Origin of the sequence: Ectothiorhodospira variabilis (assembly GCF_022227625.1) — a bacterium.
Taxonomy (GTDB): Bacteria; Pseudomonadota; Gammaproteobacteria; order Ectothiorhodospirales; family Ectothiorhodospiraceae; genus Ectothiorhodospira; species Ectothiorhodospira haloalkaliphila.
The window spans coordinates 1-115343 of record NZ_JAJNAO010000008.1 but is presented as its reverse complement, the minus strand read 5'-3'; the positions used below and the strand labels follow the sequence as shown (position 1 = coordinate 115343).

93 protein-coding genes and 1 tRNA gene (1 of these 94 running past the window's edge) are annotated in these 115343 nt (G+C 63.6%); 37 read left to right on the top strand and 57 right to left on the bottom strand.

Translation table 11 applies throughout. The features are described 5' to 3' along the window. The 4 genes from LPW30_RS09970 to LPW30_RS09955 all read left to right on the top strand — a co-directional run. On the top strand, nucleotides 1-513 hold the final stretch of the coding sequence (locus LPW30_RS09970; RefSeq protein WP_239680779.1) for a penicillin-binding protein activator. 1101 nt of this gene lie to the left of the window's left edge; only the last 513 of its 1614 coding nucleotides appear in the window; the start codon falls outside the window, past its left edge; its stop codon occupies nucleotides 511-513. A 209-nt stretch (nucleotides 514-722) separates the two neighbouring features. Beyond that, a complete protein-coding gene (gene putP / locus LPW30_RS09965) occupies nucleotides 723-2207 on the top strand; it encodes a sodium/proline symporter PutP (protein WP_084306957.1) in 1485 nt (494 codons plus the stop codon). 4 nt (nucleotides 2208-2211) lie between these two features. Further along, nucleotides 2212-3786 carry an alpha/beta hydrolase gene (locus tag LPW30_RS09960; protein ID WP_239680761.1) on the top strand — a complete coding sequence of 525 codons (1575 nt, stop codon included), beginning with the start codon at nucleotides 2212-2214 and terminating at the stop codon, nucleotides 3784-3786. A 60-nt stretch (nucleotides 3787-3846) separates the two neighbouring features. After that, nucleotides 3847-4794, top strand: a complete 948-nt coding sequence (locus tag LPW30_RS09955) for a 1-phosphofructokinase family hexose kinase (protein WP_025281258.1) — start codon at nucleotides 3847-3849, stop codon at nucleotides 4792-4794. A gap of 12 nt (nucleotides 4795-4806) precedes the next feature. On the opposite strand, the gene LPW30_RS09950 is transcribed toward LPW30_RS09955, so the two are convergent. Continuing rightward, the gene (locus LPW30_RS09950; protein ID WP_025281257.1) at nucleotides 4807-5643 is read right to left on the bottom strand and encodes an HDOD domain-containing protein; all 837 of its coding nucleotides are present in this window, start codon (nucleotides 5641-5643) and stop codon (nucleotides 4807-4809) included. A gap of 209 nt (nucleotides 5644-5852) precedes the next feature. Here LPW30_RS09950 and LPW30_RS09945 point away from each other — a divergent pair, with 209 nt between their 5' ends. The 3 genes from LPW30_RS09945 (at nucleotide 5853) to nspC (ending at nucleotide 9006) form a co-directional block, all read left to right on the top strand. Further along, the gene (locus LPW30_RS09945; protein ID WP_025281256.1) at nucleotides 5853-6548 is read left to right on the top strand and encodes a hypothetical protein; all 696 of its coding nucleotides are present in this window, start codon (nucleotides 5853-5855) and stop codon (nucleotides 6546-6548) included. A gap of 93 nt (nucleotides 6549-6641) precedes the next feature. After that, nucleotides 6642-7841: a saccharopine dehydrogenase family protein gene (locus LPW30_RS09940; RefSeq protein ID WP_238624972.1), complete on the top strand. Its 1200-nt coding sequence runs from the start codon at nucleotides 6642-6644 to the stop codon at nucleotides 7839-7841. Between the two features lie 16 nt (nucleotides 7842-7857). Next, nucleotides 7858-9006: a carboxynorspermidine decarboxylase gene (gene nspC / locus LPW30_RS09935; protein ID WP_025281254.1), complete on the top strand. Its 1149-nt coding sequence runs from the start codon at nucleotides 7858-7860 to the stop codon at nucleotides 9004-9006. On the opposite strand, the gene ftsH is transcribed toward nspC, so the two are convergent. Then, nucleotides 9003-10967 carry an ATP-dependent zinc metalloprotease FtsH gene (gene ftsH, locus LPW30_RS09930; RefSeq protein ID WP_420796953.1) on the bottom strand — a complete coding sequence of 655 codons (1965 nt, stop codon included), beginning with the start codon at nucleotides 10965-10967 and terminating at the stop codon, nucleotides 9003-9005. The genes nspC and ftsH overlap by 4 nt on opposite strands. 21 nt (nucleotides 10968-10988) lie before the next feature. Beyond that, a complete protein-coding gene (locus tag LPW30_RS09925; RefSeq protein WP_025281252.1) occupies nucleotides 10989-14774 on the bottom strand; it encodes a magnesium chelatase subunit H in 3786 nt (1261 codons plus the stop codon). A gap of 217 nt (nucleotides 14775-14991) precedes the next feature. Between LPW30_RS09925 and LPW30_RS09920 the strand changes: the two genes are divergently transcribed. Continuing rightward, nucleotides 14992-15585 carry a DUF502 domain-containing protein gene (locus tag LPW30_RS09920; RefSeq protein ID WP_025281251.1) on the top strand — a complete coding sequence of 198 codons (594 nt, stop codon included), beginning with the start codon at nucleotides 14992-14994 and terminating at the stop codon, nucleotides 15583-15585. 72 nt (nucleotides 15586-15657) lie between these two features. Here the strand turns inward: LPW30_RS09920 and LPW30_RS09915 are convergent, their stop codons facing one another. The 3 genes from LPW30_RS09915 to LPW30_RS09905 are packed head-to-tail and all read right to left on the bottom strand — an operon-like array spanning nucleotide 15658 to nucleotide 18317. Beyond that, complete coding sequence (locus tag LPW30_RS09915; RefSeq protein ID WP_025281250.1) at nucleotides 15658-16632, bottom strand: S49 family peptidase; 975 nt, start codon at nucleotides 16630-16632, stop codon at nucleotides 15658-15660. After that, nucleotides 16629-17321 (bottom strand): HAD-IA family hydrolase, encoded by a 693-nt coding sequence (locus tag LPW30_RS09910; RefSeq protein ID WP_239680759.1) that lies wholly within the window; start codon nucleotides 17319-17321, stop codon nucleotides 16629-16631. The genes LPW30_RS09915 and LPW30_RS09910 overlap by 4 nt, the downstream gene beginning before the upstream one ends. A 33-nt stretch (nucleotides 17322-17354) precedes the next feature. Beyond that, nucleotides 17355-18317: an RluA family pseudouridine synthase gene (locus tag LPW30_RS09905; RefSeq protein WP_026623763.1), complete on the bottom strand. Its 963-nt coding sequence runs from the start codon at nucleotides 18315-18317 to the stop codon at nucleotides 17355-17357. A gap of 419 nt (nucleotides 18318-18736) precedes the next feature. Between LPW30_RS09905 and LPW30_RS09900 the strand changes: the two genes are divergently transcribed. Further along, nucleotides 18737-21733: an Rne/Rng family ribonuclease gene (locus tag LPW30_RS09900; protein WP_239680758.1), complete on the top strand. Its 2997-nt coding sequence runs from the start codon at nucleotides 18737-18739 to the stop codon at nucleotides 21731-21733. A gap of 58 nt (nucleotides 21734-21791) precedes the next feature. Here the strand turns inward: LPW30_RS09900 and LPW30_RS09895 are convergent, their stop codons facing one another. Further along, nucleotides 21792-22325 (bottom strand): low molecular weight protein-tyrosine-phosphatase, encoded by a 534-nt coding sequence (locus LPW30_RS09895; RefSeq protein WP_051582645.1) that lies wholly within the window; start codon nucleotides 22323-22325, stop codon nucleotides 21792-21794. A 201-nt stretch (nucleotides 22326-22526) separates the two neighbouring features. Here LPW30_RS09895 and fliK point away from each other — a divergent pair, with 201 nt between their 5' ends. Both fliK and LPW30_RS09885 read left to right on the top strand, forming a co-directional pair. Next, nucleotides 22527-23747 carry a flagellar hook-length control protein FliK gene (fliK, locus tag LPW30_RS09890; RefSeq protein WP_239680757.1) on the top strand — a complete coding sequence of 407 codons (1221 nt, stop codon included), beginning with the start codon at nucleotides 22527-22529 and terminating at the stop codon, nucleotides 23745-23747. Beyond that, nucleotides 23744-24109, top strand: a complete 366-nt coding sequence (locus LPW30_RS09885) for an EscU/YscU/HrcU family type III secretion system export apparatus switch protein (RefSeq protein ID WP_238624964.1) — start codon at nucleotides 23744-23746, stop codon at nucleotides 24107-24109. The genes fliK and LPW30_RS09885 overlap by 4 nt, the downstream gene beginning before the upstream one ends. Here LPW30_RS09885 and LPW30_RS09880 read toward each other — a convergent pair. From LPW30_RS09880 to LPW30_RS09705, 36 genes are all read right to left on the bottom strand, one after another. Next, entirely contained in the window at nucleotides 24094-24504 is a 411-nt protein-coding gene (locus LPW30_RS09880; RefSeq protein ID WP_025281244.1) for a DUF2802 domain-containing protein, read from the bottom strand. The two genes, LPW30_RS09885 and LPW30_RS09880, sit on opposite strands and share 16 nt — an antisense overlap. After that, nucleotides 24501-24749, bottom strand: a complete 249-nt coding sequence (locus LPW30_RS09875; protein WP_239680756.1) for a hypothetical protein — start codon at nucleotides 24747-24749, stop codon at nucleotides 24501-24503. The genes LPW30_RS09880 and LPW30_RS09875 overlap by 4 nt, the downstream gene beginning before the upstream one ends. A gap of 76 nt (nucleotides 24750-24825) precedes the next feature. Next, nucleotides 24826-25305, bottom strand: coding sequence for a chemotaxis protein CheW (locus LPW30_RS09870; RefSeq protein ID WP_025281242.1), 480 nt, complete (start codon nucleotides 25303-25305; stop codon nucleotides 24826-24828). Nucleotides 25306-25412: 107 nt separating this feature from the next. Further along, nucleotides 25413-26084 carry a chemotaxis protein CheW gene (locus tag LPW30_RS09865; RefSeq protein WP_239680755.1) on the bottom strand — a complete coding sequence of 224 codons (672 nt, stop codon included), beginning with the start codon at nucleotides 26082-26084 and terminating at the stop codon, nucleotides 25413-25415. Then, nucleotides 26081-26884: a ParA family protein gene (locus LPW30_RS09860; protein ID WP_035369593.1), complete on the bottom strand. Its 804-nt coding sequence runs from the start codon at nucleotides 26882-26884 to the stop codon at nucleotides 26081-26083. The genes LPW30_RS09865 and LPW30_RS09860 overlap by 4 nt, the downstream gene beginning before the upstream one ends. Further along, nucleotides 26884-27771, bottom strand: coding sequence for a flagellar motor protein MotD (gene motD, locus LPW30_RS09855; RefSeq protein WP_026623760.1), 888 nt, complete (start codon nucleotides 27769-27771; stop codon nucleotides 26884-26886). The genes LPW30_RS09860 and motD overlap by 1 nt, the downstream gene beginning before the upstream one ends. Before the next feature lie 38 nt (nucleotides 27772-27809). Continuing rightward, a complete protein-coding gene (locus LPW30_RS09850) occupies nucleotides 27810-28553 on the bottom strand; it encodes a flagellar motor protein (RefSeq protein WP_025281240.1) in 744 nt (247 codons plus the stop codon). Between the two features lie 4 nt (nucleotides 28554-28557). Next, nucleotides 28558-29679 (bottom strand): protein-glutamate methylesterase/protein-glutamine glutaminase, encoded by a 1122-nt coding sequence (locus LPW30_RS09845; RefSeq protein WP_026623759.1) that lies wholly within the window; start codon nucleotides 29677-29679, stop codon nucleotides 28558-28560. Nucleotides 29680-29742: 63 nt separating this feature from the next. Then, on the bottom strand, nucleotides 29743-31851 hold the full coding sequence (locus LPW30_RS09840) for a chemotaxis protein CheA (protein ID WP_239680754.1): 2109 nt from the start codon (nucleotides 31849-31851) through the stop codon (nucleotides 29743-29745). A 107-nt stretch (nucleotides 31852-31958) separates the two neighbouring features. Continuing rightward, the gene (locus LPW30_RS09835; RefSeq protein WP_239680753.1) at nucleotides 31959-32744 is read right to left on the bottom strand and encodes a protein phosphatase CheZ; all 786 of its coding nucleotides are present in this window, start codon (nucleotides 32742-32744) and stop codon (nucleotides 31959-31961) included. Between the two features lie 9 nt (nucleotides 32745-32753). Continuing rightward, nucleotides 32754-33134 (bottom strand): chemotaxis response regulator CheY, encoded by a 381-nt coding sequence (locus tag LPW30_RS09830; RefSeq protein WP_025281237.1) that lies wholly within the window; start codon nucleotides 33132-33134, stop codon nucleotides 32754-32756. Nucleotides 33135-33237: 103 nt separating this feature from the next. Continuing rightward, a complete protein-coding gene (locus LPW30_RS09825) occupies nucleotides 33238-33960 on the bottom strand; it encodes an RNA polymerase sigma factor FliA (RefSeq protein ID WP_026623758.1) in 723 nt (240 codons plus the stop codon). Between the two features lie 11 nt (nucleotides 33961-33971). Continuing rightward, nucleotides 33972-34862 carry a MinD/ParA family protein gene (locus tag LPW30_RS09820; RefSeq protein WP_239680752.1) on the bottom strand — a complete coding sequence of 297 codons (891 nt, stop codon included), beginning with the start codon at nucleotides 34860-34862 and terminating at the stop codon, nucleotides 33972-33974. Beyond that, nucleotides 34846-36384 carry a flagellar biosynthesis GTPase FlhF gene (gene flhF / locus LPW30_RS09815; protein WP_025281234.1) on the bottom strand — a complete coding sequence of 513 codons (1539 nt, stop codon included), beginning with the start codon at nucleotides 36382-36384 and terminating at the stop codon, nucleotides 34846-34848. Before flhF ends, LPW30_RS09820 begins: the two co-directional genes overlap by 17 nt. 67 nt (nucleotides 36385-36451) lie before the next feature. Next, nucleotides 36452-38542, bottom strand: a complete 2091-nt coding sequence (gene flhA, locus LPW30_RS09810; protein ID WP_025281233.1) for a flagellar biosynthesis protein FlhA — start codon at nucleotides 38540-38542, stop codon at nucleotides 36452-36454. Continuing rightward, on the bottom strand, nucleotides 38543-39700 hold the full coding sequence (gene flhB, locus LPW30_RS09805) for a flagellar biosynthesis protein FlhB (protein ID WP_025281232.1): 1158 nt from the start codon (nucleotides 39698-39700) through the stop codon (nucleotides 38543-38545). Nucleotides 39701-39703: 3 nt separating this feature from the next. Further along, nucleotides 39704-40480 (bottom strand): flagellar biosynthetic protein FliR, encoded by a 777-nt coding sequence (gene fliR, locus LPW30_RS09800; protein ID WP_025281231.1) that lies wholly within the window; start codon nucleotides 40478-40480, stop codon nucleotides 39704-39706. A 15-nt stretch (nucleotides 40481-40495) separates the two neighbouring features. Beyond that, nucleotides 40496-40765: a flagellar biosynthesis protein FliQ gene (gene fliQ, locus LPW30_RS09795; RefSeq protein WP_025281230.1), complete on the bottom strand. Its 270-nt coding sequence runs from the start codon at nucleotides 40763-40765 to the stop codon at nucleotides 40496-40498. A gap of 10 nt (nucleotides 40766-40775) precedes the next feature. After that, a complete protein-coding gene (gene fliP / locus LPW30_RS09790) occupies nucleotides 40776-41528 on the bottom strand; it encodes a flagellar type III secretion system pore protein FliP (RefSeq protein WP_420796545.1) in 753 nt (250 codons plus the stop codon). Beyond that, complete coding sequence (gene fliO, locus LPW30_RS09785; RefSeq protein ID WP_029762339.1) at nucleotides 41525-41974, bottom strand: flagellar biosynthetic protein FliO; 450 nt, start codon at nucleotides 41972-41974, stop codon at nucleotides 41525-41527. The genes fliP and fliO overlap by 4 nt, the downstream gene beginning before the upstream one ends. Nucleotides 41975-41982: 8 nt before the next feature. After that, entirely contained in the window at nucleotides 41983-42627 is a 645-nt protein-coding gene (gene fliN / locus LPW30_RS09780; RefSeq protein WP_025281227.1) for a flagellar motor switch protein FliN, read from the bottom strand. A gap of 16 nt (nucleotides 42628-42643) precedes the next feature. Beyond that, entirely contained in the window at nucleotides 42644-43624 is a 981-nt protein-coding gene (fliM, locus tag LPW30_RS09775; RefSeq protein WP_239680751.1) for a flagellar motor switch protein FliM, read from the bottom strand. Between the two features lie 9 nt (nucleotides 43625-43633). After that, nucleotides 43634-44149 carry a flagellar basal body-associated FliL family protein gene (locus LPW30_RS09770; RefSeq protein ID WP_025281869.1) on the bottom strand — a complete coding sequence of 172 codons (516 nt, stop codon included), beginning with the start codon at nucleotides 44147-44149 and terminating at the stop codon, nucleotides 43634-43636. Nucleotides 44150-44415: 266 nt separating this feature from the next. Then, on the bottom strand, nucleotides 44416-46326 hold the full coding sequence (locus tag LPW30_RS09765) for a methyl-accepting chemotaxis protein (protein ID WP_239680750.1): 1911 nt from the start codon (nucleotides 46324-46326) through the stop codon (nucleotides 44416-44418). A 99-nt stretch (nucleotides 46327-46425) separates the two neighbouring features. Next, complete coding sequence (locus LPW30_RS09760; RefSeq protein WP_239680749.1) at nucleotides 46426-47445, bottom strand: flagellar hook-length control protein FliK; 1020 nt, start codon at nucleotides 47443-47445, stop codon at nucleotides 46426-46428. Between the two features lie 74 nt (nucleotides 47446-47519). Continuing rightward, nucleotides 47520-47957: a flagellar export protein FliJ gene (fliJ, locus tag LPW30_RS09755; protein WP_025281872.1), complete on the bottom strand. Its 438-nt coding sequence runs from the start codon at nucleotides 47955-47957 to the stop codon at nucleotides 47520-47522. Between the two features lie 11 nt (nucleotides 47958-47968). Beyond that, nucleotides 47969-49408 carry a flagellar protein export ATPase FliI gene (gene fliI, locus LPW30_RS09750; RefSeq protein ID WP_051582644.1) on the bottom strand — a complete coding sequence of 480 codons (1440 nt, stop codon included), beginning with the start codon at nucleotides 49406-49408 and terminating at the stop codon, nucleotides 47969-47971. Then, nucleotides 49401-50213: a flagellar assembly protein FliH gene (locus LPW30_RS09745; RefSeq protein ID WP_025281874.1), complete on the bottom strand. Its 813-nt coding sequence runs from the start codon at nucleotides 50211-50213 to the stop codon at nucleotides 49401-49403. The genes fliI and LPW30_RS09745 overlap by 8 nt, the downstream gene beginning before the upstream one ends. Before the next feature lie 12 nt (nucleotides 50214-50225). Next, on the bottom strand, nucleotides 50226-51233 hold the full coding sequence (fliG, locus tag LPW30_RS09740) for a flagellar motor switch protein FliG (protein WP_025281875.1): 1008 nt from the start codon (nucleotides 51231-51233) through the stop codon (nucleotides 50226-50228). Then, nucleotides 51223-52884 carry a flagellar basal-body MS-ring/collar protein FliF gene (gene fliF / locus LPW30_RS09735; RefSeq protein WP_239680748.1) on the bottom strand — a complete coding sequence of 554 codons (1662 nt, stop codon included), beginning with the start codon at nucleotides 52882-52884 and terminating at the stop codon, nucleotides 51223-51225. Before fliF ends, fliG begins: the two co-directional genes overlap by 11 nt. A gap of 19 nt (nucleotides 52885-52903) precedes the next feature. After that, complete coding sequence (gene fliE, locus LPW30_RS09730) at nucleotides 52904-53233, bottom strand: flagellar hook-basal body complex protein FliE (RefSeq protein ID WP_025281877.1); 330 nt, start codon at nucleotides 53231-53233, stop codon at nucleotides 52904-52906. Nucleotides 53234-53305: 72 nt separating this feature from the next. Then, nucleotides 53306-54346 (bottom strand): sigma-54 interaction domain-containing protein, encoded by a 1041-nt coding sequence (locus LPW30_RS09725; protein ID WP_274521671.1) that lies wholly within the window; start codon nucleotides 54344-54346, stop codon nucleotides 53306-53308. A gap of 142 nt (nucleotides 54347-54488) precedes the next feature. Further along, nucleotides 54489-55940, bottom strand: coding sequence for a sigma-54 dependent transcriptional regulator (locus LPW30_RS09720; RefSeq protein WP_239680747.1), 1452 nt, complete (start codon nucleotides 55938-55940; stop codon nucleotides 54489-54491). A gap of 168 nt (nucleotides 55941-56108) precedes the next feature. Next, a complete protein-coding gene (locus LPW30_RS09715; RefSeq protein ID WP_239680746.1) occupies nucleotides 56109-56666 on the bottom strand; it encodes a PilZ domain-containing protein in 558 nt (185 codons plus the stop codon). 78 nt (nucleotides 56667-56744) lie between these two features. Beyond that, complete coding sequence (locus tag LPW30_RS09710) at nucleotides 56745-58010, bottom strand: alginate export family protein (protein ID WP_239680745.1); 1266 nt, start codon at nucleotides 58008-58010, stop codon at nucleotides 56745-56747. A 166-nt stretch (nucleotides 58011-58176) separates the two neighbouring features. Further along, the gene (locus LPW30_RS09705; RefSeq protein WP_239680744.1) at nucleotides 58177-60924 is read right to left on the bottom strand and encodes a hypothetical protein; all 2748 of its coding nucleotides are present in this window, start codon (nucleotides 60922-60924) and stop codon (nucleotides 58177-58179) included. A 233-nt stretch (nucleotides 60925-61157) separates the two neighbouring features. On the opposite strand from LPW30_RS09705, the gene LPW30_RS09700 reads away from it, so the two are divergent. The 4 genes from LPW30_RS09700 to recD are packed head-to-tail and all read left to right on the top strand — an operon-like array spanning nucleotide 61158 to nucleotide 72125. Continuing rightward, a complete protein-coding gene (locus LPW30_RS09700) occupies nucleotides 61158-62543 on the top strand; it encodes a pyridoxal phosphate-dependent decarboxylase family protein (RefSeq protein ID WP_239680743.1) in 1386 nt (461 codons plus the stop codon). A 2-nt stretch (nucleotides 62544-62545) separates the two neighbouring features. Then, nucleotides 62546-66091 carry an exodeoxyribonuclease V subunit gamma gene (recC, locus tag LPW30_RS09695; RefSeq protein WP_239680742.1) on the top strand — a complete coding sequence of 1182 codons (3546 nt, stop codon included), beginning with the start codon at nucleotides 62546-62548 and terminating at the stop codon, nucleotides 66089-66091. Then, a complete protein-coding gene (gene recB, locus LPW30_RS09690; RefSeq protein ID WP_239680741.1) occupies nucleotides 66088-69984 on the top strand; it encodes an exodeoxyribonuclease V subunit beta in 3897 nt (1298 codons plus the stop codon). Before recC ends, recB begins: the two co-directional genes overlap by 4 nt. Continuing rightward, nucleotides 69981-72125 (top strand): exodeoxyribonuclease V subunit alpha, encoded by a 2145-nt coding sequence (gene recD, locus LPW30_RS09685; RefSeq protein ID WP_239680740.1) that lies wholly within the window; start codon nucleotides 69981-69983, stop codon nucleotides 72123-72125. The genes recB and recD overlap by 4 nt, the downstream gene beginning before the upstream one ends. On the opposite strand, the gene prpF is transcribed toward recD, so the two are convergent. From prpF to LPW30_RS09670, 3 genes are all read right to left on the bottom strand, one after another. After that, on the bottom strand, nucleotides 72085-73266 hold the full coding sequence (prpF, locus tag LPW30_RS09680) for a 2-methylaconitate cis-trans isomerase PrpF (protein ID WP_239680739.1): 1182 nt from the start codon (nucleotides 73264-73266) through the stop codon (nucleotides 72085-72087). The two genes, recD and prpF, sit on opposite strands and share 41 nt — an antisense overlap. Then, nucleotides 73266-75857 (bottom strand): Fe/S-dependent 2-methylisocitrate dehydratase AcnD, encoded by a 2592-nt coding sequence (gene acnD / locus LPW30_RS09675; RefSeq protein WP_239680778.1) that lies wholly within the window; start codon nucleotides 75855-75857, stop codon nucleotides 73266-73268. Before acnD ends, prpF begins: the two co-directional genes overlap by 1 nt. A gap of 280 nt (nucleotides 75858-76137) precedes the next feature. Next, on the bottom strand, nucleotides 76138-77550 hold the full coding sequence (locus LPW30_RS09670) for an aminotransferase-like domain-containing protein (protein WP_338018731.1): 1413 nt from the start codon (nucleotides 77548-77550) through the stop codon (nucleotides 76138-76140). Nucleotides 77551-77669: 119 nt separating this feature from the next. On the opposite strand from LPW30_RS09670, the gene LPW30_RS09665 reads away from it, so the two are divergent. Beyond that, nucleotides 77670-78437, top strand: a complete 768-nt coding sequence (locus LPW30_RS09665; protein WP_239680738.1) for a class I SAM-dependent methyltransferase — start codon at nucleotides 77670-77672, stop codon at nucleotides 78435-78437. A gap of 20 nt (nucleotides 78438-78457) precedes the next feature. On the opposite strand, the gene draG is transcribed toward LPW30_RS09665, so the two are convergent. The 4 genes from draG to nifL all read right to left on the bottom strand — a co-directional run bounded on the left by draG (nucleotide 78458) and on the right by nifL (nucleotide 84280). Further along, entirely contained in the window at nucleotides 78458-79357 is a 900-nt protein-coding gene (gene draG / locus LPW30_RS09660; RefSeq protein WP_239680737.1) for an ADP-ribosyl-[dinitrogen reductase] hydrolase, read from the bottom strand. A gap of 56 nt (nucleotides 79358-79413) precedes the next feature. Next, nucleotides 79414-80940, bottom strand: a complete 1527-nt coding sequence (gene nifB / locus LPW30_RS09655; RefSeq protein WP_239680736.1) for a nitrogenase cofactor biosynthesis protein NifB — start codon at nucleotides 80938-80940, stop codon at nucleotides 79414-79416. Nucleotides 80941-81123: 183 nt separating this feature from the next. Continuing rightward, the gene (nifA, locus tag LPW30_RS09650; protein ID WP_239680735.1) at nucleotides 81124-82692 is read right to left on the bottom strand and encodes a nif-specific transcriptional activator NifA; all 1569 of its coding nucleotides are present in this window, start codon (nucleotides 82690-82692) and stop codon (nucleotides 81124-81126) included. Between the two features lie 19 nt (nucleotides 82693-82711). Next, nucleotides 82712-84280: a nitrogen fixation negative regulator NifL gene (gene nifL, locus LPW30_RS09645; RefSeq protein ID WP_239680734.1), complete on the bottom strand. Its 1569-nt coding sequence runs from the start codon at nucleotides 84278-84280 to the stop codon at nucleotides 82712-82714. Between the two features lie 319 nt (nucleotides 84281-84599). Between nifL and rsxA the strand changes: the two genes are divergently transcribed. The 8 genes from rsxA to LPW30_RS09605 all read left to right on the top strand — a co-directional run bounded on the left by rsxA (nucleotide 84600) and on the right by LPW30_RS09605 (nucleotide 93697). Then, nucleotides 84600-85169 carry an electron transport complex subunit RsxA gene (gene rsxA / locus LPW30_RS09640; RefSeq protein ID WP_274520677.1) on the top strand — a complete coding sequence of 190 codons (570 nt, stop codon included), beginning with the start codon at nucleotides 84600-84602 and terminating at the stop codon, nucleotides 85167-85169. Between the two features lie 25 nt (nucleotides 85170-85194). After that, on the top strand, nucleotides 85195-85722 hold the full coding sequence (locus LPW30_RS09635) for an RnfABCDGE type electron transport complex subunit B (RefSeq protein ID WP_239680733.1): 528 nt from the start codon (nucleotides 85195-85197) through the stop codon (nucleotides 85720-85722). Nucleotides 85723-85732: 10 nt separating this feature from the next. Further along, nucleotides 85733-87268 (top strand): electron transport complex subunit RsxC, encoded by a 1536-nt coding sequence (gene rsxC / locus LPW30_RS09630; RefSeq protein WP_239680732.1) that lies wholly within the window; start codon nucleotides 85733-85735, stop codon nucleotides 87266-87268. Nucleotides 87269-87271: 3 nt separating this feature from the next. Beyond that, nucleotides 87272-88378: an RnfABCDGE type electron transport complex subunit D gene (locus LPW30_RS09625; RefSeq protein WP_239680731.1), complete on the top strand. Its 1107-nt coding sequence runs from the start codon at nucleotides 87272-87274 to the stop codon at nucleotides 88376-88378. Continuing rightward, entirely contained in the window at nucleotides 88375-89064 is a 690-nt protein-coding gene (gene rsxG / locus LPW30_RS09620) for an electron transport complex subunit RsxG (RefSeq protein ID WP_239680730.1), read from the top strand. The genes LPW30_RS09625 and rsxG overlap by 4 nt, the downstream gene beginning before the upstream one ends. Continuing rightward, the gene (locus LPW30_RS09615) at nucleotides 89061-89753 is read left to right on the top strand and encodes an electron transport complex subunit E (RefSeq protein ID WP_239680729.1); all 693 of its coding nucleotides are present in this window, start codon (nucleotides 89061-89063) and stop codon (nucleotides 89751-89753) included. The genes rsxG and LPW30_RS09615 overlap by 4 nt, the downstream gene beginning before the upstream one ends. 155 nt (nucleotides 89754-89908) lie before the next feature. After that, a complete protein-coding gene (locus LPW30_RS09610) occupies nucleotides 89909-90175 on the top strand; it encodes an RnfH family protein (RefSeq protein WP_239680728.1) in 267 nt (88 codons plus the stop codon). Nucleotides 90176-90451: 276 nt separating this feature from the next. Next, nucleotides 90452-93697, top strand: coding sequence for a DEAD/DEAH box helicase (locus tag LPW30_RS09605; protein ID WP_239680727.1), 3246 nt, complete (start codon nucleotides 90452-90454; stop codon nucleotides 93695-93697). A gap of 4 nt (nucleotides 93698-93701) precedes the next feature. Here the strand turns inward: LPW30_RS09605 and LPW30_RS09600 are convergent, their stop codons facing one another. Continuing rightward, on the bottom strand, nucleotides 93702-94247 hold the full coding sequence (locus LPW30_RS09600; RefSeq protein WP_239680726.1) for a hypothetical protein: 546 nt from the start codon (nucleotides 94245-94247) through the stop codon (nucleotides 93702-93704). Between the two features lie 157 nt (nucleotides 94248-94404). Between LPW30_RS09600 and LPW30_RS09595 the strand changes: the two genes are divergently transcribed. The 6 genes from LPW30_RS09595 (at nucleotide 94405) to LPW30_RS09570 (ending at nucleotide 99530) form a co-directional block, all read left to right on the top strand. After that, nucleotides 94405-94481 (top strand) — tRNA-Arg (locus LPW30_RS09595). A gap of 336 nt (nucleotides 94482-94817) precedes the next feature. After that, nucleotides 94818-95432, top strand: a complete 615-nt coding sequence (locus LPW30_RS09590; protein WP_025282281.1) for an NAD(P)-dependent oxidoreductase — start codon at nucleotides 94818-94820, stop codon at nucleotides 95430-95432. 53 nt (nucleotides 95433-95485) lie between these two features. Next, on the top strand, nucleotides 95486-95848 hold the full coding sequence (locus tag LPW30_RS09585; RefSeq protein WP_239680725.1) for a hypothetical protein: 363 nt from the start codon (nucleotides 95486-95488) through the stop codon (nucleotides 95846-95848). Nucleotides 95849-95911: 63 nt separating this feature from the next. After that, nucleotides 95912-97003 carry a patatin-like phospholipase family protein gene (locus tag LPW30_RS09580; protein ID WP_025282283.1) on the top strand — a complete coding sequence of 364 codons (1092 nt, stop codon included), beginning with the start codon at nucleotides 95912-95914 and terminating at the stop codon, nucleotides 97001-97003. Next, nucleotides 97000-98445, top strand: coding sequence for a GntP family permease (locus tag LPW30_RS09575; RefSeq protein WP_025282284.1), 1446 nt, complete (start codon nucleotides 97000-97002; stop codon nucleotides 98443-98445). The genes LPW30_RS09580 and LPW30_RS09575 overlap by 4 nt, the downstream gene beginning before the upstream one ends. 95 nt (nucleotides 98446-98540) lie before the next feature. Further along, the gene (locus tag LPW30_RS09570; protein ID WP_025282285.1) at nucleotides 98541-99530 is read left to right on the top strand and encodes an SLAC1 anion channel family protein; all 990 of its coding nucleotides are present in this window, start codon (nucleotides 98541-98543) and stop codon (nucleotides 99528-99530) included. A gap of 87 nt (nucleotides 99531-99617) precedes the next feature. Here LPW30_RS09570 and ahpF read toward each other — a convergent pair whose 3' ends face one another. From ahpF to LPW30_RS09555, 3 genes are all read right to left on the bottom strand, one after another. Next, the gene (ahpF, locus tag LPW30_RS09565; RefSeq protein ID WP_239680724.1) at nucleotides 99618-101174 is read right to left on the bottom strand and encodes an alkyl hydroperoxide reductase subunit F; all 1557 of its coding nucleotides are present in this window, start codon (nucleotides 101172-101174) and stop codon (nucleotides 99618-99620) included. A gap of 94 nt (nucleotides 101175-101268) precedes the next feature. Next, a complete protein-coding gene (gene ahpC / locus LPW30_RS09560) occupies nucleotides 101269-101832 on the bottom strand; it encodes an alkyl hydroperoxide reductase subunit C (RefSeq protein ID WP_025282287.1) in 564 nt (187 codons plus the stop codon). A 118-nt stretch (nucleotides 101833-101950) separates the two neighbouring features. Then, the gene (locus tag LPW30_RS09555; RefSeq protein ID WP_239680723.1) at nucleotides 101951-103537 is read right to left on the bottom strand and encodes a nuclease-related domain-containing protein; all 1587 of its coding nucleotides are present in this window, start codon (nucleotides 103535-103537) and stop codon (nucleotides 101951-101953) included. Nucleotides 103538-103716: 179 nt separating this feature from the next. On the opposite strand from LPW30_RS09555, the gene LPW30_RS09550 reads away from it, so the two are divergent. From LPW30_RS09550 to LPW30_RS09525, 6 genes are all read left to right on the top strand, one after another. Then, a complete protein-coding gene (locus LPW30_RS09550; RefSeq protein WP_025282289.1) occupies nucleotides 103717-104001 on the top strand; it encodes a 2Fe-2S iron-sulfur cluster-binding protein in 285 nt (94 codons plus the stop codon). Between the two features lie 27 nt (nucleotides 104002-104028). Beyond that, nucleotides 104029-104385, top strand: a complete 357-nt coding sequence (locus tag LPW30_RS09545; RefSeq protein ID WP_025282290.1) for a 2Fe-2S iron-sulfur cluster-binding protein — start codon at nucleotides 104029-104031, stop codon at nucleotides 104383-104385. Nucleotides 104386-104631: 246 nt separating this feature from the next. After that, nucleotides 104632-106053, top strand: a complete 1422-nt coding sequence (locus LPW30_RS09540) for a form I ribulose bisphosphate carboxylase large subunit (RefSeq protein WP_025282291.1) — start codon at nucleotides 104632-104634, stop codon at nucleotides 106051-106053. 74 nt (nucleotides 106054-106127) lie between these two features. Then, nucleotides 106128-106457: a ribulose bisphosphate carboxylase small subunit gene (locus LPW30_RS09535; protein ID WP_239680722.1), complete on the top strand. Its 330-nt coding sequence runs from the start codon at nucleotides 106128-106130 to the stop codon at nucleotides 106455-106457. Between the two features lie 74 nt (nucleotides 106458-106531). After that, on the top strand, nucleotides 106532-107335 hold the full coding sequence (locus tag LPW30_RS09530) for a CbbQ/NirQ/NorQ/GpvN family protein (protein ID WP_239680721.1): 804 nt from the start codon (nucleotides 106532-106534) through the stop codon (nucleotides 107333-107335). 50 nt (nucleotides 107336-107385) lie between these two features. Further along, entirely contained in the window at nucleotides 107386-109704 is a 2319-nt protein-coding gene (locus LPW30_RS09525) for a nitric oxide reductase activation protein NorD (RefSeq protein WP_239680720.1), read from the top strand. A gap of 14 nt (nucleotides 109705-109718) precedes the next feature. On the opposite strand, the gene LPW30_RS09520 is transcribed toward LPW30_RS09525, so the two are convergent. From LPW30_RS09520 to LPW30_RS09510, 3 genes are read right to left on the bottom strand one after another with little or no spacing between them, the layout of a single operon-like run. Beyond that, complete coding sequence (locus LPW30_RS09520; RefSeq protein WP_239680719.1) at nucleotides 109719-111041, bottom strand: replication-associated recombination protein A; 1323 nt, start codon at nucleotides 111039-111041, stop codon at nucleotides 109719-109721. A 34-nt stretch (nucleotides 111042-111075) separates the two neighbouring features. Further along, nucleotides 111076-111693, bottom strand: coding sequence for an outer membrane lipoprotein periplasmic chaperone LolA (gene lolA / locus LPW30_RS09515; protein WP_025282296.1), 618 nt, complete (start codon nucleotides 111691-111693; stop codon nucleotides 111076-111078). 6 nt (nucleotides 111694-111699) lie between these two features. After that, nucleotides 111700-114201 (bottom strand): DNA translocase FtsK, encoded by a 2502-nt coding sequence (locus LPW30_RS09510; RefSeq protein ID WP_420796949.1) that lies wholly within the window; start codon nucleotides 114199-114201, stop codon nucleotides 111700-111702. A gap of 70 nt (nucleotides 114202-114271) precedes the next feature. Here LPW30_RS09510 and trxB point away from each other — a divergent pair, with 70 nt between their 5' ends. Continuing rightward, the gene (trxB, locus tag LPW30_RS09505) at nucleotides 114272-115222 is read left to right on the top strand and encodes a thioredoxin-disulfide reductase (protein ID WP_238624280.1); all 951 of its coding nucleotides are present in this window, start codon (nucleotides 114272-114274) and stop codon (nucleotides 115220-115222) included. Nucleotides 115223-115343 lie beyond the last annotated feature (121 nt).

Here is a 115343-nt window from a genome sequence, read left to right as displayed (position 1 = left end):
GGGCGTGTGGCTTCGGTCCAGCACTATGCACCCCAGGCCACGGATTTTCAGGCCGTGCTCGGTAGGATCCTGGCTCAGAACGTGGACATGCTGTTCCTGGTGGCCAGTCCAGAGCAGGCACGGATGATCCAGCCCCAGTTGCGTTACCTGAGCACCCGACACCCGCCTGTGTATGCCACATCCCACGTTTTCGACCTTGAGGGACGAGCCAGCCAGGACGCGGATCTGGACGGCATCACCTTCCCGGACATGCCCGCCATGCTCGGTCGGTCAGGTGTCCAGGGTCATGCCCGCCTGCTACAACAGGGCAATCCCCTTTGGCCACGGCTGGTGGCCATGGGATTTGATGCCTTTGCCATGATCCCTGAACTCGCCAAGCTGCAGCAGGATCCGCAGGCGAGCCACACCGGTCTGACCGGCCAGCTGCGACTGGATTCGCAGGGGCGCGTGGTGCGCGAACCCCACTGGGCCCATTTTCGCAATGGGCGCCCCATACCCGTCCATGGGCACTGAAACCAACGGCCGTCCTTGGTGAGTGGGCACTCATGTGTCTTATACTCATCCGCAACCCCGCTTGAGTACGCACAAGAAAAACCACAAGGAGCCCCCATGGATCATTCTCTCACGACCGCCACCTGGTTCTGGCTGCTGGTACCCATGTTGCTGCTGGTGCTGTTTTCGCTGGTGAGCCTGATTCTGCACAGTCTGCGAGGGGGCAAGTGATGAATACGGAAGTGGACGTGAATTTCGCCCTGCTGGCGACGCTGGTTGCCTATCTCATCCTGATGGTGCTGGTGGGGATGCTGGCCTACCGGGTCACCACCAACCTCTCCGACTACATCCTGGGTGGACGGCGTCTGGGGGCTGGCACGGCGGCACTGTCTGCCGGGGCCTCGGACATGAGCGGCTGGCTGCTCCTGGGCCTGCCCGGAGCGGTGTATGCGGCAGGCATGAACCAGATCTGGATCGCCGTGGGCCTGACCATCGGCGCCTACCTCAACTGGCAATTCGTGGCCGACCGATTGCGGCGGCTCACCTCCGTGGCGCGGGACTCCATCACCATACCGGCCTATTTCGAGAATCGCTTCCGTGACGACACCTCGGCCCTGCGGGTGGTCTCGGCACTGGTGATCCTGGTGTTCTTCACCTTTTACACCTCGGCGGGCCTGGTGGCAGCGGGCACCCTTTTCGAGGGCACCTTCGACATGGATTACCGGCTGGCGCTGGCGGTGGGCGCGGCCGTGATCCTGGTGTACACCCTGCTGGGAGGATTTCTGGCGGTCAGCTGGACCGACTTCATCCAGGGCATCCTGATGTTCGTGGCCCTGATCCTGGTACCGGTGATCACCGTCATGAACCTGGGTGGCTGGACCGAAACCACCCAGATGGTGGGCGAACTGGAGCCCGGTGCCCTGGATGCCTTCCACAACATCACCCTGTTCGGGATCATCTCCCTGATGGCCTGGGGTCTGGGCTACTTCGGCCAGCCCCATGTACTCACCCGCTTCATGGCCATTCGCAACCCCAAGGACATCCCCCTGGCCCGATTCATCGGCGTGACCTGGATGGTGGTGGCCCTGTTCGGTGCCATCTTCACCGGCTTTGCCGGTCTGGCCTACTTCGGTGAGACAGGTCTGGATAATCCCGAGACCGTCTTCATCCTGCTCATCCAGACCCTGTTCAACCCCTGGGTGGCGGGCTGTCTGATCGCGGCCGTCCTGGCGGCCATCATGAGCACCATCGACTCCCAGTTGCTGGTTTCCTCCTCGGCCCTGTCGGAAGACTTCTACAAGCGCTTTTTCCGCCCCCAGGCCAGCGACAGCGAACTGGTGTGGATCGGCCGCGGCACGGTGCTGGGCATCGGCGTGCTGGCCACCCTGCTGGCGCTGAACCCGGAGGCAGCGGTGCTCGATCTGGTGGCCTATGCCTGGGCCGGCTTCGGTGCCGCCTTTGGCCCGGTGATCATTCTCTCCGTGTTCTGGCGCGGCATGAACCGTAACGGCGCCCTGGCGGGAATCGTTACCGGCGCGCTCACGGTACTGATCTGGGATCGCTTCGAAGGCGGCCTCTTCGACATGTACGAAATCCTGCCAGGCTTCATCCTGGCCACCCTGGCCATCATCCTGTTCAGCCGTGTGGGCAAGGGGCCCACGGAGGACATGCTCAGGGAGTTCGATCAGGTGCGGGACGAGATGCGGCGGCGCTGATCCAATGGCCGAAGCGAACAGTGCGAGAGCCCGGTTCTCCGGAATGGCCCGGGGGTTGACCGCCCTGGTGGCAGCCATGGGCATCCTGGTGGCCCTGTGGCAGTTGATGTCGGGGCCCGAGGGCCTGCAGATCACCCATGATCGGGTGGACGGCGTGCCCATCACCGTGGTCAGTCCCGCCGCCACCGAGCCCGGTCCGGTAGCGGTCATTGCCCATGGTTTTGCCGGCTCCCGGCAGATGATGCAGCCCTTGGCCATCACCCTTGCTCGCCAGGGTTATCTGGCCATCACACTGGATTTCCCTGGCCACGGGGCCAATGCCGAACCCTTCGTGCCGGACCTGATGGCTATGGAACGGCGCCGCCACTTGCTGGGCGGTGCGCTGGAGCGCGTGGTGGACCACGCCCGCAGCCATCCAGCCGGCGATGGCAGCGTCACCCTGATGGGACATTCCATGGCTGGCGACATCATGCTCCAGCATGGCCAGCAGCACCCAGGGCAAGTGCGCTCCATGGTGCTGATATCCCCCTTCATTGCCGAAGACACCTCCATGGAGGGGCTGGATAACCTGCTGTTCATCTTCGGGGAACTGGAGCCCGAACCCCTGCGGAACACGGCAATGCCGGCTTTCGAGCTTCACGACCCCGCCCGGGTGCAACCCGGCATGACCTATGGTGACTTTGCCAAGGGCGATGCCCGCCGACTGGCCGTGATCGAAGGGGCCGAGCACATGGGCATCATCCAGGCCCGGCAGGCGCTGCTGGAGGCACTGGCCTGGATGGAGGGGGTCACGCCGGCCGATCTGGACGCGCCCTTTGTGGATGCCAGAGGTCCCTGGCTGGGCCTGCTGTTCATGAGCATCATCGCCCTGGCCTGGCCCCTGATGCGCACCCTGCCCCGGGTGGCCCACCCCGCCCGGGGCTCGGATATGCCATGGCGGCGACTCTGGCCAGTGGCGGTGATTCCAGCCGTTCTGACGCCGTTGCTGCTCTGGCAGGTACCGCTGGGCCTGCTGCCACTGCTGCTGTCCGACTATCTGACCATGCATTTTGCGGTCTATGGGCTGCTGACCTGGGCGGGGCTCTGGCTGATGCAGCGCCACCACGGCAATGTCTTCGGGCCCTTCCCGGGCCGCACGGCATGGGGCGCGCTGATCGCGGCGACGGTGCTGGCCACGACCTATGGCACCCTGGCCGTGGGGCTGCCCATCCATGCCTTTGTCACGGGCTATCTGCCCATCCCGGAACGCCTGGTGTGGCTGCCGGTGATCTTCCTGGGCACACTGCTGTTCTTCAGTGCCGACGAATGGCTCACCCGGGGAGAGACCGGTACCACCGGCTCCCATATCTTCACCAAACTGCTATTCCTGCTGTCGCTGGTGGGTGCAGTGGCCCTGCGTCTGGATGAACTGTTCTTCCTGATCATCATCTTCCCGGCCATCGCCGCATTCCTGTTGGTTTACGGCCTGCTTGCCCGCTGGATCTTCACGGGAACCGGGCATCCCCTGGTGGGGGCGATCGCCGTGGCCTTCTCCCTGGCCTGGGGCATGAGCGTCACCTTTCCGCTGGTGGGGGACTGACCCTGACGGCCCGTCCCCTGTACCATCACATTCAATGCCAGCCACACAGGGAGTTCCTCGATGCATAAGCGAATCGTCACACTGACCCTGAACCCGGCCGTGGATTCCTCTTGTTCGGCCAACAGGGTGAAGGCCATCCACAAGGTGCGCACCACGAACGAGCGCTATGATCCGGGCGGCGGTGGCATCAACGTGGCGCGGGTGCTCAACGAGCTGGAGGCCGGCAGTTTTGCCGTTTATCTGGCGGGTGGCCGCCCGGGGGACGTTCTGGATGAACTCATCACCCAGGCAGGGGTGATGTCCCATCGGGTACATATCATGGAATCCACACGGATGAGTCATGTGGTGTTCGAGGAAAGCTCGGGGCAGGAATTCCGCTTCACGCCCGAGGGCCCGCAGATCCGGCGCAATGAGTGGCAGGGTGCGCTGGACTTTATCGAAATGCTGGATTTTGACTATGTCGTGGCCAGTGGCAGTCTGCCCCGGGGCGTACCTGAGGATGTCTACGCCCGACTTGCAGCCTCGGTCAAACGGCGCGGTGGCAGACTGGTGCTGGACACCTCGGGGCCGGCTCTGGCAGCGGCCCTGGAGGAAGGTGTGTACATGGCCAAACCCAGCCGGGGCGAATTTGCAGGCCTGATGGGCAAAGACCTGGAAGACCCCAAAGACCTGGAGGAAGCCGCTCGGGAATGTGTGGCTGCCGGGGGCGTGGAACTGCTGGCCATCACCCTCGGGCATGACGGAGCCGTGCTCGCCACCCGTGATGGCATCCACCGCCTCGCCACCCCGGAAGTGACCGCGCGCTCTGCCGTGGGCGCCGGTGATAGCTTCGTGGCAGGCATGACCTTTGGCCTCTCCCGGGGGGAGGATGTCCAGCGTGCCTTCGCTCTGGGTGTGGCCGCAGGCACCGCGACCGTGCTGACATCCGGCACGGAGTTGTGCCACAAATCCGATATCGAACACTTCTGGAGGTTATTGCTCAGCGGCCAGGCATCCACAGCCACCTGAACGACCCGGGCCCTAGGTCAGTTCGTCCACCAGGGCATCCAATGACTGGACATCCAGGGCCAGATAGTCAGCCAGGAAGTCCTGTGTGGCCTCCCAGTCCGCATAGGTCATGCGTGCCGGGTCAACAGCGGTGGTGGCCCGAAGCGCCAGCTTGAGCATGACCAGCAGATCCCGGGCGTCCGGGTGCAGCGTCACCAGCATGTCCAGACGCTGCACCTGATACTGGTGGGCCGTTGCCTGGATGACGCTCGTCGGCGCGCGCCAGCGCTGAGTGATCAGCGCCCCCAGGCGGTCATGACTGACACCATAGCGTCGCTGTTCCTCGTGGATGGCGGAGGGCCACCCCTTCAAATCCGCCTGACGCTCAACGGTTTCGTAGGCCTCACCAAACACACTGCGCAGTGCGGGCACGCCCACCAGATGGAACAGCCCCACAAGATAGGCATCGTCCAACAGATCCGGACGCTTCACCCGACGTGCCGCCGCACCACAGGCTTCGGCCAGGGTGACGCTGGACTTCCAGAATTCGTGCATGCGCGGCAGGTGAGACAGGGCATTGCGCAGGGCCACGGTACGTGCCACCGAATACACCCGCTGAAGCCCCAACAACATGACCGCCTCACGAATGGAACTGATCTCGCGGCGACGGCGAAACAATGGGGAGTTCACCACCAGCAGGATACCGCCGGAGACACTGACATCCTCCGACACAAGCCTGGCCACCTGTGCCAGATCGCCCTCCTCCTTTTCCACCTCGGCTGCAATGGCGCGCAGCACGGTGGGCTGGGACGGAATCATGAGTTGCCCCATAATCCGCTCTTCCTCTTGGGACATGACCAGGTCAGCCATTAATCGTGCATCCTTTGGCTCGGCAAGCGTTAACGAAGCCTAAGCTTAACGCGCTTCAAAAGACGACCATTGTCGGCGCCGGGCCCTTGCAGCGCAACAAGGATAGCGGTTTGTCTGCCTCAGCACTCGCTCGTCCGTCAAAAAAATGACGAAACCTTACGGAATACGGCCCCCAGCAACGCGGCATGAAAAGTGCATTGTCATAAGTCATGAACACATCTCATGAACAATCCCGACGGGAGCGAGGCCAAGAGCACTCCCAGGGCCGCCTGGTTCGTGAGCAGGGCCTGATCACTTCCTGTGCCCTGGACGTGATCCAGACCGTCGCCCAGCAACGGGGAAGGCCCTTGCAGCCCCGGGACCGCATGGCCCTGAAACTGCTCACTCCCCGCAACGCAGCCCTGATGGTCAAGGGAGATAAGCGACACCTGGGATGCAGGCAGGTGAGCTTCGAGATCCTGACCGATGACCCGGGCCTGGGGTCTTACCGGCTGGTCCCGGTCGGCGTGCATGTACTCAACCCGGAGACCCAATGGTGGAGTGACGAGTACGGCATCGGCCGTTTCCTGTGGAACCTCTATCTGGGCGAGGAACCGGTGGACGGCATGCATCGCATCCTGGAACGTCTCTTCAAGCTGCCTGGCCAGGACCTGGGGCCCGCACAGACCCACATGGAAGTGCTGGGTCAGGAGCACGACATCCAGGCCAGCGTGCGCCCGGATCTGGATCTTTACATCCGCCGTCACAAGGGCAGCATCGAGACCTCCCTGCGCCGCCTGCATCGATCCGGCGGCCTTTGCCGGGCATCGGAACTGGGCCTGGACACCCAAGGACAGGGCCGACTGGCGCTGGTATTTGGCAAAAGCCGGCGCTACGCGGTCAGTTTCGCCGTCGAGAGGGCTTGAACCCGGCGGTCACAAGGGGGCATCATCGCACGCGTCCCCAAGCGCCCTGTCCGCTTCCTTCTTTCACCCATCCAGATTCCTGAATCGAGACCTATGAGCAAAGTCCTGATCATCGGCGCCGGCGGCGTCGGCAGTGTCGTCACCCACAAGTGCGCCCAGCATCCCGAAGTCTTCTCGGAGATCTGCCTGGCCAGCCGCAATGAAGCCAAGTGCCGGGATATCGCCGCCAAACTGGAACGCCCCATCCAGACCGCACAGGTGGACGCGGACGATGTGGATGCCCTGGTGCGCCTGATCGAATCCTTCAAGCCGGATCTGCTGATCCACGTGGCCCTGCCCTATCAGGACCTCACCATCATGGAGGCCTGCCTGAAGACCGGCGTGCCCTACCTGGATACGGCCAATTACGAGCATCCGGACGAGGCCAGGTTCGAATACAAGGAACAGTGGGCCTTCCAGGACCGCTATGAAAAGGCCGGCCTCATGGCCACCCTGGGCTGCGGTTTCGATCCGGGCATGACCAACATCTACTGCGCCTGGGGGCAGAAGAATCTCTTCGACGAGATCCACCAGATCGACATCCTGGACGCCAACGGCGGCGACCATGGTTACCCCTTTGCCACCAACTTCAACCCGGAAATCAACATCCGGGAGGTCACCGCCAACGGACGTTACTGGGAGAACGGTGAGTGGAAGGAAACCCCGCCCCTGTCGGAAAAGCGGGAGTTTGATTTTGATGAGATCGGTCCCAAGGACATCTATCTGCTGTACCACGAGGAACTGGAATCCCTGGTGCAAAACATTCGCGGCCTCAAACGCATCCGCTTCTGGATGACCTTCTCCCAGCAGTATCTCACTCACCTGAAGGTGCTGGAGAACGTGGGCATGACGGGCATCGAGCCGGTGATGTACGAGGGCAAGGAAGTGATCCCGCTGCAGTTCCTCAAGTCCGTGCTGCCCGATCCGGCCTCCCTGGGGCCACGCACCAAGGGCAAGACCAACATCGGCGTCATCCTGGACGGCATCAAGGATGGCAAGCGCCGCAAGGTGCACATCTACAACATCTGTGATCACGAGGCCTGTTATCGGGAGGTCCAGTCCCAGGCGGTGTCCTACACCACGGGCGTGCCCGCCGTCACCGGGGCCATGCTCATGCTGCAGGGGATCTGGAAAGGTGCCGGGGTGTTCAACGTGGAGCAGATGGATCCCGATCCCTTCATGGAGCGCATCGGCGACATGGGCCTGCCCTGGCAGATGAAGGAACTGGACCCCGACACGGACCCCCTGGGTTGAGCCACACGGTCCGGCCATGAACAACCCATTCGATATCCAGGCCTGCCCCTCACCGGCCTTCGTGGTGGACGACGCCCTGCTGACCCGCAACCTGGAGCTGCTGCGTCAGGTCCAGCAGGACAGCGGGGCCCGCATTCTGCTGGCCCTCAAGGGCTTTGCCATGTGGGATACCTTCCCGCTGGTCAGCCAGTACCTGGTGGGCACCACCGCCAGCGGTCAGGACGAGGCAAGGCTGGGTGCGGAAACCTTTGGCGGTGAGGTGCACTGCTTCTCGCCGGCCTTCTCCGATGCGGAAATGGAGGTGGTGCTGCAGTACGCCGACCACATCAGCTTCAACTCCCCCGGGCAATGGCTGCACCACCGCGAGCGTGTTGCGGCCCACCCCCGTGCCATCTCCTGCGGTCTACGGGTCAATCCCGAGCATTCCGAAGGTACGGTGGCGTTGTATGATCCATGCACACCGGGATCACGCCTGGGTACCCGAGTCCGGGATCTGGAAGGGGTGGATCTCACCGGCCTGGATGGGCTTCATTTTCACACCCTGTGCGAACAGAACAGCGATGCGCTGGAGCGCACCCTGGGGGCCTTCGAGGCCCGCTTCGGGCAATATCTGCCCGGTCTCAAGTGGGTGAACTTCGGCGGGGGACACCATATCACCCGGCCCGATTACGATATCGAGCGCCTGATCAAACTGGTACGCGGTTTTCGGGAGCGTCACAACCGCATTCCTGTGTACCTGGAGCCTGGCGAGGCCATTGCCCTGAACACAGGCTACCTGGTCAGCACCGTACTGGACATCATCGACAATGAAGGCCCCATCGCCATTCTGGACACCTCGGCCACGGCCCACATGCCGGACGTACTGGAAATGCCCTACCGACCCGAGATCATCGGCGCCGGCATGCCCGAGGAAAAGGCCCACACCTACCGCCTGGGAGGCCTCACCTGCCTGGCGGGGGACATGATCGGGGCGTATTCGTTTGATCAGCCCTTGAACATTGGCGATCGCCTGGTCTTCACCGACATGGCTCACTACTCCATGGTGAAGACGAACACCTTCAACGGCATGCGTTTGCCGGCCATCTGCCGGGTGGACGCCGAGACCCGGGAAGTCCGGGTGGTCAGGACCTTTGGATACGAGGCCTACAAGGAGCGCCTGAGTTAGGCGCTGCTGCCCTGGCCGGCCTCACCCAGCACCTCCCTGATCTCGTTCACTTCCAGGGTTTCCCGGTCCAGTAGCGCCTGCGCCAGATGCTCCAGCATCTGGCGATTTTCTTCCAGAATGCGGCGCGCGCGGGACTCCACCTCGCGAACCAGCTTCTGGACTTCCTCGTCGATCAGGGCCGCCGTGGCCTCGCTGTGCTCCCGTCCCTGGCCCAGTTCCTTGCCCAGGAAGACATGTTCCTGACCCTGGGGGAACGCAGCCGGCCCAATGCGCTCATTCATGCCCCAATGCGCCACCATGCGCCGCGCCAGTTGGGTGGCCTGCCTCAGGTCATTCTCCGCGCCACTGCTCACCTGTTCGAAGACGATGGATTCGGCCAGGCGACCACCGAACATGACGGCCATGCGGTCGCGCAGATAACCCTCGTTGAAGTTGTAGCGCTCCTCATCCGGGACCTGCGCCGTCACCCCCAGGGCCTGCCCCCGGGGAATCACGGTCACCTTCTCCAGGGAATCGGCTTCGGGCAACAGCCACGCCAGCAGCGCATGACCGGATTCATGGTAAGCCACCACCTTGCGCTCCCGGTCCGACAACAGGCTTTCCCGGGCCTCGCCCAGCAGGATGCGATCACGGGCGTCGGAAAAACAGCCCCAGTCCACCCGATCCAGTTCCCGCCGGCCCCCCAGCAGGGCCGCCTCGTTCACCAGATTGGAAAGATCGGCCCCGGAAAACCCGGTGGTACCCGCCGCCAGGCGATCCAGGTCCACATCGTCCGCCAAGGGCACCTTGCGCACATGCACGTCCAGAATCTCCCGCCGCGCCTGCTTGTGCGGACGTTCCAGCGTGATCTTGCGATCGAAGCGCCCCGGTCTCATCAACGCCGCGTCCAGCACATCGGGCCGGTTGGTGGCCGCCAGCACCACCACTGATTCATGCCCCTCGAATCCGTCCATTTCCGAGAGAATCTGGTTCAGGGTCTGCTCGCGCTCGTCGTGGCCGCCCCCCATGCCCGCCCCACGGGAGCGCCCGATGGAATCCAGTTCATCGATGAAGATGACGGCAGGGGCCTGTTCCTTGGCCTGCTTGAACAGATCCCGCACCCGGGAGGCACCCACGCCCACGAACATCTCGATGAATTCGGAACCGCTCAGGGTGAAGAAGGGCACACCGGCCTCGCCCGCCACGGCCTTGGCCATGAGGGTCTTGCCGGTGCCAGGCGGCCCCATCATGAGGATGCCCCGGGGCATGGTGGCCCCCAGTTTGCGAAAACGCGCGGGATCCTTGAGAAAGTCCACCACTTCCATGATGTCCTTCTTGGCATTGTCCGATCCGGCCACATCATCCAGGCGGACATCACTTTCCTCGCTGTGAATCCTGCGTGCCGCGGACTTCCCGATCCCCATGGGTCCCCCAGCGCCACCGCCAGCCATCATGCGCTGCTGGAACCGCTGCGAGGCCCAGAACAACAGGCCCAGCAACAGGATCCACGGGAGGGCGCCCAGCAGCACACGTTGCCACCAGGCAGGCTCGACCGGTTGAGCCGTGATATCGACATCGTGATCGTCCAGAAGACCCAGCAGCCGCTGGTCTTCCAGTTCGGGGCGAAGGGTCTCGAAGGTGGCCGGGTCGGACAACTCCCGGTACTGGCGACCGGCCTCACTGAAGTGACCCTGTATGTTCTGGCCGCGCAGGATCACCTCGCTCACGTGCCCGTCGCGAACCGCCTCACGGAACTCGGTATAGGACAGTTCCTTATGATCCAATTCCCGAAGCCCATCGGTGAAATGGAAAAACAGCACGATGGCCAGCGACAGGGCGACAAAGCCCTGCCACTGTCCCCATCCGGAGCCGTTGGATGGCGCCCCCCCGCCCCACAAGGGGGAACGGGGAACTGGCGGGTCACCGGATTCCGATTGCGATGGCGTTCCGGGTTTTCGATCCTTGCGATCTGATCTTGCGATAAACCTACCCTCCGGTCACTTTCAGGCGGCGGGGGACTCCTGCTCGATCCCCTCGAGGCGATCTTCCAACTCCTCGCCGGCGCGGCGCAGGGCCTCCAGGGTCTCGTCATCCGGCTGCCAGTAGTTGCGGTCCGAGGCCTCCAGGAGACGGTTGGCCATCTTCGCGGAGGCCGTGGGGTTGAGCTGGGCCAGTCGTTCGCGCATTTCCGGATCCAGCACAAAGGTCTCGGACAGCTTCTGGTACACCCAGGGCTGCACCTGACCGGTGGTGGCTGACCAGCCCATGGTGTTGGTGATATGCACCTCGATCTGGCGCACTCCCTCGTACCCGTGCTTGAGGGCCCCCTCGTACCACTTGGGATTGAGCATCCGGGTGCGGGTCTCCAGGGAGACCTGCTCGGACAGGGTGCGCACCGTGCCCTCGCCCTTGGTCTGATCGCCGATATACACAGGGGCATCCTGGCCACCGCGAGCCTGGCGCACGGCACGGCTGATGCCACCCAGGGTGTCGAAGTAGTTGTCGATGGTGGTCACGCCCAGTTCCACCGAGTCCAGGTTCTGGTAGGTGAGCTGTACATCCTTGAGCATGCTCTTGAGCAGGGTGTCCTGCTTCATGGGCCGACCACTGCGACCATAGGCGAAGCCCTTGCGCTGGGTATAGGTGTTGGCCAGTTCGTCCTCGTCGTCCCAGCGGCCATTTTCCACCAGATTGTTGACGTTGGAGCCGTAGGCCCCATCGGCGTTGCCATACACGCGCAGGGCGGCCGTCTCCAGATCGCAGCCGTGCTCCTTCATGTATTCCAGGGTGTGGGCACGCACGAAGTTCTGTTCCGGCGGCTCCTCCGCCGACGCGGCCAGGAAGGTGGCCTCGGCCAGCAGTTTGATCTGCAGGGGAAGCAGGTCACGGAAGATGCCGGACAACGTGATCAGCACATCCACCCGGGGCCGACCCAGTTCCTCCAGCGGGATCAGGGTGGCGCCGGCCAGACGACCGTAGTTATCGAAGCGGGGTTTGGCGCCCAGCAGACCCAGGACCTGGCCGATCTGGCTGCCCTCGGTCTTGAGGTTGTCACTGCCCCACAGCACCATGGCCACGGATTCGGGCAGGCCGTTGCCTTCCTCCACATGGCGGGCCAGCAAGCGTTCGGCCTGCATGGCCCCATCCTTCAGCGCAAAGGCACTGGGGATGCGGAAGGGATCGAAGCCGTGGAGGTTACGACCGGTGGGCAGCACGTCGGGCTGACGCATCACGTCCCCCCCAGGGGCAGGCTTGATGAAGCGACCGTCCAGTGCCTTTAGGATACCCTCCAGCTCCGTATCCCGGGACATGAGCTCATTGGAACGGGCCAACTGCTCGAACTGCTCCCGGCGCTCGTTGTCATTCTGGAATCCGGCCTCCTGGAGGGCATCATCCACCGAGCCGGTCTTGACCAGGGTCTCCACCACGGAGCGCTCCAGGCGGGTATCCTGGGAGGCTTCGGCCATGGCCATGAGCATGTCGATACGCTCGTCCTCGCCCAGGGGGGTGCCCACCACGTGCAGCCCGTAGGGGATCAGGGTGTATTCCAGTTCCAGGATCTCCTCGCCCAGCTTGCGCACCCGTTCCTCGGCCTCCCCGCCGGGCACATCCCAGAGGGGCTCGGGTTTGGCCAGTTCCAGCTCGGCGGCCTGGGACTGGATCAGTTCGGCCAGTTCTCCACGCTCATGCTCCTGAGAAGGCTCGAGACCGCGCCAGCGATCAATGGAACTCTTCAGGTCCAGCAATCCACGATACAGGCCCGCATGGGACACGGGCGGCGTCAGGTAGCTGATCAGGGTGGCGCCGGAGCGACGCTTGGCGATGGCACCCTCCGAGGGGTTGTTGGAGGCATACAGGTACATGTTCGGGATATCGCCAATGAGGCGATCAGGCCAGCAGGCCCCGGACATGCCCACCTGCTTGCCGGGCATGAACTCCAGGGCCCCGTGGGTGCCGAAATGCAGCACGGCATGGGCCTTGAAGTCCTCGCGCAGGTAACGGTAGAAGGCCGAGAAGGCATGAGTGGGCGCAAAACCGCGCTCAAACAGCAGGCGCATGGGATCACCTTCGTAGCCAAAGGAGGGCTGCACCATCACCAGCACATTGCCGAACTGTTTGCCCAACACGAAGATCGAGCTGCCATTGGTCAGCACCTTGCCCGGTGCCGGCCCCCACTGCCCCTCGATCTGCTTGAGCCAGCGCTCGCGGCGCACGTGATCCTCGGCGGGGATCATGGTGTGCACGTTGGCATCGGCACCATACTGATCCTTGTTGCCATGGATGATGCTGTCGCGCAGTTCATCCACGCTGTCGGGCACCTCCACCTGATACCCCTCTTCCTTCATCTTCTTCAGGGTATTGAGCAGGGACTCGAACACGCCCAGGTAGGCGGCGGTGCCGGTATTACCGGCGTTGGGCGGATAGTTGAACAGGACAATGGCCACCTTGCGCTCGGCCCGCTCGGCGCGCCGCAGTTCCACCAGGCGCCGCACGCGGGAGACCAGCATGCCGGTGCGCTCCGGACAGGTGAACATGTCCTGGGTATTCTCGGAATCGGTGAACTTGCAATGGCGTTCGCAACCGGCGCAGATGGCACCTTCCGGGCCTGGGCGTCCGCCGTACACCATGGGGGCGATGCAGCCGTCCAGCTCCGGAATGGCCACCATGATGGTGCTCTCCACGGGCAGCAGGCCACGTTCGGAGTTGCCCCATTGATCCAGGGTCTGGAATTCCACCGGATGGGCGGCGATATAGGGCACATCCAGCTTGGAGAGGATTTCCTGCGCGGCATTGGCATCGTTGTAGGCCGGGCCACCCACCAGCGAGAATCCGGTCAGGGAGACCACGGCATCCACCGTGGGTCGACCGTCTTCCATGAAGAACTGCTCGATGGCAGGGCGCGAATCCAGGCCCGAGGCGAACGCCGGCACCACCTGCAAGCCAGCCTCTTCCAACCCACGGATCACCGGGTCGTAATGCCCGGAGTTGCCGGCCAGTACGTAGGAACGCAGCAGCAGCACGCCCACACGCCCCTTGGGGCCGCGCTCGGACAACCGGCCCGGCAAATCCTGGAGGCGATCCGAGAGGCGCTTTTTCATGTCCGGGTGGTATACACCCACCTCGGGGTATTCCGCCGGGGACGCGATGGTGAGCTTGCCCCGCAGGCTGCGACGCGGCCCATCGGCATAGCGATCCACGAGGAAGCGGATCATGTTGGCCATGTTCTCTTCCGAGCCACCCAGCCAGTACTGCAGGGTGATGAAGTAAGCGCGCACGTCCTGGGCCGTGCCCGGGATGAACCGTAGCAGCTGAGGAATACGGCGCAGCATCTTCATCTGCTGGGCGCCAGCGCTGGCCTTGGAATCCCCTTCCTTCTTGCCCCGCAGTCGCTTGAGCAAGGACATGGGGCCACTGCTGGGCTTGGACATGTCGAAGCTGCCCATGCGGGTCAGCTTGGTCACATCGCCGGCAGACATGGCACACACCATGGCATCGCAGTCGTCACGACGCGCCTGCAGGTCCGGCAGGATCTGCTGAAACTGGTCCTCCAGGAACAGCATGGTGGTGATGATGATGTCGGCCTTGGCCACATCGGCCTTGCACTGCTCCAGGGCCTCTTCATCCGCGGCCCACTCGGAGGCAGCATGAAGCGAGAACTTCAACCCTGGCAACTCGTGCCTGAGCTCGGCGCGAGCACGGTCGGCGGCGCTGGCCAGATGGGTGTCCATGGTCACGATCACTACCCGTACAGGGGTTTGATCGGCTGCTGACGAGGGCTTGGATGCCATAGATTCAGGTGCCTGTCGACTTGAGTTTTTTCGGGCGCGGATCTGGATTCACCCTTGGGATGCGTGTCAAATTAGATCGACCCGCTGCGGGTGTCAACCAAGGTGGACATTCAGCACGCACATCCGGGCACTGATCGTGCTTGATACCCGGACACTCCCCAAAAATCCCAACCGCCGTAGCCGCACATTATAGTGTGTCGCGGCCTGGAGGTAAGTCTTGAAAGGATTGACCCGTACATTTCTCGCCGGCCTCGCCGCCATCCTGCCCATCGTCGTCACCCTCGCCCTGGTGCTCTGGCTGAGCAACACCCTGGAGCAGGGGCTCGGCACCCTACTCAAGGCCATTTTGCCGGATGTGCTCTACTTCCCCGGCATGGGCCTGCTCACGGGCATCGCCCTGATCTTCGCCCTGGGCGTGCTGCTCCGGGTGTACCTGGTTCAGGGGATCTTTCGCTGGGTGGAGGGGTGGATGGAGCGCATCCCCGTGGTGAAGACCATCCACGGCGTGGTGCGCGACGTCACCCGGCTCTTTTCCGGTGACATTCACGAACGCTTCGGTGAAGCCGTGATGGTCACCCTGCCCGGCATGGACGCCCGTCTGGTGGGGTTCGTCACCCGCAGTGACTTCGAGGGCCTGCCGGACACCCTGGGCAAGCAGGGCACCATCGCGGTGTATCTGCCCATGAGCTATCAGATTGGCGGCTACACGCTGATGCTGCCCCGCGATCGGGTGGAGCCGCTGGATCTGTCCCTGGAGGACGCCATGCGTTACACCCTGACGGCGGGCGTGTCGGCGCGGCGCGACGAGTGACCGGCAGCCCGGCCGTCTGCAAGGCCATGCGGGCGGACCCTCGGTCCGCCCGCGAGCATCGCGACCACCAGGCTATCGCAGGTTGCCCTGCCCCCATTGTTCCATCACGCGCAGCAGGGATACCCCGAACCCTTCAGCCAGGCGCGAGAACAGATCCTGCTTACGGGTGAAATCGACGATATTGGGCTCGCCAATCACCTCGCGGGCCACGTAGCCGGCACTGCCCAGGCCATCCACCAGACCCATTTCCAGGCTCTGTTCCCCGGTCCAGACCAGACCGGTGAAGAGATCGGGATCATTGCCCAGGCGATCCCCACGGCCGGCCTTGACCGTTTCCACGAACTGGGCATGAATGCCGTCCAGCATGGCCTGCAGGTGAGCCTTCTCCTCCTCGTTCACCGGCAGGAAGGGATCCATCAGGCCCTTGTTGCCACCAGCGGTGAGCAGACGTCGCTCGATGCCCAGACGTTCGATGGCCTCATCAAAGCCGAAACTGTCCAGGCGAACACCGATGGAACCCACGATACTGGCCTTGTCGGCATAGATGTAATCAGCGGCGGCGGCAATGTAGTAGCCACCCGAGGCTCCCACGTCGGCAATGACGGCATAGACAGGGATGTCCGGGTGTTCCTCCCGAAGATGACCGATGGCGTCATTGATGTAGCCAGCCTGCACCGGACTGCCCCCGGGGCTGTTGATGCGGATGATCACCGCCTGGGTACGACTGTTCTCGAAGGCCGCCTTGAGGGAACTCACCACCAGGTCGGCACTGGCGGCGCTGCCCTCGCTGATGATCCCCTGCACGTCCACCAGGGCCGTGTGACTGGCCTTGCGCTCGGCATCCCGCGCGGACATGCCGTCCATGAACATGAACAGCAGAAAGAAAAGGTAGAGAAAGCCCAGGGTCTTGAAAAAGATGCCCCAGCGCCGGGTGGCACGTCGCTCCTTGATGCCTGCCAGGGCAATCTCCCGCAGGGCCTCCCGCTCCCAGTTTTCGGGAGCCGGATCCGTTTTGCGCTGGCTGGCGGTTTCGTTTTCTTCACTCATATGGGTTCCTTGCTCAGTGGTTGATCTAGCGCCCGGCCCTCCCGCAACCACGCCGGCAACTGGCCCACCCCGTTCAGCACGGCCCTGGGCTGATGCAGCCACAGTTCCCGGGCATCATGCACGCCCGAGGTCACCCCCAGTCCGTGCGTGCGTGCATTGACCGCCATGAGCAGATCCAGATTGCTGTCGCCGATCATCAAGGCATCGGAGGGCGCCACGCCCAGTTCATCCATGAGGGATTCCAGCATCTGGGGATGGGGTTTGGAGAAGCTCTCGTCGGCGCAGCGGGTGGCCAGAAACCGTTTTTCCAGACGGGTATCCTTCAACACCCGGTCAAGCCCCACCCGGGACTTGCCGGTCGCGATGGCCAGCCAGTAACCCTGCTCCGCCAGGTCGTCCAGCAGGTCGGTCACGCCAGGGAAGAGTGGCGCGGGAGTATTGTCCGTGTGGAGAAAGCGCTCCCGATAAGCGGCCGTGAAGTCCCGGATCAGCGCATCATCCGCCTGTGGGTACAGGTCGACGATGGCCTCGCGCATGCCCAGGCCAATGACATGACGCAATTCATCCGGTGGCCGCGTCTCCAGTTTCAGGGCAGAGATGGAACCTTGAAGGCAGGCGATGATGCGCCCGATGGAATCCATGAGGGTTCCATCCCAGTCGAAGATGAGCAATTGATAGGGATTGGCCATGATGATGTCGGTTTGTCGTCGATAAAGCCAAAATCAGCGGGGTTCCAGCCTCTCCAGAACCCTCTCCAGGGCGGGATCCAGCGGCGCCAACACGTTGTATGCACGACCCTGGGTAGGCAGCATGAACTGCAAGGAGGCGGCATGAAGAAACTGTCTCTTGAGGCCCAGACGCTTCATCCGCCGATTGAATTCGAAATCACCGTAATGCCGATCACCCGCCACGGGATGCCCTTCGTGAGCAGCATGGACCCGGATCTGGTGGGTGCGGCCCGTGCCGATCTGCACATCCATGAGCGTGGCCTCGGCAAACACCTGACGCGGCGTGAAGAAGCTATCCGCATCCTGCCCCTCCTCATCCACCTGCACCAGGCGCACCTCGCCACGACGATCCGTGCGCGACAGGCTCTGGGCAACGCGGCGGGGTCCGCCCTGCCAGCGACCCGCCACCAGGGCGCAGTAGACCTTATCGACCCTGCCATCGCGCAACAGTTCATGAAAGGCCAGCAGGGCTGGACGATTGCGTGCCAGCACCAGGCAACCGCTGGTCTCCCGATCCAGGCGATGGGCCAGTTCCAGGAAACCCGATTCGGGCCTGAGCCGCCGCAAGCCCTCGATGACGCCCACCGGCACGCCACTGCCTCCATGCACCGGCAGGCCCGCTGGCTTGTTCAGAATGAGCAGGTCATCGTCTTCCAGCAACACGGCGTCGGCGAGGGTTCGCGCCAGGCCTTCGGGCAGTGGCAGTTCCTCCAGTTTTTTCTCACCGCGAGTCACCGGCGGGATGCGCACCACATCGCCCACACAGAGGCGTTGATCCGGTTTGCAGCGACCCTTGTTGACCCGCACCTCCCCCTTGCGCAGCAAACGATAGATGCGGCTGCGGGGCACGCCCTTCAATCGACGCATGAGAAAGTTGTCCACGCGCTGGCCGTCCTCGTCCCGGGTAACCTGGACATGGGCAACCCGCGAGGCGGGGCTTTGAGGTGTTTCTGGCATGCGCGGATAATAACAGGTCATTCAAAGGTTTGATGCTCTTTTGCAACATTGGTACTATACCGTGTCGCGCTGGGTTGACTCGGCATGATACGGGATCGGCCCGGCAGTGCCTGCTGCCCACCCGAATCGCCCCACCCCGCGACTCAACAGAACACCACCGGGAGACGCCTGCCAACGGCAAGTCACGTTTCCCCTCAACGGACAATCGCTCACGAAACGCCAACTCAATTTGATGATTCTGAGCGGATTTTTGGACAACTTTGCCCCCACGCCCCGGCGCGATTCCCGCGCGGGCGTTGTGTTCCCATGGTTGTGCGCGTGGGCGCTGCTGTTCAGCGCCGTGCGACCACCCCATGCGGCACCGCCGACGCCGGGTCACCGCCCGGGCGTAGCTGGGCCACGCACTCGAGACACACTTCATGAAACGAATTCTTGTCAATGCCACGCAGCCCGAAGAGCTGCGTGTGGCCATGGTGGACGGCCAGAAACTCTTCGATCTGGACATCGAACTCCCTTCCCGGGAACAGAAAAAGGCCAACGTCTACAAGGGGGTCATCACCCGGGTTGAACCCAGTCTTGAGGCCGCCTTCATCAATTACGGCGCCGATCGCCATGGGTTCCTGCCCTTCAAGGAGATTGCCCGCAGCTACCTCCCTCAAGGTGAAGATGGCGATGCCTCGCCCAAGACCGGCCTCAAGGAGGGCATGGAGCTCATCGTTCAGGTGGAGAAGGAGGAGCGCGGCACCAAGGGTGCGGCCCTGACCACCTTCGTCAGTCTGGCCGGACGCTACCTGGTCCTGATGCCCAACAACCCCCGCGCCGGGGGCGTCTCCCGCCGAATTGAAGGCGAGGAGCGCAGCGAGATCCGAGAATCCCTGGCGCAACTGGAGGTCCCCCAGGGCATGGGCCTCATTGCCCGCACGGCCGGGGTGGGTCGCAGCGTCGAGGAACTCCAGTGGGACCTGGAATACCTCAAGACCCTCTGGACCTCCATCGATGAGGCCGCCCAGAGCAACAAGGGCCCCTTCCTGATCTACCAGGAGAGCAATGTCATCATCCGCACCCTGCGGGATCACATGCGCAACGACATCGCCGAGATCGTCATCGACGATCCCAAGGTGTACACCCAGGCCCAGGACTTCATGCAGCAGGTGATGCCCAATAACCTGCGCAAGCTCAAGCTCTACGAGGACCATGTCCCGCTGTTCAACCGCTATCAGATCGAGAGCCAGATCGAAGCGGCCTTCCAGCGCGATGTCACCCTGCCCTCCGGCGGTGCAATCGTCATCGATCACACGGAAGCATTGATCTCCATCGACGTGAACTCCGCCCGGGCCACCAAGGGTAGCGACATCGAAGAAACCGCCCTGAACACCAACCTGGAGGCCGCCGAGGAGATCGCTCGGCAACTGCGCCTGCGGGATCTGGGCGGCCTGATCGTCATCGACTTCATCGACATGGCCCCCAACAAGAACCAGCGGGAAGTGGAAAACCGGCTGCGTTCAGCCCTGGAAATGGATCGCGCTCGTGTGCAGGTGGGGCGGATTTCCCGCTTCGGCCTGCTGGAGATGTCCCGCCAGCGCCTGCGCCCCTCCCTGGGCGAGTCCAGTCAGAACGTCTGCCCCCGCTGCAACGGCCACGGCCATATCCGCAGCGTGGAATCCCTCTCCCTCTCGGTGCTGCGACTGGTGGAGGAAGAGGCCATGAAGGAAAAGACCAGCCGGGTACTTGCGCACCTGCCCGTGGATGTAGCCACGTTCCTGCTCAATGAAAAGCGCCAGGTGATCTCCACCATCGAATCCCGCTATCACGTGGACATCACCCTCGTTCCCAGCCCCAACCTCCTTACGCCCCATTTCACCGTACGCCGCATGCGTGACGACGAATCCGCCGACGAGATCGGCGACAAGAGCAGTTATCAACTTCTCACGGAGGAGGAGCCGGAACTGGTCAACCAGCCACGGGCGGCGCGTCTGGAAAAGGCCCTGGTACAGACGATCTCGCCCTCCACACCAGCTCCGACCGCAGCGCCGGCACAGGCCGAGGCGGCACCCGAGCAGAAAAAACCCGTCTCTCCCGTGTCCCTCCCTGGCCTTTTCAACCGCATCTGGACCAGCCTCTTCTCCAATGGCGGGCAAAGACCCGAGTCCCGCAGCGTCGATGGCGACAGCGGCACCTCCCGCCCTTCCCAGCGTACTGCGTCATCCGGGCAAGGTACCCGCAGTGGGGGCGCTCAGCGGCCCGCGCGCACCCGCAACGTGGCCCCCGGCGGCCCACAGCGCCGCGAGCGTTCGCAAGCGGATAAGGACAAGGAAGGCGGCAACGGTAACCGCGGTAATCGCACACGCCGCGGCGGTGGTCGCACGCGCCGAGGTGGACGCGACGGCAACGAGAACCCGAGCGAGGACAAGAACCAGAGCCGCAACACTCAGCCCAATGTTGCAGAGGAAACAACTCAGCCCAAGCCCGCGGAAACCGGCAAGAGCTCTCAGGCGAGCGCCACCAAGGGCGGTCAGGAAGGCCAGAAGGAAGACACCCGGAGTCGCGATAAAGAAGCCGACACCCCCAAGGTGCAACCCGAGACTCGCAGCAACGAGGTGGACGAGGCACAGGCTGAGGCATCAACAGGCGAGGCCACTCAGCCGCAAGGCAACGATCAGCCGCAGGAGCAGGAAGGGTCCAGCGGGGGCGGCCGCAGTGGTAGTGGTCGTAGCCGGGGTCGTCGCGGAGGGCGTCGCCGTCGTCGGAGCAGCGCCGGTAACACCGAGGGCCGTCAGGACGATAACGATCGCAACTCGCAAGCTGAAGGCGAATCCGACGAAGCGTCATCCGGCGTGGAACGGCCCCCCAGGAAAAGGGGCTCCGACAAGCGCGAGCGCACCGAAGAGCCACAGGACAAGCCAGCTGCAAACAAGGCCCAGGCAAAGACGCCAGACGAGGCCCCAGTGAATGACCAGGCTCAACAGGCCCCTGCCCCTGCCAAGGCCAAAACGGGCGCCGAGGATACACAGGAGGTGGCGAAGCTGACCCATGAGGAGTCCGTACCCCACTCCCGCTCATTGCAAAAGCGGGATGAAGACACGAGCTCCAGGCGCAAGGCCGATACCGCCGACACCTCCCCCTCGACGTCCAGCGGGGGTGACTCTGAAGAAAAGCCGGAAACCGCCAGCCCTGAGGGGCAGGAAAAGAGCGGGCCGTCCAGGCGTACCCGCGGTGGCCGGAAAAGTTCGGGACGCAGCGACCGCAATGAGGAAAGCCAGGGTTCTGGCGGCGGTGAGCGCCGGGTGTCGCGGGAGGAGATGGAAAAGCTCCAGGCCGTGGCCAAGCAGGCCACCTCCAGCCCGGATGAATCACGGGAACAGTCCGATCAGCCCTCCACCGAGGGCGCGCCGGACTCACAGAAGTCAGGTCAGTAAGACCGTGCGGGGATGGGTCTTGACGGCCCATCCCACCTGCACCGACAGATCCCCGACCTCAGAAACCATGCTCGCGGCGTATCTGTTCAAGCAGACCCCGCGACGCATCCTCCACCATATCCAGCACGCGTTCAAAGCCGTTGGTGCCCCCATAGTAGGGATCGGGCACCTCCTTCTCCGACCAGGCCCGCGCGTGTTCCATCATCAGTCCCAATTGGCCCATCGGGGTCGATTTCATCAGGGCACGAATGTTGGCGAGATTCTCACGGTCCATGGCCAGCACGTAGTGAAAACGCTGCAGATCTCCCGGTTCCAACCGTCGGGCCCGTTGTCCACTCAGATCAATCCCACGGTTCATGGCCGCCTTGCGCGCCCGATCATCCGGTGGTTTCCCCACGTGATAGGCATGGGTGCCGGCCGAGTCCACGTGAATCCGATCCGTCAATCCCTGTTCTGCCAACAGATGCTCGAACACCCCCTGAGCCGTCGGTGAGCGGCAGATATTGCCCAGGCACACGAACAGCACACCCACCCTGGAGCTGCTGCCACCCTGTTCGGATTCTGACTGCAATACGCGTTGAAACCATCTCATAGGTCGATCTTCTTTGCCGATTAATCTTCAGTGAATGCCGGGATGAAACCATCCTGTGTCAAGCCATCTCCGGCCACGGGGTGTTGACTTCATCGCCCCGGACATGAGACCAAGTCCCCACCACCGGGGACATATCACCTGCCTTTCATTGACCACGTTCCCATCCCGGGATTCTATACCAGACCAGATCCATCCGATTCAATGATCGATATCCCCACCAACCTGACAAGAGTGCAGCTTGCCGACTCCGGCGCCGTGAGCCAGCGCCCCCTACAGGCAGGACAGGTGCTTCAGGCCCGTGTGATAGGGCAGGCCGCCACGGCGGGTCAACCGGTGCAACTGAGGCTGGGCGGGCAGACGGTTGAGGCGCGCCTGCCCGTCCATGTGCAGACCGGCGATAGCCTGCGTCTGCAGGTGGCCAGCGTCAAGCCCCGGCTGGAGCTCACCCTGATGCGTGAAGCCCCCCGGGGGGCGAACCCGGGCATGAACAGCACGCTTCCTCCCCTGCTCCGCCAGTGGGCCCCCCAACAGGGCAGCCAGGCCCCGCTCATGGCCTCGCTGCAACAACTCAACCAGACAGGCAGCCCAGCCGCCCAACAGCTCCCAGCGGCGGTAAGACAGGCGCTGGAGGCCCTTTGGCAGGCCATCCCCAACCGGGAAAGCGCCATGACCGGCGAAGGCCTCAGGCAGGTCATGCGTGACTCGGGCCTGTTCCTCGAGGCACGCCTGGCCGGTGCTGCCGCCACGCGCGCGGACCCCCGGGGCATCATCCATCAGGATCTCAAGGCCCGCTTGCTATCCCTTGCAGAGCAAATACGTTCCACTCCTGCGCCGCGCTCGGAAGGACGAACCGCCTTGGGAAGCACGCCTCCCCCACTGAGGGACAGCGCCCCCGTGGCCCAGGCTCGCGCCGCGCCGGCACAACTGGCCAACCTGACGCGTGAACCACTGCTGGATACGCTGCGCCAGCAGGTGGAGCGCTCGCTGGCCCGCATGGTCATGCATCAGTTATCCAGTGCCGACAGCCCGGACGAGGCCACTCCCCGATGGCTGATGGAACTGGCCTTGCGCAATGGTCAGAACACGGATCTGGTACACCTGCGGCTGGATCGTGACGCTCGGCAGAACCACAAGGACAACGAGCGTTCCTGGCGTGCCGACCTGGCCCTGCATCTCCCTGAACTCGGCCCGCTCACCATCCGCGTCGTGGTGCGCGGGAACCACGTCAGCACCCAGTTCTGGACGGATTCCGACACATCCCGGGCGACCATCCAGGAGGCCCTGCCCCAACTGCGTGTAAACCTGGAGTCACGGGATCTGCAGGTCCTGAACATCACTTGCCGTGAAGGAGAACCTCCCGAGAACCCACCCTCGCCTGCGGCCTCTTCGGCGCGTGGCCCCATCGTGGACGGCCACGCATGAGCGGCAAGCATTCCAGGCCCGACTCACGCCAGGCCATTGCCCTGAAATACACCGGCAAGGGAGCACCGCGGCTGACCGCCAAGGGGGGCGGGGATATTGCCCGGCAGATCCTGGAACTGGCCGGGGAACATGGGGTACCCGTCCATGAAGACGCTGCCCTGACTTCGGCACTGGCCCAGATCCCTTTGGGGGATGAGATCCCGGAAAACCTTTACGTGGCGGTGGCGGAGGTGCTGGCCTTCGTCTACATGCTCAGCGGCCGCCGTCCCGGCGACGCTCGGCCCGGGCAGGCGTCGGACAAGGAGGAGGGTGTTGTGGACGTCACGCCGATACGGGACCGACAATCTCAGGAAGGCGACTGATCCCGGTGCATGGCCAGCAAGAGTTCAGCCTCGCCCAACGACAGACCACACTGATCCACCAGCGCTTCGCGCCCGGCCCCCTGTCGCACCAGCCTCAGGGCATGCTGATAGGCACCCTCATCCGGCACCCTCAGCAACAGCTCTTCCTGCTGTTCAGCCAGCCGCGCGATCTGACGCTCGATCCGCGTACGATATTCCTCGGCATGCTGATCCTCCACATGCAGTGCGCTCAGGGCACCGCGCAGGGCACCCAAAGCGCGTTCCTGGCTCTGCAGCCGGAATTCCATTTCCTTCATGCTACGGGACTGTCGGGCGCACACCCACATGCTGGCCGCAGAGAGGGCCAGGGCGAATAACAGTAATAGCGCGCCGCCAATGGCAATTGTCAGGGTCATGCGTACTCGTCGATGTGATCGGGATCCTGATCCTTGGGCGGTCGGGGCGTGCCCCGAGCCTTGTCCTTGTCCTTGATGCCCTTATCCTTGTCGTGGTGCTTCTCCTTGGCATCATCCGCGTCGTTTCCAGGCTCCTTCCTCTCGGGCCGGCGTCTGGGGTTACGCCGGTAGTCATCGCCCTCCTCCGGGACGGGGCGACCCGGAATGGTGGGGTGGATCGGGGAAATCGGAGTTTCAGCCGCCATGATGACCTTCCCCTTTGAAGAAACGGCCCAACAGGGCCATTGTGACCTTCAGATTCACATGCTGGCAGGTACCCGGTTAAAGACTGGCCACCTCTGCCCACTCGTCGTCGGTGAGCAGTTTGTTCAGATCCACCACAATAGTCAATTCACCCTCGCGGCTTGCCACACCCTGGATGTATTTTGAACTCTCATCGTTGCCCACGTTGGGGGCCGGGTCCACATCCTTTTCAGCCAACTCAATCACCTCCGCCACACTGTCCACCAGGATGCCGATCACTTGCCCGGTCACCTCGATGATCACCACCCTGGAAGAATCATCCGATTCCTTGTCCATCAACCCCATGCGCCGCCGGGCATCGATCACTGTGACCACATTGCCGCGCAGATTGATGATTCCCAGCACATAGTGCGGTGCCCCAGGCACCGGGGCAATCTCGGCAACCCGCAGCACCTCCTGCACCTGCATGACGTTGATGGCATAGGTTTCCTCCGCCAGCCGGAACGTGACGTACTGAGTGGCATGGGTCGCGGAGGCAGATTGGGATTCTTTGGCCATGAGAGAGTGGAACCTCGGTCGGTTTTTACGTTACCTGCAGCCACCGACTCCGGGTTGGAGCCCATCAAAGCGGCAGCCTGTCAGATCATTTTGAATGCGTTGAGTGCTCAACCCCAGTTGCCGTCTTCCAGGGAAGACGCCAGATAGTCCACATCCAGGATGGCACACAGATGCTGGATCATCGTGCCAGCCAACCAGGGCCTCTTGCCCTGGGACGAGCGCCATCGTACCTGCTCCGCGGTGACGGTCAGGGTTTCTTCAACCCTGTCGCAGGCCAGCCCCCAGCGGGCGTCATCGATGAGGATGAGATTGCGTGGCGGCGAACGCTCAGGTATCCGGTCCCGGGGCATCACCAACTGGGTGATATCCACCACCTTCACCTTGCGTCCATGGCGATTCACCAGCCCCATGAACAATGGGCTGTGGCCCGGCATGGGCGTGATCTTCTCGGGCATCTCCATGATGCCGTTGAGTTTGATCAGAGGAACCGAAAGCGGCAGTCCAGCCAGCCGGAACAGCAGACACTGAAAGGCACCCTGGGCCCAGTCGGGCGGCATCGCTTGCCGCGGTGCCAGCGTGGCAGCGGGAACCGGTGGCGCCACCTGAGGCACCGACACCAGTTTCGGCTGAGTCACCAACCGCGGACCTGGCGCCACCTTCGCGGCGATGGGCTCGGGCTCTGCCTCGTCAAGGGCGACCTCCTGAAGCAGACCATCCAGGTAGGCGGTCAGGGCCTGTTGTTCTTCAACGATCAGGGTTTTCTGTGGACGATCCTTCATGACACCGCCTTCTGCTGGCAATGGCTGGCTGAATTGAGCAACCAGTCCAGCAGGCGTGCGTAGGCCTGACTACCCCGTGCCTCGGGCATCATCACGGGCAGGGGTTCGCCGGCCACGCTGGCTTCACGAAACTTGGTGTCCACGGTGATCACGCCCGGCCACAGGCAGTCGCGATATTGATCACGCAATTCCCAGAGGGCCTGAGTGGAGGCCCGCGTGCGACGATCGAACAAGGTGGGCACCACCAGGTACTCCAGTGGTTGCTTGCGGGATTTCTGTACCATCTTCAGCGTATGCAGCATGCGGTCGAGACCGCGGATGGCAAGAAATTCCGTCTGCACCGGAATCAGCAACCGATCACAGGCCGCCAGGGCATTCACCATCAACACACCCAGCATCGGCGGGCAATCCAGCAACACGAAATCGAAGCGGTCCTGCATGCTGGCAATGGCGCGCTTGATGACCAGCCCCATGCCCTCGCGGGTGCCCAGTTGCCGGTCCAGGGTGGCCTGGGCGGTGGATGCCGGCATCACATACAGGTGTTCATAGCGGGTCTGGCGTACCGCAGCGAAGGCATCCAGGGGCTTGCGCTCGGCGGATCGCTGGTAAAGGCTGTAGACGCCCCCGGTGGCGCCCTCGGGATCGTAGCCAAAATAGGCCGTGAGGGAGCCATGGGGATCCAGATCCACCAGCAGTGTATCGTGGCCCCGCAGTGCCAGCAGCCCACCCAGGGTGACAGTGGTGGTGGTCTTGCCCACCCCACCCTTTTGATTGGCCACAGCCCAGGTCACGGTGCTCATCACAATCCCCCCGGGCCAACGCGTTGGCGATCCAGCAGCATCTCCATATCCTCCCGAAGCATCTCGGGGGGATCCCCATCCTCGGCGCGGGGGCGCTTCCCGGCCAGGATGACGATATTCACCCGCCGATTATCCCGCCGCCCTTCCGGCGTGTCGTTGCTGGCGATGGGCCGGTACTCACCAAAACCGATGGCGGCCATCTGATCCGGATCCAGGCCATTGCGGGCGAGCAGATTCACCACCGTGGCCGCCCGCCCTGAGGAGAGCTCCCAGTTGGAGGGGTATACGGGACTGCTGATGGGGATGTTATCGGTATGCCCTTCCACATGAACACGCACCGGGAAACGGCTGAGGATCTCCGCCAGAGTCTCCAGCACCGGCACGGCCTCGGTCGCCAGATTGGCACTCCCACTGGCAAACAGGATGCTGGTGTTGATCTGAACCTCGATCCAGAGGCGATCCCGCCCCACATCGATCATTCCGGCTTCGATCAAGGGGCGCATGGCCTCACTGATCTCGTCTGCCATGAAATTGATCCCGGCCACGGCCTCGGCAAGGCCCTCCACATCCACATCCGCCAGCATGGATTCCAGGCTGCGGGTCATTTCCGGCATTTCGATGGGCGCAGTCAGCGGCGGCGTTTCGAGGATGGCGGGGCGCGGGGCGCGGGTGGGCTCCCCCACCTGAATCGGGTCCACAGCCCGCGGGGGGGTGCCAAAGGCGTTCACCAGAGATTCCGATAACACCCGATATTTACCCTCGTTCACCGAGGAAATGGCATACATCACCACAAAAAACGCCAGCAACAGCACGAGCAGGTCCGCATAGGGAATCGCCCATGCCTCGTGATTTACGTGATCCTCATGTTTTTTGCGGCGTTTGGCCATAGTGTCAATATCGGCATAAAGGCAATTTTTTCAAGGCCCTATCGCTGCAAATAACCTTGCAGTTTGGTCTCGATGTTACGGGGATTCTCTCCCTCGGCGATGGAGATGATGCCCTCCACGATCATTTCCCGATGGGCACTCTGATTCTGAATCGTGGTCTTGAGCTTGTTGCTCATGGGAAGAAAGAAAAGATTGGCCGAGGCAATACCATAGATTGTAGCAACGAAGGCCGCGGCGATACCGGCACCGAGCCGGCTTGGGTCCGCCAGGTTCTGCATCACCGCCATCAGACCCATCACCGCACCCACAATTCCCATGGTGGGCGCATAGATCCCCATGCTCTCGAACACCTTGGCGGCCTGAGTGTCGAAGTCCTCCTTGGTGCCCATCTCCACTTCGAGAATGGTGCGGATATTGTCGGGCTCGGTACCATCCACCAGCAGTTGCAGCCCCTTTTTCGAAAATACATCCGTCTCTTCCTCAGCCAGGGATTCCAGCCCCAGAAGCCCTTCCTTGCGCGCCACCTGGCTCCAGCTGACGATCTTCTCGATGGTGGCCTCCGGCTCGAGTCGCGGCTGAACAAATACCCAGGGCAGGATACGGAAGGCACGCATGAATACTGCGGGACGGGTTTGCACCAGGGCCGCCGCAATCGTGCCCAGGATCACGATGACGAATGCCGCGCCGTTCCACAGCGCCGCAAGACCACTGCCCTTGGCAATGGTGCCGCCGAACACCGCCACCAACGCCAGCATCACACCAATGAGACTGAGGATATCCATGATATCAGCAGGCCTCCGCCAACAACTTGCCGATCTGGGGCAAGGGCAATATCCGATCCGCCAACCCGGCCTCGGCAATGGCTGCGGGCATGCCGTAGACCACACAGGTGGCCTCGTCCTGTGCCCAGACCGTGGAACCACATCGCTTGAGCAACCGGGCACCCTCACGACCATCCGCCCCCATACCGGTCATCACGATGACCAGGGCATCACCACGGAAGCAGGCGGCGGCGGAGTTGAAAGTGACATCCACGCAAGGTCGATAATGCTGATCAACAGCGCTCTCGGTGATACGCACCCGCGACTGCCCGCCGCGACACTCCACCTGCATCTGTCGTCCCCCGGGAGCCAGCAGGGCAAGGCCAGGCTGCAACGCGTCACCGTCCTCGGCCTCCTTGACGCGGATACTGCACAGCTGATCCAGGCGCTGTGCAAAGGCCGGCGTGAAACTGGCGGGCATGTGCTGAACCAGCAACAAGGGGAGTGGGAAATGGGCCGGCAGGGCGGCAAGAACCTTCTGCAAGGCCAGGGGCCCGCCCGTTGATGTACCAATCAACACCACCTTGAAATCCCGCAGAACCGGGGGCGCCCGGTCGCCGCTTCCCCGAGACGCACGAGGCGCGGTTGCCACGGAGGGCTGAGCGATCGATCGTCCTGTGGCCGGAGGGGCTGACTTGGGGGCGGGCGCCGTGGCGCGTGAGCCGTTGTCGCGTCCTGACCTGACGGCTGCGCGGCGACCGATGGTGCGCACCCGGCGACACAGCACATCACGGGCTTCCTGCTGATCCCGGGCGATATCCTCGAAACGCTTGGGCAGAAAATCGACGGCACCCGCTTCCAGTGCATCCAGGGTGGCCTTGGCCCCCTCGAAGGTGAGTGATGAGAACATGAGAATGGCCGTGGGCTGACGCGCCATGATGCGGCGCACCGCCGTGATCCCGTCCATCACGGGCATCTCGATGTCCATGGTCACCACATCGGGCTTGAGCGCAATGACCTGATCAATGGCTTCCTGGCCATTGCTGGCCGTACCCACCACCTCAAGGGAGGGGTCCGCATTCAGGATATCCACGATGCGACGCCGGAAGAACCCGGAATCATCCACCACCAGAACGCGAACCGCCATTCACCGCCTCCGTTATCCATGAGCCCATCCAACGGGCCACGATGTTACAGAAGAACCCGACGTTCACAGGCGCCGGGCATAACTTTTCAACAAGCCGGGCACATCCAGGATCAGGGCAATGCCCCCATCACCGGTAATGGTGGCACCGGCCAGCCCGGGTACCCCATGCAGGACATTGCCCAAAGGCTTGATCACCACCTCTTCCTGACCAATGAGGCTGTCCACCACGAACCCCACCCGCTGGTTGCCGGCAAACACCACCACCACATGCCCCACGCCTTCCCCGGCGGGTGCGTCGCCGGACACCAGCCAGCGCCGCAGGTAGTAAAGCGGCAAGGAACGGTTACGGACCATGATGACCTCCTGGTCATCCACCCGGTTGGTACGCGACAGATCCAGATCAAAGATCTCGCTGACATTGGCCAGCGGCAATGCGAAACGCTGTTTGCCCAGCACCACCATCAGGGTGGGCAGAATGGCCAGGGTCAGAGGAAGACGAATACTGAGCGTGCTGCCCTGCCCAGGCGCCGAGGTGATTTCCACGCGACCGTTGAGCTGGGCAATGCGCGTCTTGACCACATCCATGCCCACGCCGCGGCCCGAGACGTCGGATATCTCCGTCTTGGTGGAAAAACCGGCCCGGAAGATCAGGTTGAAGGCATCATGATCCGTCAGTCGCGCGGCCGCGTCCTCGTCCATCATACCCTTCTCGACGGCCTTGCCCCGCAACACATCGGGATCCATCCCCTTGCCGTCATCGGAGATGGTGAGCAGGATGTGGTCGCCTTCCTGATTGGCGGAGAGCACCACTCGGCCCGCACGTGCCTTGCCCGCTGCCTGGCGCTCCTCGGGAGATTCAATACCATGGTCAACCGCATTGCGCACCAGGTGCACCAGCGGGTCGGCCAGGGCCTCCACCAGATTCTTGTCCAGGTCGGTATCCTCTCCCTCCAGCTCCAAGTTGATCTCTTTCTTGAGGGTGCGCGCCAGATCACGGACCACCCTGGGAAAACGACCAAAGACCTTCTTGATGGGCTGCATCCGGGTCTTCATGACTGCGGCCTGCAGATCCGCAGTGACCACATCCAGATTGGTGACGGCCTTGGAGACCTGCTCATCCTTCATGCGTGAGCGCAGCGTGGCCAGTCGGTTACGCACCAGAACCAGTTCACCCACCAGGTTCATGATGTCATCCAGGCGCTTGGTATCCACCCGAACCGAGGTCTCTGCCGGCGCTGCCTTGGCCTGCGTGGGCGCGGGTGCCTCCGGGGGGGCGGCCTCCCCGGTGGAGGTCGGCTTGGAAGCCGGCGGCGAGGCTGCCCGGGACTCTTCCTTGACGGTCTCACCACCGGTCGGCTTCTGAGGCTGGGGGGCCTGACCCTTGCCATGCAACTGATCCAGCAGATTCTCGAATTCGTCCTCGGAGATCAGTTCATCCTGGCCGCTGCCGGCCGCTGGCGCAGCGGACTGCCCACCTGCCGAGGCCCCCTTGCCTTGAAGCTCGTCCAGCAATTGCTCGAATTCTGCATCCGTGATCTCATCACCGCCCTGCTGGGTCGCCTCTGCGGGTGACGCCACCGGTGAAGTGCCGGCGCCATTTCCGGGCTGTTTGTTGTCCTTGCCCTCCTGCATGGCATCCAGGAGCGCCTCGAACTCTTCGTCAGTGATATCCCCGTCAGCCGTTTCCACCGGTGGCATGGGGGTGGAAGGTGCCGGGGTTGGTTCGGCAGGCTCGGCAGGCGCCGCTGCGGGAGGGGGGGACAGGTGTGCGGGTTCTTCCCCCTCGGGGTAAGTGAGCGGCTCCAGGGCCGCCAGCAGATGGTCAGGGGCGGGCTCAGGCTCCTGGCCAGAACGCAATTCATCGAACATCCGGTTAAGCACATCCAGCACCTGAAGGATGATGTCCATCAGGTTGCTATCGGCACGACGCTGCCCCTGGCGCAGCAGGTTGAAGACGTCCTCGGCGCGGTGACAAATCTTCACCAGGTTTTCCAGATTGAGGAACCCGGCGCCTCCCTTGATGGTGTGGAAACTGCGGAAGACGGAGTTCAGCAGGTCCTTGTCGTCGGGGGTTCGCTCCAACTGCACCAACTGCTCACCGAGGGCATCCAGGATCTCACTGGCCTCTATGAGGAAGTCGTTCAGGATTTCGTCGTCGGTGTCCAGAGTCATGCCTTGTTCTCGCGCGTCGTGCGGATGCCCTTCTCACTCCCAGGTTGGCGGCCAACTCGGGGAAATCTGAAATGGGCATACACCCGGAGGTGGGCCCTTGGACTCGATCAGAAACCCAGGCTGGAGAGCAGATCGTCCACATCGTCCTGCCCGCTGACCACTTCCCCCTTGTCGGAGGTCCCGGAGACTGCAGGGCCTGTGCCGGCGCTGGCAGGGCCGGCATCCTTGCGGGGATCAGCCGGACGATGGTCGGTTTCGGGTTTGGTCAGTCGTTGTCCCGATACCCTCACCAAACCCACCAGGTTGTCTTCCAGATCCTGAACCAGGGTCATGACCCGGCGAATCACCTGACCGGTCAGATCCTGAAAGTCCTGTGCCATCAACACTTCGGACAGACCCTTGCGCAGCTTGTCTGCATCCCGCTCCGTGTCCGCGAGAAAATCGCTCAATTTCTGGCTCACCTGTCTGAACTCCTCGAGAGACATCTCGCGTTGGCGAAAGCGTGTCCACTCCGCACCCAGTTCCCCGGCGCGAGTGGCCAGCGACTCCGCCACGGGCAGATTGTCCTCCACCGCGTTGAGCGTGCGGTGAGCAGCCTGTTCCGTCATGGCCACCACGTAATTGAGGCGCTCCTTGGCATCAGGAATATCCTGATGAGTGAGTTCCGACAGACGAGTATCCAGGCGGAAGCTGTTGAGCGCCTCGTGCAGGTCGCGGGTCAGTTTGCCCAGTTCCTGGAACAGCATGCTCTCGTGCATGCGGCCCAGCTCCTCGATCAGGTGGCCCGCCTTGTCTTCCTGGCCGGCCTCCATCATCTGAACCAGTTCCCGGGCTCGCTCCAGTTGCTCCTTCTTGAAAAGGGCCTCTTTGTCGCTGTCTTGGCTCTTATCCATGGGCAATGATCAACCGTTTTGCTCGAGGCGTTCGAAGATCCTGTCGATCTTTTCCCGCAGGGTTTCTGCCGTGAACGGCTTGACGATGTAGCCGTTCACGCCCGCCTGAGCCGCCTCAACGATCTGCTCGCGCTTGGCTTCTGCGGTCACCATGAGCACTGGCAGATCCTTGATGCGGGGGTCTGCCCTCACTGCCCGAAGCAGGTCGATGCCCGGCATGATGGGCATGTTCCAGTCGGTGACCAGAAAATCGTAGTTACCATTTTGCAGCATGGGTAACGCCGTGTGTCCATCATCCGCCTCGGAGGTGTTGTTGTACCCAAGATCCCGCAGCAAGTTCTTGATGATGCGACGCATTGTGGAAAAGTCATCCACAATGAGGATCTTCATATTCTTGTTCACAAAAAACCTCCAGTGATGCGCAAATCGTGAACCGCACGCTCGTCGCGCGGAATTGATACGTGTCCCAGAATCCAGTGACCTCGGGGATATTTCAGACCCGAACGCCATCCCCCACCCAGTCGCCCATGCGCGCCTTGAGCCGCATCAGCGCCTGACCATGGAGTTGACAGACTCGGGATTCACTCACCCCCAGCACCTGACCAATCTCCCGCAGGTTCAATTCCTCGTCATAATACAGGGACAGCACGAGTCTTTCCCGTTCCGGCAATTCGCCGATGTTTTCCACCAGCGCCTTCTTGAAATCGGTTCGTGTCAGATCCATCAGCGGATCCGGCCCATCAGAGGTCAGCAGATTCTCTGCCGAGGCATCATCATCCCCCAGGTCATCGAAACCCAGCACCCGGCTAGAGACCGCATCACGGAGCATGTCCTGATAGGTCGTCATATCCACGCCGAGCGCCTCGGCGATCTCGGCCGCGGAGGCCTCCCGCCCTTCCCGGTTTTCGATCTGGCGGATCACCTCACTGATCTGCCGTGAGTGACGATGCACGGAACGGGGCGTCCAGTCACTGCGACGCACCTCATCCAGCATGGCGCCACGGATACGGATACCCGCGTAGGTTTCGAAACTGGCACCCTGGGACGCGTCGTAATGACGGGCAGCCTCCAGCAGGCCGATGATGCCCGACTGAATCAGATCATCGACCTGCACATTGGCCGGCAGGCGCGCCAGCAGGTGGTAAGCAATACGCTTGACGAGGGCGACATGCTCATCCACCAGGCTATTGGAATCCAACTGTTGGCTGGCATACATGGCGAGACCGCTTATGGTGCTGGCTCCAGATCACTCTGATCGCTATTGATCAGACGTTCCACAAAAAATTCGATGCCGCCCCGGGCCCCTCGGGGCATGGGCCATTGTTCGATGCGCGAGGGCAAGGCCGCGAATGACCGGGCCGCCGGAGAAGAGGGGTAGGCCTCCACCACGGACTGACGACGTTGCACGGCCTTGCGAAGATAATCGTCGTAGGGAATCGAACCCACGTAGTCGAGCGTGACATCGTCGAGAAAACGGTCACACACGGCGACCAGCTTGCGGAACAGACTCCGACCCTCGTCTTCCTGCTCGTTGCGCACCATGTTGGCCAGGATGCGGAACCGCATGACGCCGTGATCCCGACACAGGACCTTGATCAGCGCATAGGCATCCGTGATGGAGGCGGGTTCGTCACAGACCACCACCAACACCTCATGGGCTGCTCGGCAGAAACTGGTCACGCTGTCATGCAGACCTGCCGCGGTGTCCACCACCAACACGTCCAGGGGGTGAGTGAGTTCGCTGAAGGCATGAATGATGCCCACATGCTGGGCGCGCCCCAAGTCCGCCATATCGGCGATACCGGACGCCGCCGGGACAATCAGCATCCCGTTGGGACCCTCCACCACCACCTCATCCAGGCTGCACTGCCCTTCCAGTACATGGGACAGATTCCTCTTGGGTTGCAGCCCCAGAAGCAGATCCACATTCGCCAGACCCAGGTCGGCGTCCATGAGCATGACATGCTTGCCTGCCCGCGCCATCGCGGCACACAGGTTGACTGACACGTTGGTCTTGCCCACCCCCCCCTTGCCGCTGGAAACGGCAATCACCCGAACCGGCCGGGGCTTGTCCCGGCGCCCCGATGCGCTGCTTTGATTCTCACTGGGTGAAGGCATGGGTAAACCTGGTGCTGAGATCGTTGACACTGTCAGGACGCGAGGTCACGGGTGCTGTCTGCGCCCGGAACCTGGAACGAGACCGTTGCTCGGAAAACCTCCCCGGGGCTTCAAGCGCCGCTGCCGCCATCTGAACCAACCGCGGGGCACTGGCGGCCAGCAGGTCCTCGGGGATCCTCTGGCCCGCGCTGAAGAAACTGAGCGGCAGCCTGGACGAGATCAGAGCGGATAGCACCTCACCCAGGCTGGCAGCTTCATCCACCTTGGTCAGGATGCAGCCCTGAGGTTGCAAATGACTGAATCCACTCAGGGTCTCATCCACGACGGCCTTTTGCACATTGGCGGCCATCACCAGCATGACGCGGGCGGCCGACGCCGAGGTGACCTGAGCCAGCTCATCGAGCATGCCCTTGTCACGCTGATTGGTTCCGGTCGTATCGATCAGCACAAGCCTTTTGGACTTCACCCGCCTAAGCATATCCTTGAGTTGCTGCTCTGTCTGCGCCAGATGAACGGTGACCCCAAGTAACTGACCGATGGTCTGCAACTGACGATGAGCGCCCAGGCGATAGACATCGGTGGTGATGATGGCGATGGATTCCTGCCCGTGCCGCAGGCTGGCCAGCGCCGCCAGTTTGGCCAGCGTTGTGGTTTTACCCACGCCACTGGGGCCTACAAAGGCAATGATACCATTGTGATCCAGGAGGTCATCGTCGGCGATGGGCAGCAGGCCCGCCAGCTGGCGCAGGGCCTCGGACCACCCTTCCACCGGCTCGAACCGGCCAGCGACCGGGGAGTTGTCCAACTCCACCGCACTGGCCACCGTGCGGGCCACTTCGTGATCCACCCCCATGGACGCCAGGCGCTGGACGATGGCCGCACGCCAGGGTTCAGAACGGGCAAACTCCTGGTCCATCAATACCGAGAGTTGTTCCTGCAGCAATCCACGCAATCCCTGAATTTCCTTGCGCATGGCCTTGAAGGCGGCATCCTCAGGGTCACTCTGCGTGGCTGCCCTGGCCCTGGCCTGCCCTGACTCAGGCTTTTTGCGTGAGGGGGTTTGTTTCTGCCTGTCCGGGGGCTCAACCAGGGGTGTCATCATCGCGCTCAGGGGGTCGTCTTCCGACGATGCACTCGCATTCCCGGACGACTCCCTTTTGTTCACCCTGGATGGGGTGGCGTCTTGAGGCAGGCGCGCCCAGGAATCCCCTGCCCCACGACGTGATGGCATCTGCCCCTGGCCCTTTGACTTCGCATCCACACCCAGCGAGAGCAGATCATCCTCCAGCCCGTCGTCCTGCGACGGGGAGTCGGATGCGCGGGCGGCACGCGGCGCATCTCCATGTTCCTCCTGATCCGCCATTTCCGTTACCAGGTCCTCGTCGTAATCGATGGCGGCGATCAGCTCGATCCCTCCGTCCACGCTGCGACTTGAGAGGATCACCGCATCCGGACCCTGGCTGTCACGCACCTGACGAATCGCCTGGCGCATGTCGGGTGCAAAATAGCGTTTAATCTTCATGTCGATACCCGTTATCCGTTTCGCTCCGACCCCGGCACATTGCCCGGGCCGGCCTGTATTTCACCTGTCAGGTCTCTTCCCGTCCCACAGTGGCCACCACCCGGATCTGCTTGTTATCCGGTATTTCGGTGTAGGCCAGCACGTTCAGCCCCCGTACAGCACTGCGTAACCAGCGGGCCATCCAGGGCCGGATATCGGGCGAGACCACCAGGACGGAGGGTTCTCCGGACATTTCCTGGCGTTGGGAGGCCTCGGCGATGGAGCGTTGCAGGCGTTCGGCCAGCCCCGGCTCGATGCCCAACCCCGCTCCCGAGGCCCCTTGTGAAGACTTCTGCAAAATCTGTTCCAGGGAGGGATCAATGGCCAGCAAAGGCAGCTCCGATGCCGTTCCAATGATGTTCTGCACGATGGAACGGGACAGGGACACCCGCACTGCCGCGGTGAGAACGTCGGGATCCTGACTGCGCGGACCATGCTCCGCCAAGGTTTCGGCGATGGTGCGCATATCCCGAATGGGGATCTGTTCCGCCAGCAGGTTCTGCATCACCTTGAGCACCACGCCCAGGCTCAGGGTCTTGGGCACCAGGTTCTCCACCAGCTTGGGCGAATGCTTGCCCAGGGTATCCAGCAGGTGCTGCACCTCTTCATGACCCAGCAACTCATGGGCATGATCCCGGAGGATCTGCGACAGATGGGTAGCCACCACCGTGCCGGCGTCCACCACGGTGTAACCCAGGCCCTGGGCCTCCTCCCGCTGCGCCGGATCGATCCACAGGGCGTCCAGCCCGAAGGTGGGGTCCTTGGTGGGCGTGCCCTTCACCTCGCCGAACACCTGCCCGGGATTGATGGCCATCTCCCGATCGGTGAAGACCTCGCCCTCCCCCACCGTCACCCCCATGAGGGTGATGCGATAGTGATTCGGGCCCAGGTCCAGGTTGTCACGGATGTGCACCGGCTGGATCAGGAACCCCAGCTCCTGGGACAGCTTGCGGCGCACGCCCTTGATGCGTCCCATGAGCTGCCCCCCCTGGGAGCGGTCCACCAAGGGGATCAGGCGATAGCCCACCTCCAGGCCCACCAGATCCACGGGCGGCACATCGTCCCAGGTAAGCTCCTTCATCTCCGGGCTCGGCGGCGGCGCCTCGGCCTCCATCTCCTGCGCCTCGGCCGCCTCCAGCGCCTTGCTCCGCTGCATCATCAGATAACCGCTGGTCGCCATGAGGGTCGCCAGGCTCAGGAAGACCATGTTGGGCATGCCCGGCACCATCCCCAGCGCACCCACGATACCCGCCGCGACGAACAGGGCCCGGGGAGCGCCGAACAACTGGCTGAGCACCTGCTGACCCATATCCTGGGAGGTGGAGACGCGAGTGACGATGATGGCCGTGGCAGAGGACAGCAGCAGGGAGGGAATCTGCGCCACCAGACCATCACCGATGGTGAGCAGGATGTAGTTGGTGGCGGCATCGCCCACGCTCATGGCGTGCTGCAAGGTGCCGATGATGAGCCCGCCAATGATGTTGATGAACAGGATCAGGATGCCGGCAATGGCATCACCACGGACGAACTTGCTGGCGCCGTCCATGGATCCATAGAAATCCGCCTCCTGAGCCACTTCGTCACGGCGCCGGCGGGCTTCATCCTGGGAGATAAGGCCGGAGTTGAGGTCGGCATCAATGGCCATCTGCTTGCCGGGCATGGCGTCCAGGGTGAAGCGGGCACTCACCTCCGAGACACGCCCCGCGCCTTTGGTCACCACCACGAAGTTGATGATCACCAGGATCGCGAACACCACCAGGCCCACGGCGTAGTTACCGCCCACCACGAAGTCGCCGAAGGCGCCGATCACGTTGCCGGCGGCATCGGTACCGGTATGCCCTTCCAGGAGGATCACCCGGGTGGAAGCCACGTTCAGGGCCAGACGCAACAGGGTGGCCACCAGCAGCACCGTAGGAAACACCGCGAATTCCAGTGGCCGGGGCGTGTAGACAGCCACCAGGATCACCACCAGTGACAGGGCGATGTTGAAGGTGAACAGCAGATCCAGCGCCAGGGGCGGCAGCGGGATCACCATCATGGTGAGCAGCGCCATGAGCAGCAAGGGCGCGCCCAGGCCCGACCGCTGGATACTGCGCAGGGATTCCATCAGGGCATTCATCTAGGGTTCCTCCCCACGGGTGGGGTCGCGCTTGAGAAATTCACTGGGCACGGGCAGGTCATCGGGCGGTGGTGGCTCGTCAGTGCCCTGACGATGGGCATGGCGCAACTGATAGACATAGGCCAGCACCTGCGCCACGGCCACATACAGGCCGGCCGGGATCTCCTGATCCAGGCGGGTGCTGAAGAACAGGGCGCGCGCCAGGGGCGGCGCCGAGAACAGCGGCACCTGATGCACACGAGCCACCTGGCGGATCTCCGCCGCCACTTCATCCGCCCCCTTGGCCACCACCCGGGGAGCCCCCATCTTTGACTGGTCATACTTCAGTGCCACCGCAAAGTGCGTGGGGTTGGTCACCACCACGTCCGCCTTGGGCACCTCGCTCATCATGCGGCGCTGGGAGATCTCCTGCTGGGTCTGGCGGATCTTGCTCTTCACCTCCGGCTTGCCTTCCGTCTCCTTGAACTCGTCCTTGACCTCCTGCTTGGTCATGCGCAACTGGCGCTGGTGGTTCCAGATCTGGAATGGCACGTCGATCATGGCCACCAGGATCAGCGAGACGCTCAAGGCCACGAAGGTCCAGGCAATCAGGTAACCGGCATGCACGACCCCGGGCACCATGTCCTGGGCGCCCAGACCAACGATACGTCCGGAGAGGTTCCACAACAGGAATGAGGCCACCGTGGTGATCAGCGAAAACTTGGCCAGGGTCTTGCCCAGTTCCATGGCACCCTGGGGGCCGAAGATCCGTTTGATGCCCTTGATGGGGCTGAGCTTGTCCGGCTTGGGGGCCATGCCCTGGGGCCGAAAACGCCCACCCCCCATCACCACCGGGCCCGTGATCGCGGCCACCACGAGGATGAGCATCATCGGCGCCAGTACCAGCAGGGCCTCGGCGATGCGGTGCTCAAGGGCGGTGAGCATGAAAGCAGGATCGAAGATGCGCTCCCGATCCACCATGAAGCTACGCCGGATCAGCTCCTGAATCCGGTTGAGCATGTCGCCGCCGAGCGCGAGCAGGGTACCGGAACCCGCCAGCAGCACCAGCGTGGTGTTCAGCTCCTTGGAACTGGCCACCTGTCCCTTGTCCTGCGCGTCGCGCAGGCGTTTGGGGGTGGGTTGTTCGGTTTTTTCCTGTGAGGTTTCGTTTTCGGCCATGACCTAGCCCCCCAGCATCCTTGAGATGACGCTGAATCCGGCCATGGCCAGATCCTCGACCCGTAGCGAGAGGGCGGGCAGCGTGAACATGATGAGAATGAACCCCAACAGGATCATCATGGGGAAACCCACGGCGAAGATGTTCAACTGCGGTGAGGCGCGAGTGATCACCCCCATGGACAGATTGACCATGAGCATGGCGGACACAATAGGCAGCCCCACCAGCAGTGCCCCCACATACATGGTGGAACCGAACTGCACCACCGCCCACATATCCACCTGGCTGAGCCCGTCCACCGCCACAGGCATCATTTCAAAACTGCGCAGCAGCATCTCCAGCATCACCAGGTGGCCATTCATGGCCAGAAAGATCAACGTCCCCATGATCATGAAGAACTGGGAGACCACCGGCACCTGAACCCCCATGGCCGGATCCACCATGGAGGCATAGCCCAGCCCCATGGACAGGGCGATGGATTCACCCGCCATGGTCAGGGCACTCAATACCATTTGCAGGATGAAGCCCATGGTGAGCCCGATCAGCACCTGCTGAGCCGTGACCAGAAGCCCTTCCAGGCTGAACGGCGACACCGGCGGTGGCTCGGGCAACAGCGGCGCCACCATGAGTGCCAGCACCAGGGCCAGCACAATGCGAACCCGGACCGGCACCGTACCCGCGCCAAAGATGGGCGCCGCCAGCAACATCGCACTGATGCGCACGAAAGGCCACACGAAAGCGGCGACCAGGGCAAGGAGTTCGGCTTCGGTGAAACTGAACATGAGATGCCTCCCCACCTACCCGATCAGTCCGGGAATGGCGTCGTAGAGACGGGTCACGTAATTGACCAGAAGATCCAGCATCCAGCCACCAAAGACGATCAGGGCGGCGAACATCCCCAGCAGCTTGGGAATGAACGACAGGGTCATTTCCTGAATGGATGTGGCGGCCTGAATCATGCCAATGAACAGTCCGATGCTCAGCCCGGTGATGAGCACCGGCGCAGCCAGCATGATGATGGTCATCAATGCCTCCTGGCCCACTTCCACGACGGTCTCGGGGGTCATCTCGGCCTCCTCAGGCGAAAAAGCTGGTGGCCAGGGTGCCCATGATCAGGGCCCAGCCATCCACCAGCACGAACAGCATGATCTTGAAGGGCAGCGAGATGATCAGCGGGGAGAGCATCATCATCCCCATGGACATCAGCACGCTGGCCACCACCAGATCCACGATCAGGAACGGAATCAGGATCAGAAACCCGATCTGGAAGGCGGTCTTGAGCTCACTGGTGATGAACGAGGGCACCAGGACCGAAAAAGGCACCTCCTCGGGGGACTCGAAGCTCTCGTAGCCCGCAATGCGCGCAAACATGGCGATGTCCGTTTCGCGGGTCTGCTCCAGCATGAAGTCCCGCATGGGCTCCCAGGCCCGCTGCACCATCTCTTCCTGAGAGATTTCCTCTGCCACGAAGGGCTGCACGGCCTCCTCGTTCACCGCCTGAAAGACCGGCGCCATCACGAAGAAGGTGAGAAACAGGGCCAGACCGATGAGGATCTGGTTGGAAGGCGTCTGGGTGGTACCGATGCCCTGACGCAGAATACCCAGCACGATGATGATGCGCGTGAAGGCGGTGAGCATGATGAGCGCCGCCGGGAGCAGGCTCATCAGGGTCATCAGGATCAGGATCTGCAGGGTGACCGAATAGGTCTCACTGCCATCCGGCCCTGGCTCCACGGTCAGGATGTCGAATCCTGCCTGCGCCATGGCCGTATCCAGAGGCAACAGGGCCAGCAGTGGCAGCCACAGGGCCCACCCGGCGCGGGGTTTCATGACGACGCCCCCTGACCGCTCATGGCGGTGCGCAAACGCTGGGCGAAGGACGGGTCGGCGCCCTTGACCGCAGTCGGGTTCACATCAATGGGACGCTCCAGCACATGCAGGGTCTGCACGCGCCCCGGGGCCACGCCCACCACCATTTGCACATCGCCCACCTGCACCAGCACCATGCGCTCCCGGGAACCCAGGGAGACACTGCCCAGCACCCTGAAGTCGCTGGAAAGCCCACCGGAAAGCCCGTGGATGCGGCGCAGTACAAAACCCAGCACCAGAATGGCGGCCACCACCACAATCAGGCCCAGCACCAGCTGCACCAGATGTGCGGCGCCGTCGCCGGTGACACCCAGCCCCGGGGTGCCGCGCTGGACCTCCTCGGCAGCCAGCATCCAGGGCATGCAGAGCAGCCCCAGAGCGGTCATGATCTGTGTTGCGGTGCGCATGGAGGACCTCACTTGAGCTTTCTCACCCGTTCCGCCGGGCTGATGACATCGGTGAGTCGAATACCGAATTTCTCGTTGACCACCACCACCTCGCCATGGGCCACCAACGTGCCGTTGACCATGACATCCAGGGGCTCGCCAGCCAGACGATCCAGTTCCACCACCGATCCCTGGTTCAATTGAAGAAGATTGCGAATGGGTATCTTGGTACGGCCGATCTCCATGGAAATGGTCACCGGCACATCCAGGATCACATCCAGGTTCAGATCCGAATCCCCTTTGCCCTTCCTGGATTCATCCATGAGATCCTCAAACTCCGCCCGTGAGACCTTCTTCGCCCCCATGGCCGCCGAACTCTCACCTGCGTGTTCGAAGTCATCGTCCTCACCCGGCTTCGCCTTGCCGGCCTGATCTCCCTCGCCAGCATCCCTCGCGGCATCTTTGCCAGCCTTGGCATCGGCTTTGGCCCCGGCGTCCTGCATTGACGCCTCCTGCTCGGCCAGCAGCTTGTCCAGGTCGTCCTGGGCACTTTGCTCGCCTCCCTCACCTTCCGGCTTCTGGTTCTTGCTCTCGGCTTCAGCCTGTTCCGCCAGAGCCGCAGCCCAGGGGTCTTCAGCATCAGCAGCCTTGTCCTGCTCGTTTTTTTCACTCATGGGAGCCTCCTGATATTCAGTTCGAGAGCTTCACTTGCCCTACAATCTTCAATGCATTGAATCCATTGGAAATGCCAAACTCACCTCGCAGGACTGGGACGTCCTCCGCCCGCAGAATGATGTTTTCAGGCATTTCGATGGGGATGACGTCTCCCGGCTTGAGGTTGATCATTTCCGCCACGGTCAACTCGGCCTCTGCCAGGGTCGCGCTGACCTCCACCTGAATCATCTTCAACTCTTCCCGAAGGGCCTTGGGCCAGCGATCATCCACATCGGCGCGATCGCTTTGCAGCCCTGTATCCAACTGATCCCGGATCGGCTCGATCATTGAGTAGGGCATCGTGATGTGGAACTCTCCACCACCTCCATCCAGTTCAACCTGGAAGGAACACACCACCACCACTTCGGTGGGGCTGACGATATTGGCGAACTGCGGATTGACTTCCGAGCGGCTGTATTCAAACTCCAGATCCATCACCGGGGCCCATGCCTGCTTGTAATCACGGAAGGACTGCTCAAGCAGCATGCGAATGACCCGCAGTTCCGTGGGTGTGAACTCCCGACCCTCGATCTTGGCCGGGTAACGCCCGTCGCCCCCGAAGAAGTTGTCCACCAGGATGAAAACCAGTTTGGGATCAATGACGAACAGGGCCGTCCCTCTCAAGGGCTTGACGCGAACCATGTTCAGACTGGTGGGCAGGTAAAGCGAATGGACGTACTCCCCGAATTTCATCATCTTGATGCCGAGTACCGAGATCTCGGCAGACCGGCGCAGCAGTTCGAACATGCCGATACGCATGTAGCGGGCGAAGCGTTCGTTGATCATGTCCAGGGTCGGCATCCGACCCCGCACGATGCGGTCCTGGGTGGTCAGGTCATAACCACGTGCCACCCCGTCATGGGCCAGGAAATCCTCCTCGGTTTCCACCGCCCCGCTATCGACCCCGTGCAAAAGGGCATCAATCTCGTCCTGGGAAAGAACATCATTGGTCGGCATGGCCCAGCCTCACTGCATCACCAGGTTATTGAAATAGATCGCTTCCACGTTCGAGGGCGCCCCGCGCTGCTCCAGCACACCGCGAATCTCTTCCAGTACCTCGGCGCGCAACGCCTCCTTGCCCTCAGGAGTGACCAATTGGTCATAGGTCTTCTGGCTCAGCAGCAGCATGAGGTTGTTGCGTATCACCGGCATGTGTCGCTCCACGCCCGTAAAGACGTCTTCACTGCGTGCCATCACCACAATGCCCACCTGTGCAAACCGGATGCGCTCCGAACCGGAGAAATTCACCACCAGCGGTGGTTCCAGCGGCAGGTATTGCGGCTCGGCCACAACGGTCTGCTCTGCTGATGGACGATCCGCTTGCATCACCAGGAAATACCAGGCGGCGCCCCCTCCCACCGCAGCGGCCACCACGAAGGTCACCAACACGATCAGGATCAATTTCAAGGCGCCCCCCTTGCCACCGCTCTTGCCGGCATTGGGATTCAGGTCGAGCTTGCTTTTTTCAGGTTTCTTGGCCATCGGACGGTCTCCCTCTATCGGGGCTGATGCAAGGCACATGCCACACACGAAATCCCCGGAAAATCATTGATTAATCATAGTCTTGAAATTCACCCACCCAGCATTGCGCCATAATTTTGACAGATGCCATAGACGCAAACACGCCCCCTGCTCCGCGGGAAGCAGGGGGCGTGTCAAACCTGGGGGAGTCTAACGAAGTGACGATGCTTGTGCCGACATGATGGCGAATTAACCGCCCTCATGCCAGATCGGTCAACTCGTCATGGTCATATCCTGAAGCGACCTACCGAAGATTGGAGGTCGGCCGCCAGGCGAGCCAGTTCCTCGCTGGCGCGGGCAATCTGGTCCGATCCTGTTGCCGTCTGTTCAACGGCATGGCTGATGTTATTGATATTGCGATTGATTTCCTCCGCCACCGCAGACTGCTCCTCGGCGGCACTGGCGATCTGCGCGTTCATATCGTTGATGGTCCCGACGGACTGATTGATGGACCGCAGGCTCTGGCCCGCCGACGCAGCCTGTTCCACGCTGTCGCGTGCCTTGGCGCGGCTGGTCGTCATGGTCTGCACTGCCTCATGAGTACCCGCCTGGAGACTCTCGATGATGCCACGGATGTCGTTGGTGGATTCCTGTGTGCGGCTGGCCAGCGTGCGCACCTCGTCGGCCACCACGGCGAAGCCACGCCCCTGTTCACCGGCGCGAGCCGCTTCAATGGCCGCATTCAGGGCCAGCAGATTGGTCTGCTCGGCCACATCGCGGATCACATCCAGCACCTTGCCTATCTCATCGCTTTGGTGCGACACCCGCTCGATGGCCTGAGCCGCATTCTCCACCTCATTGGCCAGCGTCTCGATGGCCTCAATCGTCCGGTTCACCACGTCATTGCCGGCATGTGCCTCCTGGTTCGTTCCGGTCGCCGCCTGGGCCGCCTCGGAGGCGTTGCGGGCCACATCCTGGACCGTGGCGGCCATCTCGTTCATGGCGGTGGCCACCTGATCCGATTCACTTTGCTGACGCTTGATCTGCTGAACCGTCTCTTCGGTGGTTGCCGAGAGTTGCTCTGCCGCAGCGGCCACCTGGGTTGAGGCGCCAACGATCTGGCGCACCAACTGATGAATCTTGTCCACAAAACCATTGAAGGATTGGGAAAGCTGTGCCAGTTCATTGCGCCCCTCGGCGGGCAGACGCTGTGTGAGATCACCGTCCCCCTGAGCGATCTCATCCATGCGCTGGGCGGTGAGTCTGAGCGGTACCACAATGCCACGGGCGATGAACCAGGCCGCCAGCAGCCCACCCAGCATGACCAGTGCCCCAATACCCAGGACCCCCATCAACGCCTGACGATACTCGGCCACGTAATCACTGCGGTCGATCATCACTTCCAGCACACCCACCGGGCGGCCGGCAAAATCCAGGACCGAGCCTGCGTAGAGGGCGACGGCCTGCCCCTGATGCTCCATGGTTTGCAGAAGGGTGTCGCCCCCCATCACCCGATCCAGATGATCCTCGCGGAAGCGGGCTGGGCCACCGATGGTACCGGCAAAGGTCTCGAAGCCTCGGTCAGTGGGGATATGCAGGGCCGCACGAACACCGTATTGCTCGGTGAAGTCCTGGAAAAAGGGGTCTCCGAAGGAGAGTCCGAACTCCACCACCCCCACCGACTCACCCTGATGGCGAACCGGTGTCACGCCACGTACACCCAGACCCGCCACACCGCGCTCGAGTCCTCGCACGGGGCGCCCCTGGCGATTGGCCTGAACCACGGTCTCGCGCATGCTGCGCAGATCATCACCATGGCGATCCAGCATGTGCAGGCGCAGGAAGGAGGTGGCGGGAGCCGTCAGGAACTGGAACTGAACCGCGTCATATTCATCACGCATCCGTTCGAAGATGGGCAAGGTGAGTTCCGTCAACGCCTCTCGGTTCCGCTCGGCAAAGGCCCGCTGCACATGCGGCTGACTGGCGACCACCTCGGCCTGGGTCTGCGCCCGCAGACTCGTCTCCTCCACGGAGGCCTGCAGCGCCATGAACAGATCCTGCAGTTGCCTCAACTGGGCGCGCTCCGTGATCTGGCTGATGGCATTAAGCGCTGTGGGGATGACCAGGCCCAGGGTGACCAGGAGCACCGCAGCCACTCCCACCAGCAGGCGGGTACCGATGCGAACGTTGTTCAACATATCCTGTTACTCCGTTTTGGTTCTTGTCCTTGCCCTGGCGCGGACATCATCCTCATTCACAGGTCACACAGCACGCATCGGCTCCGGAGCGACCATATTTCAGGCATAGGCATCCAGCAGACCCGATGGCCTCCCCGAGATACCGCCGTCCTGAATCTCGCCCCCGGCTCCGCCCTCGGCCTGGGTCATGCCAGTTCCCTGACCCTCCTCCTGACTGGACTGCCGCCCATCGCCAGCTTCCCGGTGCGAGACATCCACATTACCCAGTTGCACGCCGTTTTCCGCAAACATTTCCCGCAACCGGGGCATGGCGGCGTCCAGGGCATCCCGGGTGACCGCATGGGCCGCCAGGAACTGCACATTGGCGCGATCGCCCTCCATGGACACGCGGATCTCCAACGGCCCCAGGTGGGGTGGATTCAGGCGCAGTTCGGCCCCCTGCACATTCTGGTTCACCATCCATAGCACCCGGTTGCTCACCGCCTCATTCCATTTGGGTTGCGACATGGGCACATCCAGACTCATGACCCGCAGCCCCGACTGCTGCTGGGACGCAGGCTGCAGCCCCAGTGATACATCCCCCGCCATCTGCACGGACAGCCCCTCACGGCCTGTCCCCTCCGCCTGAGGGATGGCACGTGCCAGCAGGGTCTCGATGGACTGCATCTGCGCCGTGGACTGCATCGGAACCGACGTCTGTGGCTGAGCCTGACCCTCAACACCCCCTCGCCATACCTGTGCCATGGCGGCGGTCAGGAGGTTGGGGCGAGTGTCCTGCTCCCCTGTCTGTAGCGGCAACACCTGGCCGTGTGCTGGCAGTTCTTCGCCCCTCAAGGCATGGAGCATGGCGAACAGACCCTGTGCGTCGGCCTCGCCCTGCTCCTCCATCAGCGCCCTTAGCTTGTCGGCATCCAGATCGGTCGGCAACATCAAACCGTCCGGCAAGTGATCGCCGAGTTCACCCGGCAGATCCGCTTCCAGCGCCTGAAAATGCAGCAAAAGACTCTCCCAGAAGTTACCTCCCTCGGCCAGCTCTTCCTGAAGTTCAGGCGGCAATTCCTTGACGAATTGCGCCAGACCGCCTTCTCCGGAGCCCCGCATTGGCAGGGGGAATTGCATGATGGGCATATCCATGACGGGATACCTATGTGATGGCCACTCTGGATCAATTGACAGTCAAGAAACGTGCCGTCCTACAAATCAGGTTTGCGCTGCACATTGCGATCATCCTGCTCGGCCTGCTCCCGCCGGTCCATCTCATGACGCTCCTCGACCTCAAACCGTTCAACCACGCGGTTGATCGCCTCCGTGCGCCCCCGGGCCTCGACCCACTGACCGCGACTGCGTTCCAGCTCTGCCCTCGCCGCCTGCACCAGTTTCATCTGTTGCTCGATGGCCTGATTCAGCCGTGACAGAAATAATCGGTAGTCCTGCAGTCCCAAGCCATTGAGCGGAACCGACGTGCTGGACTCGAATCGCTGGGCATATTCATCGCGATACCCGCTCAATTCATCCAGCCTGGCGAGGCGATCTTCCAGGGTCTTCTGCCAGTCCCCCAACTGACGCGCCGCCTTCTGCTGTCGGGTGTCGGCCAGACGGGCCACAGGTTCCATACGCTTGGATCGATTCATTGGATCTCACCTCACGACGACGTTGCGCGACCGGCAGGGGCGGCCTGCTGGACGGGTTTCTCTGCCTGCGCCGATTCCCGTCTGGAGACCAGATCTTCCAGTGCCCTCAGGCTCTTCTTGAAGTTCACGGCCTCCCGCAGGTCCTGCTGCAGAAAACGCTCCAGACGGGGAAACAGGGCAATCGCCTCGTCAACGCGGGGATCGGACCCTTTTTGATAGGCCCCCACGCTGATCAGGTCGCGGTTTTGCTGATATTGTGAATAAAGTTGCTTGAATTGGCGGGCGGCCTGCACATGCCCCGGGTCGACGATATCGTTCATCACCCGCGATACGGAGGCCTCCACATCGATGGCCGGGTATCGTCCCGTATCGGCAATACGCCGGGAGAGCACCACGTGCCCATCCAGGATGGCCCGGGCCGCGTCGGAGATCGGGTCATTGGTGTCATCGCCCTCCGCCAGCACGGTGTAGAATGCGGTGATCGAGCCTGAGCCCCGATCCCCATTGCCAGCGCGTTCCACCAACTGCGGCAGACGGGCAAAGACCGAGGGGGTGTAGCCCTTGGTGGCAGGGGGTTCGCCAATGGCCAGGGAGATCTCCCGCTGGGCCTGGGCGAAACGCGTCAGCGAATCCATCAGCAGCAGCACGTTATGCCCCTTGTCGCGGAAATACTCGGCAATGCTGGTGGCCAGCATGGCTCCATGCAGGCGCATCAAGGGTGGGTGATCCGCAGGTACCGCCACCACCACCGCCCGGGCCATGCCCTCCGGTCCCAGGATCTTCTGGACGAACTCGTTCACCTCACGCCCACGCTCACCGATCAGGCCCACCACGGTGATGTCTGCCGCGGTGTAACGGGTCATCATGCCCAGCAGCACACTCTTGCCCACACCACTGCCGGCGAAAAGCCCCATGCGCTGGCCCCGCCCCACGGTGAGCAGGCCGTTGATGGCACGGATCCCCACATCCAGCGGCTCATGGATGGGTTCCCGGGCCAGCGGGTTGATGGGCCGGCCATGCAACGATACATGGTCATCGCATTGCGGTACCCCCGCGCCGTCCAGGGGGCGACCCGAGCCATCCAGTACCCGGCCCAGCAGGGCCTCTCCCACCAGCGTCTCGCGAGCATGGCGTGTGGGGATCACACGGGCCCCCGGTGTCAGGCCGCTGACATCGCCCACCGGCATCAGGTAGGTCCGCTCGCCGGAGAATCCCACCACCTCGGCCTCGACTTCATGATCATCCAGGCTGACGACCCGACAGCGGCCACCGACGGAAACCTGACACCCCTCTGCTTCCAGGGTCAGTCCCACCATGCGCACCAGGCGCCCCTCGGCCACCACCGGGCGGGCGTGTTCAAGACGCCCCCGGTAGCGCTTCAGCCGCGCCTCGAGCCGTGCAACCCGGGCCTGGGTGGCAATTGACCGGGGAATGACGGAGGCCTCACCCATGCCCCTCTCCGGAGGCTGACTCAGACGCCCTCACCTCGGCGGGGTGTTCTCCCACCGCCTCAACCTCAAGGCTATCGCTGCGACGCTCACCGCCCCACAGGGACGCAATCACCGCATTGAGCCTCGATTCCAGACTGGCATCCACCCGCGAGGTATCCGTCTCCACCTTGACGCCACCACGACTGAGCGTGGGGTCCTCCACCACGGACCAGGGCCGTTCCAGGTCGTTGAGATGCAATGCCTCCTTGACCAGCCTGGCATCCTGAGGATGCAGATACAGCCTGACCTTGCGATCCGCGCTGGGCAGTGCCCCCAGCGCTTCGCGCAATACCGCCACGATGGCCGATGGGTCCGTGCGTAATTCACGACGCACCAACTGCCTCGCCACGGCGATGGCCAGTTGTGCCAGTTCATCCTCGATCACGGCGTCCAGTTCCTCGTAGGGACTGACCAGACCCTGGAGCAACCGATCCCAGGCCTTCGTCCGTTGCTCGATGATCTTCTCGCCCGCTTTCACACCCTTGGCTTCGCCGTCCTTGTACCCCATCTCGCGTCCGGTGTTCAGCCCCTCCTCATAACCCGCCTCTCGTCCCCGCTCGAATCCAGCCTGATAGGCCTGATCCTCAATCTCACGGATACGCTCCGCGGTGGGCAACGTGAGTTCGACTTCCTCCGTGGATTCGGTCTCTGCGCCGGCCTGGGCCTCTGGTTCGGGCTCCGCAGAAGGATCCCCCACCTCGGGAATCTTCCACAACTGGGCCAGGCCCGCCTGGGCCTGGGGAATCACGCGCTCGTTGCCGCCCATGCTCTTGCCTCCTTACACCATCTGCTCGGAGCCCTTGTTGCCAAGGACGATCTCGCCGGACTCGGCCATGCGGCGAGCAATGCCAAGGATCTCCTTCTGGGCCGCCTCCACTTCGCTCAGGCGTACCGGTCCCTTGGCCTCGAGATCGTCCTGCAGCATCTCGCCTGCCCGCTTGGACATATTCTTGAAGATCCTGTCCTTCACGGTCTCGTCGGCGCCCTTCAGGGCCATCACCAGGGAGTCCGTCGACAGCTCTCTGAGCAGGGACTGGATGCTGCGGTCGTCCAGATCCGCCAGGTTGGCGAAGACGAACATGAGATCCTGAATCTTCTGACTCAAGGACTCATCCACATCCCGGACCTTGTCCAGGATGGAGCCTTCCTTGGAGGAATCCATGAAATTGAGGATGGTGGCAGCGCTCTTGACGCCGCCCACACTGGAAGACTTGACGTTCATGTTGCCGGCGAACTGTCGCTCCAGGATCTCGTCCAGTTCCTGCAGGGCGGAAGGCTGCACGCCATCGAGTGTGGCAATGCGCATGAGGATGTCCGGCTGCGTCCGTTCCGGCAGGAAGGACAGCACAGCGGCCGCATGATCGGGATCCAGATACGACAGCACGATGGCGATGATCTGCGGGTGCTCCAGACGGATCACCTCGGCGACTGCACGCGGATCCATCCACTTGAGGGATTCAAGGCCCTTGGAGTTACGCCCCAGCAGGATGCGGTCAATGACGCCATCGGCCTTATCCTTGCCCAGCGCCCAGGTGAGCACGTTGCGGATGTAGTCGTCAGACCCCATGCCCAGGGCCGTCTGTTCATCCACCGTGGCGACAAAATCATCAATCACCTGTGCCACGTCCGACTTGGAGACGTTGGTGAGTGAGGCCATGGCGGTACCGACACTCTGGACCTCCTTGGGACCCATGTGCCGAAGCACTTCCGCCGCCGCCTCCTCGCCGAGGCTCATCAGAAAGACCGCGGCACGATCCGGACCACTCAGTTTGCTTTTAGGCTCCATCTTCCGCCACCCAGTTCTTCACCACTTGAGCCACCAGTTTGGGATCATCCTTGATCAATTCACGCACCCGTTCCAGGTTCGTTTCATAGTCTCTCGGCCCCTTGCCGGGCAGTGCCATGGGCTCATCCCCCTGGCTGGTCAGGCTGAGTTGATCCTCACCCACTTCGCCCTCGCCTTCGGCCGCAGCCCTGGCCTCTTCGTCTTCCTCTTTTCCGGCGGCGCCCTGGGCAGCCAGCTGCCTGAGCAAGGGCCGCACCACCAGAAGGATGGCCAGCAGTCCCACCAGAGCCAACAATGCCGTGCGGGCCAGTTCCTGTGCCCAGGCCTGCTCCCAGATGGGCGGCTCGGGCAGCGGCTCGGGCTCCGGTTCCACCCGGAATGGTGCACTGATCACATTAACACTATCACCGCGCCGGGCGTCAAAACCGACCGCCCGCTGCACCAACCCCTCAATGCGCGCCAACTCCTCCGGCGGCACGGGCTCACGCACCATCTCACCTTCTTCGTTCATCCGCTCCTGAAAGTCGACCACCACGGCCACCGACAGGCGCCGCACCGTACCGGGTGCCTCGCGCACGTGACTGATGGTGCGGTCCACCTCATAGTTTCGCGTGCCACTGCGCCGCGATGAACCGGGCATTTCCATGCCAGGCTCCATGACCCCTTCACCCTCGGCGCCCAATTCACCGCCGCCCGGGGGCTGGTTGACCAGCGCGCCCGGAATGCCCATGGCCCCCCCCGGCGCACCGCGGGTATCCTCTTCCGAGAACTGCTCGCTGCGCAGTGCTGTGAGCTCCGGGTCGTAGTTCTCGATTGTGCGTTCAATCCTGGAGAAGTCCAGATCCGCGGACACCCGGGCGCGCACGCCGTCTTCGCCGACGATCGGTGCAATGATATCCATCACCCGCTGCGACAGATTCTCTTCCATCAAACGGGTGAACTCCATGTTGCGGGTGGACAACGTCATGCCGTCATCCTCGCCATGCTGGGTCAACAGACGTCCCCGCTGGTCCACCACCGTCACCCGCTCGGGCTCCATGCCCGGCACACTGGAAGACACCAGATGGACAATCCCGGCCACACGGCGTTCATCCAGGGTACGCCCGGGGTGCAGGGTCACCACCACTGACGCGCTGGGCTGTCCGCGATCGCGCACGAACACCGTCTCACGGGGCATGGCCAGGTGCACGCGAGCCGCCTCCACGCTGGATAGCGTGGCCACCGAGCGGGCCAGTTCGCCTTCCAGGGCCCGGTGATAACGGGCGGTCTGGACCAGACGACTGGTGCCGATCCCCTGATCCTCCTGCATGAGCTCGAAGCCAAAGCCAGCGGCGCGGGGCAGCCCCTCGGTGGCCATTTGCAGACGGGCCTCGTGCACCGAATCGGCGGGCACGGTCAGGGCACCGGTGACCGGATCCAGCCGGTAGTTGATCCCGTGCTGATCCAGGGCCTGCATCACCTCGGCACTTTCCCGTTGCCCCAGGTCTGGGTACAGGATGGTGTAGTCGGGTCGATTGAGCCAGATGAACAGGCTCACCACCAGCGCAATCGCAGCGGCCAGGCCCACCAACAGGCCGATCTGGCTCTGCGCCGGCAGCCGGTTGAAGCCTTCTACCTGCTGATTGAGTGTGGTGGTCAGTGAAGTGGCCATGATGGTGTCCTACCGGTCCTCAGACCTGCATGTTCATGATGTCCTGGTACGCGGACACCAGGCGATTACGAATCTGGGTGGTGGCCTCGAAGGCCACGCTGGCCTTCTGTTTCGCCACCATGACCTGGGGCAGATCCACATCCGGGTCACCCAGTTCAAAGCGCGTGGCCAGCGAGTTGCTCGACTTTTGAGTCTCGCTCACCTTATCCAGGGACTCACGCAGCATGGCGCGGAAATTCGGCTGGCCGGGCTGTATCTCCCGACTCACGGCAGGCTGTGCATCCACTCCCGCACTCGCTGCCAGCGAGCGCATCTGTTGCAGTACCTGATTGATTTGCTGTTCGCTCATGACCATGTCCTCCACGTCACGATTCAATTCACTACTGGTGTCGTCTCAAGTCACCTGCCCTGATGAGGGCGGTCACGGAATGGCGACACCCGCCTCACGCAGCCTTGCCAGCTTGTAACGCAGCGTGCGCGGACTGATGCCCAGCCTGGCGGCGGCATCCTTGCGACTGCCGTCCTCCACACGCAGCGCATCCAGAATCAGTTGCTCCTCGCGGGAGCGCAGGTTGTCTCCCAGACGCTGATCACGCAGCACCGGAACCGGCGCGGACTCACTCAACCCGGCAAAAGGGGATTGCGATCGTGCATCCATGCCCATGCCCATACCCGAACCCGCCTCGAATTGAACGGCATCGGCTTCGATATTTACGCCTTCTCTCAGGATCATGGCGCGCTGGATCACGTTATCCAGTTCCCGCACATTGCCAGGCCAGGGGTGGTCCACGAGACGGGCTGCCGCCGCCTGGGTGAGTTGCGCATGATCGATGCCACGCCCATGCACATGAATGAGTCGCCGTGCCAGCGGCAGAATGTCGCCAGGGCGTTCACGCAAGGGGGGGATGACCAGAGGAAAGACGTTCAGGCGGTAGTAGAGGTCTTCACGGAACTGCCCATCGGCCACCGCGCCCTGCAGGTTGCGGTTGGATGTGGCCAGAACACGCACATCCACCGCACGGGGATGACGTCCGCCCAGGCGCTCCACCTCCCGCTCCTGCAATACCCGTAGCAACTTGGCCTGCAGCCCGTGATCCATCTCGGAAATCTCATCGAGAAGCAGCGTGCCGCCCTCGGCCAGTTCGAACTTGCCCGGCCGGGATTCGTAAGCGCCCGTGAAGGCACCCCGCTCATGGCCAAAGAGCATGGCCTCCAGCATGTTTTCGGGGATGGCGGCACAATTGAGTGCCACAAAGGGGCCGTCTGCCCGGGAGGAGTGGTTATGGATAAAACGGGCGAAGACTTCCTTACCCACGCCTGATTCGCCGTTGATCATCACCGTTGCTTCGGAAGCGGCAACGCGGCGGGCCAATGCCAGGAGATCCCGACTTCGGGGGTCTTCGGCCACCAGATCCGGAACCTCGTCATCAGGTTCCGTGGTCAAGAGGGTCATTTGACTCATTGCACCTGCTCCACATCGTGTCCTGTTGTGACCTGTCAGCAACATCGAGCGAGACAGGCCTTTATCAGGACTAAAGCAGGTTACATGCCAATCTATTTAATCTTTATTAATCAGTGACTTGAAATTTACAAAAAAGAAATCGTCAAGATTCCGCCGCGTCTTCCGCGCGGGTGATGCCAAATTTTCGCATCCGCTCCACCAGAGTCGTCCGACGCATGCACAGAAGCTTGGCCGCCTGAGCGACCACGCCACCCGACTTCTCCAGCGCGTCCCGGATCAGTCGCATTTCCAGCTCGCCCATGTATTCCTTGAGGTCGAGCCCCTCATCCGGGATGCTGCCGGCAGCCCCACCCGCCATCGTCAACGGATTGACCACCTGCCCGGCCTCTTCCAGTTCATCGTCACTGAGATCACCCCGGAACTTGCGAGGCAGGTCCATGGGTTCGACAGTCCCCCCCGGGTGCATGATGGCAAGGCGCTCCATGAGGTTGGCCAGTTCACGCACGTTGCCCGGCCACTCGTGCCGGGCCAGTACCTGGAGCGCACCGGGCGACAGGCGCACACTACCCCGCCCTTCAGCATCCATGCGGCGAAGCAATTCACTGATCAATAATGGGAGGTCCTCGATGCGCTCCTTCAGGGAGGGTACTTCGATGGGGAACACATTGAGCCGGTAGTAAAGATCCTCGCGAAAGCCTCCGTCTTCAATGGCCGATTCCAGATCCCGGTGGGTGGCGGCAATGATGCGGGCATCAGTGGTCAGGGTCTTGGTACTACCCACCCGTTCGAAGGTCCGCTCCTGCAACACCCGCAGCAGTTTGACCTGCATGGGCACGGGCATGTCGCCGATCTCGTCCAGGAACAGGGTCCCCCCCTGGGCCAGCTCGAAACGCCCGGGGCGCGCACTGATGGCTCCCGTGAAGGCCCCCTTCTCATGACCAAACAGCTCGCTCTCCAGAAGCTCCCCGGGAATGGCGCCGCAATTCACGGCCACGAAGGGCTTGCCCCGGCGGGCGGAACAATTGTGAATATTGCGGGCCACCACCTCCTTGCCGGTACCCGTCTCGCCCAGGATCAGCACGTTGGCATCCGTGATGGCCACCTGTTCGATGTGATCACGGATGCGTTGCATGTGCCGATTGCAGCCCACCAGGGACTGATAAAGCATCTGGCGTACCCGGCCACTCAGATCCACGCCATTCACCACCAGATGCCGGGCACGCTGCAGGGTGTCCGACCACTGCGTGACCCGAGGCGGGTAATCCAGGCGGCGCAGCAAACGGGGAGCCACCCACTCAGGCAGCGTGCCGAACTCGCTCTCATCGCCGACCAGTGTCACGGGCAGTGGCTGCCCCTCGTGGTCCTTGAGCGCCTCCAGGGGCTTGAAATCCCGGGCATCTTCCGCGCAGCCACTGACCAGCAGCATCAGCCACGTGGTGTCCGCATGAAGCCTCGTGGCCACTTCTTCCGGTGGCACGACAACCGGTTCGCATTCCATGAATTCAAGCACGGTTCTGAGCTGCTGAATACGTTCCGGCTGGTTGGCAAGCACCATCACGCTCTGCGGCACCTGCGGCAGAGGCGTATCAGTCATGTCGGGTGTGCTTGAATCGTCAAGTGCCATGAAATCATCAGCCGAAATAAACCCCTGGGCCCGCAGGATAAACCCAGACCCTCACTCATGTCCCGCCACGCCTGCCTCAGACAGGCCGTTGGGCGTTATACAGTACCATGTCACCGACAAACGGAAGGTGTGCCCGAATCAGCGGGCCCGCGACTGGGCCACACTGCGGCGGTGTCGCCTGAACACCAGCTTCTGAATGCCATCCTCAAGCAACGGGCTGAGCCCACGAAACCCCACGGAAATCTCGAATCCATCCGCCACCGCCTGACAGGAGGCAACCTCACCATAGAGTTCCAATGGCCGCGGGAACTGCGGGCAAAGATGCCAATGCATGCGCAGCATCTGCCCCGGTTCCAGGCGCTCTGCCTGCACCCACCCCAGCCCCTCGGCGGAAATCCGCATGGTCACCGGGTCCGGTGATTTCACCTGTGTGTGCAGCAGTGAACCCAGCATCTCGAGGATCACATTGAGCTTGGTCTCGATGCGGGCCAGTTCATGGGAAATCTCGCTCCCGAGCTCTTCATTCACCCGCGGAGAGGCGTCGTCCAGGCTGACATACACCCTCAGCAGGCCCTCATTGGCCTCATTGACGCGAGCCAGTTCCTCGCTCGGCGGCAAGGCTTCCACGGTGCTGTGCAGGATCGGCAGACGATCCTGAATCACAAGCACATCCTGAAATGGATCACCAAGAGTCATGAGTGCATTTCAGCAACGACCGGCACGGAGCGCAACAGGCCGGGCACTGCCCAGTGGTGAGTGCCCGGCCGCGACGGCCTAGAAGCTGTATTCGATATTGGCCCGAAGGAAATGGGCATCACCCGCCCCTCGTTCATGATAATCACCGGGGTCCAGAAACTCGGCCCACAGATGACCACGCACATTCTCCGCCAGATTCACGCCCAATACTGCTGTGAGCAGATCACCCCGTAAATCCCCATTGCCAGGGCCATCCTTTTCATCCGCGTACATCCGATGATAGCGAAGTTTCAGGGAAGTGCGTGGTGATGGTTTCATGTCCAGGCCCACAAAGGGAGCCTTCAGATTGCTCCAGCCGGCCACCCCGAACTCGCTGCCGATAAAGCTATAGGCATACAGTTCGCTGAACTGCGGCCAGCGGGAGAACACGGGACGCCAGCCTTCGTTATTGTCGGTACCGGCGTCGTTACCGGACAGATAGTAGTAGCCAGCGGTGAACGCCGGGCGAGTATCGCCCCAGATATCGGGCCGGAAGGTGACCGAGGCATCCAGCAGTTCGCCCTTGAGATCATCATCCTCCTGGCTGCCCCGCTGCAGGGCCAGTTCCAGGTTGGCGGCCCACTGGCCCCGGTCCGGGGCGGCACGCACGCCCACGGTGTGGAAGTCGGCATCGGCCCGGGTGCCCAGGCGCGCGTAACTGCGATTCTTCTCCTGCTTGTAGATCCAGTAATACTCCAGGGGCGTATCCTCCACTCCGGCATAGCGCCCATACACACCCGCCGCCGCCTCGTCATGCTCGATCAACGTCAGTTGCGGCTCCCGATTGATGGTCAGCGAATCCTTGGCCTCGTTATAGATGGCCAGCAAATCCACGCTGTGCGCGGGCCCCAGGTCCACACTGGCCTTGATGGCGTTGTAGAACAGGCTGCGGGACCCATCCCGCGGGGTACCATTGAGAAGGATGTTCCCGGTGCCGTAGATGAGTTCCTGGCGGCCCAGGCGCAGATCCACCCGACCTTCTGCCAGGTTGTTGATGTCCACATAGAGCAGGTCGGGGACGATCTCGCCCAGAGGGTCGTGATCCCGGGTGTACCCCCGTCCCTTGTCGTAGAACCGGAACTCGTTCATCAGCCGGCCCGTGAAGCTCACATCCTCGCTGAACTGGTAACTGGCCCACAGGCGGGTGCGGTTACGATTGAAGAGCTGGTCAACCTCAGCCGGGCCCGTAATGGGAATATCCTTCAGATCCGTCACCCGCACCCGCAGATCGCCCCCCCAGTCCCAGTCCGCCGTGGCCGCGCCCGTGCCCACCCCCATGGACAACGCCAGCGCGCCCGCCACCATCGAAACCGTCTTTTTCCCCATACTCCCCCCGATCGCTCTTATGCTGGGAAACAACCCCAATGTTGTTGGAATGATTGCAAGGGGGGAGGTATTACCATGGTATATAACGATTTTCCAGCGACTTATGCCCGTCCCTTGATCTGTCCCGCCTGCCTTCCCGCACCTGTCATTCCTGTGGGCCGGATGCCTGGCCCGACTGCATCTGCAGTCCCACCCGGGCGGCGCGCCGGATGCTCTCCAGCAACGCCTGCTTGCCCGTACCGGTGCAGGGGATCCAGGGTCGGGGCGGGTCATTCAGGGCCTCGCGCAGGGCACGGCCCAGGGTGGTGCGCATCATGGTCATCAGCACCACCGCGTCGGCATCCACCGCCTGACGCTTGAGCACATCCACATCCCGGCCCCAATTGGACGACCAACCCGTGTGACGAAACGACACCACCACCCCCGGCCACTCCTCGGCCAGGGTGCGGCTGATGGCATCGGTGTAGCGGGCCTGGATCTCGTTGCCCCCCACGAACAGCACCTTCACCGGGGCGCCCGCCCGCAACTGCTCCTCCCCGCCGGCATCCTCATCCTCTTCTGCAGCGGTGCCCGGCAGGTGCAGGTCGGCGTAATACGCCTCCGGGGCATCACACTCCCGGAACAGATCCAGTGTCTGGGACGCTTCCATGGGGCGGGTGTCACGCAGGGCGTAGAACAGGGCGCGTAACTGGGCGAAGGCCTCCGGGTCCCGCCCCAGGCGCCGGTACAGACGAAACCGGGAGCGCAGGATCTCCACCTCCGACCAGGCCGGATCCAGGCGCTCCGGATGCTCCAGCCATTTCAGCATGGGCTCGCAAAAACGCGAGTCCTGGGCCAGGGCCTCCATGGCATCCAGTCCCTCCTGGGCCACGTCCACATGCCCCGCCAACAGGGCCGCCGGCACCAGCAACGTCCACACGCGCCACTGCTGCGCCCCGGACTTCTCCCCGCTGCTGCGCGCCAGCCTGAGGACTTCCCCCTGCAGGTACGCGGACCCGGCCAGCCACTCGGGCCGTTCGATCATCGCCAGCGAAGACTCGCCCCCCTGACGCCAGACGCACTCGGCAATCTCCGTGGCCAGACGCGGCTCCACCAGGTCGGCAGATTCCAGTAAACGCTGCACCCCCCAGCGAGGCAGACGTTCGGCCTCCCCCGCGATGGCCCGCCACGACTCCATACCCGCCCGCGCCGAGCCCTGATCCAGGCGGGCCATCATCAGCACCGCCTGCATGAACCGGCATTGACCGAGCAGCCCCAAGCGCTCGTAGGCCGTGGAGGCGGTATCGCTCAGCATGCCGATCAGGGCCTCGTTCACATGCACCAGGGCCCGATCGCGCACCGCATCCTGCCCATCCGGCCCGGCCCAGCGCAGGAATTCCAGCACCGCCAGGGCATGATGGGCATTGATGGCCCGTCGTTCGAATCGCGCCACCGCCTCACGAAAGTAGGTCTCGCCGTTTTCCAGTTGCGCCAGGGTGTTGCGGCAGCGTTCGGGATCTTCCGGCAACACCAGATCCGCCAGCGACCGAAACCCGGCGCTTACCAGGCCCCGATCTGCCAAAAGGCAGGGGGTGTCCACCCGGTCCTCTTCGATCAGTCGCGCGAAAACCTCCCGGGCGCCGATAAAGTTCCCCTGGGCCTGCAAGGCCTGCCCCAGGCGACGTTCCAGAAGGGTATCCATGTGCTCGCGCTCTTCCGGATCCATCTGCACATAGGGCAACCCCTGGCGCAGCTCCACCAGCAGCACATTGGCCAGGGCCGGATCGCCCTCGCGGATGGCCGTGGTGGCCTTGTCCAGTATCAAGGAGAAGGTGGCCGGGCTGAGATGGCAGCGCTGACCCCGCAGCAACTGCATGGCCTCGCGGTCATAACCCTGTTCCAGCAGATAGCCATACACCTCGTTGATGAGCCCCGCCCCGGCACCGCCGGGTGTCTTGGCGGCCTTGCGGAATACCCCACCATGGCCGCTCAACGCCGCCTTCACGGCATCGTCATCCCGCTGGCGCACATGTGCACTGAGCATGCCCGAGAGATACCACTGGCGTTGCTCGTCATCCATCTCCCGACGGGCCGCGTCGGTCTCCCGCTCCGGCAACAGGGCATCCATGAACCCCAGATGGAAATAGGTCCGCTGCCGGGTGGTGTCCAGGGCATGGACCGATTCCACCAGGTCCACCAGCTCGTTGGGCTTGAGCGCTCGTTCATCGCCGCTCAGGGTGGCCAGGATCTGATCCAGGATCACCCGATCCAGCTGGGTGAAGTCTTCCGACACCTCCAGGCTGTCGGCCACCTGGGCATCCATCACCACCTCGTGAGCACGGGCGGCCTCCTCTTCCTCCATGGCGAGGGTCAGTTCAGGCAACACCGGATCCAGGAAACGCCACAGGTCCGGATCCATCTGGGTGAGCACGCAGAAGTAGATGGCCACCTCGCGCACCCCGAACTCCTCCACCAGGGTCTGCGTGGTGGCCTGTACATCCTTGGGGGCACGAATACGGGAATCCCCACCCACCACAAAGCCGCGCTCGTCGTGGGGCACGCCACACAGATCCAGAAACCGGCACATGATGGGCGACTTGTAATCGGCAAAATACCCCAGGAACAGCAGCGTCCACTCCCGGGCACCGAACAGGGCCGGTGCATTTGGCAGCAGCACACCGGCCAATTGGGGATTCTTCATGCGCCGCAGGGTCTCCACACGGAAACGCTTGCGCCGCGCCAGGGTCTTGAGGGTGGAGTCACAGACCATCTCCAGGCGCGAAGCGGGATCCCGCAGCCGTTGAAGGAAGGACAGCATGGCGCGATGCTTGTCCCCTGGCTCCAGTCGGTTCCAGATGGCCTTCCAGTCGCTCAGGCCCGTGCAGGCCATGGGCTCTATCGCTGTCCTGACCATGGGGCCTCCTCCTGACCAGCGGCTGCCGCCCCGTGCCCCGACCGATGACCCGGACCACCTGGCCGACGAAGCGTTTTTCCTGACACTGGGAATGGATACATGCCCCGATCATACTAAGCCCTGCTCCATACAAGCCAGCGTGCATCTACCGGAACGGGCACCGGGGCAACGATGGCGAACACAGCCCCGGACTCAGTACACTAACGCAGCGAAAAAGAGCCAAGGATTCAGCGATGAACCATGACGACCTGAGGGACTGGTCCAAGCAGGCGGCGGACTGGATCCATGACTATCATGAGGGCCTGCGCGGGCGGCCCGTGCGGTCCCAGACCCGTCCCGGCGACACCCGTGCCCAGCTAGCCGGCCAGGCGCCGGAACAACCCGAGTCCATGGAGGCCATCTTCGAGGACTTCGCCCGCATCGTGCCCGATGCCATGACCCACTGGCAGCATCCGCGATTCTTCGCCTACTTTCCCGGCAATGCCTCACCGGCCTCCATGCTCGCCGAGCAACTGGCCAACGCCATGGCCGCCCAGGCCATGCTCTGGCAGACCTCGCCGGCGGCCACGGAGATGGAAGAGGTCATGGTGAGCTGGCTGCGGGACGCCCTGGGGCTGGACCCGCATTTCACCGGCACACTGCACGACAGCGCCACCACCGCCACCCTTTCCGCCCTCCTTACCATGCGCGAGAAGGCGCTGAACTGGCTGGGCAACTCCCAGGGGCTGCAGGGGCAACCCACGCTGCGTCTCTATGCCTCCGAGCATGTACATTCCTCCATCGACAAGGATGTGCGCATCGCCGGCATCGGCCAGGAAAACCTGGTCAAGATCCCCACCGATGCCGGACATGCCATGGACATGAAGGCCCTGGATGCCGCCATCCGGGCTGATCGCGAGGCCGGCCATCTGCCCGCCGGCATCATCCTGTGTGTGGGCGGCACCGGGATCGGCGCCTGCGATCGTATTGCCGACGGTGTGGCCGTGGCCCGGGTGCACGGACTGCCCACCCATGTGGACGCCGCCTGGGCCGGTTCGGCCATGATCTGCCCGGAATACCGCCACCTGTGGGAAGGCATCGACGGTGCCGACAGCATCGTTTTCAACCCCCACAAGTGGCTGGGCGTGCAGTTCGATTGTTCGGTGCAGTTCCTGGCCGACCCTGCGCCTCAGGTGCGCACCCTGGGCCTGCGTCCCGAGTACCTGAAGACCCTGGGCAAGTCATCGTCCATGACCGACTTCAATGAATGGACCGTGCCCCTGGGCCGGCGCTTTCGCGCCCTGAAGATCTGGTTCACCCTGCGGGCATATGGCCTGGAGGGCCTGCGCCAGCGCATCCGCAACCATGTGGCCTGGGCCGAGGAGCTGGCCGAGACCCTGGCCACCCTGCCAGGCGTCCAGATCGTCACCCACCCGCAGCTGTCGCTGTTCAGCTTCGCCCTGGATTCGGGCGATGCCGCCACCGAGGCCCTGCTCAAGCGCATCAATGATGACGGGCGGGTTTACCTCACCCAGACCCGTCATGACGGGCGCCTGGTCATCCGCGTCCAGGTGGGGCAGTTCGACTGCACCCGTGAGGATGTCATGTGCGTGCACGAGGTCGTGAAGGAACTGCTTTGACCATGGACATGGACGCCCCCCACACGGACGCCTGGCCCACGGGCTTCATGCTCATCCAGGGGAATCGCCTCGAAGCCCTGGGGGACCTGATGACCACCTGGATGCGCAGCCACCCGCTGCGCCCGCTGGAGGATGAGGTCATCCTGGTGCAGAGCAACGGCATCGGACAATGGCTCAAGCTCGCCCTGGCCCGGGATGCCGTGGATGAGCAGGGTGGCTGCGGCATCGCCGCCGCCCTGCAGGTCACCCTGCCCGCCCGGTTCATCTGGAACACCTACTGCCAGGTGCTGGGAGACCTGCCGGATATCTCCGCCTTCCACAAGGCGCCCCTTGGCTGGCGACTGTATCGCATGCTGGGAGACCTGGATGCCCTGGCAAAGGCGCCCGGCACCGCTGATCACCTGCAACCCCTGCAGGGCTTTCTGCAGACCGACGGCGATGTGCGCCGGCGCCATCAGCTCGCCATGCGCCTGGCGGACCTGTTCGACCAGTACCAGGTATATCGCAGCGACTGGCTGCAGGCCTGGCAGGCGGGCGAGGATGTCCTGATCCGCCCCGATGGCCGGCGCGACCCCGTGCCCGAAACCCAGCGCTGGCAACCCCTGCTGTGGCGGGCCCTGCTGGAAGACATCACCCAGGACGACAACGACCCCGGCGAGAGCCGCGCGGCCATCCATCAGCGCTTCCTTGAGGCTTCCCGGTCTTTCAGCCCATCCCACCGCCCCCACGGGCTCCCTCGCCGGGTGATCGTGTTCGGCATCTCTTCCCTGCCCCGGCAGACCCTGGAGGTGCTGGAGGGCATCGCCCCCATCAGCCAGGTGATGCTGTTCGTCCACAATCCCAGCTGCCATTACTGGGGAGACATCATCGAGGGTCGGGACCTGTTTCGCCGGGGCTATCGGCGCCTGAACGCCCGCAAGGTGCCCGAAGGCGTGGAACCCGATCAGATGCACCTGCACGGCCACCCCCTCCTGGCGGCCTGGGGCAAGCAGGGTCGGGACTACATCCGCCTGCTGGATGAACACGACCAGCGGGAACAGTACGAGGCCCACTTTCAGGCCCAGAGTCTGTCCATCGACCTGTTCGAGTCCCCGGGCCAGGGCACCCTGCTGCAACAGATCCAGGACGACATCCTGGAATTGCGCCCCCTGAACGAGCGCCGCGAACTGACCACCGGCATCGACCCCGACGAGGACCGCAGCCTGGAGTTCCTGGTGGCCCACGGCCCTCAGCGGGAGGTGGAAATCCTTCACGATCAACTGCTGGACGCCTTCCAGCAGGCCCATGACCAGGGCCACCCCCTGCCCCCCCGGGACATCCTGGTGATGGTGCCGGATGTGGAGACCTATGCCCCCCATATCGAGGCCGTGTTCGGCCGCATCGGCCCGGAAGACCCGCGACATATCCCGTTTCATATTGCCGACCAGGGTCAGCGACACCGCAACCCGGTGCTGATCGGCCTGGAGCGTCTGCTCAACCTGCCCCAGGCCCGTTTCTCGGTCAGCGAGATCCTGGATCTGCTGGACATCCCGGCGCTTCGGGCCCGCTTTGCCATCGAAGAGGCCGACCTGCCCCGGCTGCGCCAGTGGATACAGGGTGCGAACATCCGCTGGGGCCTGGACGCCCGCCAGCGCAACCACCTGGGCCTGCCACCCGACCTGGAACAGAACACCTGGCAGTTCGGCCTGCGCCGCATGCTGCTGGGCTTTGCCAGCAACGACGCGGGCCCCTGGCGGGACGTGGAACCCTACGACGAGGTGGGCGGCCTGGAGGCCGGCATGATCGGCCCCCTGGATCAGTTGCTTCAGACCCTGGGCGAGGCCTGGCAGACATTGCAGACCCCCCGGCCACCCCAGGCATGGATGAGCGTGATCCTCCAGCTCGTTGAAGACTGTTTCGCCATCGACAGCGACGCGGATCACCGCGCCATCACCCTTGTGGGTCAGGCCCTGGAGCAGTGGGTGACCGACTGCCAGGCGGCCGGCGCCGATCAGGAACCCCTGCCCCTGGATGTAGTACGCGACACCCTGCTGAACGCCGTGGACGAACCCACCCTGAATCAGCATTTCCTGGGTGGTGCCGTGAACTTTGCCACCCTGATGCCCATGCGGGCCGTGCCCTTCCGGCAGATCTGGCTGCTGGGAATGAACGACGGCGACTACCCCCGCAGCCACCGCCCGGCGGATTTCGATCTGATGGCCCGGGATTACCGCCCCGGCGACCGCTCCCGCCGGGAAGATGATCGTTATCTCTTCCTGGAGGCCCTGCTCTCCGCCCGGGAACGACTGGTGATCAGCTGGGTGGGGCGCAGCATCCGCGACAACAGCGAGCGCCCCCCGTCCGTGCTGGTGGGGCAGTTGCGGGACCACATTGCCGCCGGCTGGCGCCTGGGGCCACCCCGGGAAGATGCGCCCCAGGGCGGCGAGGGCACCGAACTGGTCAGGGCCCTGACCACAGAGCACCCCCTGCAACCCTTCAGTGCCCGGTATTTCGACCCGCAGCGTCCCCCGCGGGTGTTCACCCATGCTCACGAATGGCAGTCCCTCAACACGGCGCCCATGCCCGCCGTGCGCCAACGGCCCCGACTGCCCCCGCCGACGCTGGACGCACCCATCGATCTGGGAGCACTGGGTCATTTCCTGCGTTACCCGGCCCGGCATTTCTACAGCCAGCGCCTGGGGCTGTACCTTCAGGAGGCAGAGCGCCCTGCCGAGGACGAGGAGACATTCCATCTGGATGGCCTGGGCAACTGGTCGCTGCGATCCGCCATGATCGAACACCTCACCCGAACGACGCCAGACGGTCATGTCCCAAGCCCGGGCGCCATGGACCTGTCCGCCAGCGCGCAGCGTCTCACCCGGGCCGGCGAGTTGCCCCTGCCCCCCTTCGACACCCACTGGCGGGAAGAATTGCTCACCCACCTGGAGCCGCCGGTTGCACAGTACCAGTCTCTGCTGGCAGACCATCCCGACACCTGCCCGGCGCAGGGCATCCGGGTCGAGGCCCAGGGCATCACCCTGGAGGACACCCTCACCGGCCTGCGCCAGGATGCCACGGGCGCCCGGTTGCGGGTGGTGCTCCAGGCCAGCCGGCTGGTGAAGAAGGACGACGACTACCAATGGCATCACCTGATCCGGCATTGGCCCACCCATCTGGCCGCCCAGCTACAGGCCCCCACCACCACCTGCCTGCTGGGCCCGCAAAGCCGGGTGATCCTGCAGCCCATGGATGCCGGCGCCGCCCAGGCCGTGCTGATCCAGCTCATGGAAGGCTACCGGGAAGGCCTGCAAAGCCCCCTGCCCCTGCCCTGTCGCACCGGGTTCGCGGCCCTGATCGAATCGGAAGGAGAAAGGGCGAATCCCGATTCCCGAACGCTGTACGAAGGTGGCCATCACTTGAGCAGCGAGCGGGATGAGCACGATGTCTTCGCCCGCTTCTGGCCCGATTACGCCCGCCTGACCGAGGACCCCGACTTTGCCAGGGCCATCGAAAGCCTCTACCACCCGCTGTATCGCCATCTGATCGCACCCAAGGGGGTTCAGCCATGAGCACTCCCACCACCCTGGATCCCCTGGGCTTTGCCTTTCGCGACAGCCGCCTTATCGAGGCCAGCGCCGGCACAGGCAAGACCTTCACCCTGGCCCTGCTTTACACCCGTCTGGTGCTGGGGCATGGGGATGAACATACCGCCTTCGAGCGCGGGCTGATGCCACCGGAGATCCTCGTGGTCACCTTCACCGAGGCCGCCACCCAGGAACTGCGGGAACGCATTCGCAGCCGCCTGGTGGAAGCAGCCACCTGGTTCGAGGCAGACCCCCAGCAGGTGTCAGCCGCCGATCCCGTTTCTGCCGCCAACCCACTGCACCGACTGCGCAGCGACTACCCCCCCGAACGCTGGACCGGCTGCGCCCGCACCCTGCGTCTGGCCGCCGAATGGATGGACGAGGCCATGATCTCCACCATCCATGGCTGGTGTCAACGCATGCTGCAGGAACATGCCTTCGAGACCCGGGGGCTGTTCCAGCGGGAGGTCATCACCGACCAGACCGACCTGATCAATGAAATCCTCAGGGATTACTGGCGGGTGCATTTCTACCCCCTGCCCGCCGCCGAGGCCCACTGCGTGCGTCAGGCCATCACCTCGCCGGAGCATCTGCATGATCAACTGCGTCCCTGGCTACGCCAGCGGGATGCCGGGCTCTCCTTCCAGGGTCACCCCCTGCGCTGTCCGGACCTGCGTCCGGCCCTGGATAAGGCCCTGGAGCATGAGGCCCGGCAGGACCGGGTGGATGCCCTGGAGCAGGCCGCCCGGGACCAGTGGCGGGCCGACCGGGAGGCCATCGAGAGCCATTTGTGGACTCTGCAGCCTCATCTCAATGGCACCCGCCATGGCAGCAGCCAGCCGGAGAAATTCACCGTCATGCTCAAGGAGATCCAGGCCTGGAGCGAGGGTGAATCGGCCCCCAACCGACTGGGCAATTTTGCCCAGGGCGCCTTTCACTTCAAGGCCAAGGCCCCGGTTCAGGAGGAGATGCCCCACCCGGCCTTCACTGCCATCGCCCAGTGGCAACAGGCAGCCGGCGAACTCAAGCCCGCGGATGGGCACACCGAACCGACCCTGGAGGCCTGCATCCTGGCCCATGCCAGCGAATGGGTGGGTCGTGAACTCACCCGACGACTGCGCCAGCAGGCACAGATGGGCTTTGACGACCTGCTGCGGGAGATGGACATCGCCCTCACCCCGGGCGGCGATGACAACACCGCGGACCCGGCCCGTCACCTGGCAGCCACCCTGCGCCGCCAGTTCCCCGTGGCCCTGATCGACGAGTTCCAGGACACCGACCCCATCCAGTACCGGATTTTCGACCGGGTCTATGGGGCCGCGGCCACGCAGGACGCCCGGGAGCCCACCGCCCTGGTCATGATCGGCGACCCCAAGCAGGCCATCTACGGGTTTCGCGGCGCCGATATCCACAGCTACCTGGCCGCCCGCGAGGCTACCCGGGGCCGGCATCACACCCTGGCTACCAACTACCGTTCCACCCAGGGCATGGTGGAAGCCTGCAACCGGCTGTTCACCCATGCCGAGGGTCATCCCCGGGGAGCCTTTCGCTTCCGGCCCGAAACCGGCAGCGAAGCCGAAAATCCCATCCCCTACCAGCCCGTGTCGGCCCACGGCCGCAGCGAGACCCTGATCCTGGAGGGTGCCCCGCATCCCGCCATGACCTTCTGGCTATTCGACCCGGGCGACGGACCCGTGGCCCCCGACACCTATCGGGAGGCCATGGCCGCAGCCGCCGCCTCGCGCATCGTGCAGTGGCTGGAGGCGGCCCGCCGGGGTGAGGCCGGGTTCCGCCACGGGGATGGCAAAGACGGCGAATGGAAGCCACTGCGCCCCCGGGACATCGCCATCCTGGTGCGCACCGGCACCGAGGCCGCCGTCATGCGCCAGGCACTGGCGGCACGGCAGATACACAGCGTGTACCTGTCCGATCGCAATTCAGTATTCCGCACCCGCGAGGCCCGCGACCTGCTGCACTGGCTGCGGGCCTGTGCCTGCCCCACCGACGAGGGCCTGGTGCGGGCGGCGCTGGGCACCAACACCCTGGATCTGCCCCTGGAAACCCTGGCTGGCTGGCAGGAGGATGAGCTGGCCTGGGAGGAACAGCTGGAGCGCTTCCACGGCTATCAGCGCATCTGGCGGCGCCAGGGCGTGCTGGCCATGCTGCGCCGCCTGATGCACGACCAGGCGCTGCCCCGCCAGTTGCTGGAGCAGGAGGAAGGCGAGCGGGTGCTCACCAACCTGCTGCATCTGGCCGAATGGCTGCAGCAGGCCGCCCGCAGCCTGGACGGCGAACAGGCCCTGATCCGGCATTTGAGCGAGCACCTGGATGCCGATGACGAGGAATTCCTGGTGCGACTGGAGAGTGACGCGGAGCTCATCCAGGTAGTGACCATCCACAAGTCCAAGGGGCTGGAATATCCCCTGGTGCTGCTGCCCTTTATCTGCAGCTGGCGGGAGGTGAACGGGCGCACGGCCCAGGTTCCCCTGCGCCGGGACGATGCCCGGTATATCGAAACGGCGGGCAGGAACCAGTACCGCGAGGCCTGGGATGAGGCCGACGATGACCGCCTGAGCGAGGACATGCGCCTGCTGTATGTGGCCATCACCCGGGCCCGTCACGGCGTCTGGCTGGGCATCGCCCCGCTGAAGAGCGGCAACACCCGCAAGATCCAGCTGGAAAAGTCGGCCATGGGGCATGTGCTCAATGGCGGCCAGGCCTTCGATGGCACGGAGGCTCTGAAGCAGGCCCTTGAGACCCTGGGCCAGGACATGCCCCACATCCAGGTGGAGCCTGCCCCAGCGCCCGCCGACACGCCTCTCTCACCGCCACCGCGACCCGCCCTGGATCCGGCCCGACCGGCGCCGGATTTCCGTCACGAGCCCTGGTGGATCGCCAGTTATTCCGGGCTGCGCGTCGGCCCGCTCGGGGACGAGGCGCCCGAACCTGCCCCAGCCGCAGAGACCGCCGACGATGAACTGGGCCGGGAGGAAGGCCTGGACAGTGAACCCGAGTGGCCATTCCACGCCCGGCTTGCCCGATCTCCCAGTGGGCAACCAACCACGGCCCTGTCCGGCCTGCATGGGTTGCCCCGAGGGCGCCAGGTGGGCAACTTCCTCCACGGCATCATGGAATGGGCCGCCGCCGAGGTCCGTGCCGAAGGCCCCGCCGGCCCGGTACAGGGATTTGCCGCCGCTGCCCATGACCGTGACGCGCGCCACGACATGCTGGCCCGGCGCTGCCAGCTTCGGGGCCTCACCGACTGGATCGAGCCCCTGGAGGGGTGGCTGGCCAACTATCTGACCACACCCTGGACGCTCCACTCGGCACCCGGATCGTCGCCCACCACCCTGACCCTCGCCGACCTGGCACCCGGGTCACTGCAGGTGGAGATGGAATTCTGGTTCGCTGCCACCCGGGTGAACACCCGGGATCTGGATCGACTGGCCCAGGCCCACTGCCTGCCAGGCCGGCGCCGGCCCGGGCTGGACCCGGCCCGGCTCAACGGCATGCTCAAGGGTTTCATCGACCTGGTCTTCGAGCACCAGGGGCGCTATTACGTCCTGGACTGGAAATCCAACTGGCTGGGGCCGGATGATCAGTCCTACTCCACAGCCGCCATGGAGGACGCCATCCTGCATCACCGTTACGATCTGCAGTACCTGATCTACCTGCTGGCCCTGCATCGACAACTGAGCCTGCGCCTGCCGGATTATGATTATGATCGGCACATGGGCGGCGCCATCTATGCCTTCCTGCGGGGCGCCGGTGGCCCGACCCGGGGCATTCATGCCCACCGCCCACCCCGGGCGTTGATCGAGGCCCTGGATGCCCTCTTCATGGGGCAGCACCCCACCCGGATGGGGGATCTTGCATGATGGAGCACCACCATGAGGCCCATCAGGAACGCCCGGCCCACCCCACCCTGGCCCTGCTGGGCGAATGGGCCGCCGCCGGCGCCATCCGTGCCCTGGATCTGTCGCTGACACGCTTCATCCATACCCGGGCCCCGGAGGACGATCCCGCCGTGCTGCTGGCCATTGCGCTCACCAGCGAACGCAATGGCCATGGCCATGTGTGCCTGGATCTCGCCCAGGCCCTGCATCACCCGCAGACCCTGCTCACCCGCCTGCGGGACAATCAGCCCCTGGCCCAGGACATCCGTCTTGCCTTGGCCCGGGAGCTGGGGGCGCTGACCCTGACAGACTGGGCGGCACGCCTGCGGGCCAGTTCGGCCATCAGCCGGGCGGAAGATGCGCGAGACCCGGGCGACCCCAGCCCCCTGGTGCTGGACGGCGACCCGGAGCGTCCGCTGCTTTACCTGCGCCGCTACTGGGCCTATGAGCAGCGCATCGCCGAAGGCATCCAAAGCCGCCTGCAGCAGCCGCTACCCATTCCCGAGGCGCCACTGGCCCGGCTGCTGGACACCCTGTTCCAGCCGGTGCCCGATCAGGCACCATCCCCAGTACCCGACTGGCAGCGCTTGGCCTGCGCCCTGGCGGCCCGCAGCGGCTTTTTCATCCTCACCGGGGGGCCGGGCACCGGCAAGACCACCACCGTGGTGCGTCTGCTGGCCCTGCTGCAGCGCCTGGCGGCCGTGCAGGGACAGCCTGCCCTGCGCATCGAACTGGCGGCGCCCACCGGCAAGGCCGCCGCGCGCCTGAATGAATCCATCAATGCTCAGGTGAATGCCCTGCCGCCGCCCGAGGGCATCACCGGCGAAGTGGGCCCGATCCCCACCCGCGTGAAGACCCTGCACCGGCTGCTGGGGCCCCGCCCCGATAGCCGGCGCTTTCGCCACCATCCCGGCAACCCCCTGGCCGCCGATGTGGTAGTGGTGGACGAGGCCTCCATGGTGGATGTGGAGATGATGGTGCACCTGCTCAGTGCCCTGCGCCCCGAGGCCCGACTGATCCTGCTGGGGGACAAGGATCAGCTGGCATCAGTGGAGGCCGGTGCCGTGCTGGGTGATCTGTGCCAGCGTGCGCAGCGAGCCCATTACACCCCCGACACCCGGGACTGGCTGGCACGGGTCAGTGGCCAGGACGTACCAAAGCCGATGGTGGATGCGAACGGGCAGGCACTGGATCAGGCGGTGGCCATGCTGCGCACCAGTCACCGCTTCAGCGACCAGGGCGGCATTGGCGCCCTGGCGGCACGGGTGAATGATGCAGGACAGGACCCACGGGATCCCGATGGCGCCCTGGCGGCGGTGCGCTTGGTCTTTGAACAATCGGCCACGGAGCCCGACAGCCCGCTGGGCAGTGTGGCGGCGATTCAGCTGGATGATGAGGCCGATCCCCGTTTTGATGAACGGGTCAGGGAGGGGTATGCGGGCTACCTGCACCGACTGGAACAGGCCCCGGATGATCCCGACGCGTCGGCACGGGTCGATGCCTGGGCCCACGACATCCTTCAGGCCCAGCGGCAGTTCCAGTTGCTCACCGCCCTGCGCGATGGACCCTGGGGCGTGACCGGGCTCAACACCCGCATCATTCAGGTGCTGCGCGCCGCCCGTCTGCTTCCCGGGGAGTCGGACGCGGGCGCCCCGGCCCAGCGTCAATGGTTTGCCGGACGACCGGTGCTCATCACCCGCAACGACTACACCCTGAACCTGATGAACGGGGACATCGGCATCACCCTGCCCGTACCGGTGCGCCAGAACGGCGAGGTGCGCACGGTATTGCGGGTGGCCTTCCCGGGCGAGGCCGGTCAGGTGCGCTGGGTGCTGCCCAGCCGTCTGCAGGCGGTGGAGACCGTGTTTGCCATGACGGTGCACAAGTCCCAGGGCTCGGAGTTCGAACACACGGCCCTGGTCCTGCCCGATGCCCCCAATCCGGTGCTCACCAGGGAACTGCTCTACACCGCCATCACCCGCTCACGCAGCCGCTTCACCCTGCTCTACACCCAGGCCTCGGTGCTGGGCGAGGCCATCACCCGCCGGGTGAGCCGGGACAGTGGTCTGGGTGAGCGCCTGCTCAGAAGGCATCCCCCGGCACCCGCACCCAGCCCTCCATGAGCACCCGGGCGCTGCGACTCATGATGGCCTTGACCACCTTCCACTCGCCGCCTTCCAGGGTGGCCTCGGCACCCACCCGCAGGGTGCCGGAAGGGTGGCCGAAATGCACCGAGGTGCGCTCGACGCCCCCGGCCGCCTGATTGACCAGGGTGCCGGGGATGGCCGCCGCCGTGCCGATGGCCACGGCCGCCGTGCCCATCATGGCGTGATGGAGCTTGCCCATGGACAGGGCCCGCACCAGCAGGTCCACGTCGGCCGCCGCCACCGTCTTGCCGCTGGAGGCCACGTAGTCGGTGGGCGGGGCCACGAAGGCGATCTTGGGGGTGTGCTGACGCTGGGCCGCCTCCTCCACCGACTTCACCAGGCCCATGCGCAGGGCCCCATGGGCCCGCAGGGTCTCGAACATCTCCAGGGCCTTGGGGTCGCCATTGATGTCATCCTGCAGCTCGGTGCCGGTGTAACCGATGTCCGCGGCATTGACGAACACTGTGGGGATGCCGGCATTGATCATGGTGGCCTTGAGGGTGCCGATGCCCGGCACCTCCAGATCGTCCACCAGGTTGCCCGTGGGGAACATGGAGCCGCCGCTGTCATCGGCCGGGTCCATGAACTCCACCTGCACCTCGGCGGCCGGGAAGGTCACCCCATCCAGTTCGAAGTCCCCGGTCTCCTGCACCGCCCCATCGGTGATGGGGATATGGGCAATGATGGTCTTCTGGATGTTCACCTGCCAGATGCGCACCGTGGCATGGCCGTTCTGCGGGATGCGCCCGGCATCCACCAGGCCGGCGCTGATGGCAAAGGCCCCCACCGCGGCGGTCAGGTTGCCGCAGTTGCCGCTCCAGTCCACGAAGGGCTTGTCGATGGACACCTGACCGAACAGGTAATCCACGTCATGATCCGGCTGGGTGCTGCGCGACAGGATCACCGACTTGCTGTTGCTGGAGACGCCCCCACCCATGCCATCGATCTGCTTGCCATAGGGGTCGGGGCTGCCGATCACCCGCAGCAGCAGGGCATCCCGGGCGGCCCCCGGGGTCTGTGCCACCTCGGGGAGGTCATCCAGGCGGAAGAACACGCCCTTGCTGGTGCCACCCCGCATGTAGGTGGCAGGGATCTTCACTTGGGGAACATGGCTCATCAGGCGCTCTCCGCTTCCAGGAAGTCCTTGGCAAAGCGCTGCAGCACGCCTCCCGCTTCATAGATGGAGACCTCTTCTTTCGTATCCAGGCGGCAGGTCACCGGCACCTCCACCGTCTCACCGTTCTTGCGATGGATCACCAGGGTGAGGTTCGCCCGGGGAGCCAGTTCACCCTTCACGTCGAAGGTCTCGGTGCCATCGATGTTCAGGGTCTTGCGGGTGGTGCCCGCCTCGAACTCCAGGGGCAAGACGCCCATGCCGATCAGGTTGGTACGGTGAATGCGCTCGAAGCCCTCGGCGACGATGGCCTCCACGCCGGCCAGGCGCACGCCCTTGGCGGCCCAGTCGCGGCTGGAGCCCTGACCGTAGTCGGCCCCGGCGATGATGATCAGGGGTTGCTTGCGCTCCTGGTAGGTCTCGATGGCCTCCCACATGCGGGTGACCTGACCTTCCGGCTCGATGCGGGCCAGGGAGCCCTGCTTCACCTCGCCATCCACCACGGCCATTTCGTTGATGAGCTTGGGGTTGGCGAAGGTGGCCCGCTGGGCCGTCAGGTGATCGCCCCGGTGGGTGGCGTAGGAGTTGAAGTCCTCTTCCGGCAGGCCCATCTTCGCCAGGTATTCACCGGCGGCACTGTCGAGCAGGATGGCATTGGAGGGCGACAGGTGATCGGTGGTGATGTTGTCCCCCAGCACCGCCAACGGACGCATGCCCTTGAGGGCGCGCTCACCCGCCAGGGCCCCTTCCCAGTAGGGCGGGCGACGGATGTAGGTGCTCTGGGGCCGCCATTCGTAAAGGGGGCTGATCTCCTGGGCGGCTTCGGTCTTCACCTGGAACATGGGCTCGTACACCTGCCGGAAATGCTCCGGCTTGACGCTGCTGGCGATGATGGCATCGATCTCCTCATCGCTGGGCCACAGGTCCTTGAGGGTGACCTCGTTGCCCTCGGCATCCACGCCCAGCACATCCTTTTCGATGTCAAAGCGGATGGTGCCGGCGATGGCATAGGCCACCACCAAAGGCGGCGAGGCCAGGAAGGCCTGCTTGGCATAGGGGTGGATGCGCCCGTCGAAGTTGCGGTTGCCCGAGAGCACGGCGGTGGCATACAGATCCCGGTCGATGACCTCCTGCTGGATCTTCGGGTCCAGGGCGCCACTCATGCCGTTGCAGGTGGTGCAGGCAAAGGCGACGATGCCAAAACCCAGTTTCTCCAGCTCCGGCAACAGCCCGGCCTCCTCCATGTACAGCTGCACGGCCTTGGAGCCGGGGGCGAAGGAGCTCTTCACCCAGGGCTTGCGGACCAGGCCCCGGGCGTTGGCATTGCGGGCCAGCAGGCCGGCCGCCACCACGTTGCGCGGGTTGCTGGTATTGGTGCAGCTGGTGATGGCGGCGATGATCACGGCGCCATCGGGCATCTTGCCGGGTTCGTTCTCCACCTTGCCGGAGATCCCCCGGGCCGCCAGGTCGGCGGTGGCCAGGCGCTTGTGGGGGTTGGAGGGGCCGGCCATGTTGCGCACCACAGTGGACAGGTCAAAGCGCAGCCGGCGCTCGTACTGCACGTTCTTCAGGTCATCGCCCCACAGGCCGGCCTCGCGGGCGTAGGTCTCCACCAGCTTCACCTGCTCGTCGTCGCGGCCGGTGAGCTTGAGGTACGCGATGGTCTGCTCGTCGATGTGGAACATGGCGGCGGTGGCGCCGAATTCCGGAGTCATGTTGGAGATGGTGGCCCGGTCGGCCAGGGTCAATTCCTTCACCCCCTCGCCACAGAACTCCAGATAGGCGGAGACCACCTTCTCCTGGCGCAGGAACTCGGTCAGGGCCAGGACGATATCGGTGGCGGTGATGCCCGGCTTGCGCTTGCCCACCAGTTCCACGCCGATGATGTCCGGCAGGCGCATGTACGAGGCCCGGCCCAGCATGACGCTCTCGGCCTCCAGGCCACCCACGCCCACGGCCAGCACGCCCAGGGCATCCACATGGGGGGTATGGCTGTCGGTCCCCACCAGGGTGTCGGGGAAGGCCACACCATCGCGGGCATGGACCACCGGCGACATCCGCTCCAGGTTGATCTGGTGCAGGATGCCGTTGCCCGGCGGGATCACGTCCACGTTCTTGAAGGCCTTTTTGGTCCAGTCGATGAAGTGGAAGCGGTCCTCGTTGCGGCGATCCTCGATGGCGCGGTTCTTCTCGAAGGCATCCTCGTCATAACCGCCGTATTCCACCGACAGGGAATGGTCGACAATCAGCTGCGTGGGCACCACCGGGTTCACCTTGGCCGGATCCCCGCCCCGCTCGGCGATGGCATCGCGCAGGCCCGCCAGATCCACCAGCGCCGTCTGCCCCAGGATGTCGTGACACACCACCCGCGCCGGGAACCAGGGAAAATCCAGGTCCCGCTTGCGTTCGATGTGCTGCTTCAGGGCATCGGTGAGCAGCGCCGGATCACAACGACGCACCAGATTTTCCGCCAGCACACGGGAGGTATAGGGCAGCCTCTCGTAGGCCCCCGGCGCAATGGCCTCCACGGCCGCACGGGTGTCAAAGTAATCCAGCTGGGTGCCTGGCAGTGGCTTGCGATAATCAGTGTTCATCATGGGCAACTCAGTCAAGGGTGGTCTGGCTGGACACCGCAGATTGTCAACATCCAGCGCGGGTGCCCGGGAGTATAAACCTTCGCAGCGAGGCACAAAAAGTGCCACGCCTTCAAAAGCAAAACCGGGGCAGACACCTTTTCCGGGAGAATCCCCCGTGGGAGCAGCCCCCGGTCGCGAAGCCCATGCCAGAAAGGACTTCAGTGGCAATCCCGGCACCACTCGCGGGCAGGCCCGCTCCCACAAAAAAACACTCCCCGGGAAAAGATGTCCGTCCCCTTCATCGGGAGTTCTTGAAAAGACGCGACAGCGCTGTTTCAACGTCCACCGACTGGGGCAATGCACAACTGAGGCGCAGGCAACGCCGGTAGCGACCGCTGGGGGAGAAGTACGGACCCGGGGCGATGCTCATGCCCGCTGCCAGGGCCTGCCGCTGCAGTTCCAGGCTATCGTGACCCTCGGGTAGCACTACCCAGATCACGAACCCACCCTGGGGGCGGGTCACCTGGGTGCCCCGTGGAAAGTGATGCAGCACCGCATCCGTCACCCGTCGCACCTGTCGTTGGTAGTAGCGCCGCGCACGCCCCAGATAACGCTCATAGCCTCCCCGTTCCAGATAGTCGGCCACGGCCAGGGTCTCCAAGGGTGCCGTGGCCTGGCTGGTGGCGTACTTGAGATAGGTGACCCGCTCGCGATACCGCCCCGGCGCCACCCATCCCACGCGCAACCCGGCCCCCAGCGTCTTGGAGAAACTACCGCAATAGAGCACGTTCCCCCGGGCGTCCCAGGCCTTGGCCGCCCAGGGGCGCGGCCCCTTGAAGCAAAGCTCCCCGTAGACATCATCCTCGATCAGCGGCACCTGATGCTCGGCAAGCAGGTTCACCAGCCTCTGCTTGCGCTCATCGGATGCCAGATGACCCAGGGGATTGCCGAAACTGGGCATCATCACGCAGGCGCGGATCGGCCAGGTATCCAACGCTCGCTCCAGGGCCTGCGGTGACATCCCCTCCACCGGATCCGTCGTGATCTCCAGGGCCCGCATCCCCAGCGACTCGATGGCCTGGAGGATGCCGTAGAACGTGGGCGACTCGATGGCCACCACATCCCCGGGGGAGCCCACCGCCCGTAGACTCAGGGTGAGCGCATCCTGACATCCCTGGGTGAGGACGATGTCATCGGGACCCACGGTACAGCCGGCGTATCCCATGCGCTGGGCGATCTGCGTGCGTAGTTCCAGATTGCCCGGTGGAAAGTCATAAGCACTGACGCCATCACGCCGGGTGCGACGCACACGGGCAAAACTGCGGTCCAGCGCGGCCACCGGCAGACATTCTGCAGGCGGCGCTGCAGCCCCCAGCGACAGGATGGACGGGTCGTTATGGGACTGGACCAACTCCAGCACCCGCTCCTGCCCCGTGACCAGGCTGGGCCCTTCCAACGCGTCGCAGGGTTCTTCCAGGAGAGGTACCGAATCCGACTGACCGCACACATAGAACCCGGATCGGGGACGCGCTTCCAGGATACCGCGCTGCTCCAGCACCTCGCAGGCCGTGACCATGGTGGCCATGCTGACGCCAAAATGCTGTCGCAGTTGCCTGAGCCCTGGCAGCCGATCGCCGGCCACATAGGTGCCCTGCTCGATCTGTTGCTCAAGCAGAGTCGCCACCTGCTGGTAGAGTTTTTCACCCATCATCGGTACAGCGTAACAAAACTGTACCGCTCATGATTCGCGCAAACTGCATCTGTATCGGTCTCTGTCATCCACCCACAATAGCGCTCCCATTTCACACCAAGCCAACAAGGAGCTCTCATATGACCGAGGCACTCAACGCGAACACCGGCACTCACTTTACGCAATACACACGCAGTTTCGCCGAATACTGGGACGATCTGGTGGGCTGGGAAGCACGCCTGGCCCGGGAAGGTGCCTTCTACAATCGTCACCTGCACGCCCACGGCGCCAAGCAGGTCATCGATATCGCCACCGGGACCGGTGTCAACGCGGTGTCCCTGGCCCAATACGGGTTTGAAGTCACGGCTGTGGATGGATCTGAAAACATGCTGACCAAGGCCCAGGAAAACGCCAGGCACTACGGCGTCAGCTTTGCCGATGCCAAGGCCATCGACTGGCTCTCATTGGACGAGACCCTGGGCACCGAGCAGTTCGATGCGGCCGTATGCCTGGGTAACTCCTTCACCCATTTGTTCGATCATGAAGATCGTCGAACTGCCCTCAGGGCCATCTTTCGCATCCTGCGCCCGGGCGGCATGCTGATCATCGACCAGCGCAACTACGATGCCATGCTCGACCAGGGATACAGCTCCAAACACGCCTTTTGCTACACCGGCAACAACGTGGACGTAGGACCGGTGGAACTGCACCGCAGCCTGGCCAAATTCAACTACGTCTTCCCCGATGGCGCCCGTTTCGAACTCAACATGTACCCCTTGCGCCAGGACTACCTCACCCACCTGCTGGAAGACGCTGGATTCGTCAACGTGGAACGCTACGGCGACATGCGCCGCCCCTACGACAGCAATGAAGTGGACTTTGTCCAGCAAATCGCCTTCCGTCCCTGATCACGTTTGGAGGGGTGAATTCACGCTTGCACGTCAGGCATGAATCCACCCTCTTTTTTTGTCTGCACCTGGCGCATGATGTGAACCTTCACTTCCCCATCCAGCGCCTTCACCCAGCGCTCCGGTATACCCTCCGGCCCGTAGAGCGCGCCGGCCACCATCCCGGCGATGGCGCCGGTGGTGTCGGCGTCCCCGCCCCGGTTGACCACATCCACCAGGCAGTCCTCGAAGGTGTCGGTGTCGAACAGGGCCTGGAACACGGCGCGCAGGGTGTGGACGATGAAGCCGCTGGGATTCTCTTCGCGGCGTTTGCGGAAGTGGAATTCCGGGTGCTGCTGGATGAGAGCCTTCACCGGCCCCTGCAGCAGATCCCGCTGATCGGCGCCCTGCAGGGCCATCTGCACCATGGCCACGATGCACTCGGTGCCAGCGTCGGACAAGGGGTGGTGATGGGTGATATGGGATTGCAGGCGGCAGGCGGCGTTCACCGTCTCGCGGGGCTGGCCCAGGGTGACCAGCGCAATGGGAAGCACGCGCATGCAGGCCCCATTGCCGGCGTCGTTGTCGTTCAGGGGGACCTGGGTCTCGCCGGTGCGGCGATAGTGGATGATGCCGCGGCGCACCGTGTGACCGATGTCCACGGGACGGGAGCGCATCCACTGGCTGAAGGCTTCGGCGATGGTGGGCGCGTGAATGTCGCCCGCCTGAATGATGGCGTCACCCAGTGCCAGGCTCATCTGGGTGTCGTCAGTGATGGCGCCGGGTTTGAGGTGAAGCCAGCCGCCGCCAGTGAGGTCTTTGTGGATGCCGTGCTGGGACTGGATCTCCCGGGGGGTCATGAATTCCACGGTGGCGCCGAGGGCGTCGCCGATGGCCAGAGCGAAGTAAACGGCTTGGGCTCGGTGGGGCGCTCCCCTCACCCCAACCTCTGTCCCTGGGGGGGAGAGGGGCTTTAGGAGGGATTTCAAGGAGAGACTCAAGAGACTTCGGCCATCAGGCTGTTGCTGCCCTCCTCCACCGGGGCCAGCTGGCCGGACTCCATCATCTCCCGGTAGACGGCCAGGATGGCATCCTCGATGGGCTCCATGGCGTGATTGGGGTTGGGAGTGATGCCGGCGGCTTCCAGGGTGGACCAGGGTTCGATGCCGATGCGGGAGCACAACAGCACTTCGCAGTCTTCCAGCGAGCGCAGCGTGCTTGCCATTACCTGCTCCCGGTCACCGCATTCATCAGGGCCGGAGCAGTAGAGATCGGCGCGCCGATGGCCTTCAAAACGCACGCCTTCGGGCGAGGCCCGGTAGACCAGGAATTCCCGGGCATGTCCGAAGTGCTGATTGATCACGCCACCGCCCTGGGTGGCCACGGCCATCAGCACCGGACGGGAAGCGGCCTTGCCGGTCGCCGATGCCACGGGTGCCCGAGCGGTGCTGGCCAGCCGCTTGGCCCCCATGGACTCGCGTATGGCCGCCTGCACCTGGTCGCGCCGTTCACGGGCGGCCGGGTAGTCCACCTCCAGCTCGTCGATGCGATCAGCGGTGAACTCGGCTCCCCGGTCCTCCCCCAACCGACCCACGGCGTCGGCGCGGCATTGTCTGCAATGGCGCATCATCTTCATGTCAGTTCCACAGGCATCGCGCAGGGCAGTCAGCTCGGCCTGGGTGGGGCCGCGCTGGCCATTGAGGCCGAAATAGGTGCCGTGTTCCGGCTCGGAGATCAGCGGCATGATGTTGTGCATGAAGGCCCCCTTGGCCTTCACCACCCGCGACACCTCCTTGAGATGCTCATCATTGATGCCGGGGATCATCACCGAGTTCACCTTCACCAACACGCCACGCTCCACCAGCATTTCCAGGCCCTTTTGCTGCTGCTGGATGAGCAGACGGGCCCCTTCCACGCCGAAGACCCGCTTCTTGTTCCAGATCACCCAGGGATGGATGCGGGCACCCACCTCGGGGTCGATGCTGTTGATGGTGATGGTGATGTGATCCACGCCCAGGGCCACCAACTCTTCCACATGCTCTGGCAGGGCCATGCCGTTGGTGGACAGACATAGCTTGATGTCGTCGGCCTGCTCGCGGATGCCCCGGAAGGTCTGGAAGGTGCGGGTGGGGTTGGCCAGGCCATCCCCGGGGCCGGCGATGCCCACCACGGTCATCTCGGGGATGCTGGCCGCCACGGCCAGGGCCTTTTTCACGGCCTGGTGGGGCTTGAGCACCTCAGAGACCACACCGGGGCGGGATTCGTTGGCGCAGTCATACTTGCGGTTGCAGTAATGACACTGGATGTTGCAGGCCGGCGCCACCGCCACATGCATGCGGGCGAAATGGTGATGGGCCTCTTCCGAGTAACAGGGGTGATCCTGAATCTTCTCGCGAATGGCCTGAGGCAGTTCCGGGGTGGGGTCGTTGGCGCTGCCGCAGCCGCTGGTTGAGCAGCCACCCTGCGGAGTGACGGCCTCCTTGATGACGGGAATGTCGCTGAGCTTTTTGATTTTCAGGTCCATCACGGTCCTCCCGTTGAGGGTGCCCGCCGGTCTCGCGGTGGGAAAGGTTGGTCTTGGGAGGAGTGATGCAAACGCCGTGCCTGAAATTAAATAAAGACAACCTCATGATTTTTATAGCTTTACCATCCCACTCTCAGGAACATGTTGCACATGTCACAGACATGGCTGTGGTGAAGGGCACAATCAGAACTGCCTGACCCTGATCTTGAGGGTCTGAATGCGGTAGGCGATCTGCCGGGGCGTCATGCCCAGCAGGCGGGCCGCCTTGGCCTGCACCCAACCGGCCCGCTCCAGGGCGGCGATCACCCGTTCGCGCTCATCCAGGTCGGGGTCGTCCAGGTCCACCTCCACCTCGGGCTCCGGCTTGCGACTCAAGGGGAGCTTGTCCTCCAGGCCAGTGAGGTTGATGGCATCCAGGTCGATGGTGCCGGTCTCGCTCATGATGGCGGCCCGCTCCAGGCAGTTTTCCAGCTCCCGCACATTACCGGGCCATTCGTGGCGCATGAGTGTGCGAATGGCACTGTCGGTGATGTCCAGGGGACGACCCTGGGCCTTGGCCAACTTATCCACCAGGAATCGGGCCAGATCCGGAATGTCTTCGCTGCGATTGCGCAAGGCGGGCACGAAGATGGGCATCACATTGAGCCGGTAGTACAGGTCCTCACGGAAATCCCCCCGTTCCACCTCTTCCTCCAGAGGCCGGTTGGTGGCGGCGATGACCCGCACGTCCACCTTGAGGGTGCGCGTGCCCCCTACCCGCTCGAACTCACCCTCCTGCAACACCCGCAACAGCTTGGCCTGAAAGGCCTGGGAGATCTCGCCGATCTCGTCCAGGAAAATGGTGCCACCATCCGCCTGCTCAAAACGCCCCTTGCGCTGGGACACAGCCCCGGTGAAGGCGCCCTTCTCATGCCCGAAGAGCTCGCTCTCCAGCAGATTGTCCGGCAGGGCTGCGCAGTTGAGCTTGACGAAATGACCGTTGGCCCGCGGTGAGTTGTAGTGGATGGCATTGGCGATGAGCTCCTTGCCCGTGCCGGTCTCGCCGCGCACCAGCACCGTGGTGTGCCACTTGGCCACCTGACGCACTTGCTCGAACACCCGGCGCATCTCCTTGGAATGCCCCACCACATTGTCCAGGTGATAGCCGCCGCGCACCTCGCGGCGCAGCCGGTCACGCTCATCGGTCAGCGCCTGGCGCTCCTGCTCCAGATCCCAGGCGCGGCGCACGGTCTGGGCCAGCAGGTTGGCCACCATCTCCAGGAAACGGGCGCGCTCTTCCAGCAGGCCGTCATCCCCGCAAATGGGCTGCGCGGCCAGCACGCCGATGGGGTTGTCTTCGCCCACCCGGATGGGCACGCCCACGAAAGGCAGATCCGGGGCGTACAGCCCCATGCGGTCCAGAAACCGGGGTTCATCGGCAATACGACCGACCATGACCGTGTCACCCTCCTTGAGGATGACCCCCATCAAGCCCTCGCCGGGACGGTAGCGCACCTTGTCCACCCTTTCCCGGGTGCCGGTATGGGCGGCCCCTACCATGAGTTCGCCCGTGCCCGGATCCAGCAGCGACACCATCCCGCAACGCATGTCCGAGGATTCGTGCAGCACATGCAGCACCCCGGAGAGGATGTCCTGTAATCCGGATGAACAACTGAGCACCTGGCTGACCTGATAAAGCGTGTCCAGATGCATTTCGATCACTTGGGCGCGCGAGCGCCGCGTCGTGCCGACTGCCGTAGGAGAGATCACCATGGATGTTCCTGGAGTGATGTCAGAGTTTGCGCTGTGAAGCGTTGGGGAACTGCAAGCGGATGCGGCAGCCTTCCAGGCAGGTGGGGTCCACCTCCACCAGGCCGGCGTGCTGGTTCACCACCTCCTGCACCATGGGCAGCCCCATTCCTGCTCCGCTGCCACCACGGCCCTTGGTGCTGACGAAGGGTTCGAACACCCGCAGCCGCATGGACTCGGGGATACCCGGCCCGGAGTCCTGGATGACCACCTGAACCGCATCATCCAGGGCCTGGGTGGCAATGCGGATCTCCCGGCGGCCGGTGCCGCTGTCATCCAGGGCGTCCAGGGCGTTGTCCACCAATTGCTTGAACATCCCCCGCAGGCGCCCTTCCCGACCCAGTACATTGGGCAACACTGGCGCCGGATCCCAGTCCACCACCACTCCGGAGGTGAGCAAGCGACGGGTGGACAGGCCCAGCACCTCCCGCAGCAGGGCATTGAGGTTCACCGGGATGATGGCCTCGTCCCGCTCCTCCGGGATGCAGTTCTCCAGGGTCTGAAGGGCACGACGGCCGGACGCCAGGGCTTCCTGCAAGACATTCAACAGGGGATCGGCGGTGCCTTCCCCCTGGCGCCGCTCCAGCAACTGGGTGGCGGCGGCGATCATGTTGACGGGACCCTGCATCTGGTAGACGGCGCCGGTCAGGGTCTCGCGCATGCTTTCCACCAGTTCGCTCTCGGCGGTGAGCGCCCTCAGGGCATTCATGCGCATCTCTTCCTGCTGGCGCTTGAGCTCGGTGACCTCCTTGGCCACGAGCATGAGATATTCCACCTTGCGGGGTTCGAAAAAGGCATCGGCGCTGCTGTCCCGCTCACGAATCCAGGTACCCGAGCAGGAGAACCAGCGGGGCGCATGACCCGCGCCCGGATCGAACTGCACCTCGTGATCCACAAAACCCTGGCCACTGCTGCGGGCCTTCTCAAAGGCCTCCCCCATGCTTTCGGAGAGGGCAGAGAGGAAGGCCTCGGCGGGTTCCTGGCCGCGCATGTCCCCCGCCAGCTTCTTGTACTCCTGGTTGTCCAGCACCACCTGGCCCGATTCGTCCAGCAGGGCGATGACCACCGGCTCGGCATCCACCACGGACTCGATCAGGGCCTTTTGATTGCGCACCTGTTCTTCCAGTTGATGCATTTCGGTCACATCCCGGTGCATGCCCAGGTAATGGGTGAGATGGCCCCGGGCATCCAGCACCGGAGCGATGCTCAGTTCCGCCAGGTAGCGCCGACCATCCTTGCGACGATTCACCAGCACCCCGGTCCAGGGCTTGAGTTGGCGCAAACGACCCCAGAGGGTCTCGTACACCAGACTGGGCGTGCGACGATCCGACAGCAGGGATTCATTCACACCCATGACTTCCGATGCCTCATAACCGGTCACCCGGGTGAAGGCCGGGTTGGCATAGAGGATGTTGGCCTTGGCATCGGTGATGGAGATGGCCACGGAGGATTGTTCCACCGCCTCGAAGAACAACCGTGCCGGCAACGCGCCCTCGCCGACGCGAATGGTGTGATCGTTGGCCGGTTGGAACGGGTGATGGGGTCGGGTCATGGCGAGGTCTCGTGGCGATGCAGCTGTGTGACTTTCACTAATGCAAAAGCCGGGCCATACATCACCCTGATACCGCCCTCCCACTCGGAATACTGCCCTCAGGCCCCATGGCTCCCGGTGGAGGCATTGTCGGTTACCTCACATCGAGGTGAACCGGCGGCTCTGCCTGTCGCGATCCTCACAGCACCCACTGCACCATCATGGTGCACGCCCGCCGCAAATCCCCATAAAGGGTGCGCCTAAAGAGTGCATCACCCCTTGGCACGCAAGATGCAAATACCCCCTCAATCCAAGCGAGGTGAACACCGTGACGGAGTTTATGCTGCTACTTTTGGGCACGGCCCTGGTGAACAACGTGGTGCTGGTGCAGTTCCTGGGGCTGTGCCCCTTCATGGGCGTGTCCAACAAGCTGGATACGGCCCTGAGCATGGGCCTGGCCACCACCTTCGTGCTCACCCTGGCCTCGGTGGCCGGCTGGCTGCTGGAGTACTTCGTGCTCGCGCCCCTTGATCTGGGCTTTCTGCGCATCCTCTCCTTCATCCTGGTGATCGCCGCCGTAGTGCAGTTCACCGAACTGGTCATCCGCAAGACCAGCGCGGCCCTGCATCGGGTGCTGGGGATCTTTCTGCCGCTGATCACCACCAATTGCGCCGTGCTCGGCGTGGCCCTGCTCAACATCCAGGAAGGTCATGGTTTTCTGCAAAGCGTGACCTTCGGGTTCGGTGCCGCCCTGGGTTTCACCCTGGTGATGGTCATCTTCGCCGGTCTTCGCGAGCGCCTGGCCGTGAACAATGTGCCGGCGGCCTTCGCTGGTGCCCCCATTGCCTTCATTGTCGCCGGGCTGTTGTCGCTGGGCTTCATGGGGTTTGCCGGCCTCGACTTCGCCTGACGCCCCCCGAACAGGAGATCACACCATGTACGCAGCCATCGTTGTCCTGACCGCCATGGGTCTGCTCCTGGGTTATTCCCTGGGCATGGCCGCCAAGTATCTGAAGGTGGAAAAAGACCCCTTGGTCGATGAGATCGAGGACATGCTGCCGGGCACCAACTGCGGCCAGTGCGGCCTGCCCGGTTGCTCCAGTGCCGCCCAGGCCCTGGCCGCCCATGAGGCCCCCGTGACCCTCTGCCCACCGGGCGGCAAGGCCCTGGCCCAGCAACTGGCGGACAAGCTCTCGGTGAGCGTGGATCTGTCGGGCATGGAGGAGGAGGCACCCGCCTTTGCGCGCATCAAGGAGGATCAGTGCAACGGTTGCACCCGCTGTTACAAGGTGTGCGCCACCGACGCCATCATGGGGGCCAACCGACAGATCCACACGGTGTTCACCGAGGCCTGCAACGGCTGTGGCAAATGCGTGGACGTGTGCCCCACCAATGGTCTGGTGCTGGTACCCGAAACCCCCACCCTGCGCACCTGGCGCTGGTCCAAACCCGAAGCCCGCTGAGGTGACCGCCATGCTCTCATTCCTCTTCAAGCGCCGGGCATTCCAGGGTGGCGTGCACCCGGAAGACCGCAAGCAGGCCACCAGTCACCTGCCCATTCAGACCCTGCCCTTGCCCGAGCGCCTGTATGTGCCAGTGCAGCAGCACATCGGGGCTGCCGCCCAGCCCCGGGTGCAGACGGGCCAAAAGGTGCTCAAGGGAGAGATGATCGCCGCCGGCAGCGGACCTGTTTCGGCGGCGGTGCATGCCCCCACCTCGGGCACGGTGGTGGCCGTGGAACCCCACCCGGCCCCACATCCCAGTGGCCTGCCGGTGCAGACCATCGTCATCGAACCCGACGGCGACGACTGCTGGATGGACGAACCCGAGCCCGAGCACGCCCTCAACCTGGAGCCGGAAGTGATCGCCCAGCGCGTCGCGGAGGCGGGTGTGGTGGGCATGGGCGGCGCCACCTTCCCGGCTGCCATCAAGCTCAACCTGGGCAGTCGCCACACCATCGACACCCTGGTGATCAACGGCTCCGAATGCGAACCCTACCTCACCTGCGACGACCGCCTGATGCGGGAACGCACCCAGGAGGTCATCGATGGCGTGCGCATCATGCGCCATGCCCTGGGCGCCCGGCATACCCTGATCGTGGTGGAGGACAACAAGCCCGAGGCCCTGGCCGCCCTCCAGGAACACCTCTACGAAATGGATCATCTGGAGGCCATTTCCGTGCCCACTCGCTACCCCATGGGCTCGGAAAAACACATGATCAAGGCGGTGACTGGCCGGGAGATCCCCGCCGGTAAACTGGGCGCCGACATCGGCGTGATCGTGCACAACGTGGGCACGGCCTACGCAGTACACCGCGCGGTGCGCATGCGCCGGCCACTGGTGAGCCGCATCGTCACCGTGGGCGGCGGTGCGGTGCAACGACCCGCGAACCTGCAGGTGCCTCTGGGTACCCGGGTGGAAGAACTTCTGGCCTATTGCGGTGGCACCCGTGAGACCCCGGCACGGCTGCTCATGGGCGGCCCGATGATGGGACAGATCATGCCCCATGCCCAGGTGCCCGTGGTGAAGGGCACCAACGGTGTGATCGCCCTCACCGCTGCCGAGATCAACATCGACGACCCCATGCCCTGCATCCGCTGCGGGCGCTGCGTGGCCGCCTGCCCCTGCGGCCTGATGCCCCTGGAGATGGCCTCACGCATCCGTAGCGAAGACATGGACGGCGCCGCAGCCTACGGGCTGATGGACTGTGTGGCCTGCGGCTCCTGCTCCTACGTGTGCCCCTCCCATATCCCTCTGGTGCAGTACTTCCAGCATGCCAAGGGCGTGCTGGGGGATCGGCGCGAGCAGCAGCGTCGCCAGGAGGAGTTGAAGGAACTGGCCCAGCAACGACGCGCCCGCCAGGAGGCCGAAGCCAAGGCCAAGGCCGAGGCGGCAGCCCGCAAGAAGGCAGAACGGGAGGCGGCCAAGAAGAAGCGCGCCCAGCAGGCCCAGGCCAAGGAGACCCCCGTGCCCGCCAACACCAACGACAAGGACAAGGCGGAGGCCTGACCCATGACCACCACGACCCCCGTCAGCGGACCCCACACCCACGCACCCGGCGGCGTAACCACCCAGATGGGCTGGGTCATCCTGGCCCTGCTGCCCGCCACGGCCTTTGGCGTGTATCTGTTTGGCTGGCCGGCCCTGAACCTTTTGCTGATCACCGTGCTGGCGGCCATCGCCTTCGAGGTGATCAGCCTGCGCATCGCCAAGCGCCCGGTCACGCCCTTTCTCATGGATGGCTCGGCCCTGCTCACCGGCCTACTGCTGGCCCTGACCCTGCCACCCTGGGCGCCCTGGTGGATCGCCGTGCTGGGGGCCGGCTTTGCCATTGTGGTGGGCAAGCACGTGTTCGGCGGCCTGGGGCAGAACCTGTTCAACCCGGCCATGCTGGCCCGGGTGGCCCTGCTGGTGTCCTTCCCCCTGGAGATGACCACCTGGGTGACGCCCCAGCCCATGTTCGCGGAAGGCTCACCCGGCTTCATCGAAGGGCTGGCCATCACCTTTGGTCTGGCAGCCATCCCCGACGCCATGACCGGGGCCACCGTGCTGGGGGAGACCCAGACCGGCTTCAGTCGTGATCTGGGCCTGTCCGAGACCCTGCCCGGCGTGTACGACCCCATGCAGCAGGCGCTGGGCTTCATCCCCGCCAGCATGGGCGAGGGTTCGGCCTTGCTGCTGCTGGCCGGTGGGTTGGTACTCATGGCCCGGCGCATCATCAGCTGGGAGATCCCGGTGGCCATGCTGGGCACCCTGGCGGGTCTGGCCACGATATTCATGCTCATCGACCCGGAGCGCTTCGCCGGTCCGGGCCTGCATCTGATTTCCGGCGGGGTGATGCTGGCAGCCTTTTTCATCGCCACCGACCCGGTCACCTCTCCCAGCACGATGCGCGGCCGCCTGATCTTCGGCGCCGGCTGCGGCCTGCTGATCTACGTGATCCGCACCTGGGGCGGTTATCCGGAGGGTATCGCCTTCGCCATCATCCTCATGAACGGCCTGGCCCCGCTGATTGACCATTATCTGCGGCCGCGCACCTATGGCCGCACCCGCGGTGGCAAGCCCCTGGAGCCGAAGGCCTCAGCCCCGGCCGCCCCCATCACGGAGAAACGCCCATGACCACCGTGGCCCAGCCCAGTTATCGTCAGCGCGTTGGCTACCACTCCGCCTTGCTGGGCGGCATCGCCCTGATGGCCAGCGCCGTGCTGGTGATCACCGACATGCAGACCCGGGACACCATCGCCGAGCGCCAGGCAGAGGATTTCCGCCAGACCCTGGAGCAGGTCATCCCCGCCTCGGTGCATGACAATCAGCCCCAGCAGGACACCTACCAGCTGCAAAGGGCCGACGGCTCCAGCCTTGAAATCTACCGGGCCCGGCAGGAGGGACGCGTTTCGGCGGTGGCCTTCCAGGTGACGGGGCGTGGTTATGCGGGCCCCATCGAGATCCTGATGGGGGTGGATGCGGAGGGTGAGGTCCTGGGTGTGCGGGTCCTGAGGCACAAGGAAACCCCGGGCCTGGGGGACAAGATCGAGGTGGCCCGGGACCCGTGGATTCTCTCGTTTGACGGCCTGAGCCTTGGCGACCCGCCTCGTGACGACTGGGCGGTGAAGAAGGACGGCGGCATCTTTGACCAGTTCACCGGCGCCACCATCACCCCTCGGGTGGTGGTGAACGCGGTACGCGATGGCCTGGAGTTGTTTGAGCAGCATCGCTCAACCCTGCTGCAGCGCGGTGATGAATCGGCTCCGTCGGCCCTCACCCCACCCCCTGCTCTGCTCTCACCAGAGGAGCCCACGTCATGACCCATCCGGCCAAACTGATACTGGACGACTACCGTCGCCTGTTCCGGGACGGCATCTGGGACAACAACGTGGTCATGGCCCAGATGCTCGCCCTGTGCCCCCTGCTGGCGGTCACCGGCACCGCCACCAACGGCCTGGGCATGGGCCTGGCCACCACCTTCGTCATGGTGGCCGCCGCCCTGCTCATCTCCATGTTCCGGGGCATCATCACCCCAGAGGTACGCATACCGGTATTCATCCTGCTCATCGCTGCCCTGGTCACCCTGGTGGACCTGGTGATGAACGCCTATCTCTACGAGATGCACAAGGCCCTTGGGCTCTTCATCCCTCTGATCGTCACCAACTGCGCCATTCTGGGCCGCGCCGAGTCCTTTGCCTCGCGCCAGCCGGTGCACCGCGCCGTGGTGGACGGCCTGGCCATGGGGGTGGGCTTCACGCTCATCCTGGTGGTGCTCGGCGCGGTGCGCGAGATCCCCGGCAGCGGCACCTTGTTCGCCGACGCCCGACTGCTCCTGGGGGATGGCTTTGCCTGGATGGAACTGACCCTGATTCCCGAATATCGCGGCTTTCTGCTGATGATCCTGCCCCCGGGCGCCTTCCTGGCCCTGGGCTTCATCCTGGCCGGCAAGCGGGTGTTGGATACCCGGCTGGCAAACCGGGCGGCGGCTGTGAAGATGGCGCAGGCTTGAACGAACGGTGCCCCATGGAGGCTGGGCACCCGCAGCCCCCCTCATCCCCGGCGCTTCTCCCCAGAGGGGGGGAGCAAAAGACATAGCCCCTCTCCCGCTTGCGGGAGAGGGGTTGGGGTGAGGGTCGTCTTTCAACACAACACAGGAGCACTCCCATGCGCGTCGGCGTAGCCTACAGCGACCCCAACGACCGGGCCTGGCTCAAGGTGGACCTCCCCGAGGGGGCCACCGTGCAACAGGCCATCGAGCAATCCGGCATCCTCAAACGGTTCCCGGACATCGACCTGGACACCCAGAAGGTGGGGATCTTCGGCAAGTTCTGCAAGCTGGACAATCCCGTCCAGGACGGCGACCGTGTGGAGATCTACCGCCCCATCACGGTCGTGGATGATGATGACGATGAGGATGATGACGACGACTGAGCGGCGCGACCTGTCACGGTGAACGAGCGAGGCCCCACCAACCATTTCGCAAGCATGGCTATTGCGTGCCGGACGTTGCCAGGTATGCAATCCGTTTCCCATAGAGCATCCTGTACGGGCGCTTCGCGAAGCGCCCGCAAGACGATGGGTACAGCCCCCGTTCAACCTGATGGCGGCTGATTGAGGTGGACCCCATCCTGGGCAACCCGCAGGGTCATCAAGGCTCTATGCTGTGTTAGCCTTTGCGGCCCCTGATCCCCGTGACCGATCCAAGCCATGCCCAAACCACGCAGTCGCCCCCCCCTGACCCTGGAGGTCATCAGAGAATACGCCGACCCAGGCGCCTTCCAGCGCGGAAAGAAATACTTTTACGAAGGCCACGTCATCTTCGTGGATGTCATTCGGGACGACCCGGACGATCTGCACTTCATCGCGGAAACCCTGGGTAGCGGCAGCCGGTTTTACCGCCAGACCGTGCGGATCAAGCCCGGTCAAGATCCCCGACACCTGCGGATATTCGGGGACTGCAACTGCCCGGTGAGGGTCCAGTGCAAACATGTGGTGGCGGCCTGCCTGGCCTACATGGATGGCGAGGCCCTCAATTCGGCGCCACATGCGAAACAGCCCTTTACGGACTGGCTGGAAGAGATGGCGCTAATGAGCCAGGAAGGGTTCAAGGAGCGTATCAGCGACGAATTCCTGGTCTATCAACTGGACAGGGTCGAGATCGGTGCGGACACCGAGTACGCGGTGACCTGCCGTGTGGCCAGGACCCGGAAGAACGGCACCGCGGCCCTGGGGCGCGAAATCGGCTTGCAGACGCTGATGAACCCCTACGGAATGCACCAGGAGTATCTGAACCCCACTGATCAGGACATCCTGAGCCAACTCTATATCAGCAACATGCATTTCCAGGCGCCGATCAAACTGCAGAATCTGGCGGGGGGTATCGCCATGGATCTCATGCTGCAGACGGGAAGGCTTTTCTGGGGACGGGATCGCGACCAACCCCTGCAGCCCGGCGAGCCCCGAACCGTCGCGTTGACGTGGCTTGAACAAGACGGGGATTTCCGGTTGGTCGCACAAACCGAGCCCAAGGGCGGCCTGCCCGTGGATCTGCGTCCACCCCGGTACGTGGACCCCGAAACCCACGAGGTGGGCGCTCTGGAGGTTCCGGAGGGGCTGAACGCACGCTGGCTCAGTTATGTGCCGGATGCGCCACTCGTCTCGCCCGAGGAACTGCAGGAGGTGAGCGAAACCCTGGCCATTCAATATCCCCAGTTGCCCAGACCCAAGGCGCTCAACGTGCGCACGATCAAGGACGTGGCCCCGGTACCCGAACTGACCGTTCACGTGGACAGGCTGAACCTGACCCACTCCATCCTGGATCTGAATTTCCTTTACGAGGGCCTCCCCCTGTCACCCCTGGCCCCGACCCCTGTCGTCACCGCCAAGGTGAGCGGTGGACTGGCCGAGATCCACCGGGATGTGATCACTGAAGCACAGTGCATCGAACGGCTCACCCAGGAGGGCCTGGTGCGAGACCCGGTCGTGCCGAGTCAGTTCGCATTGGAAAGCCTGGGCATCAGCCAGCAGGTCATCATGACCCGCTGGCTGGAATTGCTTAACCAGACCCTCCCCCGTCTTCAGGAAGAAGGCTGGCGCATCCATCACGAAGAAGGGGACATCCCGCGACTGGATGTGGCCGAGGACGTCCACGCCCAGGTGGACGAAGGCAACGGCTGGTTCGACCTGCACTTCGACCTGGAGGTGGACGGTCGCAAGGTGCCCCTGCTGCCCCTGGTGAGCGAACTCATCGGCAGTTATCAACCCGGGCGTCTGCCACCCACCCTGGCCCTGCCCATGCAGGATGGAAGTTACGTGCAGGTGACCCGCGAGCAGATCGAGCCCGTGCTGCAGGCCATTATCGACCTGTACGACCACCTGGCACCCGGGCAGCAGAGCCTGCGCCTGTCCCGCCTGGATGCGCCCCGGCTGCTGGAACTGGGAGATGCCAAGGTCCAGGGTGGCCAGGACCTGCAACACATGGCGCGCCGTCTCACCCAGTTCGAGGCCCTCACCCCGGTCGAGCCACCCCGGGATTTCCGGGGAGACCTGCGCGCTTATCAGCAGCAAGGCTTGAACTGGCTGCAGTTCCTGCGGGAATACCAGTTGGGCGGTGTGCTGGCCGATGACATGGGCCTGGGCAAGACCGTACAGACCCTGGCGCACCTGGCCATCGAGAAACAGGCCGGTCGCCTGGACCACCCGGCCCTGATCGTCGCGCCCACCAGTCTGATGAGCAACTGGCGCCGGGAGGCCGAACAGTTCACTCCGGATCTCAAGGTGCTCACCCTTCATGGGCCGGACCGCAAACGGTATTACGAGCAGTTACCCGGGATGGACCTGGCACTGACCACCTACCCCCTGCTTCCCCGCGACAGCGAGGAACTCCTGGCCCAGGATTTCAGCTTTCTGATCCTGGACGAGGCTCAGCAAATCAAGAATCCTCGTGCCCAGGCCTCCCAGGTGGTGCGTCGCATCAAGGCCACCCATCGCCTCTGTCTCACCGGCACGCCCATGGAGAACCACCTGGGGGAGCTATGGGCCCAGTTCGATTTCCTGATGCCGGGTTTTCTGGGCGGCCAGGAGCAGTTCTCCCGCACCTATCGCACCCCCATCGAGAAACACAACGATGGCGACAAGCTCCGGCGCCTTACCCGGCGCACCACCCCTTTCATGCTCCGGCGCACCAAAGACATCGTTGCCAAGGAACTGCCCGGCAAGACCGAACTACTGCGCAGCACCCCCATCAGCGGCAAGCAGGCCGCCCTGTACGAGAGCATCCGTCTGGCCATGGAAAAGAAGGTGCGCGACGCCATCGCCAAGCGCGGCCTGGCCCGCAGCCACATCACGGTGCTCGACGCCCTGCTCAAGCTGCGTCAGGTGTGCTGCGACCCGCGCCTGCTGCCCGCCAGCGCCCAGGCCGGCTCCGCGCCTTCGGCCAAGTTGCAGATGCTCATGGAGATGCTGCCGGAGCTATTGGACGAAGGCCGCCGCGTGCTGCTGTTCTCCCAGTTCACCACCATGCTGGGATTGATCGAGCAGGAATTGAAAAAGTCCCATATCGGCTATTCCAAGCTCACCGGGCAGACCCGCAAGCGCGAGGAGGCGCTGGATATCTTCCGCAACGGTCACGCCAACCTCATGCTGATCAGTCTCAAGGCCGGCGGCGTGGGCCTGAACCTCACCGAGGCCGACACGGTGATCCACTACGACCCCTGGTGGAATCCAGCAGTGGAATCCCAAGCCACGGACCGTGCCCACCGCATCGGCCAGGACAAACCGGTATTCGTGTACAAGCTGATCACGGAAAACACCGTGGAAGAGAAGATTCTGGCCATGCAGGCCCGCAAGCAGAAGCTGGCAGACAATGTCTATGGGGATGAGAAACGGGATGCGGATGAGCCCCCGATCGACGCGGACATGATCCATGCCCTGTTTGCACCCGAACCGGGGTAGAAGGCTAGAACAACTCGATATCGTCATCCCTGGATGATGGCTCGGAGTGCTTGAGGGCCTCTTCGATACTGGCACCGGCCAGCATGGCGTCAAACATGGCCCGATCCGCCTCGTTGGTGTACTTGGCACGGATGGCGCTTTGCAGCCCACTCCATTCATAGGGGTTGTACAGCCGCCTGGAGTCGGACACCAGTTCTGCCAGCCCCTCAAGGCTGTTACCGATGTGAGTGAGGCGCTGGGAGAGTCGGTCGTAAAACTGGAACGCCACGATGGCGTCGGACATGCTGGACTCCACGGCGCTGCAGTTCTCCAGGATACTTTGTTTCTCCTGGCTATCTTCCAGGCCATCGGCGGCCGCGTGAATCACCTGGGTCTTTCCCACCATATGGGTGAACGACGCAGTCAGGGTTTCGACGGAGTCGTTACCATCGCGCATGGTCCGCTCGATCTGCGCCACCGCCAGTTGCAGCATCATCACGGTCTCGCGGACCTGGCTCCAGTCCAGATCCGGCCGCGCAGCGGTGGACGGTGTCTCGGGAAGGTCGGGCATGTGGCTCCTCGCCAGGGTTTGCGTGGTTTTCCGGCAGTATTGCCCCCACGCTGCAAACGGTCAACACGCGGAAATCAAGGAACCACCCGAAAATTTCTCCCCTCCTGGGCTTGACGCGGGGGGCCAGGATGACCATAATGCGCGCTTCCAATTCAGCGCGCCCGTAGCTCAGCTGGATAGAGTACCTGGCTACGAACCAGGTGGTCGGAGGTTCGAATCCTTCCGGGCGCGCCATATAAATCAAAGGCTTAGCATCGACGAGGTGCTAGGCCTTTTTTGTTTTTGGCCGAAATTCAAGAATTACCCCCCACTTCCCCCCCACGCTTGTCAAAGCTGGAGATCAAGTCTTTTGCCACCCGCGACGAGCAGACGGCGCACAGATCGGCATCGTGTTTCAGACTGCAACCCCCTTCGATACGCCCCGCCTGATGACCAGGCATCCAAATTCCGCAGGCGCCGCCCATCCCACGATTCTCCCGTGTCCGATGCGTCGCCAGGGTCCGTGACCCCCTTCTGTCCCGGCCTGGCAAGCGCTACGATGACCAGGATTGGAATCCAGGAGAGCCCGCCATGAAGATTGCAGTGTTTGGTGGTACCCGCGGTGTGGGTGCCCAGGTGGTAGAACAGGCAGTCAAGCGTGGCCATTCCTGCCGGGTGCTGGCGCGCAATCCAGAGTCTGTACCGGATCTGCCCGAGGTGGTGGCCATCAAGGGGGATGTACTGGACCCGGACGCTGTGTCACGCGTGCTCGAGGGCTGCGAGGCCGTGGTGATCAGCCTCGGGCCCACCCGAAAGAGTCCGCCCACCGTCTGTAGCGAAGGCACCCGACTGATCATTGAGGCCATGCAACGCCACGGTATCCAGCGGGTGGTGGCGGTCAGTTCCATGGGCGTGGGAGAAAGCGCTCAGCAGGTCCCCTTGTTCTTCAAGATCGTCAGCGCCATCTTCCTGCGCGGCGTGATGAAGGACAAGGAGGCGCAGGAAAAAATACTCAAGGAGAGCCCCCTGGACTGGACCATCGTGCGCCCCGGTGGACTGTTCGATGGCCCGCCCACGGGGAATTATCAGGCCGGTGTGGATGTCGATACCATAGCAGCCCGGATTTCACGGGCCGATGTGGCCTCTTTCGTACTCATTCAGCTGGACGATGAGACGTATCTGCGGCAGGCCCCGCACGTGACCTGAACCCTCACCCGACGGGAACCGGCAATCATTCATCCATGGCAGGAAACACCTCCTTGAATACACCAATGATTCTCACTGCGGGTGGCGCGTCCGTCCTCTGCATCGGGATCGGCCTGATCAGCGCCAAGCTGCACGCCGATCTCGAAAGCCATGAGCGCGGGGACATACCCCTGAGTGACGAGGAACGCAAGCAGTCGCCACTGTGGAGCGTGCGCCGGTTCCCGGAAGACCGACTCGAACGCCTGGTGTACCGCATGCCGGGAGTGGAAGTGGCCATGCTGGCACTGGCCTTCTTCCTCTGGTGGGCTGCCCATGGGCCCATCGCGGCATTCATTGCCTCCTTCGCGGTCATCGTCATCCGGCCCACCCTGGCCAACGCGTTAGGGCTGAGGCATTCCGGTCAGGGGGAACTTTAGAACCCCTTGGCGCCTGCCACAAACCGACTATGATGATTGCCCGATCACACAGGAACCAGTGACATGAGCAACAGCGCCCCTTCCAAGACCATCGACCTTGCCCTGCAGGGGGGCGGCGCCCATGGTGCGCTCACCTGGGGGGTTCTGGATCGCCTGCTGGAGGATCCCCGTATCCACATCAGCAGCGTCAGCGGCACCAGCGCCGGGGCCATGAACGCCGTGGTCATGGCCGACGGGCTGGATCGGGCCGGCCGCGAAGGGGCTCGCGATGCGCTCACCGCCTTCTGGAAGGCCGTGAGCGACGGGGCCAGGCTCTCCCCCATCCAGCGCACGATCTGGGATCGCCTCAGCGGCCGCTTCAGCATGGACCACTCCCCGGGGTATCTGTTCTTCGAACAGCTCACCCGGCAGTTTTCCCCTTACGAACTCAACCCGCTGAACATCAACCCCCTGCGGGATCTGGTGGCCGCCCAGATCGACTTCGAGCGGGTCAATCACTGCAGCGAACTCAAGGTGTTCGTCACCGCCACCAATGTGCGCACGGGTCGGGGGCGCATCTTCACCCAGCCAGAGCTCACCGTCGACACCGTGATGGCATCCGCTTGCCTGCCCTTCATGTTCCAGGCTGTGGAGATCAACGGCGAGGCTTACTGGGACGGCGGCTATATCGGCAATCCGGCCCTCTACCCGCTGGTGGAGGACACCACCACCCGTGATCTGGTCATCGTGCAGATCAACCCGATGGTTCGGGAAGAACTGCCCCGCACCGGTCGGGACATCATCAATCGACTCAACGAGATCACCTTCAACGCCAGCCTGATCAAGGAACTGCGCGCCATCGAGCTGTTGCATCAACTGATCGAGGCCGAAAAACTGGAATCGGAGCGCTATCGAGACATCTTCGTACACCTGATCCACGCCCACGAGGAACTCAAGGACCTGGATGCCTCCAGCAAGCTCAACGCCGAATGGGAATACCTCACCTACTTGAGGGACCGCGGCCGCAACTGGGCCGACGCCTTCCTGAATGAACACTTCGACGACCTGGGCCAACGCTCCAGCTTTGACCTCAGGGGCCTGTTCACCGACACCTTCGCCCCGCCGGACCTGGATCAGGGGGGCAACAAAGACACCTCAGGGGAACCACGCTCATGATGGACATCCTGGTCATCCTGATTGCCCTGGGCCTGCTCATGTACCTGGCCTACCGGGGCATCAGTCTGTTGATACTGGCCCCGGCGCTGGCCACCTTTGCGGTGCTGGCCACCCAGGACGGCCCGGTACTGGGCAGCTATACGCAGATCTTCATGGGGGCGACGGGCGACTTCATCACCCTGTATTTTCCCGTGTTCCTGCTGGGGGCCATCTTCGGCAAGCTCATGGAGGACTCAGGCAGCGCCGATGTGCTGGCCCGCGCCATCATTCGCTGGCTGGGCAGCAAGCGGGCCATGCTGGCTGTGGTGCTCTCCTGCGCACTCATGACCTATGGTGGGGTTTCCCTGTTCGTGGTGGCCTTTGCCGTCTACCCCATCGCCGCCGCCCTGTTCCGTCAGGCGGACATCCCCAAGCGTTTGATCCCGGCCACCATCGCCCTGGGGGCCTTCACCTTCACCATGACCGCCCTGCCGGGCACACCCGCCATTCAGAACGCCATCCCCATGCCCTATTTCGGCACCTCGCCGTTTGCCGCACCCGGGCTCGGTGTGATCACGGCCCTGGTCATGTTCGGCCTGGGCATGCTCTGGCTCGGTTATCGGGCCCGCAAACTGGCCCACGAGGGCTATGGGGACCACCCGGATGCCGAGTTCACGCCGGACAAAGAACTACGCGAACGCTCTGCAGGCGAGGGCTTTGACCTGATGGAACTGCCGGTGGAACAGCGTCCGGTCGCGCCGCCGTCGGTCTTCCTGGCCATGCTGCCCCTGGTGCTGGTGATCGCCATCAACCTACTGTTCACCTTCCTGATCATCCCGCGCATGGACACCGACTTCCTCGCCCTGCCGATATACGGCGAGACCAGCATCGAGCAGGTTCGGGGGATCTGGTCGGTGATCGCCGCCCTGGTGTTGTCACTGATGGTGGTGATCGCCTTCAACTGGAAACGCCTGCCCAAGCTCAAGCAATCGGTGGACAACGGCGCCAATGCCTCGCTGTTGCCCATCTTCAACACCGCCAGTCTGGTGGGATTTGGCGCCGTGATCGCCTCGCTGGGCGCCTTCATGTTGATCCGCGATACGGTGGTGGGGCTGGGCGGTGACAACCCCCTGATCTCTCTGGCCATTGCGGTGAACATCCTGGCCGGCATGACCGGCTCCGCCTCGGGGGGCATGAGCATCGCCCTGTCCACGCTGGGCGAGACCTACATGGAGATGGCTCGGGCCCAGGGCATCGACCCCGAACTGCTGCACCGGGTGACCGCCGTGGCCACCGGTGGACTGGACACCCTACCCCATAACGGCGCGGTGATCACCCTGCTGGCCATCTGCGGCCTCACCCACCGCCAGGCCTATTTCGACCTGGCCATGGTGGCCATGCTGGCACCCTTCCTGTCACTGATTGTCCTCATCACCCTGGGAACGGTATTCGGCAGTTTCTGATTTGTATATCAGCGTTTTCTTATTTATAGTGCGCAAGGAAATATGGACCCGAGGCCACCCTCTCGACCCACCGATGCCACCAGGAGTCCCGCACCATGGAATCCCCTTCCAGCCAAACCAGTGAAGCACCCGGCCCCAGCCACTGGCTGATGCATGTGCCCATCCCCCTGTTCGCCATGGTGATGGGCATCACCGGACTGGGGCTGGCCTGGCGCAAGGCCCACGACGTGCTGGGACTGCCGGCCGTCATCGGCGAGGCACTGCTCATCCTGGGGGCGGCCATCTTCGTGAGCATCACCCTGCTCTATCTCGCCAAGGCCATGCGGCACTTCGACGAGGTGGTGGCGGAGTTCAGGCACCCCATCCGTGTGAACTTCTTCCCCACCTTCAGCATTTCCCTGCTGCTGCTGAGTATGGCGGCGCTGGATCACTGGCCAGCGCTGGCACTGGTGCTCTGGGCCGTGGGCACCACCCTGCATTTCATGGCCACGGTGTATCTGATCGGGCGCTGGATCAATCAGTCCCACGAGATCAACATGATCAACCCGGCCTGGTTCATCCCGGTGGTGGGCAACCTGCTGGTGCCGGTAGGTGGCGTACAACTGGGGTTCGTGGAGACCTCCTGGTTCTTCTTCTCCATCGGCATGATCTTCTGGATCATCCTGTTCACCATCGTTTTCTACCGCATCGTCTTCCACAATCCGCTGCCGGCCAAGTTCCTGCCCACCCTGTTCATCCTCATCGCACCACCCGCCGTGGGCATGATCGGTTACATGGGGCTGATGGGGCACGAGGTGGACATGCTGGTACGCATGCTGGTGTATGTGGGCCTGTTCATCACGGTGCTGAATGTCAGCCTGACGCCGCAGTTCCTGAAGGTGCCCTTCTTTGTCTCGTGGTGGGCCTACACCTTCCCGCTGGCGGCCATGTCCATCGCCACCCTGGAGTATCTGGACGCGATGCGAGGCATCGGCCTCACCCTGGTGGCCGGGGCCGTGCTCACCCTGACCACCTTTGTGATCCTGGCGGTGCTCGCGAGGACGACGACCGCCTTGGTGACCGGGAAACTCTTTGTGCCTGATTAACCCCCGAGTCGTATTGAAAAACATAGCCCCTCTCCCCCTTGGGGAGAGGGGTTGGGGTGAGGGAAGAGGCCTCTCCCCTCCTTCACATCAGTGCCGAATCAAATGATCAAAGGCCCCCAGCGCCGCCCGGGCGCCCTCGCCCACCGCGATCACGATCTGCTTGTAGGGCACCGTGGTCACATCACCCGCAGCAAACACGCCAGAGATCGATGTCATGCCATGGGCATCAGTGACGATCTCGCCGCGACCACTGAGCTCCAGACCCGACTCACGCAGCCACTCGGTGTTGGGCACCAGACCGATCTGCACGAAGATCCCTTCCAGATCAATGCGCTTGGTCTCGTCGGTGTCCCGATCCTTGTAGGTCAGGCCATTCACCTTGTTGCCGTCCCCGTTCACCTCGGTGGTCTGGGCGTGGGTGATGATGTCCACATTGGGCAGACTGCGCAGCTTCTTCTGCAGCACCGCATCGGCCCGAAGTTCCGTCATGAACTCCACCAGGGTGACATGGGCCACCACGCCGGCCAGATCGATGGCCGCCTCCACACCGGAGTTGCCGCCGCCGATCACCGCCACGCGCTTGCCCTTGTACAGGGGGCCATCACAGTGGGGGCAATAGGCCACACCCTTGTTGCGATATTCCTGCTCGCCGGGCACGTTCATCTCCCGCCAGCGGGCGCCGGTGGCCAGGACCACGGTCTTGCTCTTGAGGCGGGCGCCGGACTCGAACTCCACCTCGTGCAGCCCATTCTCACTCTTGGCAGGCACCAGCTTCACGGCCCGCTGCAGGTTCATGATGTCCACGTCGTATTCCTTCACGTGTTCTTCCAGGGCCGCGGCCAGCTTGGGGCCCTCGGTGTGCGGCACGGAGATGAAGTTCTCGATGGACATGGTGTCCAGCACCTGCCCACCGAAGCGCTCCGCCGCCACACCGGTGCGGATGCCCTTGCGTGCCGCATAGATGGCCGATGAGGCCCCGGCGGGGCCACCGCCCACCACCAGCACGTCGAAGGCGGACATGGCATTGAGCTTCTCGGCATCGCGGGCGGAGGCGTTGGTATCCACCTTGGCCAGAATCTGCTCCAGGGTCATGCGGCCCTGATCAAAGGGCTGCCCATTGAGGTAGACGCTGGGCACGGACATGATCTCCCGCGCTTCCACCTCATCCTGGAACAAGGCACCGTCGATGGCCACGTGAAGAATGTTCGGGTTGAGCAGGGCCATCACGTTCAGGGACTGCACCACGTCCGGGCAGTTCTGGCAGGACAGGGAGTAGTAGGTCTCGAAGTGCAACTCACCTTCCAGGGCACGGATCTGCCCCACCACCTCTTCACTGGCCTTGGGCGGGTGGCCACCCACTTGCAAAAGGGCCAGCACCAGGGAGGTGAACTCATGGCCCATGGGGATGCCGGCGAAGACGATGCCGGTGTCCTCGCCCGGTCGATTGATGGCAAAGGAGGGGGCGCGACCATCCTGGCCATCGGTGCGCAGGGTGATCTTGTCGGTGAGACTGGTCACGTCCTCCAGCAACCCCTTCAGTTCCCGTGACTTGTCGCCATCATTCAGGGTGGCAACGATCTCCAGGGGCTGACTCACCTTTTCCAGGTAGGCTTTCAGTTGTGTCTTGAGATTTGCGTCCAGCATGCCGGTGATACCTCAGTAATGGTGTCCAAACAAAAACGCCCGGGCGAGTGATCACCCGGGCGCCGGATCCTGCAATCTGCAGTGGGGGCGTGAGTTAGATCTTGCCCACCAGATCCAGGGACGGAGCCAGGGTCTGCTCACCTTCCTTCCACTTGGCCGGGCACACTTCGTTGGGGTGCGCAGCCACGTACTGGGCAGCCTTGACCTTGCGCAGCAGCTCTTCGGCGTTGCGGCCGATGTTGCCGGCGTTGATCTCCATGATCTGGATGCGACCTTCGGGATCGATCACGAAGGTGCCACGTTCGGCCAGACCGGCGTCTTCGATCAGCACTTCGAAGTTGCGGGAGATCGTCAGGGTCGGGTCGGCCAGCATGGGGTACTGCAGCTTGTTGATGGTCTCGGAGCTGTCATGCCAGGCCTTGTGGGTGAAGTGAGTATCGGTGGAAACGCTGTAGATCTCCACGCCCAGCTTCTTGAACTCTTCATAGTTATCGGCCAGATCACCCAGTTCGGTGGGGCACACGAAGGTGAAGTCGGCGGGGTAGAAGAAGAACACCGACCACTGACCCTTGAGGCTTTCCTCGCTCACCTGCACGAACTCGCCATTGTGGTAAGCGGTGGCATTGAACGGCTTGACTTCGGTGTTGATCAGGGACATGGATTGAGCTCCTTGGTTGCTTAGGGTTGCACTGCGATTTCGAGTTAGACGCATTCTAATATCGCAGTGCAGCGGAGTGCAATCGCTTGTTTTGATCCTATTGATAGTTTTTAGCTATCTACTTCAGCGTGTCCCTGATTCCCTTGGGCCAGGAGAAGGAGCGATTCCCTCCCTTGCCCTTGGCCTGCCCCCCAAGCTCCCTACCCTTCTCGGTCAACTCCAGCCCGCCCTCCGCGGACCGCGCCAGATAACCCCGCTCTTCCATCATTTCCAGGAACTGCGGCGTCTTCATCTTCAATGAGGCGGCAATACGGGAAGATGGCAAGGATTCATGGGGGCTCTGATCAGTGCCCTTGTCAGTGGGTTTGGCCGCGGCAGCCTTCGCACCCTCCTTGACCGCGGATTCTTTCGGATCAGCCACCCCGGCGATCTCCCCTGGAGTCTCCGTCGGCGCAGGCTTGGCCTGAGTGGCATCCGCATCCTGAGCCTTCGCGGAGTCATCACCGGATGTTGCCCCGGATGCCGACCTGGAGGCCGCTTTGGCAGTACTCGCAGCCTTGTCCTTGGCAGTCTTCTTGCGGGGTGTCTTGCTTTGTGTGGCCCTGGACCCTTTGGTGCCCTTGCCCCCGGCGGCCTTGCCCGTTGCGGATCGGCTACCTCGCCCCTTGCCCTTCCTTGCGGGTGCCGGAGCCTCCTCGGCGGGAGAGATTTCACTGTCCCCATCCTGGGGTTGGACGTCCGTCGCGGGTACGGGCGCCGGTGGCGTCTGCGCAGCAGGCTCGGGCTCAGGTGCCCATTCCGGTTCACTCTCCGGAGTCTGCCCCTCCCAGGCCGCCTCCCCCTCGGGGGCCATCTCATCCAGGCTGCGCGGCAGTTCATCCAGTGGCATGAACTCATCCAGCGCATCGGGCAGACCATGGCGTTTGAGGATGCGATTTTGATCCATGTCGGACCCGGACAAGTCCAGTTCCAGCCCCAGACGTTCGGAGTAGTTGGCCGGCTCGAACTCATGCAGATCCAGGATCAATTTGGCGGCCTTCTCCATAGTGGCCTTGCTCACCCGGTTCAGCCCCGTCTGGATCACGTTGAGCGGACCGTAAGTGAGGGTGAACTTCATCTTCGTCTTCTCGTAATGACGGATGAAGTCGGTGATCTTCATCACCCGGTCTTCCCAGCGGGTGGGGTTCTCGATGATCACCTCATCCTCGTCCGACAGCACCACGCACACCTCCACCGGGTGGGCCAGGCGCATGCCCAGCCGCTTGGGCCAGCGCTCGCGATCCAGTATCCGCTCCAGCTTGGCGGCCTTGTCGAAAAGCTCCTGAAAGGCGGCGCGCACACCCACCCACTCGTCGCTCTCCGGGGAACGAATGAACGCCTCGCCCAGCCGGTTCACCTTGACCGACTCGGCCCCCATGAAGCCGGAGTCCACCAGGGTGATCTGCAGGCTGCGGTTGATGAGCAGATGATCAATCTCCACCACCTCGTCACCCAGCGGCAGACGCAGGTCATGCAGGACCACCACATCCTCCAAAGGCTCCGCCAGGTGCAGGTTCACGGTTTCCGCAAACATGCGTTGGGCGTCCAACAAATAGAGTCGCAGGATCAGCGGGTCGATCTCCCCCGCATGCTCCGGGTAGGCCTCCTTCAACTGTTCCAGCTCGAACAGATGAGGGGATCGATCATCCGGTTGCTTCATCAACATGCAAGACTCCTTAACCCACGTCGCGGTGTCCGAAACCCCACAAAGGGTCGGATTTATCACAGGACATTAAAATAATTTCCGCACCTAATCAATCACTTATCAATTTCTTTTTCGGCATGCCTCTTGCAGCAAAGGCCCGCGCGACACACAAACCAACCAAGACTCGAGGAGAGCACGCCGTGGCAAGAGCCAAACTGACCTTTAAAGACATCAATCTCACCGTGAACGCCCCCGTGGGCGCCCGCGTCATCGACATCTCCGAAAAGGTGGGCACAGGCATCATCTACGGCTGCCGCGAAGGGGACTGCGGCACCTGCATGATGCAGGTGGAGGAAGGCTGGAACAATCTGACCGAACCATCGGTGGTGGAGCATAAGGCCCTCAAGGAGAACAACGCAGGCCGCCACCAGCGCCTGGCCTGCCAGGCCCAGATCCTCGGCGACGTGACCGTTCGTCCCGCCTGATCCTGCCCTATTCCGGAGATCACTATCATGCCAAACATCACTTTTTCGCATCCTGACTACAAAGACAAGACCGTTTACGCCGTGGCCGGCAGCCACACGGAAACGATCCTCAAGATCGCCCGGGAGAACAAGCTGCCCATTCAGTTCGACTGCCAGGACGGCGAATGCGGCACCTGCCTGGTGCGCGTCACCCACCTGGGCAAGACCAAGCCCAAGGGCGGCCCCCTCACCGTGAAGGAACAGACCGTGCTCCAGGAGTTGGGCAAGCTCACCGCCGAAGAGATCGAGCAGATGTCCGTGGACGATTTCCCGCCCCAGTGGCGCCTGGCCTGCCAGATGATCGTGCGGGATGAGGATTTGCTGGTGGAGTATGGGGTGAACTAAGCCCTGAGGCGGGGCGGTTCACACACGGGGACTACCCTGGGGACGCGAGGGGCGAGCCAGACACTCGCCCCTCTGCATTTTCAAGGTATAACCCTTAGGTTATCCAAACAATCACAACAATTGATTATTAATTATACCCGCACTTATTGTAGTCTTTCTCACGTCGAAGCAAATGTTGTTGAGCTCCCGACACCGGCTCTGCCGGCAAGGGGCGCGCCAGAACCATAAAATCCAAAGGAGTCGACGATGGCAGTCAAGACCTACAGTGCTGGTGTAAAAGATTACCGCCAGACGTACTGGACCCCGGAATACACCCCCCGCGATACCGACATCCTGGCGGTGTTCAAGATCACCCCGCAGCCGGGTGTGGATCGCGAAGAGGCTGCCGCCGCCGTGGCCGCCGAGTCCTCCACGGGCACCTGGACCACGGTGTGGACCGACCTGCTGACCGACATGGACTACTACAAGGGCCGTGCCTACCAGATCGAAGACGTCCCTGGTGACGATGAGTGCTTCTATGCCTTCATCGCCTACCCCATCGACCTGTTTGAGGAAGGTTCGGTGGTCAACGTGTTCACCTCCCTGGTGGGCAACGTGTTCGGCTTCAAGGCCGTGCGTACCCTGCGTCTGGAAGACGTTCGCTTCCCCATTGCCTATGTGAAGACCTGCGGTGGCCCCCCGCACGGCATCCAGGTGGAACGCGACATCATGAACAAGTATGGCCGCGGCCTGCTGGGCTGCACCATCAAGCCCAAGCTGGGCCTGTCCGCCAAGAACTACGGCCGCGCCGTTTATGAATGCCTGCGCGGTGGCCTGGACTTCACCAAGGACGATGAGAACGTGAACTCCCAGCCGTTCATGCGCTGGCGTCAGCGGTTCGACTTCGTCATGGAGGCCATCGACAAGGCGGAGCAGGAAACCGGCGAGCGCAAGGGCCACTACCTGAACGTGACCGCGCCCACCCCGGAAGAGATGTACAAGCGCGCCGAGTACGCCAAGGAGATCGGTGCCCCCATCATCATGCACGACTACATCACCGGCGGCTTCTGCGCCAACACCGGCCTGGCCAACTGGTGCCGCGAGAACGGCATGCTGCTGCACATCCACCGCGCCATGCACGCGGTCATGGACCGTCATCCGCGCCACGGCATCCACTTCCGGGTGCTGGCCAAGATCCTGCGTCTGTCGGGCGGTGACCACCTGCACACCGGCACCGTGGTGGGCAAGCTGGAAGGCGACCGTGACGCCACCCTGGGCTGGATCGACCTGCTGCGCGAGGACTATGTCAAGGAAGACCGTTCCCGCGGCATCTTCTTCGATCAGGACTGGGGCTCCATGCCCGGCGTCTTCGCCGTGGCCTCCGGTGGCATCCACGTGTGGCACATGCCCGCACTGGTCTCCATCTTCGGTGACGATGCCGTGTTCCAGTTCGGCGGCGGCACCCTGGGTCATCCCTGGGGCAACGCAGCCGGCGCCACCGCCAACCGTGTGGCCCTGGAGGCCTGTGTGCAGGCCCGCAACGAAGGTCGCGAGCTGGAGAAGGAGGGCAAGGACATCCTCACCGCCGCAGCCGGGCACAGCCCCGAACTCAAGGTCGCCATGGAAACGTGGAAGGAGATCAAGTTCGAGTTCGACACTGTGGACAAGCTGGACGTACAGCACCGCTGATCGAACCTGTTCATTGAACCCTGCGCGGGCGGCGCCTGGTCGCTCGCACCACCTGATCAAGAGAGGATGACACCATGTCCGATATTCAGAGCTTCAAGGCTGAACAGAAGTACGAAACCTTCTCCTACCTGCCGCAGATGACCGACGAGCAGATCCGCCAGCAGATCCAGTATCTGGTGGACCAGGGCTGGAACCCGGCCATCGAGCACAGCGAGCCCGAGAACGCCTTCGGTTCCTACTGGTACATGTGGAAGCTGCCCATGTTCGGCGAGCAGTCGGTGGACACCGTGCTGGCCGAAGTGGAGGCCTGCAAGAAGGAGAACCCGGGTCACCTGGTGCGGTTGATCGGTTACGACAACTACGCCCAGTGCCAGGGCACCTCCATGCTGGTGCACAAGGGCTGAGCCCGGGGCGACTGCCCTGCCCTCACCCCAACCCCTCTCCCGCCAGCGGGAGAGGGGCTTACCAGGAGACCCCCATGCACGAACAAGTTCGCGATTATCAGGTCACCCAGGAGCCCTACTACCGCGCCGTGGGTGACGAGGTGGATCTCTATGAAGCCGCCTATGCCGTGCGCATGCCCATGATGCTCAAGGGTCCCACCGGCTGCGGCAAGACCCGCTTTGTGGAATACATGGCCTGGAAGCTGGGCAAGCCCCTGATCACGGTGGCCTGTAACGAGGACATGACCGCCTCCGATCTGGTGGGACGTTACCTGCTGGATGCCAATGGCACCCGCTGGCAGGACGGCCCGCTGACCCTGGCCGCCCGTCATGGCGCCATCTGCTATCTGGACGAAGTCGTGGAGGCCCGGCAGGACACCGTGGTGGTGATCCACCCCCTCACCGACAATCGCCGCGTGCTGCCCCTGGAAAAGAAAGGGGAGCTGGTGGAGGCCCATGAGGATTTTCAGCTGGTGATCTCGTACAACCCGGGTTACCAGAGTCTGATGAAGGATTTGAAGCAATCCACCAAACAACGTTTCGGCGCGCTGGATTTCGCTTATCCGGAGGCCGATGTGGAGAAGGAGATCGTCTCCCACGAGACCGGCGTCTCCAATGATGTGGCCGGCAAACTGGTGGGCGTGGCCGAGCGGGCCCGCAACCTGAAGGGTCACGGCCTGGATGAGGGCATCTCCACCCGCATGCTGGTCCATGCCGGCTCCCTGATCGCCCGGGATGTGGCTCCCCTGGCCGCCTGCCGCATGGCCCTGGTGCGCCCCCTGACCGACGACCCGGACATGCGCGATGCGCTGGATGCGGCGGTCACCACCTTCTTCTGAGCCCGTTGCCACGACAGCAATGATTGTCAGGTCCATCAGAGGGGACTGCCATGAGCATCGATCTGGAAGATTATCGGGATCTGCTGGATGACCTGGGAGGTCATGCCGAAGAGGTGATGGGGGCCGCCTGGCAGGAAGCGGTGCGCACCTTCAGCCCCTTTGGCCTCAAGCACTATTACCTGGATGGCGCCGAGGCCCTGAAGAGCCTGGGCCGGGGCAGCGAGCCCGTGATCGACTTCATCCAGGAGGCCCCCAGTGTGGCCCGGGAACTGGGCGAGGAGGCGGTGCGCCACCTGCTGGAAGCCGCTGCCCGACTCTCCTCCAAGACCAGCGGCGCTGTGGTGGGGCTTGTGATCGCCACCAGCCCCATCGCCGCCCGTCGCCTGGGCGACCCGGATCTGTTCCTGCGCTACCTGGGGCTGCTGGAAAACCTGGTGGCCCAGGCCCCCCGGGGCATCCGTCCCATGCTGGAACACCTGGACGTGCTGCTCACCCATCTCACCCTGGGCGGCCTGCGCCGCTGGGCCCTGTGGGGTGCCAAGGTTCATGGGCGCGATTTCAAGGCCCAGGTGGCCTACTTCGCCCTGGAAACCCCCGAATCCCAGTCCGTGTTCCAGAAGGAGCGTCGCGGCACCCTGTTCGTGGATGTACATCGACGCATCAACATGTACCTGCGGGCATTGTGGGCCCGGGACTTCTTCCTGCGTCCCACCAGTGGCGACTTCGAGTCCAAGGAAGGGGTACGCCCCTATATCGAGGGATTCACCGTCCACGTCCCCGATGCCTACGATGACGAGCATGGCCTCAGTGGCCTGCAGATCTATCGAGCCACCGCCGCCCATGCGGCCGCGCATGTGGTTTATAGCCGTGCCCGCATGCCCGCCGATAACCCTGGCGGTATCACCGGGATGCTGGTGGGTCTGATCGAGGACGCCCGGGTGGAAACCCTGGCTTTGAACGCCTTCCCGGGCCTGCGCCAGATCTGGGCGCCCCTGCACGTGACCACCCCGGAGGATGGCGACCGGGTCACCCCGCTGCTGGGCCGCACCGCCCGGGCCCTACTGGATCCCGACTACCAGGACGACCACCCCTTCGTGATCCGCGCCCGCGAGGCCTTCGCCGCCCAGGGGGACAACCTGGAACGCAATGGCCTGGCCTGGGAACTGGCCTTCGAACTGGCCCCTCATTTCCCCGGCTCCGCCCGCTTTCACGCGGTGCACGACCACATCCCTGTGCTGTACCGGGATGATAACCGCTACATCTGGGCCCTGGGCTCCGAGGAGGACTTCGACACCATCCGCCTCGGGCAACCCCAGCAGGAGCGTGTCCACGTCTCATTGATGGAGATGATCAACGAGCTGGACGTGCCCTTTGCCGGCGACGATGCCCAGCAGATCCTGATCCTGAGCTCCGAGTTCTTCCGGGACTCGGAGGACGTGAGCCTCAATGAGCAGGAGGGCAAGCCGCCCGTCTCCCTCCCTTATCACTATCAGGAGTGGGACTACCAGATGCAGCTGGAGCGGCCCCACTGGTGCACGCTGCTGGAGCGCCGCCCGCTGATGGGCGACCCGGCCGTGATCGACGCGGTGGCCGACAAGCACAAGCCGCTGATCAGTCGCCTGAAGTACCTCATCGAGGCCCTGCAGCCCCAGGGCATGGTGCGCCATCGCCGCCAGCCCGAGGGGGATGATCTGGACCTGAACGCCCTGGTGGAGTCCATGGTGGACCTGCGCATGGGGCGCCAGCCAGACCCTCGGGTGCACATCCGGCATGAGCGCAAGGTGCGGGATCTGTCCGTTCTGGTGCTCATCGATCTGTCCGAGTCCACCAATGATCCGGTGCGCGGCACCGGCAGCACCATCCTGGAACTGGCCCGGGAGGCCACCGCCCTGCTGGCCGGCGCCATGGATCGCATCGGTGATCCCTTTGCCATCCACGGCTTTGATTCCGATGGGCGCCACGATGTGGAGTATTTCCGCTTCAAGGATTTTGAGGATGCCTACGACGATAAGGTGAAGGGTCGCCTGGCCGGCATGAAGGGGCAGTTGTCCACCCGCATGGGCACGGCCATCCGTCATGCCGGGGAGGTGCTGCGGCGTCAGCCCACGCGCAAGAAGCTGATGCTCATCATCACCGACGGGGAGCCTTCAGATACGGATGTGCGCGATCCCCAGTACCTGCGCCAGGATGCGCGTCATGCGGTGGAAGAGGTGGCCAAGCACGGCGTGGATGCCTTTTGCATGAGCCTGGATCCTCATGCGGATGACTATGTGGAGCGGATCTTCGGGGCCAAGCGGTATATGGTGGTGGACCATGTGGCCCGGCTGCCGGAGACGTTGCCGACGCTATATGCGGGGTTGACGCGGTAGGGGGTAATCTCCCCCTACGACCGACTCTCCCGATTCCGCCGCCGCAGATCCAGCAGCTTCTCCCGGATGCGGATCTCCAGCCCCCGCTCCACCGGCTCGTAATACCGGGGCTCTCCCATGCCCTCCGGGAAATAGCAGGCCCCCGCCGCAAAACCATCCACCTCGTCGTGGGCATAGCGGTATCCCTTGCCGTAATCCAGCTGCTTCATCAGCCGCGTGGGGGCATTGCGCAGGTGCAGGGGCACCTCCTGGGTGCCGCGCTTGCGGGCATCCTCAAGGGCGGTGTTGTAGGCCACATACACCGCATTGCTCTTGGCCGCGCAGGCCAGATAGATCACCGCCTGGGCCAGGGTGAGTTCCCCCTCCGGGCTGCCCAGACGATCGTAGGTGTCCCAGGCCTGCAGGGCCAGGGTGAGCGCCCGGGGGTCGGCATTGCCGATGTCCTCGCTGGCCATGCGCACGATGCGTCGGGCCAGATAGCTCGGGTCGCAGCCGCCGTCGATCATGCGACAGAACCAGTACAGGGCCGCGTCCGGGTCACTGCCGCGCACGGACTTGTGCAGGGCGGAGATCTGGTCGTAGAAGAGCTCGCCCCCCTTGTCGAAACGGCGCAGGCCCTGGCTGGTGACCTCCTCCAGGATGGCCTGGTCGATCACGGGCCCCTGCCCTTCATCCCTGGCCAGGTCGGCGGCAATCTCCAATAGATTCAGGGCGCGACGGGCGTCGCCGTCGGCCATCTGCGCCAGCAGATCCCGCAACTCCGGGGCCATGTGCAGGTGACGGTCGCCCAGGCCCCGCTGGGCATCCTCCAGGGCCCGGTCGATGATGACGCGAAGATCCGTCGGCTCCAGGTTCTTGAGCACATAGGTGCGTACCCGCGAGAGCAGCGCGTTGTTCAACTCGAACGAGGGGTTTTCCGTGGTGGCCCCGATGAAGGCCAGGGTACCGTCCTCCACATGGGGCAGAAAGGCATCCTGTTGGGACTTGTTGAAGCGGTGCACCTCATCCACGAACAGCAGGGTGGGCCGGTGTTCCTGCTGCTGGGTCTGCCGCGCCTGTTCCACGGCGGCGCGGATGTCCTTCACGCCGCTGAGCACGGCGGAGAGGGTGATGAAGCGGGCGCCGCAGTAGTGGGCGATCAGTCTGGCCAGGGTGGTCTTGCCGGTGCCCGGCGGCCCCCAGAAGACCATGGAGTGCAGGTGATCCTCCTCGATGGACCGGCGCAGGGGCTTGCCGGGGGCAAGCAGGTGCTGCTGGCCGGCATACTCATCCAGATGAGTCGGCCGCATCCGGTCGGCCAGGGGGCGGGCGGGGTTGATGGAATCGGATACGGCCATGGCGTCAGAGGATGGATCAGGCGCCCTGGGCACCTTAGTTGTGCATCACGTCCACACCCGGCGGGGGCTCGAAGCGAAACCGGGAGGCGGGAATGTCGGGATTGATGTCCATGTCGCCAAAGCGGATCCGTGTCTGCTGACCGAACTGGTCATACAGCACCATCATGCGCACCTGACGCCCGTCCATGCCAATGAGTAGTTGTTCGAAATCCGAGCCTGCTTCCCGCGGGGTCAGGGCCAGCCAGCTCAGGCCTTCGATCTCGCCCTGCTCTTCCACGTGGAAATCCTCTTCCAGGGGTCGAGGCTGGGAGAGCAGCATGACCGGGGTGCGGCCCAGCACTTCATCCATCTCCTGCACCGTGGCCTGGGCCAGGTCTTCATCGTAGGTCCACAGGAACTGGCCATCGGCGATGATCTGCTGGGTATAGGGCTTTTCGTAGTCCCAGCGGAACTGACCGGGTCGCTTGAGATACACTCGCCCCTCGGTGGCCTGCATGACCTCGTCCTGTTCCGTGAGCACCACCTGCTCGAAATCGGCCTGGAAGCTCTCCATCTCCTGAAAGAAATGGTTGAGGCGCTCGCGGGCATTGTCGGCCTGGGCAGGGGCGGTCATCAGCCCCAGCAGGGCCAAGAGGATCAAAAATCTGCGCATGATGCACTACTCCTGTGGCGCGGGCGCCAGTACTTCCCGATTACCGTTGGATTGCAGGGGGCTGACCACGCCGGCGTTCTCCATGTCCTCGATCATGCGGGCGGCGCGGTTGTAGCCGATCTTCAGGCGCCGCTGCACATAGGAGATGGACGCCTTGCGCGACTCCAGGACGATGGCCACGGCCTGATCGTACAAGGGGTCGGACTCCTCGCCACTGTCCACCGGCTCCAGTCCTGGTACGACCGCCGAACCGGACTCGGGTTCCTCCAGGACCGCGTCCACATACTCGGGCTCGCCCTGAGCCTTGAGGAAGTTGACCACCTCGTGCACCTCGTGGTCCGCCACGAAGGCCCCGTGCAGACGTACGGGGTGGCCGCTGCCCGGCGGCAGGTAGAGCATATCCCCGTGACCGAGCAACTGCTCCGCCCCCATCTGGTCCAGGATGGTGCGCGAGTCCACCCGGGAGGAGACCTGGAAGGCAATGCGGGTGGGGATGTTGGCCTTGATCAGGCCGGTGATCACGTCCACCGAGGGGCGCTGGGTGGCCAGGATCAGGTGAATGCCTGCGGCCCGGGCCTTCTGGGCCAGGCGGGCGATCAGCTCCTCCACCTTCTTGCCCACCACCATCATCATGTCGGCAAACTCGTCCACGACGATGACGATGAAGGGCAGCGGCTGCAGCTCCGGTGCCGGCTCGTCCGGATTCAGGGCCGCCTGGGGGTTGTAGAAGGGATCGCGGATGGGTTCGCCCTTGGCCGACGCCTCCTTGAGCTTGCGGTTGTAGCCGGCGATGTTGCGCACCCCCAGGTGGGACATGAGCTTGTAGCGGCGCTCCATCTCCGCCACGCCCCAGCGCAGGGCGTTGGAGGCCTCTTTCATGTCGGTGACCACCGGGGCCAGCAGATGCGGGATGTCCCCGTAGATGGACAACTCCAGCATCTTCGGGTCGATGAGGATCAGGCGCACCTCTTCCGGGCGGGCCTTGAACAGCAAGGAGAGCAGCATGGCATTGATGGCCACGGATTTACCCGAGCCGGTGGTGCCAGCTACAAGCAGGTGGGGCATCTTGGCCAGGTCGGCCACCACGGGGGAACCGCCGATGTCCTTGCCCAGGGCCAGGGTGAGCGCCGATCCGGCACCATCGAAGACCGGTGCGCGGATGATCTCCGAGAGACTGACCAGTTCCCGCTTCTGGTTGGGGATCTCCAGGCCCACGGTGGACTTTCCGGGGATCACCTCGACGATGCGCACGCTGATCACCGACAGGGCCCGGGCCAGGTCCTTGGACAGGCCGGAGATACGGCTCACCTTCACGCCGGCCGCGGGTTGAAGCTCGAAGCGGGTGATCACCGGTCCGGGGTGGACCTCGACCACCTCCACCTGCACACCGAAGTCCTGTAGTTTTTCCTCCACCAGACGGGAGAGTTGTTCCAGGTATTCCTCGGTGAAGCCGCCCTCCTGGGCCTTGGGCTCGTCCAGCAATTTCAGCGGCGGCGCGGCGTTGGGATCGATGCTGTCATCGCCAAACAGCGACAACTGCATTTTGGGTTTCCTGGCCTTGGGAACCGCGGGCTGGGGTTCGGACACCATCGGTTCCAGCACCGGCTCGATCCTTGGCTTGTCGTTCTTGCGGGTCTTGCGGGAGGCCTTCTCGGCAGCCTGTTTCTCTGCCTGCTGGCGCTTTTCCTCCTTGCGGGCCTCGGCCTGCTTGCGTTTTTCCTCCTTTTTCACCTCGGCCTCGCGGGCCTTCTCGGCACGCCTGAGGGCGCGGCGTTCCATGATGACGGCCAGTTTCTCCCGGCCACGGGCCACCAGCCACAGCACGCCCCTGCCCACGGCATCCATCAGGGCCAGCCAGGACAGCCCGGTGAACAGGGTCACGCCAGTGAGGAACAGGGCCAGCAGGAACAGGGTCACGCCCACCAGGTCCAGCATGGGCACCAGCCCCTCGCCGATCACTTCGCCGAGGATGCCGCCGGCATTGAGCGGCAGCATGCCGGGCAGAAAATGCAGGGTGGCCAGACCACAGCCGGCGGCCAGGGTGATCACGAAGCCAAACCAGCGCACCCCCAGGGTGTGCAGATCCAGTTCACCGGTATCCTTGCGCCCCCGGAAGACCAGCCACCCGCTGTAGCCCACCATCACCGGCGCCAGATAGGCCAGATAGCCGAACAGATAAAAGAAGACATCCGCGAACCACGCGCCCACACGCCCACCCAGGTTGCTCACCTGCATTCCGGTGCCGGTCTGGGACCAGCCGGGGTCGGCGGGGTTGTAGCTTGCCAGGGCAATGAACAGATAGGCCGCGGCCGCCGTGAGCACCAGCAGCGCACCCTCGCGCAGGCCCCGGCGCACATGTGCGCTCATGGGGCGTCGGGGCGTCGGCTGCTTGCCGCGTACGGTCTTCTCCGCCTTTTTCTTTTGCCGTGCCTGAGCCAATTTGGAGTCTGGGTTGAAGGCTAGCCGCCTAGTGTACCGTAGGAGCGCCAGCGGGCGCACACCCACCATCACCGCCGGCGCCTTTACGCTCGCGGTCGCTTTAAGTAGATTGGCCATACTTTGAGGGAGACAGTATACGATGAGTGACGCCAAACACTGCCGCCTGCTGATCCTGGGCTCCGGTCCGGCCGGCTATACCGCTGCGGTTTACGCGGCCCGCGCCAACCTGAATCCGGTGCTGGTCACCGGTCTGGAGCAGGGGGGCCAGTTGACCACCACCACCGACGTGGACAACTGGCCCGGCGACGCAGACGGCGTGCAGGGGCCGGAGTTGATGGCCCGCATGAAACGTCATGCTGAACGCTTCGAGACGGACGTGATCTTTGATCACATCCATACGGCAGAATTGAGTCAGCGGCCCTTTCGACTCACGGGCGATGCCGGCAGCTACACCTGCGATGCCCTGATCATTGCCACCGGGGCCTCGGCCATGTACCTGGGCCTGCCCTCCGAGGAGGTCTTCAAGGGCCGCGGTGTATCCGCTTGCGCCACCTGCGACGGGTTCTTCTATCGCGGCCAGAAGGTGTCCGTGATCGGGGGCGGCAACACGGCCGTGGAAGAGGCCCTGTATCTGGCCAACATCGCCGACCATGTCACCCTGGTGCACCGTCGCGACAAGCTGCGAGCAGAGAAGATCCTGCAGGACAAGCTCTTCGAGAAGGAACGCGAGGGCAAGGTCACCATCGCCTGGGATCATGTGCTGGACGAAGTGCTGGGGGATCAGACCGGCGTCACCGGGATGCGCATCCGTCACGTGAATTCCGGTGAGACCCGGGATGTGGATCTGCAGGGGGTGTTCATCGCCATTGGCCACAAACCGAACACGGATCTGTTCGAGGGTCAGCTGGACATGAACAACGGCTACATCCGCGTGCAGAGCGGTCTGGACGGCAATGCCACGGCCACCAGCATCCCCGGGGTGTTTGCAGCGGGGGATGTGATGGACCATGTGTACCGCCAGGCAGTCACCTCGGCGGGCGCCGGCTGCATGGCGGCGTTGGATGCGGAGCGGTTTCTGGACGAGGTTTAAAAGACGCCCTCACCCCAACCCCTCTCCCACAAGCGGGAGAGGGGCTGGTGGTCCCGCATCCGCCGGAAGGGCGGGGACTTTTCTCCCCTCTCCCCAGCTGCTTGCGGGGTGCGGGCCGTTG

Coding starts and splice junctions, on each gene's coding strand:
- LPW30_RS09825 (WP_026623758.1), bottom strand. CDS start 33,960: ATGTATGCCAGCCAACAGTTGGATTCCAATAGCCTGGTGGATGAGCAT.
- recB (WP_239680741.1), top strand. CDS start 66,088: ATGAGCACTCCCACCACCCTGGATCCCCTGGGCTTTGCCTTTCGCGAC.
- LPW30_RS09625 (WP_239680731.1), top strand. CDS start 87,272: ATGACCACCACGACCCCCGTCAGCGGACCCCACACCCACGCACCCGGC.
- LPW30_RS09530 (WP_239680721.1), top strand. CDS start 106,532: ATGCACGAACAAGTTCGCGATTATCAGGTCACCCAGGAGCCCTACTAC.
- LPW30_RS09885 (WP_238624964.1), top strand. CDS start 23,744: ATGAGCGGCAAGCATTCCAGGCCCGACTCACGCCAGGCCATTGCCCTG.
- rsxG (WP_239680730.1), top strand. CDS start 88,375: ATGACCACCGTGGCCCAGCCCAGTTATCGTCAGCGCGTTGGCTACCAC.
- LPW30_RS09895 (WP_051582645.1), bottom strand. CDS start 22,325: ATGAGATGGTTTCAACGCGTATTGCAGTCAGAATCCGAACAGGGTGGC.
- LPW30_RS09570 (WP_025282285.1), top strand. CDS start 98,541: ATGGAATCCCCTTCCAGCCAAACCAGTGAAGCACCCGGCCCCAGCCAC.
- LPW30_RS09905 (WP_026623763.1), bottom strand. CDS start 18,317: ATGCCAGAAACACCTCAAAGCCCCGCCTCGCGGGTTGCCCATGTCCAG.
- fliJ (WP_025281872.1), bottom strand. CDS start 47,957: ATGAATCGATCCAAGCGTATGGAACCTGTGGCCCGTCTGGCCGACACC.
- LPW30_RS09745 (WP_025281874.1), bottom strand. CDS start 50,213: ATGGGCGGCAACGAGCGCGTGATTCCCCAGGCCCAGGCGGGCCTGGCC.
- LPW30_RS09900 (WP_239680758.1), top strand. CDS start 18,737: ATGAAACGAATTCTTGTCAATGCCACGCAGCCCGAAGAGCTGCGTGTG.
- LPW30_RS09760 (WP_239680749.1), bottom strand. CDS start 47,445: ATGCAATTCCCCCTGCCAATGCGGGGCTCCGGAGAAGGCGGTCTGGCG.
- fliP (WP_420796545.1), bottom strand. CDS start 41,528: ATGAAACCCCGCGCCGGGTGGGCCCTGTGGCTGCCACTGCTGGCCCTG.
- fliK (WP_239680757.1), top strand. CDS start 22,527: ATGATCGATATCCCCACCAACCTGACAAGAGTGCAGCTTGCCGACTCC.
- LPW30_RS09850 (WP_025281240.1), bottom strand. CDS start 28,553: ATGGATATCCTCAGTCTCATTGGTGTGATGCTGGCGTTGGTGGCGGTG.
- LPW30_RS09820 (WP_239680752.1), bottom strand. CDS start 34,862: ATGCCTTCACCCAGTGAGAATCAAAGCAGCGCATCGGGGCGCCGGGAC.
- LPW30_RS09615 (WP_239680729.1), top strand. CDS start 89,061: ATGACCCATCCGGCCAAACTGATACTGGACGACTACCGTCGCCTGTTC.
- fliF (WP_239680748.1), bottom strand. CDS start 52,884: ATGGCCACTTCACTGACCACCACACTCAATCAGCAGGTAGAAGGCTTC.
- LPW30_RS09535 (WP_239680722.1), top strand. CDS start 106,128: ATGTCCGATATTCAGAGCTTCAAGGCTGAACAGAAGTACGAAACCTTC.
- LPW30_RS09910 (WP_239680759.1), bottom strand. CDS start 17,321: ATGGCCAATCCCTATCAATTGCTCATCTTCGACTGGGATGGAACCCTC.
- LPW30_RS09575 (WP_025282284.1), top strand. CDS start 97,000: ATGATGGACATCCTGGTCATCCTGATTGCCCTGGGCCTGCTCATGTAC.
- rsxC (WP_239680732.1), top strand. CDS start 85,733: ATGCTCTCATTCCTCTTCAAGCGCCGGGCATTCCAGGGTGGCGTGCAC.
- LPW30_RS09545 (WP_025282290.1), top strand. CDS start 104,029: ATGCCAAACATCACTTTTTCGCATCCTGACTACAAAGACAAGACCGTT.
- LPW30_RS09955 (WP_025281258.1), top strand. CDS start 3,847: ATGCATAAGCGAATCGTCACACTGACCCTGAACCCGGCCGTGGATTCC.
- LPW30_RS09635 (WP_239680733.1), top strand. CDS start 85,195: ATGTACGCAGCCATCGTTGTCCTGACCGCCATGGGTCTGCTCCTGGGT.
- nifA (WP_239680735.1), bottom strand. CDS start 82,692: ATGGTGATCTCTCCTACGGCAGTCGGCACGACGCGGCGCTCGCGCGCC.
- LPW30_RS09865 (WP_239680755.1), bottom strand. CDS start 26,084: ATGAAGGATCGTCCACAGAAAACCCTGATCGTTGAAGAACAACAGGCC.
- LPW30_RS09525 (WP_239680720.1), top strand. CDS start 107,386: ATGAGCATCGATCTGGAAGATTATCGGGATCTGCTGGATGACCTGGGA.
- putP (WP_084306957.1), top strand. CDS start 723: ATGAATACGGAAGTGGACGTGAATTTCGCCCTGCTGGCGACGCTGGTT.
- LPW30_RS09925 (WP_025281252.1), bottom strand. CDS start 14,774: ATGGCATCCAAGCCCTCGTCAGCAGCCGATCAAACCCCTGTACGGGTA.
- recD (WP_239680740.1), top strand. CDS start 69,981: ATGATGGAGCACCACCATGAGGCCCATCAGGAACGCCCGGCCCACCCC.
- flhF (WP_025281234.1), bottom strand. CDS start 36,384: ATGAAGATTAAACGCTATTTTGCACCCGACATGCGCCAGGCGATTCGT.
- LPW30_RS09940 (WP_238624972.1), top strand. CDS start 6,642: ATGAGCAAAGTCCTGATCATCGGCGCCGGCGGCGTCGGCAGTGTCGTC.
- fliG (WP_025281875.1), bottom strand. CDS start 51,233: ATGGAGCCTAAAAGCAAACTGAGTGGTCCGGATCGTGCCGCGGTCTTT.
- LPW30_RS09555 (WP_239680723.1), bottom strand. CDS start 103,537: ATGTTGATGAAGCAACCGGATGATCGATCCCCTCATCTGTTCGAGCTG.
- LPW30_RS09720 (WP_239680747.1), bottom strand. CDS start 55,940: ATGACTGATACGCCTCTGCCGCAGGTGCCGCAGAGCGTGATGGTGCTT.
- prpF (WP_239680739.1), bottom strand. CDS start 73,266: ATGAGCCATGTTCCCCAAGTGAAGATCCCTGCCACCTACATGCGGGGT.
- recC (WP_239680742.1), top strand. CDS start 62,546: ATGGACATGGACGCCCCCCACACGGACGCCTGGCCCACGGGCTTCATG.
- LPW30_RS09705 (WP_239680744.1), bottom strand. CDS start 60,924: ATGGTCAGGACAGCGATAGAGCCCATGGCCTGCACGGGCCTGAGCGAC.
- nifB (WP_239680736.1), bottom strand. CDS start 80,940: ATGGACCTGAAAATCAAAAAGCTCAGCGACATTCCCGTCATCAAGGAG.
- LPW30_RS09830 (WP_025281237.1), bottom strand. CDS start 33,134: ATGAAGATCCTCATTGTGGATGACTTTTCCACAATGCGTCGCATCATC.
- LPW30_RS09945 (WP_025281256.1), top strand. CDS start 5,853: ATGAACACATCTCATGAACAATCCCGACGGGAGCGAGGCCAAGAGCAC.
- LPW30_RS09960 (WP_239680761.1), top strand. CDS start 2,212: ATGGCCGAAGCGAACAGTGCGAGAGCCCGGTTCTCCGGAATGGCCCGG.
- LPW30_RS09715 (WP_239680746.1), bottom strand. CDS start 56,666: ATGACTCTTGGTGATCCATTTCAGGATGTGCTTGTGATTCAGGATCGT.
- lolA (WP_025282296.1), bottom strand. CDS start 111,693: ATGCGCAGATTTTTGATCCTCTTGGCCCTGCTGGGGCTGATGACCGCC.
- LPW30_RS09600 (WP_239680726.1), bottom strand. CDS start 94,247: ATGCCCGACCTTCCCGAGACACCGTCCACCGCTGCGCGGCCGGATCTG.
- flhA (WP_025281233.1), bottom strand. CDS start 38,542: ATGAATGCCCTGATGGAATCCCTGCGCAGTATCCAGCGGTCGGGCCTG.
- LPW30_RS09875 (WP_239680756.1), bottom strand. CDS start 24,749: ATGGCGGCTGAAACTCCGATTTCCCCGATCCACCCCACCATTCCGGGT.
- LPW30_RS09710 (WP_239680745.1), bottom strand. CDS start 58,010: ATGGTGGCGGGCGCGCTGGCGTTGTCCATGGGGGTGGGCACGGGCGCG.
- LPW30_RS09605 (WP_239680727.1), top strand. CDS start 90,452: ATGCCCAAACCACGCAGTCGCCCCCCCCTGACCCTGGAGGTCATCAGA.
- LPW30_RS09765 (WP_239680750.1), bottom strand. CDS start 46,326: ATGTTGAACAACGTTCGCATCGGTACCCGCCTGCTGGTGGGAGTGGCT.
- LPW30_RS09770 (WP_025281869.1), bottom strand. CDS start 44,149: ATGGCCAAGAAACCTGAAAAAAGCAAGCTCGACCTGAATCCCAATGCC.
- ahpC (WP_025282287.1), bottom strand. CDS start 101,832: ATGTCCCTGATCAACACCGAAGTCAAGCCGTTCAATGCCACCGCTTAC.
- LPW30_RS09665 (WP_239680738.1), top strand. CDS start 77,670: ATGACCGAGGCACTCAACGCGAACACCGGCACTCACTTTACGCAATAC.
- LPW30_RS09950 (WP_025281257.1), bottom strand. CDS start 5,643: ATGGCTGACCTGGTCATGTCCCAAGAGGAAGAGCGGATTATGGGGCAA.
- nifL (WP_239680734.1), bottom strand. CDS start 84,280: ATGACCCGACCCCATCACCCGTTCCAACCGGCCAACGATCACACCATT.
- LPW30_RS09725 (WP_274521671.1), bottom strand. CDS start 54,346: ATGAGTCAAATGACCCTCTTGACCACGGAACCTGATGACGAGGTTCCG.
- LPW30_RS09580 (WP_025282283.1), top strand. CDS start 95,912: ATGAGCAACAGCGCCCCTTCCAAGACCATCGACCTTGCCCTGCAGGGG.
- LPW30_RS09870 (WP_025281242.1), bottom strand. CDS start 25,305: ATGGCCAAAGAATCCCAATCTGCCTCCGCGACCCATGCCACTCAGTAC.
- nspC (WP_025281254.1), top strand. CDS start 7,858: ATGAACAACCCATTCGATATCCAGGCCTGCCCCTCACCGGCCTTCGTG.
- fliO (WP_029762339.1), bottom strand. CDS start 41,974: ATGCGCACCGCAACACAGATCATGACCGCTCTGGGGCTGCTCTGCATG.
- LPW30_RS09610 (WP_239680728.1), top strand. CDS start 89,909: ATGCGCGTCGGCGTAGCCTACAGCGACCCCAACGACCGGGCCTGGCTC.
- LPW30_RS09835 (WP_239680753.1), bottom strand. CDS start 32,744: ATGGATAAGAGCCAAGACAGCGACAAAGAGGCCCTTTTCAAGAAGGAG.
- trxB (WP_238624280.1), top strand. CDS start 114,272: ATGAGTGACGCCAAACACTGCCGCCTGCTGATCCTGGGCTCCGGTCCG.
- ahpF (WP_239680724.1), bottom strand. CDS start 101,174: ATGCTGGACGCAAATCTCAAGACACAACTGAAAGCCTACCTGGAAAAG.
- LPW30_RS09590 (WP_025282281.1), top strand. CDS start 94,818: ATGAAGATTGCAGTGTTTGGTGGTACCCGCGGTGTGGGTGCCCAGGTG.
- LPW30_RS09860 (WP_035369593.1), bottom strand. CDS start 26,884: ATGAGCACCGTGACCTGGGCTGTGGCCAATCAAAAGGGTGGGGTGGGC.
- fliE (WP_025281877.1), bottom strand. CDS start 53,233: ATGAGCGAACAGCAAATCAATCAGGTACTGCAACAGATGCGCTCGCTG.
- LPW30_RS09880 (WP_025281244.1), bottom strand. CDS start 24,504: ATGACCCTGACAATTGCCATTGGCGGCGCGCTATTACTGTTATTCGCC.
- fliM (WP_239680751.1), bottom strand. CDS start 43,624: ATGCCGACCAATGATGTTCTTTCCCAGGACGAGATTGATGCCCTTTTG.
- LPW30_RS09845 (WP_026623759.1), bottom strand. CDS start 29,679: ATGGCGGTTCGCGTTCTGGTGGTGGATGATTCCGGGTTCTTCCGGCGT.
- LPW30_RS09540 (WP_025282291.1), top strand. CDS start 104,632: ATGGCAGTCAAGACCTACAGTGCTGGTGTAAAAGATTACCGCCAGACG.
- fliR (WP_025281231.1), bottom strand. CDS start 40,480: ATGTTCAGTTTCACCGAAGCCGAACTCCTTGCCCTGGTCGCCGCTTTC.
- LPW30_RS09700 (WP_239680743.1), top strand. CDS start 61,158: ATGAACCATGACGACCTGAGGGACTGGTCCAAGCAGGCGGCGGACTGG.
- LPW30_RS09520 (WP_239680719.1), bottom strand. CDS start 111,041: ATGGCCGTATCCGATTCCATCAACCCCGCCCGCCCCCTGGCCGACCGG.
- LPW30_RS09510 (WP_420796949.1), bottom strand. CDS start 114,201: ATGGTGGGTGTGCGCCCGCTGGCGCTCCTACGGTACACTAGGCGGCTA.
- LPW30_RS09670 (WP_338018731.1), bottom strand. CDS start 77,550: ATGATGGGTGAAAAACTCTACCAGCAGGTGGCGACTCTGCTTGAGCAA.
- rsxA (WP_274520677.1), top strand. CDS start 84,600: ATGCTGCTACTTTTGGGCACGGCCCTGGTGAACAACGTGGTGCTGGTG.
- motD (WP_026623760.1), bottom strand. CDS start 27,771: ATGGCCAAACGCCGCAAAAAACATGAGGATCACGTAAATCACGAGGCA.
- flhB (WP_025281232.1), bottom strand. CDS start 39,700: ATGGCCGAAAACGAAACCTCACAGGAAAAAACCGAACAACCCACCCCC.
- LPW30_RS09840 (WP_239680754.1), bottom strand. CDS start 31,851: ATGACTCTGGACACCGACGACGAAATCCTGAACGACTTCCTCATAGAG.
- acnD (WP_239680778.1), bottom strand. CDS start 75,857: ATGAACACTGATTATCGCAAGCCACTGCCAGGCACCCAGCTGGATTAC.
- LPW30_RS09915 (WP_025281250.1), bottom strand. CDS start 16,632: ATGAGTGAAGAAAACGAAACCGCCAGCCAGCGCAAAACGGATCCGGCT.
- fliI (WP_051582644.1), bottom strand. CDS start 49,408: ATGGGTGAGGCCTCCGTCATTCCCCGGTCAATTGCCACCCAGGCCCGG.
- fliN (WP_025281227.1), bottom strand. CDS start 42,627: ATGAGTGAAAAAAACGAGCAGGACAAGGCTGCTGATGCTGAAGACCCC.
- fliQ (WP_025281230.1), bottom strand. CDS start 40,765: ATGACCCCCGAGACCGTCGTGGAAGTGGGCCAGGAGGCATTGATGACC.